The 113,435-nt window shown below is 73.2% G+C and carries 102 protein-coding genes and 1 riboswitch (2 of these 103 only partly in view); of the genes, 61 read left to right on the forward strand and 41 right to left on the reverse strand.

The annotated features are described in order from the left end of the window. The 6 genes from ABT095_RS10760 to ABT095_RS10785 form a co-directional block, all read left to right on the forward strand. Positions 1-1,512 carry the 3' portion of a phosphatidylglycerol lysyltransferase domain-containing protein gene (locus ABT095_RS10760; protein ID WP_350528985.1) on the forward strand. It extends 336 nt beyond the left edge of the window, so the window shows 1,512 of its 1,848 coding nt (coding positions 337-1,848); its start codon lies beyond the left edge, outside the window; the stop codon is at positions 1,510-1,512. Between the two features lie 55 nt (positions 1,513-1,567). Further along, a complete protein-coding gene (gene folP / locus ABT095_RS10765) occupies positions 1,568-2,425 on the forward strand; it encodes a dihydropteroate synthase (protein WP_350528986.1) in 858 nt (285 codons plus the stop codon). Between the two features lie 22 nt (positions 2,426-2,447). After that, on the forward strand, positions 2,448-2,948 hold the full coding sequence (locus ABT095_RS10770) for a nuclear transport factor 2 family protein (RefSeq protein WP_350528987.1): 501 nt from the start codon (positions 2,448-2,450) through the stop codon (positions 2,946-2,948). Positions 2,949-3,143: 195 nt separating this feature from the next. After that, positions 3,144-3,503: a dihydroneopterin aldolase gene (gene folB, locus ABT095_RS10775; RefSeq protein WP_350529125.1), complete on the forward strand. Its 360-nt coding sequence runs from the start codon at positions 3,144-3,146 to the stop codon at positions 3,501-3,503. Between the two features lie 46 nt (positions 3,504-3,549). Further along, on the forward strand, positions 3,550-4,149 hold the full coding sequence (folK, locus tag ABT095_RS10780; protein WP_350528988.1) for a 2-amino-4-hydroxy-6-hydroxymethyldihydropteridine diphosphokinase: 600 nt from the start codon (positions 3,550-3,552) through the stop codon (positions 4,147-4,149). A gap of 116 nt (positions 4,150-4,265) precedes the next feature. Next, positions 4,266-4,757 carry a DUF3180 domain-containing protein gene (locus ABT095_RS10785; RefSeq protein WP_350528989.1) on the forward strand — a complete coding sequence of 164 codons (492 nt, stop codon included), beginning with the start codon at positions 4,266-4,268 and terminating at the stop codon, positions 4,755-4,757. Here the strand turns inward: ABT095_RS10785 and ABT095_RS10790 are convergent. After that, positions 4,754-5,416 carry an alpha/beta hydrolase gene (locus tag ABT095_RS10790; protein WP_350528990.1) on the reverse strand — a complete coding sequence of 221 codons (663 nt, stop codon included), beginning with the start codon at positions 5,414-5,416 and terminating at the stop codon, positions 4,754-4,756. The genes ABT095_RS10785 and ABT095_RS10790 overlap by 4 nt on opposite strands. A 226-nt stretch (positions 5,417-5,642) precedes the next feature. Between ABT095_RS10790 and ABT095_RS10795 the strand changes: the two genes are divergently transcribed. Then, entirely contained in the window at positions 5,643-6,710 is a 1,068-nt protein-coding gene (locus ABT095_RS10795; RefSeq protein ID WP_350528991.1) for a hypothetical protein, read from the forward strand. Positions 6,711-6,777: 67 nt separating this feature from the next. On the opposite strand, the gene ABT095_RS10800 is transcribed toward ABT095_RS10795, so the two are convergent. Beyond that, a complete protein-coding gene (locus ABT095_RS10800) occupies positions 6,778-7,353 on the reverse strand; it encodes a TerD family protein (protein ID WP_350528992.1) in 576 nt (191 codons plus the stop codon). A gap of 104 nt (positions 7,354-7,457) precedes the next feature. Then, on the reverse strand, positions 7,458-7,946 hold the full coding sequence (locus ABT095_RS10805) for a hypothetical protein (RefSeq protein ID WP_350528993.1): 489 nt from the start codon (positions 7,944-7,946) through the stop codon (positions 7,458-7,460). A gap of 51 nt (positions 7,947-7,997) precedes the next feature. On the opposite strand from ABT095_RS10805, the gene arfB reads away from it, so the two are divergent. Further along, the gene (gene arfB, locus ABT095_RS10810) at positions 7,998-8,426 is read left to right on the forward strand and encodes an alternative ribosome rescue aminoacyl-tRNA hydrolase ArfB (protein WP_350528994.1); all 429 of its coding nucleotides are present in this window, start codon (positions 7,998-8,000) and stop codon (positions 8,424-8,426) included. 63 nt (positions 8,427-8,489) lie between these two features. Here arfB and ABT095_RS10815 read toward each other — a convergent pair whose 3' ends face one another. Then, positions 8,490-9,026 (reverse strand): flavin reductase family protein, encoded by a 537-nt coding sequence (locus ABT095_RS10815; RefSeq protein WP_350528995.1) that lies wholly within the window; start codon positions 9,024-9,026, stop codon positions 8,490-8,492. Positions 9,027-9,443: 417 nt separating this feature from the next. Here ABT095_RS10815 and ABT095_RS10820 point away from each other — a divergent pair, with 417 nt between their 5' ends. Together ABT095_RS10820 and ABT095_RS10825 are read left to right on the forward strand one after the other, a co-directional pair. After that, positions 9,444-11,354 (forward strand): GGDEF domain-containing protein, encoded by a 1,911-nt coding sequence (locus ABT095_RS10820; RefSeq protein ID WP_350528996.1) that lies wholly within the window; start codon positions 9,444-9,446, stop codon positions 11,352-11,354. Between the two features lie 131 nt (positions 11,355-11,485). Then, a complete protein-coding gene (locus ABT095_RS10825; protein WP_350528997.1) occupies positions 11,486-12,418 on the forward strand; it encodes a carbohydrate-binding protein in 933 nt (310 codons plus the stop codon). Positions 12,419-12,489: 71 nt separating this feature from the next. Here the strand turns inward: ABT095_RS10825 and nagA are convergent, their stop codons facing one another. The 3 genes from nagA to ABT095_RS10840 all read right to left on the reverse strand — a co-directional run bounded on the left by nagA (position 12,490) and on the right by ABT095_RS10840 (position 15,693). Next, positions 12,490-13,668: an N-acetylglucosamine-6-phosphate deacetylase gene (gene nagA, locus ABT095_RS10830; RefSeq protein ID WP_350528998.1), complete on the reverse strand. Its 1,179-nt coding sequence runs from the start codon at positions 13,666-13,668 to the stop codon at positions 12,490-12,492. After that, the gene (locus tag ABT095_RS10835) at positions 13,665-14,612 is read right to left on the reverse strand and encodes an ROK family protein (RefSeq protein WP_350528999.1); all 948 of its coding nucleotides are present in this window, start codon (positions 14,610-14,612) and stop codon (positions 13,665-13,667) included. The genes nagA and ABT095_RS10835 overlap by 4 nt, the downstream gene beginning before the upstream one ends. 160 nt (positions 14,613-14,772) lie before the next feature. Further along, on the reverse strand, positions 14,773-15,693 hold the full coding sequence (locus tag ABT095_RS10840; protein ID WP_350529000.1) for an SIS domain-containing protein: 921 nt from the start codon (positions 15,691-15,693) through the stop codon (positions 14,773-14,775). A gap of 164 nt (positions 15,694-15,857) precedes the next feature. On the opposite strand from ABT095_RS10840, the gene ABT095_RS10845 reads away from it, so the two are divergent. Both ABT095_RS10845 and ABT095_RS10850 read left to right on the forward strand, forming a co-directional pair. After that, positions 15,858-16,637: a DeoR/GlpR family DNA-binding transcription regulator gene (locus ABT095_RS10845; RefSeq protein WP_350529001.1), complete on the forward strand. Its 780-nt coding sequence runs from the start codon at positions 15,858-15,860 to the stop codon at positions 16,635-16,637. A gap of 122 nt (positions 16,638-16,759) precedes the next feature. Continuing rightward, positions 16,760-18,040, forward strand: a complete 1,281-nt coding sequence (locus tag ABT095_RS10850) for an extracellular solute-binding protein (protein ID WP_350529002.1) — start codon at positions 16,760-16,762, stop codon at positions 18,038-18,040. Positions 18,041-18,055: 15 nt separating this feature from the next. Here the strand turns inward: ABT095_RS10850 and ABT095_RS10855 are convergent, their stop codons facing one another. After that, complete coding sequence (locus ABT095_RS10855; protein WP_350529003.1) at positions 18,056-18,397, reverse strand: cupin domain-containing protein; 342 nt, start codon at positions 18,395-18,397, stop codon at positions 18,056-18,058. A 75-nt stretch (positions 18,398-18,472) separates the two neighbouring features. Between ABT095_RS10855 and ABT095_RS10860 the strand changes: the two genes are divergently transcribed. Both ABT095_RS10860 and otsB read left to right on the forward strand, forming a co-directional pair. Then, positions 18,473-18,700, forward strand: a complete 228-nt coding sequence (locus ABT095_RS10860) for a DUF3263 domain-containing protein (RefSeq protein WP_350529004.1) — start codon at positions 18,473-18,475, stop codon at positions 18,698-18,700. A 93-nt stretch (positions 18,701-18,793) separates the two neighbouring features. Beyond that, positions 18,794-19,627 carry a trehalose-phosphatase gene (gene otsB, locus ABT095_RS10865; RefSeq protein WP_350529005.1) on the forward strand — a complete coding sequence of 278 codons (834 nt, stop codon included), beginning with the start codon at positions 18,794-18,796 and terminating at the stop codon, positions 19,625-19,627. Here otsB and ABT095_RS10870 read toward each other — a convergent pair. Both ABT095_RS10870 and ABT095_RS10875 read right to left on the reverse strand, forming a co-directional pair. Next, entirely contained in the window at positions 19,624-21,081 is a 1,458-nt protein-coding gene (locus ABT095_RS10870; protein WP_350529006.1) for an alpha,alpha-trehalose-phosphate synthase (UDP-forming), read from the reverse strand. The genes otsB and ABT095_RS10870 overlap by 4 nt on opposite strands. 112 nt (positions 21,082-21,193) lie before the next feature. Further along, positions 21,194-22,204 (reverse strand): glucosyl-3-phosphoglycerate synthase, encoded by a 1,011-nt coding sequence (locus ABT095_RS10875; protein ID WP_350529007.1) that lies wholly within the window; start codon positions 22,202-22,204, stop codon positions 21,194-21,196. Positions 22,205-22,416: 212 nt separating this feature from the next. Continuing rightward, positions 22,417-22,561, forward strand: a riboswitch (SAM riboswitch). Between the two features lie 17 nt (positions 22,562-22,578). Between ABT095_RS10875 and thrC the strand changes: the two genes are divergently transcribed. From thrC to ABT095_RS10905, 6 genes are all read left to right on the forward strand, one after another. After that, the gene (thrC, locus tag ABT095_RS10880; RefSeq protein WP_502884852.1) at positions 22,579-23,862 is read left to right on the forward strand and encodes a threonine synthase; all 1,284 of its coding nucleotides are present in this window, start codon (positions 22,579-22,581) and stop codon (positions 23,860-23,862) included. A gap of 29 nt (positions 23,863-23,891) precedes the next feature. After that, complete coding sequence (locus ABT095_RS10885; RefSeq protein ID WP_350529009.1) at positions 23,892-24,170, forward strand: ubiquitin-like small modifier protein 1; 279 nt, start codon at positions 23,892-23,894, stop codon at positions 24,168-24,170. Between the two features lie 548 nt (positions 24,171-24,718). Beyond that, entirely contained in the window at positions 24,719-24,925 is a 207-nt protein-coding gene (locus ABT095_RS10890; RefSeq protein WP_035798772.1) for a cold-shock protein, read from the forward strand. A gap of 317 nt (positions 24,926-25,242) precedes the next feature. Continuing rightward, positions 25,243-26,865, forward strand: coding sequence for a chaperonin GroEL (gene groL, locus ABT095_RS10895; RefSeq protein ID WP_104817815.1), 1,623 nt, complete (start codon positions 25,243-25,245; stop codon positions 26,863-26,865). A gap of 107 nt (positions 26,866-26,972) precedes the next feature. Beyond that, the gene (locus ABT095_RS10900; protein WP_350529010.1) at positions 26,973-27,341 is read left to right on the forward strand and encodes a DUF8819 family protein; all 369 of its coding nucleotides are present in this window, start codon (positions 26,973-26,975) and stop codon (positions 27,339-27,341) included. Beyond that, positions 27,338-27,601, forward strand: coding sequence for a DUF4031 domain-containing protein (locus ABT095_RS10905; RefSeq protein ID WP_350529011.1), 264 nt, complete (start codon positions 27,338-27,340; stop codon positions 27,599-27,601). The genes ABT095_RS10900 and ABT095_RS10905 overlap by 4 nt, the downstream gene beginning before the upstream one ends. Here the strand turns inward: ABT095_RS10905 and ABT095_RS10910 are convergent. Continuing rightward, on the reverse strand, positions 27,591-28,244 hold the full coding sequence (locus tag ABT095_RS10910) for an HD domain-containing protein (RefSeq protein ID WP_350529012.1): 654 nt from the start codon (positions 28,242-28,244) through the stop codon (positions 27,591-27,593). The two genes, ABT095_RS10905 and ABT095_RS10910, sit on opposite strands and share 11 nt — an antisense overlap. A gap of 56 nt (positions 28,245-28,300) precedes the next feature. Here ABT095_RS10910 and ABT095_RS10915 point away from each other — a divergent pair, with 56 nt between their 5' ends. After that, complete coding sequence (locus ABT095_RS10915) at positions 28,301-28,987, forward strand: copper homeostasis protein CutC (protein ID WP_350529013.1); 687 nt, start codon at positions 28,301-28,303, stop codon at positions 28,985-28,987. A gap of 117 nt (positions 28,988-29,104) precedes the next feature. Here the strand turns inward: ABT095_RS10915 and ABT095_RS10920 are convergent, their stop codons facing one another. Beyond that, complete coding sequence (locus tag ABT095_RS10920) at positions 29,105-31,150, reverse strand: HelD family protein (protein WP_502884853.1); 2,046 nt, start codon at positions 31,148-31,150, stop codon at positions 29,105-29,107. Between the two features lie 304 nt (positions 31,151-31,454). Between ABT095_RS10920 and ABT095_RS10925 the strand changes: the two genes are divergently transcribed. Then, a complete protein-coding gene (locus ABT095_RS10925) occupies positions 31,455-31,619 on the forward strand; it encodes a hypothetical protein (protein WP_350529014.1) in 165 nt (54 codons plus the stop codon). 5 nt (positions 31,620-31,624) lie between these two features. On the opposite strand, the gene ABT095_RS10930 is transcribed toward ABT095_RS10925, so the two are convergent. After that, entirely contained in the window at positions 31,625-33,262 is a 1,638-nt protein-coding gene (locus ABT095_RS10930) for a DNA repair helicase XPB (protein WP_350529015.1), read from the reverse strand. Between the two features lie 96 nt (positions 33,263-33,358). Here ABT095_RS10930 and ABT095_RS10935 point away from each other — a divergent pair, with 96 nt between their 5' ends. Further along, the gene (locus ABT095_RS10935; protein ID WP_350529016.1) at positions 33,359-33,625 is read left to right on the forward strand and encodes a hypothetical protein; all 267 of its coding nucleotides are present in this window, start codon (positions 33,359-33,361) and stop codon (positions 33,623-33,625) included. Positions 33,626-33,679: 54 nt separating this feature from the next. On the opposite strand, the gene galE is transcribed toward ABT095_RS10935, so the two are convergent. Together galE and ABT095_RS10945 are read right to left on the reverse strand one after the other, a co-directional pair. Continuing rightward, a complete protein-coding gene (galE, locus tag ABT095_RS10940; protein WP_350529017.1) occupies positions 33,680-34,678 on the reverse strand; it encodes a UDP-glucose 4-epimerase GalE in 999 nt (332 codons plus the stop codon). 44 nt (positions 34,679-34,722) lie between these two features. Next, positions 34,723-37,251: a helicase-associated domain-containing protein gene (locus ABT095_RS10945; RefSeq protein ID WP_350529018.1), complete on the reverse strand. Its 2,529-nt coding sequence runs from the start codon at positions 37,249-37,251 to the stop codon at positions 34,723-34,725. Between the two features lie 147 nt (positions 37,252-37,398). Here ABT095_RS10945 and ABT095_RS10950 point away from each other — a divergent pair, with 147 nt between their 5' ends. Continuing rightward, complete coding sequence (locus ABT095_RS10950) at positions 37,399-38,091, forward strand: hypothetical protein (protein WP_350529019.1); 693 nt, start codon at positions 37,399-37,401, stop codon at positions 38,089-38,091. A 107-nt stretch (positions 38,092-38,198) separates the two neighbouring features. Here ABT095_RS10950 and ABT095_RS10955 read toward each other — a convergent pair whose 3' ends face one another. Further along, positions 38,199-39,203 carry an ABC transporter substrate-binding protein gene (locus ABT095_RS10955; protein ID WP_350529020.1) on the reverse strand — a complete coding sequence of 335 codons (1,005 nt, stop codon included), beginning with the start codon at positions 39,201-39,203 and terminating at the stop codon, positions 38,199-38,201. A gap of 122 nt (positions 39,204-39,325) precedes the next feature. Here ABT095_RS10955 and ABT095_RS10960 point away from each other — a divergent pair, with 122 nt between their 5' ends. Continuing rightward, the gene (locus ABT095_RS10960; protein ID WP_350529021.1) at positions 39,326-39,931 is read left to right on the forward strand and encodes an HAD family hydrolase; all 606 of its coding nucleotides are present in this window, start codon (positions 39,326-39,328) and stop codon (positions 39,929-39,931) included. A 36-nt stretch (positions 39,932-39,967) separates the two neighbouring features. Here ABT095_RS10960 and ABT095_RS10965 read toward each other — a convergent pair whose 3' ends face one another. Beyond that, complete coding sequence (locus ABT095_RS10965; RefSeq protein WP_350529022.1) at positions 39,968-40,213, reverse strand: hypothetical protein; 246 nt, start codon at positions 40,211-40,213, stop codon at positions 39,968-39,970. Positions 40,214-40,381: 168 nt separating this feature from the next. On the opposite strand from ABT095_RS10965, the gene ABT095_RS10970 reads away from it, so the two are divergent. After that, entirely contained in the window at positions 40,382-41,542 is a 1,161-nt protein-coding gene (locus ABT095_RS10970; protein ID WP_350529023.1) for an alpha/beta hydrolase, read from the forward strand. A 377-nt stretch (positions 41,543-41,919) separates the two neighbouring features. Beyond that, complete coding sequence (locus ABT095_RS10975; RefSeq protein ID WP_350529024.1) at positions 41,920-42,303, forward strand: cold-shock protein; 384 nt, start codon at positions 41,920-41,922, stop codon at positions 42,301-42,303. A 91-nt stretch (positions 42,304-42,394) separates the two neighbouring features. Here the strand turns inward: ABT095_RS10975 and ABT095_RS10980 are convergent, their stop codons facing one another. The 4 genes from ABT095_RS10980 to ABT095_RS10995 all read right to left on the reverse strand — a co-directional run bounded on the left by ABT095_RS10980 (position 42,395) and on the right by ABT095_RS10995 (position 46,158). Then, positions 42,395-43,228 carry a 1,4-dihydroxy-6-naphtoate synthase gene (locus ABT095_RS10980; protein ID WP_350529025.1) on the reverse strand — a complete coding sequence of 278 codons (834 nt, stop codon included), beginning with the start codon at positions 43,226-43,228 and terminating at the stop codon, positions 42,395-42,397. Next, positions 43,221-44,129 carry a futalosine hydrolase gene (locus tag ABT095_RS10985; protein WP_350529026.1) on the reverse strand — a complete coding sequence of 303 codons (909 nt, stop codon included), beginning with the start codon at positions 44,127-44,129 and terminating at the stop codon, positions 43,221-43,223. The genes ABT095_RS10980 and ABT095_RS10985 overlap by 8 nt, the downstream gene beginning before the upstream one ends. Further along, complete coding sequence (locus ABT095_RS10990) at positions 44,126-44,677, reverse strand: hypothetical protein (protein WP_350529027.1); 552 nt, start codon at positions 44,675-44,677, stop codon at positions 44,126-44,128. The genes ABT095_RS10985 and ABT095_RS10990 overlap by 4 nt, the downstream gene beginning before the upstream one ends. 92 nt (positions 44,678-44,769) lie before the next feature. Then, on the reverse strand, positions 44,770-46,158 hold the full coding sequence (locus ABT095_RS10995) for an MFS transporter (protein WP_502884857.1): 1,389 nt from the start codon (positions 46,156-46,158) through the stop codon (positions 44,770-44,772). Positions 46,159-46,754: 596 nt separating this feature from the next. On the opposite strand from ABT095_RS10995, the gene ABT095_RS11000 reads away from it, so the two are divergent. Further along, positions 46,755-47,636 (forward strand): DUF3027 domain-containing protein, encoded by an 882-nt coding sequence (locus ABT095_RS11000; protein ID WP_350529128.1) that lies wholly within the window; start codon positions 46,755-46,757, stop codon positions 47,634-47,636. 194 nt (positions 47,637-47,830) lie between these two features. Then, on the forward strand, positions 47,831-51,118 hold the full coding sequence (locus tag ABT095_RS11005) for a sacsin N-terminal ATP-binding-like domain-containing protein (RefSeq protein ID WP_350529028.1): 3,288 nt from the start codon (positions 47,831-47,833) through the stop codon (positions 51,116-51,118). Positions 51,119-51,210: 92 nt separating this feature from the next. Here the strand turns inward: ABT095_RS11005 and ABT095_RS11010 are convergent, their stop codons facing one another. The 4 genes from ABT095_RS11010 to ABT095_RS11025 form a co-directional block, all read right to left on the reverse strand. Continuing rightward, the gene (locus tag ABT095_RS11010; protein WP_350529029.1) at positions 51,211-51,510 is read right to left on the reverse strand and encodes a hypothetical protein; all 300 of its coding nucleotides are present in this window, start codon (positions 51,508-51,510) and stop codon (positions 51,211-51,213) included. Between the two features lie 4 nt (positions 51,511-51,514). After that, entirely contained in the window at positions 51,515-53,992 is a 2,478-nt protein-coding gene (locus ABT095_RS11015) for an HAD-IC family P-type ATPase (protein WP_350529030.1), read from the reverse strand. A gap of 116 nt (positions 53,993-54,108) precedes the next feature. Then, a complete protein-coding gene (locus tag ABT095_RS11020; RefSeq protein ID WP_350529031.1) occupies positions 54,109-54,897 on the reverse strand; it encodes a class I SAM-dependent methyltransferase in 789 nt (262 codons plus the stop codon). A 67-nt stretch (positions 54,898-54,964) separates the two neighbouring features. Then, a complete protein-coding gene (locus ABT095_RS11025; protein WP_350529032.1) occupies positions 54,965-55,231 on the reverse strand; it encodes a DUF2530 domain-containing protein in 267 nt (88 codons plus the stop codon). Positions 55,232-55,477: 246 nt separating this feature from the next. On the opposite strand from ABT095_RS11025, the gene ABT095_RS11030 reads away from it, so the two are divergent. After that, a complete protein-coding gene (locus tag ABT095_RS11030) occupies positions 55,478-56,935 on the forward strand; it encodes an NCS2 family permease (RefSeq protein WP_350529033.1) in 1,458 nt (485 codons plus the stop codon). Positions 56,936-57,034: 99 nt separating this feature from the next. After that, complete coding sequence (locus ABT095_RS11035) at positions 57,035-57,232, forward strand: type II toxin-antitoxin system VapB family antitoxin (RefSeq protein WP_350529034.1); 198 nt, start codon at positions 57,035-57,037, stop codon at positions 57,230-57,232. A gap of 45 nt (positions 57,233-57,277) precedes the next feature. On the opposite strand, the gene ABT095_RS11040 is transcribed toward ABT095_RS11035, so the two are convergent. Beyond that, positions 57,278-57,745 carry an NUDIX hydrolase gene (locus tag ABT095_RS11040; RefSeq protein ID WP_350529035.1) on the reverse strand — a complete coding sequence of 156 codons (468 nt, stop codon included), beginning with the start codon at positions 57,743-57,745 and terminating at the stop codon, positions 57,278-57,280. A gap of 51 nt (positions 57,746-57,796) precedes the next feature. On the opposite strand from ABT095_RS11040, the gene ABT095_RS11045 reads away from it, so the two are divergent. The 4 genes from ABT095_RS11045 to ABT095_RS11060 all read left to right on the forward strand — a co-directional run bounded on the left by ABT095_RS11045 (position 57,797) and on the right by ABT095_RS11060 (position 59,517). Then, positions 57,797-57,949 carry a hypothetical protein gene (locus ABT095_RS11045; protein WP_350529036.1) on the forward strand — a complete coding sequence of 51 codons (153 nt, stop codon included), beginning with the start codon at positions 57,797-57,799 and terminating at the stop codon, positions 57,947-57,949. 83 nt (positions 57,950-58,032) lie between these two features. Next, on the forward strand, positions 58,033-58,893 hold the full coding sequence (locus ABT095_RS11050; protein ID WP_350529037.1) for a JmjC domain-containing protein: 861 nt from the start codon (positions 58,033-58,035) through the stop codon (positions 58,891-58,893). A gap of 142 nt (positions 58,894-59,035) precedes the next feature. Further along, entirely contained in the window at positions 59,036-59,179 is a 144-nt protein-coding gene (locus ABT095_RS11055; RefSeq protein WP_350529038.1) for a hypothetical protein, read from the forward strand. Between the two features lie 32 nt (positions 59,180-59,211). Continuing rightward, positions 59,212-59,517 carry a DUF6087 family protein gene (locus tag ABT095_RS11060; RefSeq protein ID WP_350529039.1) on the forward strand — a complete coding sequence of 102 codons (306 nt, stop codon included), beginning with the start codon at positions 59,212-59,214 and terminating at the stop codon, positions 59,515-59,517. Between the two features lie 153 nt (positions 59,518-59,670). Here ABT095_RS11060 and ABT095_RS11065 read toward each other — a convergent pair whose 3' ends face one another. Further along, positions 59,671-60,276, reverse strand: a complete 606-nt coding sequence (locus ABT095_RS11065) for a hypothetical protein (protein ID WP_350529040.1) — start codon at positions 60,274-60,276, stop codon at positions 59,671-59,673. Between the two features lie 305 nt (positions 60,277-60,581). Between ABT095_RS11065 and ABT095_RS11070 the strand changes: the two genes are divergently transcribed. Together ABT095_RS11070 and ABT095_RS11075 are read left to right on the forward strand one after the other, a co-directional pair. Next, positions 60,582-62,459 (forward strand): PAS domain S-box protein, encoded by a 1,878-nt coding sequence (locus ABT095_RS11070; RefSeq protein ID WP_350529041.1) that lies wholly within the window; start codon positions 60,582-60,584, stop codon positions 62,457-62,459. A 182-nt stretch (positions 62,460-62,641) separates the two neighbouring features. Next, on the forward strand, positions 62,642-64,360 hold the full coding sequence (locus ABT095_RS11075; RefSeq protein WP_350529042.1) for a hydrogenase maturation protein: 1,719 nt from the start codon (positions 62,642-62,644) through the stop codon (positions 64,358-64,360). 109 nt (positions 64,361-64,469) lie between these two features. Here ABT095_RS11075 and ABT095_RS11080 read toward each other — a convergent pair whose 3' ends face one another. Continuing rightward, on the reverse strand, positions 64,470-65,267 hold the full coding sequence (locus tag ABT095_RS11080) for an MHYT domain-containing protein (RefSeq protein WP_350529043.1): 798 nt from the start codon (positions 65,265-65,267) through the stop codon (positions 64,470-64,472). 318 nt (positions 65,268-65,585) lie between these two features. On the opposite strand from ABT095_RS11080, the gene ABT095_RS11085 reads away from it, so the two are divergent. Beyond that, positions 65,586-66,020 (forward strand): MarR family winged helix-turn-helix transcriptional regulator, encoded by a 435-nt coding sequence (locus tag ABT095_RS11085; protein ID WP_350529044.1) that lies wholly within the window; start codon positions 65,586-65,588, stop codon positions 66,018-66,020. A gap of 354 nt (positions 66,021-66,374) precedes the next feature. Further along, complete coding sequence (locus tag ABT095_RS11090) at positions 66,375-67,646, forward strand: MFS transporter (RefSeq protein ID WP_502884858.1); 1,272 nt, start codon at positions 66,375-66,377, stop codon at positions 67,644-67,646. A 3-nt stretch (positions 67,647-67,649) separates the two neighbouring features. Here ABT095_RS11090 and ABT095_RS11095 read toward each other — a convergent pair whose 3' ends face one another. Continuing rightward, the gene (locus tag ABT095_RS11095; RefSeq protein WP_350529046.1) at positions 67,650-68,168 is read right to left on the reverse strand and encodes a GNAT family N-acetyltransferase; all 519 of its coding nucleotides are present in this window, start codon (positions 68,166-68,168) and stop codon (positions 67,650-67,652) included. 34 nt (positions 68,169-68,202) lie between these two features. Between ABT095_RS11095 and thpR the strand changes: the two genes are divergently transcribed. After that, positions 68,203-68,808, forward strand: coding sequence for an RNA 2',3'-cyclic phosphodiesterase (gene thpR, locus ABT095_RS11100; RefSeq protein WP_350529047.1), 606 nt, complete (start codon positions 68,203-68,205; stop codon positions 68,806-68,808). Here thpR and ABT095_RS11105 read toward each other — a convergent pair. Next, positions 68,797-70,518: a glycoside hydrolase family 35 protein gene (locus ABT095_RS11105; protein ID WP_350529048.1), complete on the reverse strand. Its 1,722-nt coding sequence runs from the start codon at positions 70,516-70,518 to the stop codon at positions 68,797-68,799. The two genes, thpR and ABT095_RS11105, sit on opposite strands and share 12 nt — an antisense overlap. Before the next feature lie 85 nt (positions 70,519-70,603). On the opposite strand from ABT095_RS11105, the gene ABT095_RS11110 reads away from it, so the two are divergent. Beyond that, positions 70,604-71,443, forward strand: a complete 840-nt coding sequence (locus ABT095_RS11110) for a helix-turn-helix transcriptional regulator (RefSeq protein WP_350529049.1) — start codon at positions 70,604-70,606, stop codon at positions 71,441-71,443. A 141-nt stretch (positions 71,444-71,584) separates the two neighbouring features. Here ABT095_RS11110 and serC read toward each other — a convergent pair whose 3' ends face one another. Then, positions 71,585-72,703, reverse strand: a complete 1,119-nt coding sequence (gene serC, locus ABT095_RS11115) for a phosphoserine transaminase (protein WP_350529050.1) — start codon at positions 72,701-72,703, stop codon at positions 71,585-71,587. Positions 72,704-72,837: 134 nt separating this feature from the next. Next, positions 72,838-73,938: a citrate synthase 2 gene (locus ABT095_RS11120; RefSeq protein WP_350529051.1), complete on the reverse strand. Its 1,101-nt coding sequence runs from the start codon at positions 73,936-73,938 to the stop codon at positions 72,838-72,840. A gap of 401 nt (positions 73,939-74,339) precedes the next feature. Between ABT095_RS11120 and pdxH the strand changes: the two genes are divergently transcribed. From pdxH to ABT095_RS11150, 6 genes are all read left to right on the forward strand, one after another. Next, positions 74,340-74,963: a pyridoxamine 5'-phosphate oxidase gene (pdxH, locus tag ABT095_RS11125; RefSeq protein WP_350529129.1), complete on the forward strand. Its 624-nt coding sequence runs from the start codon at positions 74,340-74,342 to the stop codon at positions 74,961-74,963. Positions 74,964-75,208: 245 nt separating this feature from the next. Further along, positions 75,209-75,391 (forward strand): FxSxx-COOH-like cyclophane-containing RiPP peptide, encoded by a 183-nt coding sequence (locus ABT095_RS11130; RefSeq protein ID WP_350529052.1) that lies wholly within the window; start codon positions 75,209-75,211, stop codon positions 75,389-75,391. A gap of 75 nt (positions 75,392-75,466) precedes the next feature. Then, positions 75,467-77,821 (forward strand): FxsB family cyclophane-forming radical SAM/SPASM peptide maturase, encoded by a 2,355-nt coding sequence (locus tag ABT095_RS11135; RefSeq protein ID WP_350529053.1) that lies wholly within the window; start codon positions 75,467-75,469, stop codon positions 77,819-77,821. A gap of 33 nt (positions 77,822-77,854) precedes the next feature. Then, positions 77,855-78,652: an AAC(3) family N-acetyltransferase gene (locus tag ABT095_RS11140; RefSeq protein WP_350529054.1), complete on the forward strand. Its 798-nt coding sequence runs from the start codon at positions 77,855-77,857 to the stop codon at positions 78,650-78,652. A 30-nt stretch (positions 78,653-78,682) separates the two neighbouring features. Beyond that, complete coding sequence (locus ABT095_RS11145) at positions 78,683-79,849, forward strand: acyltransferase family protein (protein ID WP_350529055.1); 1,167 nt, start codon at positions 78,683-78,685, stop codon at positions 79,847-79,849. 3 nt (positions 79,850-79,852) lie between these two features. Then, entirely contained in the window at positions 79,853-81,127 is a 1,275-nt protein-coding gene (locus tag ABT095_RS11150) for a putative glycosyltransferase family protein (RefSeq protein ID WP_350529056.1), read from the forward strand. 79 nt (positions 81,128-81,206) lie between these two features. Here the strand turns inward: ABT095_RS11150 and ABT095_RS11155 are convergent, their stop codons facing one another. Genes ABT095_RS11155 through ABT095_RS11165 form a run of 3 tightly spaced genes read right to left on the reverse strand, consistent with a single transcriptional unit; the run spans position 81,207 to position 87,225 of the window. After that, on the reverse strand, positions 81,207-83,273 hold the full coding sequence (locus ABT095_RS11155) for a PIG-L family deacetylase (RefSeq protein ID WP_350529057.1): 2,067 nt from the start codon (positions 83,271-83,273) through the stop codon (positions 81,207-81,209). 35 nt (positions 83,274-83,308) lie between these two features. Next, the gene (locus tag ABT095_RS11160; protein WP_350529058.1) at positions 83,309-86,176 is read right to left on the reverse strand and encodes a stealth family protein; all 2,868 of its coding nucleotides are present in this window, start codon (positions 86,174-86,176) and stop codon (positions 83,309-83,311) included. After that, on the reverse strand, positions 86,173-87,225 hold the full coding sequence (locus ABT095_RS11165; protein ID WP_350529059.1) for a hypothetical protein: 1,053 nt from the start codon (positions 87,223-87,225) through the stop codon (positions 86,173-86,175). The genes ABT095_RS11160 and ABT095_RS11165 overlap by 4 nt, the downstream gene beginning before the upstream one ends. 342 nt (positions 87,226-87,567) lie before the next feature. Between ABT095_RS11165 and ABT095_RS11170 the strand changes: the two genes are divergently transcribed. Further along, on the forward strand, positions 87,568-89,397 hold the full coding sequence (locus ABT095_RS11170; RefSeq protein ID WP_350529060.1) for a stealth family protein: 1,830 nt from the start codon (positions 87,568-87,570) through the stop codon (positions 89,395-89,397). 54 nt (positions 89,398-89,451) lie between these two features. Here ABT095_RS11170 and ABT095_RS11175 read toward each other — a convergent pair whose 3' ends face one another. Then, the gene (locus ABT095_RS11175; protein ID WP_350529061.1) at positions 89,452-91,524 is read right to left on the reverse strand and encodes a PIG-L family deacetylase; all 2,073 of its coding nucleotides are present in this window, start codon (positions 91,522-91,524) and stop codon (positions 89,452-89,454) included. Between the two features lie 219 nt (positions 91,525-91,743). On the opposite strand from ABT095_RS11175, the gene ABT095_RS11180 reads away from it, so the two are divergent. From ABT095_RS11180 to ABT095_RS11190, 3 genes are read left to right on the forward strand one after another with little or no spacing between them, the layout of a single operon-like run. Further along, positions 91,744-93,168: a TIR-like protein FxsC gene (locus tag ABT095_RS11180; protein ID WP_350529062.1), complete on the forward strand. Its 1,425-nt coding sequence runs from the start codon at positions 91,744-91,746 to the stop codon at positions 93,166-93,168. Beyond that, positions 93,165-97,190, forward strand: coding sequence for an FxSxx-COOH system tetratricopeptide repeat protein (gene fxsT / locus ABT095_RS11185; protein WP_502884854.1), 4,026 nt, complete (start codon positions 93,165-93,167; stop codon positions 97,188-97,190). The genes ABT095_RS11180 and fxsT overlap by 4 nt, the downstream gene beginning before the upstream one ends. Positions 97,191-97,215: 25 nt before the next feature. After that, positions 97,216-98,190 (forward strand): 2-hydroxyacid dehydrogenase, encoded by a 975-nt coding sequence (locus tag ABT095_RS11190; RefSeq protein ID WP_350529063.1) that lies wholly within the window; start codon positions 97,216-97,218, stop codon positions 98,188-98,190. On the opposite strand, the gene ABT095_RS11195 is transcribed toward ABT095_RS11190, so the two are convergent. The 3 genes from ABT095_RS11195 to ABT095_RS11205 form a co-directional block, all read right to left on the reverse strand. Then, entirely contained in the window at positions 98,162-99,037 is an 876-nt protein-coding gene (locus ABT095_RS11195; RefSeq protein ID WP_350529064.1) for an alpha/beta fold hydrolase, read from the reverse strand. The genes ABT095_RS11190 and ABT095_RS11195 overlap by 29 nt on opposite strands. A gap of 22 nt (positions 99,038-99,059) precedes the next feature. Then, positions 99,060-100,046 carry a DUF4231 domain-containing protein gene (locus tag ABT095_RS11200; RefSeq protein WP_350529065.1) on the reverse strand — a complete coding sequence of 329 codons (987 nt, stop codon included), beginning with the start codon at positions 100,044-100,046 and terminating at the stop codon, positions 99,060-99,062. Between the two features lie 106 nt (positions 100,047-100,152). Next, positions 100,153-100,902, reverse strand: a complete 750-nt coding sequence (locus ABT095_RS11205; RefSeq protein WP_350529066.1) for a sugar isomerase domain-containing protein — start codon at positions 100,900-100,902, stop codon at positions 100,153-100,155. 212 nt (positions 100,903-101,114) lie between these two features. Between ABT095_RS11205 and ABT095_RS11210 the strand changes: the two genes are divergently transcribed. After that, positions 101,115-101,810: an iron-dependent transcriptional repressor DtxR gene (locus ABT095_RS11210; protein WP_350529067.1), complete on the forward strand. Its 696-nt coding sequence runs from the start codon at positions 101,115-101,117 to the stop codon at positions 101,808-101,810. A gap of 409 nt (positions 101,811-102,219) precedes the next feature. On the opposite strand, the gene ABT095_RS11215 is transcribed toward ABT095_RS11210, so the two are convergent. Further along, a complete protein-coding gene (locus tag ABT095_RS11215; RefSeq protein ID WP_350529068.1) occupies positions 102,220-102,933 on the reverse strand; it encodes a bifunctional DNA primase/polymerase in 714 nt (237 codons plus the stop codon). A gap of 318 nt (positions 102,934-103,251) precedes the next feature. Here ABT095_RS11215 and ABT095_RS11220 point away from each other — a divergent pair, with 318 nt between their 5' ends. Continuing rightward, entirely contained in the window at positions 103,252-104,628 is a 1,377-nt protein-coding gene (locus tag ABT095_RS11220; protein WP_350529069.1) for an NsdA family TPR-like regulatory protein, read from the forward strand. 111 nt (positions 104,629-104,739) lie between these two features. Further along, positions 104,740-105,915, forward strand: a complete 1,176-nt coding sequence (locus tag ABT095_RS11225; protein ID WP_350529070.1) for a hypothetical protein — start codon at positions 104,740-104,742, stop codon at positions 105,913-105,915. Between the two features lie 44 nt (positions 105,916-105,959). Here the strand turns inward: ABT095_RS11225 and ABT095_RS11230 are convergent, their stop codons facing one another. Next, positions 105,960-107,210 carry an ABC transporter substrate-binding protein gene (locus ABT095_RS11230; protein ID WP_350529071.1) on the reverse strand — a complete coding sequence of 417 codons (1,251 nt, stop codon included), beginning with the start codon at positions 107,208-107,210 and terminating at the stop codon, positions 105,960-105,962. Between the two features lie 369 nt (positions 107,211-107,579). Between ABT095_RS11230 and ABT095_RS11235 the strand changes: the two genes are divergently transcribed. The 7 genes from ABT095_RS11235 to ABT095_RS11265 all read left to right on the forward strand — a co-directional run. After that, positions 107,580-108,017 (forward strand): SCO4402 family protein, encoded by a 438-nt coding sequence (locus ABT095_RS11235; RefSeq protein WP_350529072.1) that lies wholly within the window; start codon positions 107,580-107,582, stop codon positions 108,015-108,017. 94 nt (positions 108,018-108,111) lie between these two features. Continuing rightward, complete coding sequence (purU, locus tag ABT095_RS11240) at positions 108,112-108,978, forward strand: formyltetrahydrofolate deformylase (RefSeq protein ID WP_350529073.1); 867 nt, start codon at positions 108,112-108,114, stop codon at positions 108,976-108,978. A gap of 365 nt (positions 108,979-109,343) precedes the next feature. Next, complete coding sequence (locus ABT095_RS11245) at positions 109,344-109,805, forward strand: ATP-binding protein (protein ID WP_350529074.1); 462 nt, start codon at positions 109,344-109,346, stop codon at positions 109,803-109,805. 387 nt (positions 109,806-110,192) lie between these two features. After that, positions 110,193-111,503, forward strand: coding sequence for an MFS transporter (locus ABT095_RS11250; protein WP_350529075.1), 1,311 nt, complete (start codon positions 110,193-110,195; stop codon positions 111,501-111,503). A 22-nt stretch (positions 111,504-111,525) separates the two neighbouring features. Further along, positions 111,526-112,050, forward strand: coding sequence for a GNAT family N-acetyltransferase (locus ABT095_RS11255; protein ID WP_350529076.1), 525 nt, complete (start codon positions 111,526-111,528; stop codon positions 112,048-112,050). Positions 112,051-112,245: 195 nt separating this feature from the next. Next, positions 112,246-112,578 (forward strand): DUF4229 domain-containing protein, encoded by a 333-nt coding sequence (locus tag ABT095_RS11260; RefSeq protein WP_350529077.1) that lies wholly within the window; start codon positions 112,246-112,248, stop codon positions 112,576-112,578. A gap of 1 nt (position 112,579) precedes the next feature. Continuing rightward, positions 112,580-113,435 carry the 5' portion of a LacI family DNA-binding transcriptional regulator gene (locus ABT095_RS11265; RefSeq protein WP_350529078.1) on the forward strand. 161 nt of this gene lie beyond the right edge of the window, so the window shows 856 of its 1,017 coding nt (coding positions 1-856); the start codon lies at positions 112,580-112,582; its stop codon lies beyond the right edge, outside the window.

Here is a 113,435-nt window from a genome sequence, read left to right on the forward strand (position 1 = left end):
GTCGGCGCCGCGCTGCACATCCTGCGCTGGCACCAGATCGGCCCGGCCGTGGTCTCGCTCGTGCTGCTCGCCGTGATGCTGGTGCACCGCCGCGAGTTCTACGCCAAGGCCGACCCGCGCACCCGCTGGCGCGCGGTGTTCAACCTGGTCGTCATGGGCATCGTCAGCGTGCTGCTCGGCCTGCTGATCGTCAGCGTCCACCCCAGCTCCGAGATCGGTCACCCGAGCTTCACCGACCGGATCCAGCAGGTGGCGTACGGCCTGTTCGCGTTCGAAGGGCCGATGCGGTTCCACAGTGACCGGGTCGCCGACCTGGTCTACTACTCGCTCGCCGCGCTCGGCCTGGTCACCGCGCTCACCACCGCCTACCTGCTGCTGCGCCCGGAGAAGCCCGAGCCGGTGCTCACCGCCGAGGACGAGGTCAAGGTCCGCGGCCTGCTCGAGCGGCACGGCGTGCGGGACTCGCTCGGCTACTTCGCGCTGCGCCGCGACAAGAGCGTGCTCTTCTCGCCGACCGGCAAGGCCGCGATCTCCTACCGGGTGATCTCCGGCGTGATGCTCGCCTCCGGCGACCCGGTGGGCGACGTCGAGGCCTGGCCCGGCGCGATCAAGGTCTTCATGGCCGAGGCCCGGGCGCACGCCTGGGTGCCGGCCGTGGTCGGCTGCAGCGAGGTCGGCGGCGAGGTCTGGACCCGCGAGGCGGGCCTGGACGCGCTGGAGCTCGGTGACGAGGCGATCGTGGACACCGCGACCTTCTCGCTCTCCGGCCGCGCGATGCGCAACGTGCGCCAGATGGTCAAGCGGATCGAGCGCAACGGGTACTCCTGCCAGGTGCGCCGGGTCGGCGAGCTGACCCTGGAGGAGAAGCGCCGGATCGCCGACGCCGCCGCCCGCTGGCGCGGCACCGACACCGAGCGCGGCTTCTCGATGGCCCTGGGCCGCTTCGGCGACCCGGGGGACGACGGCTGCGTGGTCGTCACCGCCCACAAGGCGCCGGAGGAGGGCGAGCCCGGCTATGCGACCGGGGACGACCTGCGCGCGGTGCTGCACTTCGTGCCCTGGGGGCCGGACGGCATCTCGCTGGAGCTCATGCGGCGCGACCGGGCGTCCGACCCGGGCCTGAACGAGCTCCTGATCGTCGCGGCGCTGCAGGAGGTGCCGGCGCTCGGCGTGAAGCGGGTCTCGCTGAACTTCGCGATGTTCCGCTCGGCGCTGGCGCGTGGGGAGCGGATCGGGGCGGGGCCGGTGCTGCGCGCCTGGCGCGGGCTGCTGGTCTTCCTGTCGCGGTGGTTCCAGATCGAGTCGCTGTACAAGTTCAACGCGAAGTTCCAGCCGGAGTGGGAGCCGCGGTTCCTGGTCTACCCGAACACCCGGGACCTGCCGCGGATCGGCTTCGCCGTGATGCAGGCGGAGGCCTTCATCACGCTGGGCATGCCGAAGTTCGGCCGCAAGAAGCAGCGGCAGGGGCTGATGCCGGAGCCGGCGGCCGTGCCGGTCACCGAGGCGGCCTGAGCCCGGGGGGTGTGGGGAGCGGAGCTCCCCGCACCCCCTCTTCGATAATGGGCCCATGAACAACCTCCCCGGCCTCCCCGCGCTCGATCGCTGCGCGGTGATGGGCATCGTCAACGTCACCCCCGACTCGTTCTCCGACGGCGGGCTCTGGCTCGACCCGGCGGCAGCCGTGCGGCACGGTCTCGACCTCACCGCGAAGGGGGCGGACCTGGTGGACGTGGGCGGGGAGTCGACCCGCCCGGGCGCGCAGCGGGTGACCGAGGCGGAGGAGCTGCGCCGGGTGATCCCGGTGGTGCGGGAGCTGGCCGCCGCCGGGGTGGTGGTGAGCGTGGACACCATGCGGGCCGCGGTGGCCGAGCAGGCCGTGGCGGCCGGCGCCAGGCTGGTCAACGACGTCTCCGGCGGGCTGGCCGACCCGGGGATGGCCGAGGTGGTCGCCGCGACCGGCGCGCCCTTCGTGGTGATGCACTGGCGGGGGCAGTCCGCCGACATGGACCGGCTCGCGGTGTACGAGGACGTGGTGACCGACGTGGCCGCCGAGCTGAGCGCCCGGGTGGCGCAGCTGCTGGCCGCCGGGGTCAAGGAGGAGCAGCTGGTCCTCGACCCGGGCCTGGGCTTCGCGAAGACGCTGGAGCACAACTGGGAGCTGCTCGGCGGGCTGCACGCGCTGACCTCGCTCGGCCGCCCCGTCCTGGTGGCCGCATCGCGCAAGCGGTTCCTGGGTACGCTGCTCGCCGACCCGGAAACCGGGGAGCTCAGGCCCGCACGGCAGCGGGACGACGCCACGGCGGCCGTCTCGGCGCTCGCGGCCCAGGCGGGTGCCTGGGCGGTGCGGGTGCACGACGTGGCCGGCACGGCCGACGCCGTACGGGTGGTGGCCGCCTGGCAGCGGGCGGCCGGCGGGAGGGCCTGACCAACGGCTTGGGAGGAGAAGCATGGCGGGTGGTGACGGCAGGGTGAGCGGCAGCGACCGGGCCGCGGAGCTGGAGCTGGACCGGGAGGCCGTGCTCGCGGCGAACCAGGCCCTCTACGAGGCGTTGGAGAACGGGGACCTGGAGGCCGTCGAGTCGATCTGGCTGGGCGCGGCGGAGGCCGACGACAAGGGCGGGGTGGTCTGCGTCCACCCGGGCTGGCCGGTGCTGCGCGGGCGGGCACAGGTGACCCGTTCGTACATGCTGATCATGATGAACACGGAGTACATCCAGTTCTTCCTGACCGATGTCGAGGTCGAGGTGCAGGGCGATGTGGCACTCGTCACCTGCACGGAGAACATCCTCTCCGGCGGCGAGGCCGAGGAGGAGGGCGAGCTGGGCCCGCTGGTGGGCGGCAAGGTGGTCTCGACCAACCTCTTCCGCCGTACGCCTGACGGGTGGAAGCTGTGGTCCCACCACGGTTCACCCGTCCTGACCAGCGGGGACGACGAGGACGAGGACTGAGCCCGGCGTTCCGGGCCGGTGGTGGCCGGATCTTTCGTGGACGTACACCAAAGGTTCACGTCAAGTGCCGAAACGGCGCGCGTGACGCGGCCGAACGCCGGGTAGGACGGTCGGGGTCCGTCGGTCCCCGCAGGTAGATTCGAGTACGGCGGGCGCCGGTGCCCGTCGTAGTCGAATCTGGGGAGTGTCGAGTTGCTGGACCGCGTCACCCTGCGGGGCCTGCGTGCCCGGGGTCACCACGGCGTCTTCGAGCGCGAGCGGATCGAGGGGCAGACCTTCGTGGTCGATCTCGTCCTCTACCTGGACACCCGCCCCGCCGCCTCAGGCGACGACCTGACCCGGACGGCGCACTACGGCGTGGTCGCGGAGGAGGTCACCTCGATCATCTCCGGCGAGCCGGTCGACCTGATCGAGACCCTCGCCCAGCGGATCGCCGACCAGTGCCTGAAGCACGAGGCGGTCGAGGAGGTCGAGGTCACCGTGCACAAGCCGGACGCGCCGATCACCGTGCCCTTCGACGACGTCACGATCACCATCCACCGGGGCCGCGCGTGACGAACGCGCGCCCTGCCACCACCGCTCCAGCTGCAGAGGGATACCGATGAGCACCAGCGACCCGACCGCCTCGCCGACCACGTTCGACCTGGAGCGCCGCGTCGACAGTGCCGACTTCACCCTGCACAACCCCCGGCACGCGGTGATCGCCCTCGGCAGCAACCTCGGCAACCGCCTGGAGACCCTCCAGGGCGCCGTGGACGAGCTCGGCAACACCCCGGGCATCCGGATCACCGCCGTCTCCGCCGTCTTCGAGACGGCGGCCGTCGGCGGCCCCGCCGAGCAGCCGAACTACTACAACGCCGTGGTCGTGGTGCGCACCACGCTGCCGCCGGCCTCGGTGCTCGAGCGGGCCAACGCGATCGAGGACGCCTTCGGCCGGGTCCGCGAGGTCCGCTGGGGCGCCCGCACGCTGGACGTGGACATCCTCAGCTACGAGGGCGTCGCCTCCAGCGACCCGGTGCTGCTGCTGCCGCACCCGCGCGCCCACGAGCGGGCCTTCGTGCTCGCCCCCTGGCTGGACGCCGACCCGGACGGGGAGGTGCCGGGCCTGGGCCGGGTGGCCGACCTGCTCAAGGGTCTGGGCGCCGAGGCCCAGGAGAGCGTGTGGCGGCGTGAGGACATCCAGCTGCGACTGCCGGAGTAAGGAACGGGAACCTGAGGCGGGGCTCGGCCGTACGAGTAGGTGGTCGGCGGGACGTGGCCGGTACCGTGGCCAGTTCAGACTCCGCCGTCTCGCCCGCCGGGAAGGACCTCGCGCCCGTGAAGCCGCTCCGCCTCCGCCTGCTCCTGGGTATCGCCGCCGTGGCGGCGGTGCTCTCCTGGGCCGGTGCCAAGCTGTGGGACTCCCTGGGCCAGCTGCCCGGGGTGCCCGCGGCCGCCCCCATCGTGCTCGCGGTGGTCGCGGTGGTGCTGCTGGCCACGGCGATCTCGCTGCGGGCCCGGCTCAAGGCGGCCCGGGAGCGCCGCCCCGGCGCCAAGGCGGTCGATCCGCTGGGGGCGGCCCGCGCCGTGGTGCTGGCCCAGGCCAGCGCCCTGGTCTCGGCCGTGGCCACCGGCATCTACGCCGGTGCCGGCGTCCACCTGCTCGGCCTGCTCGACATCGCGGCCCGCAAGTCCCAGGCCATCACCTCCGGTTTCGCCGTCCTGGCCGGCTCCGCCGCGGTGGCCGCCGCCCTCTGGCTGCAGCACGTCTGCAAGCTCCCCGAGGACCACGACCACCCGGGCCCGGGCGCCGCCCCGACCGTCCGCTAGGACGGGCCCTGGGCCTTCGCGTACTTCGCCAGCAGCGCGGCCGTGCGCAGGCCCGGCGGGTGGTCCGGGGCGGGCAGACAGCGCTGGTGGGCGGGGGAGTAGCGGGTGAGCACCACGCCCGCGTGGTCGGTCTCCGGTTCGTCCAGGGTGACCGGCCAGTGGTGGGCGGCCAAGGCGGTGCGCAGCTCGCGGGACTGCTCGACGGGCACCACCTCGTCGGCGGTGCCGTGGATCAGGTGCAGCGGGAGCTTCGGCGCGGCCGGGCCGTGCCGGGCGTCGTCGAGCGGGGTGCCGCCGGTGGTCCGGGCCGAGGTGGTGTAGCCCCCGGCGATCGCCACCACCGCGCGCGGGCGCCAGGCGCCCGGGCCGAGCGCGAGGGCGACGGCGTTCTTGGCGCCGAGCGACCAGCCGGCCAGGGTCAGCCGGAGCGGGTCACCGCCGTGGGCGGCCGCCTGCTCGCGGGCGAAGCTGACGGATTCGGTGAGATGTGTCAGGCCCGCGTCGGGCGCGTCGGCGCGCCAGTCCGGGACCAGCACGAGCAGGCCCAGGGCGGCCGTGGCCTGCGCCAAGGGGGCGAGCACGTCCCGTTCGTCCGGCCCGCGGCCGTGCCAGAGCAGGACGGTGGCCAGGCCGGTGCCCGGCTCGTCGGGGCGGTGCACGTCCAGGAGCTTCCCGCTCGGGCCGTAGGTGACGGTGTGGATGGTGGGCTCCTCGGGGTGGTTTTCGTGACCTCGGGTAGGGGCGTGGACACGCGATGTGTTTTCGACGGTCTGTCAAGAGCGGAAAGCGGGCCCAGGCTGACAGGGTGCCAATTCGCACGCTAGTTTCTTTGGCATGTCTCGCGGACGCCACCGTCATTCCTCAGCCCTCGGCCGATTCGGTCCGATGATCACCTCGGGGGTGCTCGTCATCGCCGCCCTGGCCGCGTTGGTCGCCAGCCCCGACCCCGCCCTGGCACGCTCGGTGGGGGTGGCGGCGGTGCTGGTCTGCGTCGGCCTCGGCGTGCTGCTGCGCCAGCGCGACCGCGCCGAGCGGGCCGCGGCCGAGCTGGCCGCCACCCGTCGGCTGCGGGACGAGGAGCGCTTCGAGGAGCAGCTGGCCGAGGCCGAGTACGCGGCCGAGGTCGCCGAGGAGCGGGCCGCCCGCTTCGGCCGCCGCCTGACCGCGGAGAAGTCCCGCCTGGCGAAGGCCGAGACCGAGATCGCCCGCCTGCTCAAGGAACGGGCCGTGATGGTCGCCGCGCAGGCCCTGAAGGACGCCGAGGCGGCCCGGAAGGCCCTCGCCGCCGCCAGGCCCAAGCACCCCGTCACGGCCGCCGCGTACGTCCGCGCCGGCTCCGTGCTGCGGCGGCTGGAGCGCGAGGCCGAGCGGGCCGAGCAGCTGCGCGAGAGCGCGGCGAACGCCGGCCACGCCGAGCTGGAGCTGCGCCCGGCGGCCAAGCTGGTGCCGGTGTCGGCCGCCGCGGAGCAGGCCGGGGCCCCGACGGGCGCGGCCGCGCTCGCGCCGGTGCCGGCCACCGGCGTGCCCGCGGCCGGGGTGGCCGTGGAGCCCGTCACGCACGAGCCGGCCACCGAGCCGGTGGAGCGTCAGGCGCCGCTGCTGCGCCCGGTGCTGACGGCGGCGGTGGAGCCGCTGCGGGCCGTTCCGGCGGCGACGGCGGTGGTCCCGGCGGAGCGGCAGCGCCCGCGCCCGCAGGCCGTCCCGGCCGGGCGGACGTTCAGCTTCTTCGGGCAGCGCCCCGGTGCGCAGGCGCGCCCGGCCGTGCCCGCCCCGGCCGGTGACCTGGCGGACGTGCTGGGCGACGAGGTGCTGGCCGAGACGGCCCGCCTCGCCGAGCCGGCCGAGCCGGTGGCCGTGGCCCCGTCGGCCGAGGTGACCCAGGTGGTGGACCTCTCGGCGGAGGACGACACCGTCGGCCTGGAGGTCTCCGAGCTGCGGGCCAACCACCGCTGACGCACGGCGGTACCGAACGGCGAAGGGCGCCGCACCCACCGGGGTGCGGCGCCCTTCGGCCGTCAGGTCAGAGATTGACGCCGAAGTCCTGCGCGATGCCGGACAGGCCGGAGGCGTAGCCCTGGCCGATGGCGCGGAACTTCCACTCGGCGCCGTTGCGGTAGAGCTCGCCGAAGATCATGGCGGTCTCGGTGGCGGCGTCCTCGGAGAGGTCGTAGCGGGCGATCTCGGCGCCACCGGCGGCGTTCAGCACCCGGATGTACGCGTTGCGGACCTGGCCGAAGTTCTGGCCGCGCGAGACGGCGTCGTAGATCGACACCGGGAAGACGACCTTGACCGCCTCGGCCGGCAGACCGGCCAGGTTGACGTTGACCGCCTCGTCGTCGCCCGCGCCCTCGCCGGTGCGGTTGTCACCGGTGTGCACGACGGTGCCGTCCGGGCTGCTCATGTTGTTGAAGAACACGAAGTGCCCGTCCGAGAGGACCTTGCCCTCGCCGTTCAGCACGATGGCGCTGGCGTCCAGGTCGAACTCGGCGCCGGTGGTGGTGCGGACGTCCCACCCGAGGCCGACGGTGACGGCGGACAGGCCCGGGGCCTCCTTGGTCAGCGAGACGTTGCCGCCCTTGGAGAGGCTCACTGGCATGGTTCGTGTCCCTTCGTCTGTGATGTCGCTTCTTGTGCCCGGAGAAACGCTGGGCGCCGCCGGGTTGGTTCCACGCTCTGCCCCGGATCAGGGAAGACTCAGGGTCAGATCCTGGGGAACCTGCCCTGAACTGTCCAGATGTTGGGGTTGTCGGCGAGTCCGTCGTGCAGGTCGAACAGGTCGGCGAGCACGTCCTGCAGGAAGTCCCGGGCCTCGCGCCGCAGGTCCTCGTGCCGCACCACGGCGGGCGGCTCGTCCGGCAGCCAGGTCGCGCTGATCTCCACCAGCCCGAAGCGGCGGGCGAACCGCAGCAGGTGGGTGTTCTGGGTGAAGTCCAGGTCGAAGGTCTGCACCGTCGCCGACCGGCTGCCCCGCGGATCCCGGTCCAGCTCCTCGACGGTGTCGCACAGCGCCCAGGCGAAGTCGAGCACCGGCACCCATCCCCAGGCTGTGGACAGGTCCGCGCCGTCCGCCTCCAGCCAGATGTCACCGCAGAACAGGTCGTACCGCAGACTGCGCACCGACGCCGACCGGTAGTCCGTCTGCGGCGGGTCCGGAAAGCGGTTGGAGAGGGAGTAGCCGAGCTCGATCACACGCACATTTAACCCGGTGACTGCGCGGGGCGGGCGCGGGATGATGGCGGCATGACTGAGCCCATTCGCGTACGGGGGTCGGTGGCCGTCCCGGACGCCGAGCTCGTCTGGCGCTTCTCGCGGTCCTCCGGGCCCGGCGGACAGCACGTGAACACGTCCGACACCCAGGTCGAGCTGCGGTACGACCTGGCCGCTTCGGCCGCGCTGCCGCCGGTCTGGAAGGAGCGGGCCCTGGAGCGGCTGGCCGGCCGGCTGGTGGACGGGCGCTGTCTCGTCGTCAGGGCCTCCGAGCACCGGTCGCAGTGGCGCAACCGGGAGGTGGCCGCCGCTCGGCTGGCCTCGATCCTGGGAGAGGCCACCGCGCCGCCGCCGAAGGCCCGCCGGGCCACCAAGCCGACCCGGGGGATGGTCGAGCGGCGGTTGGAGAACAAGAAGCACCGCGCGGCACTCAAGCAGGGGCGTGGCCGCGTGCAGTGGTGAGCCGGGCCGGCGAGGCCGGCCGCCGGGGGCGCGGGGAGCCGTTCTCCGCAGGCCCCGGTGGCTTCAGCCCAGGTGCCGGTAGCCGCCGCGGAAGTACATGAGCGGCTGGCCCGCCGGGGCCGGGATCCGGGCCTGGAGGACGCGGCCGATGACCAGGGTGTGGTCGCCGGCGGGGATCCGCTGCTCGGTGCGGCACTCGACGGTGGCCAGGGCGCCGTCGATGAGCGGGGCGCCGCTGTGCGTGCCGCGGGTGTGGGGGGTGTCCGCGAAGAGGAGCCGGTCGCTCAGGCGGCCCTTCATGGCGAAGCGGGAGGCCAGGGCGCGGTGCTCCTCGCCGAGGAGCGAGACGGCCCAGTGGTCGGTGCGGGAGAGGATCTCGTCCATCCGGGAGTCCTCGCGGACGGAGACCAGCACCAGCGGCGGCTCCAGCGACACCGACAGGAACGAGGTGGCCGTCATCCCCGCGTCGCCGCCGTCCGGCCCCTCCTCGGGGTCGTGGACGGTCACCAGCGCCACTCCGGCGGCGAGCTGGGAGAGCGCGGCCCGGAACTCGTCGGGCGTGGCGACAGGGGCTTCTGCGTGCTTCGGGGACGTGTACACCTGACGCACGCTAGTCGCCGCCTCGCGGTTGTGGCATCGGACCGTGGTCGTAGGACCGACGGCCGAGTCGCGCGGGTCGGTCCGGCGGTTGATCCGCTGGGCCGAACGTGTGCGACGTCACCCCCAGGGGTGAGGTAGTGAGGTCCGCCGGGCGGCACCGGCCTTCAGTCCCACTGCATGGTCGCCGACCACCCATTGACCGTGAATATCCGGATACATCAGCATCCGTCCGGTATCTGACAGCTGAACTGACGCGGATGAGTAGTCGATGAGCATGTGCACGGTGTGATTTGAGTCACAACTGGTGGCCGATTGTTGACCGAGCGTGCCTATCGCTGTGCTCCCTGTGATTCAGTTCTTCTGGCAATCGGACGATAACCAATCAAGAACTATCCGAAGCAGCCGGGGAGCCCCCGCATGGAAGCCGAGTCGGAGCCTTATGTCCGCCTCGCGACCCTCCGCACCTTGCACCGGGTCGTGGCGGACCTCAACGCTGCCCGCAGCCTGGCGGGCACGTTGCAGGCCGTGGTCGAGGGCGCGGTGCACGGGCTCGGGTTCGACGCGGCCGCCGTCAGCCTGGTGCGGGCCGACGGCGACCTGGTGGTGGCGGCGGTCTGGGAGCTGGAGGAGAGCGCCTTCGGCGGCCCCTCCGTGCTGCTCGGGCAGGTCGGGTCGAGGGAGTCCTGGGACCGGCTGCTCGGCGTCAGCGACCACTGGGGCACGCTGCGCTTCCTGCCGCACGACCGGGGCTGGGCGGTCGGCAACGACATGCCGACCTGGATCGGGGACGGCCCGGCGCCGGTGTACGCCAACGACTGGCACCCGGCCGACAGCCTGCTGGCCCCGATGTACAGCGCCGGGGGCGACCTGCTCGGCGTGCTGAGCGTGGACCGCCCGCGCAGCGGCAAGCGCCCCGGGGCGTGGACCCGCGAGGCGCTGGAGATGTTCTCGCTGCAGGCCTCGATCGCGATCGGCAACGCCCGGCTGCGGGCCGAGATGCAGCGCGCGCTGGCCCGGCTGGAGAAGGAGCAGCAGGCGCTGCGGGCCAGCGAGGAGAGCTTCCGGCAGGCCTTCGAGTACGCCCCCAGCGGGATGGCCATCACCGAGCTGCACGGCGCCGGGCGCGGCCAGCTGACCAGGGTCAACGACGCCCTCTGCCGGCTGCTCGGCCGCCCGCGGGCCACCCTGCGCCAGCAGTGCTTCGCCGACCTGGTGCACCCCGAGGACCTCGAGCTGCTGCTGCGCACCAGCGCCGAGGGGGGCCGGGCCGAGCTGCGGCTCTCCCGCCGGGACGGCGGCTACCAGTGGGTCTGCCTGCGCAACTCGGTGGTGGCCGACGCCGCCGAGGGCCCGAGCTTCCTGCTGACCCACGTCGAGGACATCGAGGAGCGCAAGCGGCACGAGCTCCAGCTGGCCCACCGGGCCAGCCACGACGCGCTCACCGGCCTGCCCAACAGCGCCGAGCTCAAGGCCCGGCTGGGCCGCCGCCTGTGCGCCCACCCGCAGCTGGCCGCCGGGGCGGCGCACCCGCCGCCGTACGGAGAGGCGCTCCCGTACGGCGAGAGCTCGCCCTTCGGCGGGCCGCTGCCGCTGGACGAGCCCACGTACGTCCCGCAGGGGGCGTCCAACGGCGCAGGCGTCCCGCAGGGGGCGTCCTACGGCGCAGGCGCCCCGCAAGGGGTCTCCTACAGCGCGCACAGCGCCTTCGAGGCAACCGGGGTGCCCACCGGCGTCGCGCACGGCTACGGCGCCGCCGAGGGCTCCGAGCCGGGCTGGGGCCGACCGGAGCACGGCGAGGACGGCCCCGGCCGGGTGGCCGTGCTGCCGGACCACGTGCACGCCGTGGTGCCCGGCGAGGGCGGCGGCGAGGGCTGGGGCGGCCCGTTCCGCTCCGGGGTGTCCGAGAAGGGCCTCGCGGTGCTCTTCTGCGACCTGGACGGCTTCAAGTCGATCAACGACCGGTTCGGCCACAAGGCCGGCGACTCGGTGCTGATCGAGGTGGCCCGGCGGCTGCAGCAGGTCGTCCGGGAGGGCGACACGGTGGCCCGCCTGGGCGGGGACGAGTTCGTGGTGCTCGCCGACGGCATCGGCCGGGAGGAGGCCAAGGACCTCGCCGGGCGGCTGCGGAACGCGATCATCCCGCCGATGCGGATCGACAACCGCACCACCCGGGTCGGCGTCTCGCTGGGCATCGGCTGGGCCGGCTGCGGCATGTCCATCGAGGAGGTGCTGCACGCGGCCGACGAGCGGATGTACGACGAGAAGCGGGCCCGCGGCGGCGCCGCCAGGGGCGCGCGCGGCGAGCGGTCGCACCGCCGGGCGGGCTAGCGGCCCCTCGGGCCGGGGCCGCGCTTTCCCTGCCGTCAGGTGCGGAAGGTAGGGTTCCCCCGGTACGAGATGTCCGTCTTTCGCCCGCACCGTCCGCTGTGCGGCGCCCTGCGCTGGGGAGTTGAACCACCGTGACCACGCCCGGTACGAACGGAGCGCCCGAGGACGCGGCGGACGACGACCCGTTCGCGTACCTCTACCGTCCGCAGGCGGGCGAGGCGGCGCAGGAGCAGCCCCGCGGGGCGATCAACCGCCCGATGGAGGTCGGCCGCGCGCACTACGGCCAGCAGGCGCCGTACGCCCCGCCGCAGGCCCCCTACGGCCAGCAGCAGCCGCCGTACGGTCAGCAGCCGCCGTACGGTCAGCAGCCGTCCTACGGCCAGCCCGTCGTGCCGCCGCAGCAGAACCGCTACGCCGAGCACTCCCGCCCGCAGCCGGGCGAGGAGCGGCCCGGCGGCCGGGGCAAGGCCGCCGTGATCGGCGCGGTGGCCGTGGTCGCCGCGATCGCCGTCGGCGCCGGCATCGCGCTCAGCGGCAAGGACGACGACAAGAGCGGCACGGCCAAGGGCACTCACACCACCGCCCCGGCCAAGCCGGCCCCCAGCTCGGCCACCGGCACGCCCACGGCCCCTCCGACGGCCTCCGGCGAGCCGATCGTCGACGCGACCAAGCTGCAGGCGCAGAACGCCAGCAGCGCCAACACGATCAAGGGCGCGATCTCGGCCGACGGCAGCTACCTGGTCCTGGCACCGGGCAGCACGGTGACCTGGACGGTCAACGTGGCCACGGCCGGGAAGTACAAGTTCTGGCTGCACTACAACAACCCCGGGGCCGACATCGTGGCCAACGTCTCGGTCAACGGCAAGGACCGCGACGGCGGGGTGACGCTGAAGAACTGGTCCAAGTCCAGCGACCCGACCCAGGCCTGGGTGTCCACCAACATATGGCCCGACCTGGACGCTGGGACGAACACCCTCACGGTGACCATGCCGGCCGGCGGCGGCACCGTCCCGCTGGACCAGGTCGCGCTCACGCCGTTCACCTCGAGCAGTTACCCGCACTGAGCGGGCCGCCGCACGACGAGGGGTGAGCAGCGGGACGCAGTCCGCTGCTCACCCCTCGTGGGTTTCCGGGCTCAGGCGGCGTGCGCGACCTTCTTGAACCGGTCCGCGCCGACGATCCAGCGGCCGTGGCGCATGACCGCGACCAGGTCGTAGCTGTCGGAGTCGAGCACGACCAGGTCGGCGTTCTTGCCGGTCTCCAGCGAGCCGGTGGAGTCGGCGAGGCCGAGCAGCCGGGCCGGGACGGTGGACAGCGACTGCGCGGCCTGGTTGAGGCTCAGGCCGTTGACGGTGACCGAGCGCTTGAAGGCGACGTCCAGGGTCAGGGTGGAGCCGGCGATGGAGCCGCCCTCGACCAGGCGGGCCACGCCGTTCTCGACCCGGACCTGGAGCGGGCCGAGCGGGTAGAGCCCGTCGCCCATGCCGGCCGCGCCCATCGCGTCGGTGATCAGTGCGACCCGCTCGGCGCCCGCGGTGCCGTAGGCCAGGTCGAGCACCGAGGGGTGCAGGTGGATGCCGTCGTTGATCAGCTCGACGGTGACCCGCTCGTCCTCGAGCAGGGCGACGATCGGGCCGGGGGCGCGGTGCTGGATGCCGGGCATCGCGTTGAACAGGTGGGTGGCGACGGTGGCCCCGGCCCCGATCGCCTCCAGCGTCTTGCCGTAGTCGGAGTCGGTGTGGCCGACGGCGGCGATGATGCCCTGGTCGGCCAGCATCCGCACCGAATCCAGGCCGCCGGGCAGCTCGGGCGCGAGGGTGAACATCTTCGCGGCGCCGCGCGCGGCCTCCACCAGCTTGCGCACCAGCGCCGGGTCCGGGTCGCGCAGCAGGTCGGGGCGGTGCGCGCCGCAGCGGCCGGGGGAGATGAACGGCCCCTCGAAGTGGATGCCCGCCAGCACCCCGTCCTCGACCAGCTCGGAGAGGACGGCCGCCTGCCGGCAGAGGTCCTCGATCTCGCCGGTGACGGTCGAGGCCATCGTGGTGGTGGTGCCGTGTTCGAGGTGGGTCCGGGCGACCAGCAGGGCCTCCTCGGCGATCGCCGCCGAGTAGGAGCCGCCGCCACCGCCGTGCACGTGCAGGTCGACGAAGCCGGGGACGACGGTGTGGCCGGTCAGGTCGACGTCCCCCGGCTCCCGGTCACCCCCGAGCCCCGCGATGGTCGCGCCCTCGACGGCCAGCCGGCCGTTCTCGATCACGCCGCCGGGCAGGACCAGGCGGGCTCCGGCCAGTGCAGTACGGTCCGCGGTTGTCACGCGGTCACCTCCATGGAGAGCAGGTCCCAGGCGAGCAAACCCGCGCCCAGGGATGCGGCGGTGTCTTTGAGCATCGCCGGTACGACCTTCGGGGGCATCTGGAAGGTCAGCCGCTCGGCGACCGCCGCGCGCAGGGGGGTGAAGAGCGTCTCGCCCGCCTCGGCCAGGCCGCCGCCGACGATCACCACGGAGGGGTCGAGCAGGCTCTGGGCCAGCACGATCCCGTCGGCGAGGGCGTCCACGGCCCCCGTCCAGACCTCGACCGCCCGCTCGTCCCCGGCGTCCACGGCCTCCGCGCACGCGGCGGCGTCGGCGGTCGGGTCGCCGGAGCGCGCGGCCCAGGCCCGGGAGACGGCCGAGGCCGACGCCAGGGTCTCCAGGCAGCCGCGGCCGCCGCAGCCGCAGACGGGGCCGCCGGGCCGGACCACCACGTGGCCGATCTCGCCGCCGTAGCCGTGGGCGCCCGCCTCGATCCGCCCGTCGATGCCGATCGCCCCGGCGATGCCGGTGCCGAGCGCGACGAAGAGGAAGCGGGAGACGCCCTGGCCGGCCCCGATCCGCCCCTCGGCCAGCCCGCCGGAGCGGACGTCGTGGCCGAGGGCGACCGGGATCAGCGGCTCGCCCGGGGAGGCCAGCCGCTCGCCGAGGAGTTTGCGGATCGGCAGGTCCCGCCAGCCGAGGTTGGCGGAGAACACCGCGATGCCGTTCTTCTCGTCGATCGTCCCCGGCACCGCGACCCCGGCCGCGAGCGGCGCGACGCCGAAGCGGGCGCGCCCCTCCACGGCGAGGTCGGCGGCGAAGTCGAGGATGGCGGTGACGACGGCGTCGGTGCCGTGCTCCCGCCCGGTCGGTCGGCGTGCTTCGAACAGCACGGAGCCGTCCTGGGCGAGCAGCGCGGCCTTCATGCCGGTGCCGCCTACATCGAGTGCGATGACGTGCTTCACGGGGGACAGTTTCCCTTGACCAGGTCGGAGAGGTCTAGTCCAGTTGCACGATTGGTCTGGTCCAGCGGGGTGAGCTTTGTCGCCATTGGCGGCGGGGTGGGTGGAATGCGGTGGCTCAGGCAAGTTTCTTTCCTGATACCCGGCGGGGGAGTCCGGACTCCTAGTGCAGCACCACGGACCTGGTGAGGGCGCGCGGCTCGTCGGGGTTCAGCCCCCGGGCCTCGGCGGTGGCGACGGCCAGCCGGTGGACCCGGACCAGGTCGGCCAGCGGGTCGAGACCGTCGGCGACCAGCTCGGCGCCGGTGGCCGCGACCTGCTCGGCCAGGCCCTCGGGCAGCCCGCCGAAGGCCCAGACCAGGCGGCCGGGGGCCGCGATGGCCACCGGGCCGTGCCGGTACTCCATCGCCGGGTAGGCCTCCGTCCAGGCGCCGGCCGCCTCGCGCATCTTGAGCCCGGCCTCCAGTGCCAGGCCGTTGCTCCAGCCCCGGCCGAGGAAGCTCACCTGCTCGGCGGCGGCCCAGTGCGCGGGCAGCTCCTCGGCCAGCGCGGCCGCCGCGTCCTCGGCCGCCTGCCGCACCGGGCGCACGCCCGGGGCGAGCGCGCCCTCCGTCTCGAGGTGCGCCCGCAGCAGGGCGAGCGCGGTGGTGGCGAACCGGGTCTGCACCACCGACCGCTCGTCGGCGAAGGCCAGTTCGACGATCTGCCCGGCGGCCCGGTGGACGGGGGTGTCGAGCGTCGCGGTGATCGCCGTGGTGGGCGCCTTGAGCTGCGGGAGCAGGTCGAGCACCTCGGTGGTGGTGCCCGAGCGGGTGATCGCCAGGACCCGGTCGTACTGGCGGTGCGCCGGGAACTCGGAGGCGGCGAAGGCGTCCGTCTCGCCGTGGCCGCCGCTCTCGCGCAGGGCCGCGTACGCCTGGGCCATGAACCAGGAGGTACCGCAGCCGACCACCGCGACCCGCTCGCCGCGCCGCGGCAGGGCGGGGGCGGCTGCTTCGGCGAGTGCGGCGGCGGTGCGCCAGTTCGCGGGCTGGGTGGCCAGCTCCTCGGCCGTGCGGGACGTGCCTCGGGGCGTTCCGGGCATGCAGGGCTCCTCGGGTGGGCGCGTCAAAATGTGCATGAAGATGTTTGTTTTATAGCGCTTTCGAGCAAGAGTGCGCAATGATGGCGACGGAACGGCGGCCCTCGGACGGCCGCCCGAGGGTCTGAGTATGGAAAGCTGACCGCACATCGGCTGAGAGGGGCGGCGTGTCCAGGTACGAGCGGTGGAACGCACTCCTTGAGCTGCTCGCCGAGCACGGGAAGTTGGAGGTGGAGGAGGCCGCCGGGGCGCTGGACGTCTCCGCCGCGACCATCCGCCGCGACCTCGACCAGCTGGCCCGCCAGCAGATGGTCACCCGCACCCGCGGCGGGGCCGTCGCGCACAGCGTCAGCTACGACCTGCCGCTGCGCTACAAGACCGCCCGCAACGCCGACGCCAAGCAGCGGATCGGTGCCGCCGTGGCCGCCCTGATCGCCCCCGGCGAGGTGGTCGGCCTGAACGGCGGCACCACCACCACCGAGGTGGCCCGCGCGCTGGCCGTCCGCCCCGAGACCGTCGAGGCCGGGCGGCCGCTCACCATCGTCACCAACGCGGTCAACATCGCCAACGAGCTGACGGTCCGTCCGCAGGTGAAGATCGTGCTCACCGGCGGGGTGGCCCGGCCGCAGTCCTACGAGCTGATCGGCCCGCTCGCCGCCCTGGTGCTCGCCGAACTCACCCTGGACGTCACGGTGTTGGGCGTGGACGCACTGGACGCCGAGTACGGCGCAGCCGCCCACCACGAGGGCGAGGCCAGCATCAACCGGCTGCTCGCCGAGCGGGCCCGGCGGGTGGTGGTGGCGGCCGACTCCTCCAAGCTCGGCCGCCGGGCCTTCGCCCGGATCTGCGGGGCGGGGCGGATCGGCACCCTGGTCACGGACCAGGGGATAGGCGCCGGGCTGACCGCCGACTTCGAGGGCGCGGGAGTGCGGGTGATCGCGGTGTGACCGCCGTTGCGTGCTGCGCAACGTGATCGGTCACTTCGGTAACTACGGCCGATGAGGTCTGGACCACTGCTCGGGCCCGCTGAGAAGGTGGCCGCCGCCCACCCCGTGCGAAGGCGGTCACCGTGTCGAAGTCCCCTGCCCTGAAATCCCGTTGGTCTGCCCTTGCGGCCGTCTGCGCCCTGCTGGCGAGCGGCTGCGGCAGCGCGCTCTCGCTGGGCGGCGGCGGTGACGTCACACTGAGGTTCGTCGCGGCCGACTACGGTGACACCGAGGCGACCAGCTCGAGTCACTACTGGAACGACCTGGCCCGGGCCTTCGAGGCGGCCAACCCGAAGATCAAGGTCGATGTCCAGGTGGTCGGTTGGACCGAGATCGACCAGCGGGTGGCCGAGCTGATCAAGAAGGGCCGCACGCCCGACATCGTGCAGACCGGCGGCTACGCCGACCAGGTCGCCGCCGGGCGGCTCTACCCGGTCGGGGACGTGCTCACCATCGACACCCAGGCCGACCTGATCGACGTCTTCGCCAAGGCCGGGCAGGTGATGGGCAGTCAGTACGGCATCCCGTTCGTGGCCTCCTCGCGCGCCTTCTTCTACAACAAGGCGATCTTCGCCAAGGCCGGGATCGACCACCCGCCGGCCAGCTGGGACGAACTGGAGCACGACGCCCAGCTGATCAAGCGCAAGGTGCCGGGCGTCATCCCGTACGGGCTGCCGCTGGGCCCCGAGGAGGCCCAGGCCGAGGCAAGCATGTGGACGATGAGCGGCGGGGGCGGCCTGGCCGACAGCGCGGGCAACTACACCATCGACAGCCAGCAGAACCGGGCCACCTTCGACTGGCTGCGCACCCGGCTGGTCCGGCCCGGCCTGACCTACCCCGACCCCGGCTCGGTGGACCGCAAGACCGCCTTCGGCGACTTCGCGGCGGGGAGGGTGGCGATGCTCGACGGGCACCCCTCGCTGATCCAGAAGGCCGTCAACGCGAAGATCGACTACGGCACCAGCACCATCCCCGGCAAGGACGCCGGGGCGAAGCCGATCACGCTCGGCGTGGCCGACTGGATGATGGCCTTCAAGGCGAACGGGCACCGGGCCGAGATCAAGAAGTTCCTCGCCTGGGTCTACCGCGAGGAGAACACCCTCAAGTTCGACGAGCAGTACAACCTGCTGCCCGTCACCCAGGACACCCTGGCCGCCATGACGGCGGGCAGGCACGAGGACCTCAAGCAGTTCCTCGCCGCCCTGCCGAACGCGAGCTTCTACCCGCTGGGCGACCCGGCCTGGGACTCCGTCAGCACCCTGGTGAAGCAGCAGATCGGCAAGGCGGTCACCGACGACGGCGGCCAGGTGCTGACCGCGCTGCAGCAGGCGGCGGCGCAGGCCGCCGCCCGGGCGCGGGGGTGATCTCCAGCTGGACTCTCAGCCGATCGCGTAGGCCTTGCGGAGGGTCTCGTGGACCGTCCAGGTGGTGCGGTCGCCCTCCCGGAGCACCGCGACGTCCCCCGGGCCGACCTCCAGGGTCGGGCCGCCCTCGAACTCGATGGTGGCCCGGCCGCTGATCACCACGAACATCTCGTCCGCCTCGGTGTCGGTCACCACACCGGGGGTGATCTGCCAGATCCCGCGCACGCGGGAACCGTCCTCGGACTCCCAGATCACCTTGCCGGTGACCTCCGGGCTGCCGGAGACGATCTGGCCCGGGTCCAGCGGGTCGGGTTCGAGCTCGGCGTCGGGGATGTGCAGGGCGAAGCTGTTGTCCATGGTCACGACGCTAGCCGCTGCCGGGCACGGCCGGTGACGGCAGAGTGTGTCGGGTCGGCCGGGCAGAATGACAGAGTGACGGAGCTGAGCGAGCGGGAGCGGGCGATCCTGGCCATCGAGGGGCGGCAGTGGCGCGCGGCCGGTGCCAAGGAGCGGGCCGTGCGGGAGGAGCTTGACCTCTCGGCGACGCGCTACTACCAACTGCTGAACGGTCTGCTCGACCGGGAGGCGGCGTTGGCGGAGGCTCCCGTCCTGGTCAACCGGCTGCGGCGGTTGCGGGAGCAGCACCGCGCAGCCAGATAGTGGCTCCCGGCGGGAGCTCGCAGGTCGGCTACTTCCGGACTCGCGCAGTTCCTCGCGCCCCCGAACAGGTCGTGCAACGGTACGTTCGTCGGTATGGAGCTGAGGACGACGGCTGGGCAGGACGGGCTGGCGGGGATTCTGGCCGATCCGGGGCGGGCGGTGGTGGGGCTCGACTTCGACGGGACGCTGGCGCCGATCGTGGCGGATCCGGAGCGGGCGCGGGCGCACCCGGGGGTGGTGCCGGCGCTGGCGGCGTTGGCGCCGCGGCTGGCCGGGGTGGTGATCGTCACCGGGCGGCCGGCGGAGCTGGCGGTGCGGTACGGCGGCTTCGCCGGGGTGCCCGGCCTGGAGCGGCTGACGGTGCTGGGGCAGTACGGCGCCGAGCGCTGGGACGCCGCGACGGGCGAGCTCTCCTCCCCGCCGCCGCCCCCCGGGGTGGCCGCCGTGCGGGCCGAGCTGCCGGAGGCGCTGGCGCAGGCCCCGGCCGGGACGTGGGTGGAGGACAAGGGCCGGGCCCTGGCCGTGCACACCCGCCGGACGGAAGACCCGGACGCCGCACTGGAGTTGCTCCGCCGGCCGGTCGCCGAACTGGCCGCCGCCCACGGCCTGGTGGTCGAACCGGGCCGCTACGTCCTGGAGTTGCGCCCGCCGGGCGTCGACAAGGGCGCCGCCCTCGCCGAGTACCTGGACGAACTCGCCGCCCGTGCCGTGCTGTACGCGGGCGACGACCTCGGCGACCTCCCCGCCTACGCGGTGGTCGAGCAGCGCCGCAAGGAGGGCCGCCCCGGCCTGCTGGTCTGCAGCAGCGCGACCACCACCGGCGAACGCCAGGTGACCCGGCTCGCCGACCAGGCCGACCTGGTGGTGCCGGGCCCGGAGGGTGTGGTGGCCCTGCTGGCCGAACTGGCCCGGGAGTTGGCCGGTTAGCCGAGCGCGTGCAGCTGGTCCAGGAACCACTGCTGCGGCGGCAGGGCGGTGGCCGCCGCGGCCAGGCGCTTGGTGCGTTCGGTGCGTTCGGCGGCGGGCATGGTGAGGGCCTGGTGCAGGGCCTCGGCGGTGGCGATGACGTCGTACGGGTTGACGGTGATGGCGTCCTCGGCGAGCTCGGCGTGGGCGCCGGCCTCGCGGGAGAGGACGAGGGCGCAGCCCGCGTCGGAGACCACCGGGACTTCCTTGGCGACCAGGTTCATCCCGTCCCGGATGGGGTTGACCAGGGCGACGTCGGCCAGCCGGTAGGCGGCCAGCGAGCGGGGGAAGTCGTCGTTGACGTGCAGCACGACCGGCTGCCAGCTCGGGGTGCCGAACTCGTCGTTGATCTCGTGGGCGATCCGCTGCACGGCGGCCGTGTACTCCCGGTACTCGGGCAGGTCGTGCCGCGAGGGGTAGGCGAAGGCGATGTGCACCACCCGCTCCAGCCACTCGGGCCGCGAGCGCAGCAGGTGCCGGTAGGCGAGCAGCCCGCGCACGATGTTCTTGCTCAGCTCGGTGCGGTCCACCCGGACGATGGTGCGGCGCTCGCCGACCTGTTCGCGCAGGGCCGCGAGCCGGGCGGCGACGTCCGCCTGTTGTGAACGCTCACGCAGGAACTCGCCGTCGGCGCCGAGCCCGTGCACGCCGAGCCGGACCACCCGGCCGCCGTAGGTGACAGTCAGGGCCGCGCGGTCCACCGCAGCGCCGAGCACCGCCTCGCAGCAGTCGGCGAAGGCGAGCGCCCAGCGGCGGGTGAGGAAGGCGGCGCGGTCGGCGCCGAGGATGCCGGTGAGCACCTCGGCGGCCACGTCGTCCGGCAGCATCCGGTAGTACTCGGGCGGAGCCCAGGGGGTGTGCGAGAAGTGGCCGGTCCTGAGGTCCGGCCGCAGCTCGCGGAGCAGGGCGGGGGCCAGCGAGAGGTGGTAGTCCTGCACCAGCACGGCCGCCCCGGGCGCGGCCTCGGCGGCCAGTGCCTCGGCGAAGGCGGCGTTGTAGGCGCGGTAGGACTCCCACTCACGGCGGAAGCGCTCGTCGAAGACCGGCCTGACCGGGGTGTCGTACAGCAGGTGGTGGACGAACCACAGGGTGGAGTTGGCCACCCCGTTGTAGGCCCGGGTGAAGGTGCCCGGGTCGATGTCGAGCATCCGGACGGCCTGGCCGGCGGTGTCGAAGCCGCCCAGGTCGAGCCGGCCGTCCGGGCTCTGCCGGGCCGCCTGGCGGTCCGCGTCGCCGAGCGCCGCGCAGACCCAGACGGCCGAGGGGTCGTCGATCGCGGAGAGCCCGGAGACCAGGCCGCCGCCGCCCCGGCGCAGGGTCAGCGCGCCGTCGTCCCCGCTGCTGAAGGACACCGGCCCGCGGTTGGAGGCGACCAGGACCGGGGCCACACCGTGCTGGTTCGAACGTTCGCTCATACTGCCAACCTTGCCGGGTCCTCCCGGCAGCAAACCCTCGGCGCGGCCGGGGAGCGGCAATCAGCCAGCGGCAGTGGCCGGCGGCAGTGGCCGGCGGCACCGGCGGCCGGCCTCAGCCCCGGCGGGCCCGGTACTCCGGGACCTCGCGCATCGGCGGCCGCTCCAGAGCGCTGACCGGGTGGGTGTGCGCGGTGAACTCCCGGGTGACCGGGTCCCGGGTGAACTGGGTGAGCAGCGGGTGCACCAAGTCCGACTCGGCCTTCAGCCGGTGGGCGCGGTCCAGCCGCTCCAGCGCGGTGCGGTAGATGGTGGCGGCCATCCGGCCGAGCGCCTGGCCGTCCTGGTGGCGGTGGTGGCGCACGCCCACGTCCACCTGGGCCAGCGCGTCCAGGCCGACCTCGTCCAGCGCGTCCACCAGCAGGCCGAGCTCCACGCCGTACCCGGTCGGGAACGGCAGCCGCTCGAGCAGCGAGCGGCGGGCCGCGTACTCACCGCCGAGCGGCTGGACGAAGCCGGCCAGCTGGGGCCAGTGCAGATTGAGCAGCGGGCGGGCGACCAGCTCGGTGACCCGGCCGCCACCGGCCGGGACGACCGCGCCGTCGGTCTCGAGCGGGCGGTCGTACATCGCCTTGACCAGCTGCAGCGCCGGGTCGGTCAGCAGCGGCCCGACGATGCCGGAGACGAAGGCCGGGTCGAACTCGCGCAGGTCGGCGTCGATGAAGCAGACGATCTCGCCGGAGGTGACGAGCAGCGAGCGCCAGAGCACCTCGCCCTTGCCGGGCGCGGCGGGCAGCCGGGGCAGCACGTCGTCCCGGTGCACCACCCGGGCGCCGGCGGCGGCGGCCAGCTCGGCGGTGCGGTCCACCGAGCCGGAGTCGACCACCACCAGCTCGTCCACCAGCGGGAGGCGCTCCATCAGCTCGGTGCGGATCACCCGGACGATCTCGCCCACCGTCGGCTCCTCGTCCAGCGCGGGCAGCACCACACTGACCGTGCCGGCCGGGCCCGCCGCGCGCTTGGCGGCGAGCAGCATCTCGTCGGGCCGGTCCGCGGCCGTCCACGAGCGGCGGCGCAGCCAGGAGGCCACCTCCGGGAGAAGAGCCGGGGTCAGCTCTGCTGGCACTGTGTCGCTCCTAGCTGCTCGTCGGGTGATCCATCGGTTGTACAAGGCGCCGCGCCCCCAAGGGTGTTCCGCCCCGCGGCCGGTTCTGGGCTGTGTCATCTCGCAGGTCGGACGTTCCCTCGGAACGGGACTGCCTTCGGATACAGTCTTCGTACTGGGTCCAGGCCTTCGCACATCGGGGTCGGCCCAGGAGTATGACCACAACTTCACAGAGCTCATCCAGAGGGACTGAGGGAACGGCCCGTCGACGTCCCGGCAACCTTCTCGCACGGCTACTGACCGTTCTCGGTCGAGGCCCCGGCGGGACAGGTGCCAATTCCGTCCTGTGGCGCGCCCGCGCCACGGGGAAGATGAGGAGAGAGGCCTCCGCCACCATGGCTACCGCTACCCCTGAAGCCCCTGCCGCCGTCGACCTCGGCCCGGCCGCCGCGCTGTCCTGTCGCGAGTGCGGCACCCGCTTCCCGCTCGGCCCCAGCTTCGCCTGCCTGGAGTGCTTCGGGCCGCTGGAGATCGCCTACGACTTCGGCAGCGCCCCCGCCGAGGAGCTGCGCAAGCGGATCGAGGCCGGCCCGGCCAGCATCTGGCGCTACGCCCCGCTGCTGCCCGTCCCGGCCGATGTCGCCTCGAAGCCCAATCTCAACCCCGGCTGGACCCCGCTGGTGAAGGCCGACAACCTCGGCCGCGAGCTCGGTTTCACCGCCCAGCTGCACATCAAGGACGACTCCGGGAACCCGACGCACTCCTTCAAGGACCGCGTGGTCGCCTGCGCCATCGAGGCGGCGCGCGCCTTCAACTTCACCACCCTCTCCTGCTCCTCGACCGGCAACCTGGCCGGCGCGGTGGGCGCGGCGGCCGCCCGGGCCGGTTTCAAGTCCTGCGTGTTCATCCCGCACGACCTGGAGCAGGGCAAGGTCGTGATGGCCGGGGTGTACGGCGGCGAGCTGGTCGGCATCGAGGGCAACTACGACGACGTGAACCGCTTCTGCTCCGAGCTGATCGGCGACCCGGCCGGCGAGGGCTGGGGCTTCGTCAACGTCAACCTGCGCCCGTACTACGGCGAGGGCTCCAAGACGCTGGCGTACGAGATCTGCGAGCAGCTCGGCTGGCGGCTGCCGGAGCAGATCGTCATCCCGATCGCCTCGGGCTCGCAGCTGACGAAGATCGACAAGGGCCTGCAGGAGCTGATCAAGCTCGGGCTGGTCGAGGACCGCCCGTACCGGATCTTCGGCGCCCAGGCCGAGGGCTGCTCCCCGGTCTCGGCCGCCTTCAAGGCCGGCCACGACGTGATCCGCCCGGTCAAGCCGGACACCATCGCCAAGTCGCTGGCGATCGGCAACCCGGCCGACGGCCCGTACGTGCTCGACATCGCCCGCCGCACCGGCGGCGCGGTGGAGGACGTCACCGACGCCCAGGTGGTCGAGGCGATCAAGCTGCTGGCCCGCACCGAGGGCATCTTCGCCGAGACGGCGGGCGGGGTGACTGTGGGTGTGCTGAAGAAGCTGGTCGAGACCGGTCAGCTCGACCCGGCCAAGGAGACCGTCGCGATCAACACCGGCGACGGCCTGAAGACCCTGGACGCCGTCTCCGAGGCCGGCATGACCGCCGTCATCCGCCCGACGCTGGACGCGTTCCGCTCGGCCGGCCTCGCCACCGCCTGAATCCCCCCGCCTTTCGCAAGGAGCCGAACATGAGCGCCACCGTCCGCATCCCGACCATCCTGCGCACCTACACCGGCGGGTCCGCCGAGGTCACCGCCGAGGGCGCCACCCTCGCCGAGGTGATCCGGAGCCTCGAGGCGAACCACCCCGGCATCGCCGCGCGCATCCTGGACGACACGGGCAAGCTGCGCCGCTTCGTCAACGTCTACGTGAACGACGACGACGTGCGCTTCGCGGAGGGCCTGGAGACGGCCGTGGGGGACGGCGCGAGCGTCTCGGTGATCCCTGCCGTCGCGGGCGGCTGCTGACCCCTTCCGGGGGCCGGGAAAGCTTTACCGGCCGCCGTCGGAACCGGAACAGGAATTTCCGGTTTCGACGGCGGCCTTCGCGTGTCCGGTGGAAATCGCACGGTCCGGGGGAGAGTAGAGTGCGGCTTTAGCGGGCGTCTCCTCTCCGCCCCGATCCCACCTCTCGTACGCCCAGCCGGCCACGGCTGCCCGCCCCGCCGACCGATCGCGTACGCAAGGCCCGTCCGGCCGCTGAGACGTCCGTCCGGTAGTCCTGCACAGAAGATGTCAGGCTGTCGTCAGAAATCTTCGGGCAATCTGTGCCTTTCGCCCTGCTCTGTCCGGGGCGAATTGTTCGGCGGTGCGGCATTCGCCCCGGTCCGTCCCTTGTCGTTGCCAGGGAATTCCATGAAGTTGGGCCTGTTGCAGAGGGCGTCTGTCCGGATACATTCAGCCGCGGTCGACGTATTCGGTGGGGCCCAGGGGGGTACCTCGGGCTCGCTCGATCAGACCTGGGCCCGCACCCTGCGGGTCCGTGAAGGGCCAGCACAGCACAAGGGGAGTTCGGAATGGCTCAGGGCACCGTCAAGTGGTTCAACGCCGAGAAGGGCTACGGCTTCATCGCGGTCGACGGTGGTGCGGACGTGTTCGTCCACTACAGCGCGATCCAGATGGACGGCTACCGCACCCTCGAAGAGGGCCAGCGGGTCGAGTTCGAGATCTCCCAGGGGCAGAAGGGCCCGCAGGCGGACATGGTCCGTGCGCCCGCGGTCTGACCTTTCCGCACTGCGGAGCCTCGGCTCGCCTCGAGCTGGTGCTCAACGACTAGCTTCGCCCGGCAGGCCCGTACGACACCCGTCGTGCGGGCCTGCTGCCGTGTGCGGGTGCCACGTGCGTGTCGGCCGATTGGGCTTGCACTCGACACCCCCGAGTGCTAATCATTGGCGTTAGCACTCACAGCGTGAGAGTGACAACGGACCGGGTCGGTGAGGCCCCCGGGAGCGGTAGGGGACATGACCCCCGCACACCAGGGCCGTCCGTCGCGGGCACCTCTGGTCCGAGCAGTCGACCGTGTCCTGGAGGACCACTTCCGATGGCCAAGATCATCTCGTTTGACGAGGAAGCTCGCCGCGGCCTTGAGCGCGGCATGAACCAGCTTGCCGACGCCGTCAAGGTGACGCTGGGCCCCAAGGGCCGCAACGTCGTCCTTGAGAAGAAGTGGGGCGCCCCCACGATCACCAACGACGGTGTCTCCATCGCCAAGGAGATCGAGCTCGAGGACCCGTACGAGAAGATCGGTGCGGAGCTCGTCAAGGAGGTCGCCAAGAAGACGGACGACGTCGCGGGTGACGGCACCACCACCGCCACCGTGCTCGCCCAGGCGCTCGTCCGCGAGGGTCTGCGCAACGTCGCCGCCGGCGCCAACCCGATGGCCCTCAAGCGCGGTATCGAGAAGGCCGTCGCGGCCGTCTCGGACCAGCTGCTCGCGCAGGCCAAGGACGTGGAGACCAAGGAGCAGATCGCCTCCACCGCCTCCATCTCCGCCGCTGACACCCAGATCGGCGAGCTCATCGCCGAGGCGATGGACAAGGTCGGCAAGGAAGGCGTCATCACCGTCGAGGAGAGCAACACCTTCGGCCTCGAGCTCGAGCTCACCGAGGGCATGCGCTTCGACAAGGGCTACATCTCCGCCTACTTCGCCACCGACCTGGAGCGTATGGAGACCTCGTTCGAGGACCCGTACATCCTGATCGCCAACTCCAAGATCGGCTCGGTCAAGGACCTGCTGCCGCTCCTCGAGAAGGTCATGCAGAGCGGCAAGCCGCTCGTCATCATCGCCGAGGACGTCGAGGGCGAGGCCCTGTCGACCCTGGTCGTGAACAAGATCCGTGGCACCTTCAAGTCCGTCGCCGTCAAGGCCCCGGGCTTCGGTGACCGCCGCAAGGCCATGCTCGGCGACATCGCCATCCTCACCGGTGGCACCGTCATCTCCGAGGAGGTCGGCCTCAAGCTCGAGAACGCCGGCGTCGACCTGCTGGGCACCGCCCGCAAGGTGGTCATCACCAAGGACGAGACCACCATCGTCGACGGTGGCGGCGACAGCGACCAGGTCGCCGGCCGCGTGAACCAGATCCGTGCCGAGATCGAGAACAGCGACTCGGACTACGACCGCGAGAAGCTCCAGGAGCGCCTCGCCAAGCTCGCCGGTGGCGTCGCCGTCATCAAGGCGGGCGCGGCCACCGAGGTCGAGCTCAAGGAGCGCAAGCACCGCATCGAGGACGCCGTCCGCAACGCGAAGGCCGCCGTCGAGGAGGGCATCGTCGCCGGTGGTGGCGTCGCGCTGCTGCAGGCCGGTGTCGCGTTCGACAAGCTGGAGCTCGAGGGCGACGAGGCCACCGGTGCCAACATCGTCCGCGTGGCCCTGGAGGCCCCGATCAAGCAGATCGCGGTCAACGCCGGCCTCGAGGGCGGCGTCGTGGTGGAGAAGGTCCGCAACCTCCCCGCCGGCCACGGCCTGAACGCCGCGACCAACGAGTACGTCGACCTGATCGCCTCCGGCATCATCGACCCGGCGAAGGTCACCCGCTCGGCCCTGCAGAACGCCGCCTCCATCGCGGCGCTCTTCCTCACCACCGAGGCCGTCATCGCCGACAAGCCCGAGAAGGCCGGCGCCGCTGCCGGCGGCGGCATGCCGGGCGGTGACATGGACTTCTGATCCTGGCTCCAGGATCAGCTGGTTCTTCTGCGAGGGCGGTCTCCCCACACGGGGAGGCCGCCCTCGCGGCGTTCCGGTCCGCGGCCCGGGCGCGGGAGAATGGGGCAATGATCACCCCTGACTCTTCTGCCGTCGAAGCCGCGCTGCACGGCGCGCGGGCGTCCATCCTTGCCGACCTGACCGCCCGGGACGTGGCGGATGCCGCCGTGGTGTCGCTGGTGGAGGATGCCGTGACGCACCGGCGCTGGTGGCTGGAGCAGTGGCCGGACGGGGCCGAGTACGTGCTGGGGCTGGTGGCCCAGGACGTGCAGGACAAGCTGCTGGAGACGTACGGGCGGTGGCCGCTGTGCGTGGAGTGCGCGGAGGCGGAGGACGACCCGCACGCGCTGAGCGTGGAGCCGGAGCTCGGGCCGGAGCCGCACTGGGTGTGCGGCAAGCGGGGTGTGGTGGTCGCGGCCGTCGGGGAGCTGTCGTGATCTACATAGACCCGCCGACCTGGCCGGGGCACGGCAAGCTCTGGTCGCACCTGGTGAGCGATGTCAGCTACGAGGAGCTGCACGAGTTCGCGGCCCGGCTCGGGGCGCCCGCGAAGGGCTTCGAGCGGGACCACTACGACATCCCCGAGAAGTGGTACGAGGACGCCGTCCGGCTGGGCGCGACGCCGATCGGGAGCAAGGAGCTGGTGGCCCGCCTGACGGCGGCGGGCCTGCGGCGGCGGAAGGCCGCTACGCGCTGAGCGCGTCGAGTTCAGCGGCCAGGTTGGCCCGGGCCGGGGCGTCGTAGCGGTCCCGGGCGGTGGGGGTGCGGTAGAGCGCGGGCAGGGCGAGGAGCTGGCGCAGGACGGCCGCGCGGCCCTCGCGGAAGGCCTCCGGCGGGACGAAGGAGTACTCCTCGCGGACGGCGGCCGCGTACGCCGCGTAGGCCTCCGCCGAGCCGCCGAGGACCGCCAGATCGGCGTCGCACAGCACCTCACCGTTGCGGTCGCCCGGCTCGGGGTGGTGCGTGACGGTCAGGCGGACCAGCCGGGCCGTCTCCTCGGCGAGCGCCGCCGGCACGCCCGCGTCCTCGAGGGCCCGCAGGGCGAGGCGGGCGCTGCGCTCCTCGTTCTCGGAGCGCTCCGGCTGGTAGACGGCGTCGTGGTACCAGACCGCGAGGCGGACGGCGTCCGGGTCCTCCGCGTGCTCGGCGAGGGCGTCGACCTGGTCGAGCATCGCCCGCAGGTGGTCGGTGGTGTGGTAGCGGCGCTGCGGCTCGGACCAGCGCTTGAGCAGGTCACGGCCGTACGGCTCGGGGTCGGTGTCGGCGGGGGCGCAGCGGCGGAGCAGCGCGGCCCAGCGCCTCGGCAGCTCAGGGTCCTCAGTGGTCGGCATGGGCGCCATTCTCGTACGGCCCTCAGGGCTCGCCCAGGCGACCCCGGATGTGGGAGGGTAGCGATATGTCTAGACCAATCTTCGAAGTGATCGCGCTGACGGCGCAGGATGCCCAGGCCGCCGAACTCGGCGGTGCGGACCGGCTCGAACTGGTCACGGACATGGCCGCCGACGGGCTCACCCCCTCGGTGGCGGACTTCGTCAGCGTCCGCGAGGCCGTGAGCATCCCGCTGCGGGTCATGCTGCGGATCCGGGACGGCTTCGCCCCGGGGGATCTGGACGCGCTGCTCGCCCTGACGGCACGGCTGCGGGCGGAGGGGGCGGAGGAGTTCGTCTTCGGGTTCCTGACCGCTGACGGTGCGGTGGACCTGGCGGCCACCGGGCTGGTCGCGGAGGCCGTCGCGGGCTGCCGCTGGACCTTCCACCGGGCGCTGGACCACAGCGCGGACCGGGCCGCCGTCCGGGCGGCGGTCGGGCATCTGCCGGGCCTCGACACCTTCCTCACCTCCGGCTCGGCGGCCGGCGTCTCCGCCGGGACGGACACCCTCGTGGCGGAGCTCGCCCGCGCCGGGGAGCCGGGGTACCGGCAGCAGATCCTGGTCGGCGGCGGCCTGAAGGCCGACCACGTACCGGGACTGCGGGCGGCCGGCTTCGACGCCTTCCACATCGGCGGCGCCGTCCGGGGCGGGGGCTGGGACAGCCCCGTCGACGCGGCCAAGGTCGCCGAGTGGCGGGCCCTGCTGGACGGTTGAGTCAGTTGCCCTGTCTGGGGCAGCGCCCCAGGGGCGCGGGGAACTGCGCGAGTGCGGAAGGCGCAAGCCTGTTGCCTTCCGGCTTCGCGCAGTTCCTCGCGCCCCTGGATGGTGCAGCTACAGCAATGCCGTCGGCAGCGGTTCGCTGTGCAGGACCTGCAGACCGGAGACCGCCCGGGTCAGGGCCACGTACAGGCGCCGCAGGCCGGTGCGTTCGTCGGGCTCGCCCGTGATGACGGCGGCGGGTTCGTCGAGGACGACGTAGTCGTACTCGAGGCCCTTGGCGAGGGAGGCGGGGACGAGGGTGAGGCGGGCCTCGGCGGTGGTTTCGGTGCCGGGGGTGAGGTGGGGGAGGCCGGCGGCGGTGAGGGCCTCGGCGAAGACGGGGATGCGGGCGTCGGCGGCGATCAGGCCGGTGGAGCCCTCGAAGGTGAGGGCCTTGCGGCAGGCCTCGACCACGGCCTCGACCAGCCCGTCCGCATGGTGACTGACCGTCAGCGAGCCGGACAGGTCTCGGATCGAGGTGGCGGGCGCCAGGCCGGGGGCGATCTCGGGGAGCAGCCGGGAGGCGTACGCGATGACCTCCTCGGGCACCCGGAAGCCCTTGGTCAGCTCCTCGATGTGCGCCTCGGGCTTGCCGAGGTGGTGCAGGGCCTCCTGCCAGCTCGCCGTCGCCCAGGGGGTGGTGCCCTGGGCGAGGTCGCCGAGGACGGTGGCCGAGCCGGTGCTGCAGCGGCGGCCGACGGCCCGGTACTGCATGGGGGAGAGGTCCTGGGCCTCGTCCACCACCACGTGGCCGAGTGAAGTGGTGCGCTGCACCAGGTCGGTGGCCTCGTCCACCAGGACGGCGTCGGCCGCCGTCCAGGGGGCGGTCTTCACCGAGCGGGCCGGCTTGGTCCACCGAAGGGCGGCCTGCTCGGCCTCGTCGTAGACGCCGGCCGCGCACTCGGCGAGGAACTCGGCGTCGGAGAGCAGCCGGTGCACCAGCTTGGCCGGCTCGACCGGCGGCCAGCACTCCTTGACCACGGCCTTCACGGCGGCGTTGCGGGCCACCGCGTCCTGCACGCGGTCGTCGGGCGCTTCGCCGCCCTGCTCCATCTTGAGCAGCACGGCGTGCGCGATCCGCTGCGGAAGTGCCTCCCGGGCGGCGCCGTAGCGGATCTCGCGGCCCTTCAACTCCTCGATGATCTCGGTGAGTTCGTACGCCGGGACGCGCCAGCGGCGGGAGCCCCGGACCACCATCAGGGGCTCGGTGGGGGTGCTGATGCCGGAGCGGACGGCGCGCCGCAGCACCTCGGCCATCCGGGCGTCGCCCTTGAGCCGGGCGGCCTCGGCGGTGTCCTCGCCACGGACTTCGACGTGGGCGACCAACTGCTGCACCGTCGCCTGGGCGACGTCCAACTCGCCGAGGGTGGGGAGGACTTGCTCGATGTACTGGAGGAAGGAGCTGTTCGGCCCGATCACCAGGGTGCCGGTGCGGGCCAGCCGCTCGCGGTGGGCGTAGAGCAGGTAGGCGACTCGGTGCAGGCCGACGGCGGTCTTCCCGGTGCCGGGGGCGCCCTGGACGCAGACCGTGCCGGTGATGTCGGCGCGGACGATCTCGTCCTGCTCGGGCTGGATGGTGGCGACGATGTCGCGCATCGGGCCGACGCGGGGCTTCTCGATCTCGGCCGCGAGCAGGGCGGAGGCGGTGTCGGCCTCGGCGGGGTCGGACAGGTGCTCGTCCTCGTAGGCGGTCAACTCCCCGCCGGTGTAACCGAACCGGCGGCGGCACTCGACGTCCTGCGGGTCGGTGCGGCTGGCCCGGTAGAAGGGCTGGGAGACCGGCGCGCGCCAGTCGATCACCATCGGGTCCCCGCCTGCGTCGTGCACGTGGCGGCGCCCGATGTAGAACCGCTCCCCGCCACCACCTTCCGACAGGTCCTCGCTGATCGCGTGCAGGTAGTCCAGCCGGCCGAAGAAGAGCGGGGTGTGCGCGAGGTCGGCCAGGGCGGCGATCCGCTCCTCGACCTGGCGCTGCAGGACGACGGCGGACACCCAGGTGCCGGTGACGTCCTTGAGATCGAGCGCCTCGACGTCCTCGCGCATCGCGCGCAGGGCCGAACGGGAGGCCGAGAGGTGGTCACGCTCGCGCTGGAGCGGGTCAGGGGTGGGGGCGTGCACAGCGAACCTTCCCGCGCTGCCGCACGTCTCGGGGCAGCGGTGTCGTCGTAGCTCACAGTGAAGGACCCCGGCCGGTTGCCGACCGGTCGGGACCTCCCCCGGCTGCCGGGACGGCACCACGGTTCGGGAGGGGGCAGACCGAAGATCCTAGACCCGGGTGCCGCCGCGGGGCGAATCAATTTCCCTCAGGGTCGGCCCCTGGGCGGGTAGGGGGTGCCGTACGCCTGGAGGACGACTTCCGACCTGCGGGTTACGGCCTTTGGGTTGATGCCTCCGAACGGTGCTGAAATCTACCGTTGAGGGCATGAACACGAACCGAACCACCCGCATCCCGACCCCGCGAGGCAGCACCGCCGCCCCGAACGGCCGCCGCCGCAGCCCGATGGCGGCAGCCGTCCGGAACGTGGGCATCGCCCTCGACACCACCGCCCGCGTCCTCTTCCTCGGCCGCGACGGCGTCAAGCTCTAGCCCGGTTACAGCACGTCGTCGGCGTCGATGATCCGGTACGCGTACCCCTGCTCCGCCAGGAACCGCTGCCGGTGGGCGGCGAAGTCCTGGTCCACGGTGTCCCGGGCGACGACGGAGTAGAAGTGGGCCGAGTGCCCGTCCGCCTTCGGCCGCAGCACCCGGCCGAGCCGCTGGGCCTCCTCCTGGCGCGAGCCGAAGGTCCCCGAGACCTGGATGGCGACGGTCGCCTCCGGCAGGTCGATGGAGAAGTTGGCCACCTTGGAGACCACGAGCACGCTGATCTCCTTGGTACGGAAGGCGTCGAACAGCTTCTCGCGCTGCGCGTTGCTGGTCTCGCCCTTGATCACGGGCGCGTCCAAGGCCTCGCCCAGCTCGTCCAGCTGGTCGATGTACTGGCCGATGATCAGGGTCTGGTCCTTCTCGTGCTTGCGCACCAGGGCCTCCACCACCCGCCGCTTGGTCGCGGTGGTCGCGCAGAACCGGTAGCGCTCCTCCGGCTCGGCGGTCGCGTAGGCGAGCCGCTCGGAGTCGGTCAGGGTGACCCGGACCTCGCAGCAGTCGGCCGGCGCGATGTACCCCTGCGCCTCGATCTCCTTCCACGGCGCGTCGAAGCGCTTCGGGCCGATCAGCGAGAACACGTCGCCCTCGCGGCCGTCCTCGCGCACCAGGGTGGCCGTCAGCCCGAGCCGGCGGCGGGCCTGCAGGTCGGCGGTGAACTTGAAGACCGGCGCGGGCAGCAGGTGCACCTCGTCGTAGACGACCAGGCCCCAGTTCCGCGCGTCGAACAGCTCCAGGTGGGCGTAGACGCCCTTCCGCTTGGTGGTCATCACCTGGTAGGTGGCGATGGTGACCGGGCGGATCTCCTTCTTGGTGCCGCTGTACTCGCCGATCTCGTCCTCGGTCAGCGAGGTGCGCTTGACCAGCTCGTGCTTCCACTGCCGGGCCGAGACGGTGTTGGTGACCAGGATCAGCGTGGTCGACTTGGCCTCCGCCATCGCCGCCGCGCCGACCAGCGTCTTGCCCGCCCCGCAGGGCAGCACCACGACGCCGCTGCCGCCGTGCCAGAAGCCCTCGACGGCCTGCTGCTGGTACGGCCGCAGCTGCCAGCCGTCCTGCTCCAGGAAGATCGGGTGCGCCTCGCCGTCCACGTACCCCGCGTGGTCCTCGGCCGGCCAGCCGAGCTTGAGCAGTACCTGCTTGATCTGCCCGCGCTCGGAGGGGTGCACCACCACGGTGTCCGGGTCGACCCGGGCCCCCACCAGCGGGGCGATCTTCTTCGAGCGCAGCACCTCCTCCAGCACCGGCCGGTCGGTGGTGGTGAGCACCAGCCCGTGCACCGGGTGCTTGCTCAGCTGCAGCCGTCCGTACCGGGCCATCGTCTCGGCGATGTCCACCAGCAGCGCGTGCGGCACCGGGTAGCGCGAGTAGTTCACCAATGCGTCGACCACCTGCTCGGCATCGTGCCCGGCGGCCCGCGCGTTCCACAGCCCGAGCGGCGTCACCCGGTACGTGTGCACGTGCTCGGGCGCACGCTCCAGCTCCGCGAAGGGCGCGATCACCCGCCGGCAGTCCGCGGCCCTCGGGTGGTCGATCTCAAGGAGCAGCGTCTTGTCGCTTTGTACGATCAGCGGCCCGTCGTTCACGCGGGAACCCTCCGTTGGTCCGGCACCAGACCCTCCAGTGTCCCGCACTCGGGCGGGGTGGGGTGACCGAGGGCGGGGCGGCTCGTTGAGGGGGGTATGAACAAGCCGAACCGCTTTCTTGCCGCTGTTGCTCTCTCCGGGGCGGCGCTCGCCGTCGCTGCGGCGCCCGCTCAGGCCGCGGCTGATCCGGTGCAGGACGTCATGCCCACCGGGACGCCGGGCGGGATCTTCGGGGCTGCCGCGTTCACGCTGGCCGAGCTGACCAGCGGGGCGACGATGCCGGACCCGGGCAAGATGGTGGAGGACGCCAAGAACTCGCCCGAGGGCCAGGCGATGATCAAGCACCAGCAGCAGGCGCACTGACCCCGTCACCGGCAGAGAGGCCGCCCGGGTGGGCGGCCTCTCGTGTGCGGCGGGTCAGTCGCCGAGGATCTTGCCGCGGTGCTGGTCGGCCCACTCCAGGGAGTGGCGGATGCCCTCGGTGACCGAGAGGCGGGCCTGCCAGCCGAGCAGGCGGGCGGCGCGGTCGCTCACGGTGTAGGCGCCGGCCACGTCGCCCGGGCGGGTCGGGGCGTCGACCGTCTCGATCGGGGTCTCGACCACTTCGTTGAAGGCCTCGATCAGCTCGCGGACGGTGGTGCCGGTGCCGGTGCCGAGATTGATCGCCAGGGCCGGGGTGGTGTCGTCCAGGATCTCGTCGAAGCGCTGCACGGCCGCGACGTGGGCGGCGGCCAAGTCCCAGACGTGGATGTAGTCGCGGATGCCGGAGCCGTCCCGGGTCGGCCAGTCGGTGCCGGTGACCTGGAACGGGACGCCCAGCTCGCGGGCCTGGAGCATCTTGCCGAGTGCGTGGCTCGGGTGGCGCAGCTGCAGGCCGGTGCGCATCTGCGGGTCGGCGCCGATCGGGTTGAAGTAGCGCAGCGAGAGGACGCGGATCGGCTGGGTGGCGGCGATGTCGGCGAACATCGCCTCGCAGAAGGCCTTGGTCCGGGCGTACGGGCTCTGCGCGTCGATGCCGGAGTCCTCGCGGACGGTGAGGTCCGGGGCGGCCTGGTAGATGGCGGCCGAGGAGGAGAAGATCATCCGGCCGCAGCCGTTGCGCAGCAGGTGGCTGACGAAGTCCAGGCTCTTGGCCACGTTGGCCCGGTAGTAGCCGACCGGGTCGGCCACCGAGTCCGGCACCACGATGAGTGCGGCGCAGTGCACCACGGCCTCGATCTCCGGGTGCTCGGCGAAGATCCGGTCGACCAGCGCGCCGTCGGCGATGTCCCCCTCGTAGAAGGTCCGCCCGTCGGCGAACTCGCGCCGCCCCGTCACCAGGCTGTCCAGGATCACCGGGGTGATCCCGGCGTCGAGGCAGGCCGAAGCGATGGTGCTACCGATGTACCCGGCGCCGCCGGAGATCAGGATCTTCATACGCTCGATCCTAGGGGAGCACCCCCGGCGGAGGCCGGGACGAATCAGTCGTCCACCTCTGCCACGCCGGTGATGCGGTGCAGGGCGAAGGTGCGGACTTCGTCGGTGTGGTGGTCGTAGGCGGTGACGAAGCCGCCCTCGACCTTGACCGGGTCGACCACCCGCTGGGAGGCCAGGCCCTCGGCGTTGACGTAGCCGATCCACATCGGTTCGCCGAGCAGTACGGCGGTCTGCAGGGCGGCCAGGGTGTCGGCGGCGGCGGTGCGGGGGAGCCGGCGCAGGTCGGTACGGGCCGGGCCGCTCTGGTGCGGGGTGGCGGCGGGCCCGGCCACCGTCTCGCGGCGCACGGCGGTGACCGCCCGGTCGCCCGCGCGGACCGCCTTCACGGCGGCGCCGAGCAGCGCCGCGTCCGGGGCGGGCGGCCCGTCGGGTACGGGCACGGGGGCCGAGCGAGGCGGGGTGCGGTGCGAGTCCGGCCGGGTGATCAGCACATCGCCCTCGGCGGACTCGGCGGCCGGGGCGTAGCCCATCGTGCGCAGCACGGCGAGCAGGGTGTCCGGCGCGGCCTGGGCGGCCAGCACGGTCGGGGCGAGCAGCCGCAGCCGCAGTTCGACGGACCGGCGGTCGGCCAGTACTTCGGCGAGCAGCCCCGGATCGTCGCAGCGCACGTAGCTGGAGGCGGCGCCGACCCGCAGCACGCCGTGCCGCCGGGCCACGTCGTCGATCAGGTAGCTGAGCGGCTGCGGTACCGGGGTGCGGGAGTGCTGCCCGAGGAAGGCGTGCAGCTCGGCGGCGGTGCGCCCGGCGTCCAGGGCGCGGCGGACGGAGTCGGTGGTGAAGCGGTAGACCGTCGCGCCGCCCTTGGACTCGATGTCGGCCGCCAGGGCGAGGGCCTGGGCGAGCGGGGTGAGCAGCGGGCCGGGGGCGATCGCGGTCAGGTCGGGCTGCAGGATCACGTGGTCCAGCGGCTCGGGGAGCAGCGGGGCGAGGACGTCGACCGGGTCGGCGTCCGCCAGCAGGGCACGGGCGGGTGCGCCGAGCGCGCCCCGGCCGGTGACGCCGAGCAGCTCGGCCTCGCCGAGGGCCCAGTCGGTGAGGTGGTCGCGCAGGTCGCGCCCGTCCGGGCCGGCCGGGCCGCCGCGCAGCGGGCGCTGCCAGCGCAGCGCGGGCAGCAGGGCGGCGGCCCCGGCGACGGCGCCGGCGGGCAGCTCGGCCAGCAGGCCGAGCACCGCGCGGCGGGTGCTGGGGGCGAGGGTGCGGTCCAGCTCCGGCCCCAGGGCCGCCCGGGGCTTGCCCTTGCCGTCCGGGGTGCCGGTGAGGCCGGGGGTACGGGTGGTGGCCAGCCAGGCCCGGGCGAGCACCGCCCAGCGATCGGCGATCGGCTCCTGCAGCCAGTGGTCGTACGCCGGGGTGGGCGCCCAGCGCTCGTCCGCCTCGCCGTCGGGGGCCAGCAGGCCGCAGGCGTAGGAGAGTTCGAGCCAGAAGGCGGCGACCGGCTCGGGGCATTCGAGCAGCAGCGCGGCCCGCTTGAGGTCGCGGACACCGAGCCCGCCCGCGCGCAGGGTGGGAGGTGACTGGAGCGCCCAGGCCTCGAGCAGCTCCTCGACGGTGCGTACGGCGGTGTACGCCTGGCCGGCCGCCGCGCTGTCCACAGCCTGTGGATCACGCTGGGCGTCGGCCCCGGGGCCGGGGCGGGTGGGCTCGACCGAGCGGTGGCTGCGGCCGCCGCGCAGGTGCAGGGCCAGCTCGCGGGGGAGGACGACCGAGGTCGGGCTGGTGGGCAGCAGCAGGCCGCGGGCCAGCAGCCACTCGACCGGGCTCTGCGCCTCCTCGGCGGTGACCTGGCGGGCGGCGTCCGGCACCGTGCCGGTGGGCGGGCCCCAGACCAGGCGTTCGAGCAGGGCGAGCGCGGGCTCGGGGGCGGTGGCGAGCAGGGCGGCGCAGCGCTTGCGGTCGGTGAGCAGCGCGGTGAGGGCGGCCACGGCGGACACGGGGTCGGGTGTGTTGGGCTGGCCGGCCCCGGTGAGCAACTGCTGAAGGCGGGCCGGGGACATCCCCAGGGTGGCCTCCGCCAGGGTCGGCCCGAGGCCGGTCCGGCCGGGGTTGGCGGCGGTCGGCGCGAGCGCCTCGCGGACGGCGATCACCAGCCGCAGCCCGCTGTCCGGCCCCCAGAGCAGGCACTGGGCGCGGAGCGTGGCCAGCGCGCCGGGGAGGGCGGCGGTGACGGCGGCGCGGTCGACCGGGTCGGCTCCCGGGTGCGGCTTGACCCGGGCGGGGCCGGCCAGCAGGTTCCGCACGACGGTGTCCGGCCCGGCGTCGGGGGCGGCGGCCAGCGCCTCGGCGACCTGCAGGGTGAAGCGGTCCAGGCGCTCCAGGGCGCGCAGCGCGGAGGCCCGGCCGGAGGCGCGGGCGGCGAGCTGGGTGAGGTCGCTCGGCACGGGGTTGAGCAGGTCCGGGCGGCTGCGGAGCAGCTCGGCGAGGGCCTCGTCCGGCCGGGCCCGGAGCTCGTCGGCGAGCGTACGGGGGGCGGCGGAGGCCCGGGGCGGGCGGGGCTCGCTCGGCTGGGTGCTCATCCGATCCAGGTTAGAGGTTTCGGGCGGGGGCGGTGCAGTTGGTCCGGCCCGCGGTGGGGGCGCGGGGCGGGGGTGGCGCTACGGCGGGCATGGTGGCGGGGCGGGTGGAGTGGGTAGCGTCTGCGGGGACGGAGCGGGGTGTGGGCGATGGCCGGTGGCGAGTGGTGGCGGGTGGACGGGCCCTGGAAGGTGCTGGGGCGCGGCAGGACCGCCGAGGTGGTCTCGGACGAGGGCGGGAGTGTGTACGCCCCTGAGGTGCCGGTGGCTCCGCCGATGCCTGCCGCGCCGCCGGCGGTGGGCGCGGCGGGCAGACCGCCGCTGACGGCGGCGGACTTCCCGGGCTGGGACAGCGTGGTCTTCGACTTCAGCGAGGTGACGGCGAAGGCGGAGCCGCCGGTGCCGGAGCCCGTGGTGCCGGAGCAGCGCGGGGAGGAGCCGGAGGTCCCGGCCGAGGCGGCGGCGCCCGCGGCCGGGAAGGCCTCGGTGCTGGCGGGGCGGCGGCCTTCGGCGGTGGCCCTGGTGGCGGCGCTGGTGCTGCTCGGCGGGGTGGTGACCGGGCAGCTGCTGGCGCTGTTGGCGGGGTGGGGGCTGGCGTACGTCGCGCCGCGGCTGGGGGAGTGGACGCGGAAGTTCGCGGCGCTCGGGATCCCGTTGGTGACGATGGCGGGTTCGACGGTCTGGTACTGGGGGCGCGAGAAGGGGCGCTGGGGGAGTCCGCTGGCCCCGGGGGAGCAGTTCGCGCACGTGACGTGGTCGGCGGCGCCGGGGGTGCTGCGGCTCGCGGGCGCGCTGTCGGCGGTGTTCCTGCTGGCCGTCACGCTGCGGCGGCGACCGGAGTGAAACCCCAGGGGCGCGGGGCTCTGCTCATTGACCGCGTGCGCGAAGCGGGAGGCCGCAGGCCGTGCGGGGTCGGCCGCGCCGTTCCCCGGGCCCCTGGACCGTGCGGCTCAGCCGCCTAGGAAGCGCTGGAGTTCGCCGATGACCAGGTGGGCTCCGGTGTAGCCGATGCCCTGGAACCAGAGTTCGTCGTCCACGGGGAAGGCGCGGTGGTTCTGGACGGCGGAGAGGGCGTGCCAGGCCGGGGTGTCCAGGGTGGTGGCGGTCTGTGCGGTGCCGTAGGCGGCGTAGAAGAGGAAGTCGGCGTCGGCCTTGGCGATCTGGTCCGGGGGGATCTCGGTGGCGAAGGTGTCGGTGTTCTGGCTGTCGGGGCGGCCGAGCGCGAGGTCGGCGAGCAGGGTGCCGGGGAAGTTCTGGCGGCCGTAGAGGCGGACGGTGGGGGAGCCCTCGACGAAGCGGACCAGGCTGATGCGGCGTCCGGCGGAGCCGGCGGCGGCGATCGCGGCGGTGGCCTGGGTGATGTGGTCGGCGTAGGCCTCGACCACGACGGCGGCCTGTTGCTGGCGGCCGAGGGCCTGGGCGTGGAGTTGGAAGTTGGCCTTCCAGGGGGCGCCGGTGGTCTGGGTCAGGACGGTCGGCGCGACCTTGCTGAGCTCGCCGTAGTGGGCGCCGTCCCTGGTCTGGTTGCCGAGGATCAGCTCCGGCCGCAGGGCGCTGATCAGGTCGGGGTCGGGGCTGCCGATGAGGCCGACGGACCGGACGGCGGCCAGCCGGGAGGCGGGCCAGTAGTCGGGGAAGCCGGGATCGGCCGGGGCCCGGGCGGCGCCGACCGGGGTGATGCCGAGCGTCATCGCGGAGTCCAGTTCGGCGGTGTCGAGCGCGATCACCCGCTGCGGGGCGGCCGGTACGGTGACCGGCCCGGTGGCGGCCGTGACGGTGACGGTCGGGGTCGGGGTCGGGGTGGGGCCCGGGGGCCGGCTGCCGGGTTCGGTGGTGCTGGGGGCGGCCGGGGTGCCGGGGGCCGGAGCGGGCAGGCGGCCGGTGCCGGAGCAGCCGGTCAGCAGGAGGGCCCCGAGCCCGGCGAGGGCGGTGCGGCGCGGCAGCTGGCCTGGCATCGGTACCTCTCGGGCGGCGGAGGCTGGGCAGCTCGATTATGTCTGAATTGCCGGTAAAGACCGGTTCAGTGCGGCCAAGGCACGCTGACCGGGGGCGGTCGGACGGCCCTAGGCTGGCGGGCATGGCGCTCACGGTGGGATTCGACCTCGACATGACCCTGCTGGACACCCGGCCCGGCATCAAGGCGGCGTACGACGTGCTCGCGGCCGAGACCGGTACGTACATCGACAGCGATCTGGTGGTGAGCCGGCTCGGGCCGCCGCTGGCGCAGGAGCTGGCGGTGTGGTTCCCGGCCGAGCGGGTGCCGGCGATGGTGGACCACTACCGGGCGCTGTACCGCGACCACGCGCTGCCCGGCACCCTGGTGCTGCCCGGGGCGCGGGAGTCGCTCGCGGCGGTGCGGGCGGCGGGCGGCCGGGTCGCGGTGATCACCGGGAAGTACGCGCCGAACGCGCGGCTGCAGCTGGACCACGTCGGGCTGGACGTGGACATCCTGGTGGGCGACACCTGGGCCGAGAGCAAGGGCGACGCCCTGCGCGAGCACGGCGCCACCGTCTACGTGGGCGACCACCTGGGGGACGTCCGGGGCGCCCGGGCGGCCGGGGCCGTCGCCGTCGGGGTCACCACCGGCCCGTACGGCACCGAGGAGCTCCGGGGGGCCGGGGCGGACGTGGTGCTCGGCTCGCTCGCCGAGTTCCCGGCCTGGCTGGCTGCCCATCTGGGCTGAGCCGGGGCCGGGAGGTCTGCCCGGGCGGGTCGGGTCTCAGGTGGTCGAAGTGCCCTGCTGGGCGCGGCGCTTCTGCGCGCGAGCCCCTTGCAGCAGGCCGACCAGGGAGACCAGGAAGCCGAGCGGCATCATCATCGAGAGCCAGTAGGCGGCGGTCGGCAGCGGCGTCAGGTGGAAGAAGAGTGGGACGAACGTCACCAGGGTGGCGATCGAGCCCAGGCCGAAGATGATCGCTCCGGTACGGACGAACGCGCTGCCCGGGTCTGCGGTGCCGGTGCTCACGGGCCACTCCTCCTGGAAAAAGGTTGCCTCCCAGTGTGGCAGAAGGTGCGACCCCCGCCGATCGGCGGGGGTCGCGCTCCCCCTGGGCGGTCAAGGCTTTCAGCGAACTCTCAGGCACTCTGGAGGATGTTCGCGAATTCGCCGTGAGAAGCAGGGGCGTACAGAGGCATGGGTCTGACGAGTCACAAGGTGCTGGCGCTGTCCGCACTGATCTCGGTGCTGCTGGTGGTCGGCACGGTCTGGCTCTGGCCCAGACTGGCCAGGAAGACCTGGGGCGCCGTGCTCGGCCGGATCGGCACCATCCTCGCCACCCAGCTCGCGGTGATGTGCACCCTGGGCCTGGTCGCCAACAACTACTTCGCCTTCTACAGCAGTTGGGCCGACCTGCTGGGCACCAACGACAACAGCCCGGTGACCATCCAGAGCCAGCTGGTCGGCGGCAAGAAGACCGGTGTGCAGCAGATCGCGGCCGAGAACGTACGCGGCACCAACACCGTCGGCCGTGACCCGCAGCTGGTCGGCAAGCTGGACAAGATCCGCATCCCCGGCGCCGGCACCGGCCTCTCCACCGAGGGCTACGTCTACCTGCCGCCGCAGTACTTCCAGCCCGAGTACCAGAACAAGCACTTCCCGGCCGCGATCGCCATCACCGGCTTCCCCGGCGACGCGAAGAACCTGATCACCAAGCTCAACTACCCGTCCATCGAGCTGCAGGCGATCAAGGACGGCAAGACCAACCCCACCGTCCTGGTGATGATGCGACCCTCCCCGGCGATGCCGCGCGACACCGAGTGCGAGGACGTGCCCGGCTCGACCCAGGCCGAGACCTACTTCGCCAAGGACGTGCCGCAGGCCATCCGCAGCTCGTACCGGATCGCCGAGGGCCCCGGCAGCCTCGGCATCATCGGCAACTCCACCGGCGGCTACTGCGCGCTCAAGCTGACCATGAAGCACCCGGACGTCTTCTCCGCCGCCGTCTCGCTCTCCGGCTACTACAAGGCCGCCGAGGACGCGACCACCGGTGACCTCTTCGGCGGTGACCACGCCCGCCGGCAGCAGGCCGACCTGGACTGGCGGCTGAAGCACCTCCCGAAGCCGCCGGTCTCGCTGCTGCTCGGCGGCAGCAAGGAGGGCGACGGGGACTACTACAAGACCACCAGGCAGTTCATCGCGGCCGCCAAGGGCGGGGCGACCAAGGTCTCCTGGATCGAACTGCCGACCGGCGGGCACAACTTCAACACCTGGATGCGGATGCTTCCGGCCTCCCTCGGCTGGCTCGGCCAGCAGCTCCACGCGCCCGCCGAAGCGCCGCTGGGCCACCAGGCCTGACCTGCGCTTACCCGACTCCCCGTCACTGCCCGCAGTTCCTCGGAGACGGGGAGTTTCGGTGTGCCCGTCAACGGGGTATGCAGCTTGCACGCGGGGTCGAATCGGGCACCCCGACCGTCCGGACCGGGGGTGAGGAGCCAGTGGACAGCCTGCTGCGAGGCTCCGGGACCGCCGGGCCCGGGCCGGTGGCCGGTGCGAGAGCACGTTCCGCGCCGGCAGCCGCACCAGGTCAATTCCGCTCGAAAGAGTCGTTGACAGAGCGTTAGTCTGCGGGTCCGAGCCTGCCCGCCGCGCGCGGTCGGCCCGCCATCCACCAGGTCACCCTCGGCCCTCACGGTCCGGGGGTTTCCCCGCACCCACACCGAGGACTTTTCGAGATGCCCACCGGCCAGGTCAAGTGGTTCAACGAGACGAAGGGCTACGGCTTCCTGTCGCGCGACGACGGGGGCGAGGTCTTCGTCCACACCAAGGCGCTGCCTGCCGGGGTCACCTCACTCCGGCCCGGTCAGCGGGTCGAGTTCGGCGTGGCCGCGGGCCACCGGGGCGACCAGGCGATGGCGGTCACGCTGCTGGAGGCCCTCCCGTCCGTGGCGGCGGCCCAGCGCAAGAGCCCCGACGACATGGCGCCCATCGTGCAGGACCTGATCACGACGCTCGACGGAGTGCTGCCCGGCCTCCAGCGCGGCCGCTACCCCGCGAAGCCGACCGGCCAGAAGCTGGCCGTCCTGCTGCGGGCGGTCGCCGACCAGTTCGACCTCTGAGGTCAGTTGCACCACCAGGGGCGCGAGGAACTGCGCGAAGTCGGAAGAGTACAGGTGTGCGCCTTCCGCGCTCGCGCAGTTCCCCGCGCCCCTAGACGTCTGCCACCGGCGGCACGAGTCCTGCTGCGGCCGCGCGGTCGAGCAGGGCGCGGACGGCGGCGTAGCCCTCCTCGCCCAGGTCGGCGGTGAACTCGTTGACGTACAGCGCGATGTGCTGGTCGGCGACGGCCGGGTCCATCTCCTGGGCGTGCGCCAGCACGTACTCCCGGGAGGCCGCCGGGTCGGCCCAGGCGTGGCGGACGGAGGCGCGGATCGTCTCGGTCAGGGCGGCCAGGCGCTCCGCGCCGAGCGAGCGCTTGGCGATGATCGCGCCGAGCGGGATCGGCAGGCCGGTCTCCTGCTCCCAGGCCTCGCCCATGTCGGCCAGCGAGTGCAGGCCGTACTGCTGGTAGGTGAAGCGGGCTTCGTGGATCACCAGGCCGGCGTCCACCTTGCCGTCCCGGACGGCGGGCATGATCTCGTGGAACGGCATCACCACGATCTCCCCGAAGCCGCCGGGCACGGCCTTCGCGGCCCACAGCCGGAACAGCAGGTAGGCCGTCGAGCGCTCGCTCGGCACGGCGACCGTGCCGCCGGTGAGGTCCGCACCGGCCGACCGGGTGAGCACCAGCGGCCCGCAGCCGCGCCCGAGGGCGCCGCCGCAGGGCAGCAGTTGGTACTCGTCCAGGACCCAGGGCAGCTGCCCGTAGCTGATCTTCAGGACGTCGCCCTCGCCGAGCTCGGCCAGGCCGTTGGTGATGTCGATGTCCGCGAACCGCACCTCGGGGGCCGGCTCGCCCGGCACCAGGCCGTGGGCCCAGGCGTGGAAGACGAAGGTGTCGTTCGGGCAGGGCGAGTAGGCGATGCTGAGGCGGTCGTCAGCCACGGGAGGCCTCCAGGAGCTCGGGGAGGGGCAGGCCGCGGAAGGCCTGTTCGAGGGCGGCCAGCGCCTCGCCGATCCGCCAGGCGGAGCGGTCCCGGGGGCCGACGGCGTTGGAGACCGCGCGCAGCTCGAGCACCGGCAGCCCGAACCGGCCGGCGGCCTCGGCCACCCCGAAACCCTCCATCGCCTCGGCCGCCGCACCGGGGTGCCGCCCGGCCAGCTCGGCCGCGCGCTCGGCACTGCCGGTGACGGTGGAGACGGTCAGGACCGGCCCGGTGACCACGGTGCGGGGCCGCTGGGCCGAGGCGGGCTGCGGCCGGTCGGTGGCGCCGCGGGCGGCCACGCCTTCGGCTGCCCGTTGTGCGGGTGCGCCGGTGGCGGTTTCGTCTCCGGCCGCCTGGTCCGCCGCCGCGCCGGGGGCGTCGTCGGACGGGTGGCCGGCCGCTGCGCCCAGGGCCGCCGCGGCCAGCGAGACCGCGGCCGGGGGCGGGGTGTGGCGGGAGCGGCCGAAGCCCAGCTCCTCGACGGTCAGGAAGCCCTCGGGGGCGTCGGCGCCGAGATCGGCGGCGACCAGTTCGGTGGCGACCACCAGGGAGCCGACCGGGGCGTGCGGGGCGAAGCCGCCCGCGATCCCGGCCGAGACGACCAGGTCGTACGGGCTCTGCAGCAGGGCCGTGGCCGTGGTGGCGGCCACCGCCGCCGGGCCGACCCCGCCGGCCAGCACGTCGACCTCGACGCCCGAGGCGGGCCGGCTGCGCCGCAGCTCGCCGCCGCCGGGCAGGGCGTGCGGCTCGGCGCCGCCGCGCAGGCCGCGCTGCACCGCCTCGGCCTCGGCCGCAACGGCAACGACGACGAGCACCCGGGCGGGGCGCTCGTCGTCGCGACGGTGGACGGGAGAGGTCACTGGGCCGGGGTGGCCGGGGCGACGAAGTCCTTGTTGTTGAGGGTGAAGTACCAGGCGGCGATGATGTCACCGGTCTTCTCGTCCGCCTCGACCACGGTGACGGTGGTCTTCTTGGTCTGGGCGAGCAGGCCCGAGGCCGGCTGCAGACCGGAGAAGGTGACCTTGGTCTTCGAGGAGGACAGCGAGGCCTGGCCCTGCTGGCCGCCGTCGGTGAAGGCGAACCAGCCCTTGTCGGCCGTGCCCGGGTCGACGCCGACACCGATCTTGTCGCCGACGGTGACGTCCGAGGAGGGCAGCTCGTCGTTGTCGGCGGCCTTCTTGGCCTCCGTCTGGCACTTGGTGACGGCTTCCTTGCCGAGCGGCTTGCCGTCGTCGTAGCAGGCCTTGAAGGGCTCGGCGTGGATGGACGAACGTCCGACCGTCAGGGTGGCCTGGTGGCTGATGGGCTGGTCCTTGCCGCTCGCGTAGGCGATGGACCCGCCGACCGTGCCGGCGCCGATCACGACGACGGCGCCGAGGGCGGCGATTGCACGGGTGCTGAGGCTCATGGGCAAGAGGCTACCGGGCTTCGTGGATCACGCTACGCGGGGGTGGGCGAGTTTCGGCAGTCGGCCGGGATTACGTCACCCGGCTGCCAGCTTCAGGCCACCCGTGGGCGGGCGGAGGGGCGGTGGTGGCTGACCCGCAGCAGCGAGCGGAGCGTCACCAGCAGCGTCAGCCCGACCACCCCGGCCGCCACCGCCAGGCCCAGCGTGCCGTTCAGCGGCAGCACGATGCCCAGACCGCCGCCGGCCACCCAGCACAGCTGCAGCGCCGTCTCCGAGCGGGCGAAGGCGGAGGTGCGGACGGCCTCGGGCACGTCCCGCTGGATCAGCGCGTCCAGCGCCAGCTTGCCCAGCGAGGCCGCCACCCCGGACGCCCCGGCGACCAGCGCGACGGTCAGCAGGCTGTACCAGAGCGCCGCCGCCCCGGCCGCGCAGGTGGCGAGCAGCAGCATCGCCGTCACCGTCACCTCCGAGCCCCGGGTGCGCAGCCAGGAGCCGAACACCGAGCCGAGCGCGTTGCCCGCGCCCGCCGCGAAGGCGACGATGCCCAGGGTCGCGGTCGGCGCCAGGCTGCTGACCGGGTCGTCCCGGAGGAGGAAGGCCAGGAACATCACCAGGAAGCCGACCAGGAAGCGAAGCGCCCCGACCGCCCGCAGCGCCATGATCACCGAGGGGCCGACGCTGCGCAGCATCGCCTTGACCGGCGGGGCCTTGGGCTTCCCCGCCTTCTCCGGCGGCGGCTCGGGGGCGTGGTGGTGGCCGAGCAGGCCGTGCGGGTTCTCGTCGGAGTGCAGCACGGCGCGCTGCTCGCCCTTGGCGGAGTCCACCTTGTGCGGCAGGTGGAAGGCCATCAGGGTGCCCACCACGAAGACCAGGAAGGCCCCGCGCAGCGGCCACCCGGGGCCGATCAGGTGCAGCCCGGCGCCGAGCGGCGCGGCCAGCCCGGTGGCCAGCAGCCCGGCCAGGGTGACCCGCGAGTTGGCCTTCACCAGGGAGAGCTGCGGTGGCAGCAGCCGGGGCACCACGACGCTGCGCACCACCCCGTACGCCTTGGAGGCGACCAGCACCCCGAGCGCCTCCGGGTAGAGCGCGATCCCGCCGTCCGCCACGGTGCCGGCCATCGTCCAGGCCAGTACGGCGCGGGTGAGCATCGACATCGCCATGGCGGCCCGGCGGCCGTGCGGCAGCCGGTCGAGCAGGGGGCCGATCACCGGCGCGAGCAGGGCGAAGGGCGCCATGGTGATCAGGAGGTAGAGGGCGACCCGGCCGCGGGCCTCGCCGGTCGGCACCGAGAAGAAGATGGTGGAGGCCAGCGCGATGGTGATCAGCATGTCGCCGAAGGAGTTCAGCGCGTGCAGCTCGATCAGCTTGGCCAGGCCCGATTCGCCCGCGCCCTCGGCGGCGGTGGCCCGGCGGATCCGGCGGCCGGTGCCCTCGACCACCTTGCCGGTCCGGGCGCCGGCGGCGGAGGCGCCGCGGATCAGGACGTTGCGCCGTGGTTCGTCGGCGTCGGCGGGCTGCGCGGAGTCCGCCTCCGGCGGGGGTTCGGCACCGTCCGCCGGGGCGAGAGGGGGCTGCGGTCGCGGCACGGCGCCCGGCTCCGAAGGGGGCCCGGGAGAGCCGTTCGCCTGCGGGTCGTGCAGTGCGTGCTGCGACGGGGTCTCTTCCGCCACAGCCCCATCCTGCCTGACAAAACCGGTTCGGACGAGAGAACGCGAGCCGGACCCGCCGACAATCGGAGGTCACGATCCGGGCTCGGCCCGGGGACGGTCCGGGGGTGTCCCTGACACCGGGCTGTCGGTCGCGGCCGACCGACGGGTAGCCTGACTCTCGCGCGTGCACAGCCCGGCGGGCGGCGCGGCCGGTCCTCGGACCGCTGCCGAGTCGCGCAGAATAGAGACGAAGACGGTACCCAGCGGCACCCGAACCCCGTGACGGCGCCTCCGGCAGGCCCCGAAGCCCTCGTACGAGTGGCTTCCAGGCAGGCCCCGGCAGGCAGTGACGACACGGAGCGGGCGGCCGTCGCCGCAGGGACCGCAGGCAACAGAACTGGGAGAGAATCGACGCCGTGAGTGCTGCGATGCGAAGCCGTACCCCTGACCGGCTCTGTGCCGAGGCCGTCGAACTCGCCCGTCAAGCCGCCGTCGAGGCGGTCGGCGACGACACCGTCGGGGCCCACCTGGCCGCGTCGGCCGAGGGCGAACGGGTCGTCACCCACACCTTCGAGTGCAAGGACGCCGCCTACCGGGGCTGGCACTGGGCCGTGACGGTGGCTCGGGCCGCCCGGGCCAAGAACGTCACCGTGGACGAGACCGTGCTGCTGCCCGGCCCGGACGCCGTGCTGGCCCCGCAGTGGGTGCCGTGGAGCGAGCGGCTGCGGCCCGGCGACCTCGGGCCCGGCGACCTGCTGCCGACCGGCGCGGACGACCTGCGCCTGGAGCCCGGCTGGACCGGCGAGGACGAGCCGGCCCCCAACTCGGTGGCCGCGCTCGCGGAGGAGGACGACCTGGTCGTCTCCGATCCCCACATCCAGCCGGCCCCCGCCCGCGCCCAGATCGGCGCCGTCGCCGAGGAGCTGGGCCTCGGCCGCCCCCGGGTGCTCTCCCGGATGGGCCTGCACCTGGCCGCCGACCGCTGGGAGACCGCCTACGGGCCGCAGACGCCGATGGCGCAGTCCGCGCCCGCGCACTGCAACAGCTGTGGCTTCCTGGTGCCGATCGGCGGCTCGCTCGGGCAGGCGTTCGGGGTCTGCGGCAACGAGTTCGGTCCGGCCGACGGCCAGGTCGTCTCGCTCGCCTACGGCTGCGGCGGCCACTCCGAGGCGGCCGTCCTCCCGGCCCCGCCCGTTCCCGCGGAGCTGATCCTGGACGAGCTCGTGGTCGAGCCGCTCCAGCTCCACCCCGACCGCAGCTCCGGCTCGGTGGAGCCGGACGCCCCCGCCGAGGAGCTCGGACACTCCTGAGAGCCAGTTGCAACACCCAGGGGCGCGAGGAACTGCGCGACCAGCCACGTACGGCCTGAGGCCTACTGCTGCGCGTGGTTGCTCGCGCCCCTGGCATAGTGCAACTGGCGCACTGTGGTCCGTACGGCCACGTGCATGGCTGGCAGCGCAGTTCCTCGCGCCCCTGGGTGTTGCAACTGACTGAAGGACGGTTTGTGGAGCCTCGGATCATCGGCAGTGGCGGCGAGCAGGTTGCCGACGTCTTCGACACGGCGGGCCTGCGCCACCGGGTGCTGGCGGCCTGGGCGGCAGCCCCCGCGCGGTTCCGGGAGGACGCGAACGCCGAGGAGGAGCTGGCGCTCGGGGGGTACCGGGACCGGCTGATCGTCGAGCTGGCGCAGAACGCGGCGGACGCCGCGGCCCGCGCCGGCGGCGGCCCGGGCCGGCTGCGGCTGACCCTGCGGGACGGGGTGCTCGCCGCCGCCAACACCGGTGCGCCGCTGGACGCCGCCGCCGTCGAGTCGCTCTCGACCCTGCGGGCCTCCTCCAAGCGCTCGGACGAAGCCCCGACCGTCGGCCGCTTCGGCGTCGGCTTCGCCGCCGTCCTCGCCGTCACCGACGAGCCCGCCGTGCTGAGTGCGCACGGCGGCGTGCGCTGGTCGCTGGCCGAGGCGCAGGTGCTCACCGAGGCCCGTCCGGAGCTGGCCGAGGAGCTGCGCCGCCGCGAGGGCCACGTACCGCTGCTGCGCCTGCCGCTGCCCGCGGAGGGCGCCGCGCCGGAGGGCTACGACACCGTCGTGGTGCTGCCGCTGCGCGACGCCGCCGCCGAGGACCTGACCCGCCGTCTGCTCGACGGCCTGGACGCGGCCCTGCTGCTCACCCTGCCCGGCCTGGCCGAGGTCGTGGTCGAGACGCCCGAGGGAAGCCGCCGGCTGGCCCGCACCGCCGCCGAGCAGCACCCGGACGGGCTGACCGTGGTCACCGTCACCGACGACGAGGCGGCGACCCGCTGGCAGACCGTCACCGTCGAGGGCGCCACCGCTCCGGAACTGCTGACGGACCGCCCGACCGAGGAGCGCGCCCGCCCGTACTGGTCGGTGACCTGGGCCGTGCCGGTCGGCCCCGAGGACGCCCCGCTGGCCCTGGCCACCGCCCCCGTGGTGCACGCGCCCACCCCGAGCGACGAGCCGCTCGGCGTGCCCGCGCTGCTGATCGCGGGCTACCCGCTGGACTCCACCCGGCGGCACGTGGCCCCCGGCCCGCTCACCGACTTCCTGACCGCCCGCGCCGCCGAGGCCTACGCCGAGCTGCTGCGCGCCCGCGGCGGCGATCTCGGCTCGCTCGGCCTGGTGCCCGGCCCGCTCGGCCAGGGCGCGCTGGACAACGCGCTGCGCGCGGCGATCCTCGCGCTGCTCCCCGAGACGCCCTTCCTGCCGCACCCGGCCCCGGTCGAGGAGGGCACCCCGGCGCTGCGCCCGCGCGACGCGACGCTGCTCGAGGGCGCCGACCACTCGGTGGTCGAGGCGCTCGCCCCGATCTTCCCCGGCCTGCTGCCGGCCGGCCTGGAGCGGCGGACCGAGCTGCGCGTGCTCGGCGTGCGGCGGGTGCCGCTGGCCGAGGTGGTCGACCAGCTCGGCGGCCTGGAGCGGGAGCCCGCCTGGTGGCGGAATCTTTATTCCGCCCTCGGCGGGGCCGACCCGGAGGCGCTCGGCGCCCTGCCGGTGCCGCTGGCCGACGGCCGGACGGTGACCGGGCCGCGCCGGGTGCTGCTGCCCTCCGACGCCGCCGACTGGGCCGGGTACGAGGGCTACCCCGAGTCGCTGGCCGACGCCCTGGGCCTGCTCGACCTGCGCCTGGCCCACCCCGAGGCCGCCCACCCGCTGCTCGCCAAGCTCGGCGCGGGCACCGCGACCCCGGCCGGGGTGCTCGACACCCCCGAGGTGCGGGCCGCCGTGGCGCGCTCGCTGGAGCAGGGCGAGGACGACTTCGACGCGGCGGTGGACCTCGCGGACGCCGTGCTCGCCCTGGTGAAGGCCGCCGGGATCACCGCCGGGGAGCACCCCTGGCTGGCCCGCCTGGCCCTGCCGGACGACGAGGGCGAGCTGTCCCGCGCCGGTGAGCTGATCCTGCCCGACAGCCCGCTCGCCGCCCTGGCCCGGGAGGACGACGCCGGGTACGTGGACGAGGACCTGCTCGAGCGCTGGGGAGCCGAAGTGCTGGCCGCCGCCGGGGTGTTGAGCGTCTTCGTGCTGGCCCGCGCCGAGGACGTGGTGCTCGACCCGGACGACCTGGAGCGGCTCGACCCGACCGCCCCCGCCGACCGCGCGGCCGGCGGCCGCCCGACCGGCCTGATCGACGAAGCCCCCGACGGCCTGGCCGACTGGTGCGAGGACGCCCTGGAGACGCTGCACGCGGACTCGGCCGAGCTGGGCGTGCCGCCGGTCGCCGCCGAGCTGCTCGCCGTCCGCGACCTCGACCTGGTGGACGAGGAGGCCTGGCCCGAGGCGCTCGCCCTGCTCGCCCGCCCCCCGTACCGGGATGCCGTGGTCAACCCCGTCCGCACCCTGCTGCCGGACGGCCGGTACGCCGACCTCCCGCCGTACACCGCCTGGTGGCTGCGCGACCACCCGGTGCTCGACGGACGCGAGCCCGCCGGCCTGCGGGCCGCCGGGGCCGACCCGCTGCTGCGCGGCCTCTACGACGAGGCCCGCACCACGCTGGACGAGACCTTCCTGCACGCCCTGGGCGTGCGCACCACCCTGAGCGCGCTGCTCGCCGAGCCGCACGGCGCGGACGAGCTGCTCGACCGGCTGACCGACCCCGCCTCGGAGGTGACGCACCGCCAACTGCACGGGATCTTCACGCAGTTGGCGAGCGTGCCGGTGGAGCGCATCGACCCGCTGGACGTGGTGCGGGCGGTGCCGCCGTTGGATGAGGCCACCGGGCGCCGCCCGGACGGCACGGTGCTGGTCGACGCCGCCGAGGCGGTGGTGGCCGACGCCCCCGACCTGGTCGAACTGCTGCACTCCCACCCGGTGCTGCCCGTCGCCCCCGAGCTGGCCGCCGCCCTGGCCGAGCGGCTGCACGTCTCGCTGGCCAGCGAGGTGGCCGGCGGCCGGGTCCTCTCGGAGGGGACGCTGCACCGGACGCCTTCGGTGGTGCGGGAGCTGCTGCCCGGATGCCCCGCCGCGTACGAGGAGCACGAGGAACTGCTGGTGGTCGGAGCGGACGGCGGGGAGGCCGCGGTCGGCTGGCGCTGGGACACCTCGGCGGCCACGCCGGAGCTGCCGTACGACCCCGAGGACGCCGAAACGGGCGACGAGGACGACGAGTTCGACGTTCCGCCCGTCCCGGGACTGCTGCACGCCGCCACCCCGGAGGGCCTGGCCGCCGGCCTGGCCTGGTCGGTCGGGCAGTGGCACCGCCGCTTCGAGATCCTGGCGGCGCTCACGGAGCCCGAGCGGGCCTACGAGCTGCTGGCCGCACGGGACTTCGAGGGGTAGCTCCCCGCGCGGTCAGCCGGTCAGCCGGTCAGCCGGTCAGCCGGTCGGCCGGTCGGCCCGCCAGCCGGTCGGCCCGCCAGCCGGTCGGCCGGTCACCTGGGGCCCCGGGCCCGGGGGAGCCGCAACTTGGCGTCCTGGGCGGCCTTGACGGTCCGCAGGGTGGTCAGTTGCAGCTGCACCTCGGGCGGGGCCGGGGCCCGCAGGGTGCGGTAGGCCGTCACGGTGCAGGCGAGGCCGATCAGGGCGGCCGCCAGCGGGCTGTAGCCGTGCAGGGGCTCCGGCAGGGCGTGGGCGGCGGCGAGCCCGTGGCAGCCCAGCCAGCTCAGGAAGGCCGCCGTGCCGCCCAGGCAGAACGCCGTGAACGCCTCCAGATCCCCACCCCTGCGTGCCACCCTGTCAGCCCCCGTTCTGCGCCTGCCGCTTCAGCACCCGCGAGACGATCTCCAGCAGCAAGCCTGCCACCACGGCGATCGCCACACCCGTCCATGGATCACGTGTCCCCGCCAGTTCCAGCTGGAAGAAGTCGGACAGCCACGGCACGATCAGGACGAGCGCGAACGCTCCCCCCATGGTGCCGATCAGGGCCAGCCGCCACCAGGTGTAGGGGCGGGCCACGATGGCCAGTACCCAGATCGCGACCAGGAAGAGGGTCAGCGTCGCCACACTGGTGTCCGCCTTGAGCTCGGTCGCGTGGTTGGCCCGGGCCAGCGCGTACGCCGTGAAGGTGGCCGCGCCCGCGATCACCCCGCCCGGCACGGCCAGCCGCAGCACCCGGCGGACGAAGCCGGTGCGGGCCCGCTCGTTGTTGGGAGCCAGTGCCAGGAAGAAGGCCGGGATGCCGATGGTCAGCGAGCTGAGCACGGTCGAGTGGCGGGGCAGGAACGGGTACGGCATGTGGGTGAAGACCACCAGCAGGGCGAGCAGCACCGAGTAGACCGTCTTCACCAGGAAGAGCCCGGCGACCCGCTCGATGTTGCCGATCACCCGGCGGCCCTCGGCCACCACCGAGGGCAGGGTGGCGAAGCTGTCGTCCAGCAGCACGATCTGGGCGACCGCGCGGGTCGCCTCGCTGCCCGAGCCCATCGCCACGCCGATGTCCGCGTCCTTGAGGGCCAGCACGTCGTTGACACCGTCCCCCGTCATCGCGACCGTGCGGCCGCGGGACTGCAGCGCGCCGACCAGGTCGCGCTTCTGCTGGGGGGTGACCCGGCCGAAGACGGTGGTGCGGTCGGCGGTCTCGGCCAGCGCCTCGGCGTCGGTGGGCAGGGTGCGGGCGTCCAGCGGGTGGTCGGCCCCGGGCAGGCCCAGGTGGGCGGCGACGGCGCCGACCGAGACGGCGCTGTCGCCGGAGATCACCTTGGCCTCGACCCGCTGGCTCTCGAAGTAGGCCAGCGTGCCGGCGGCGTCCTCGCGCAGGCGCTGGCGCAGCACCACCAGTGCCAGCGGCTCCAGCTGCGCCGCCGGGTCGGGGGAGTCCAGGGCCAGCGGGGAGCGGCCGAGCAGCAGCACCCGCAGGCCCTGCGCGCCCAGCTCGTCCACCTCGGCCAGCGCCGGGTGCCCGGCGGGCAGCAGCACGTCCGGCGCGCCGAGCAGCCAGCTGGCCTCGCCGCCCTGCGGCTCGAGCAACTGCACCCCGCTCCACTTGCGGGCCGAGGAGAACGGCATCGCCTCGAGCACCCGCCAGCCGCCTTCGCCCTGGCCGCCGCCCTGTCCCCCGTACGCGTCGATCACGGCCTGCATGCTCGGGTTCGGCCGGGAGTCGGCCCGGCCCATCGCGCCGAGCGCGCCGGTGAGCACCTCGCGGTCGGCCAGGACGTGGTTGGCCAGCGGTGCGCCCGGCCGCAGGCCCTCCTCGGTGAGCGGGCGCAGCTCGACCAGGTCCATCCCGCCCTCGGTGAGGGTGCCGGTCTTGTCCAGGCAGACGGTGTCGACCCGGGCCAGGCCCTCGATCGCGGGCAGCTCCTGCACCAGGCACTGCTTGCGGCCCAGGCGCACCACGCCGATCGCGAAGGCGACCGAGGTGAGCAGCACCAGGCCCTCGGGCACCATCGGCACGATCCCGGCGACCATCCGGCGCACGGCCTCGCGCCAGTCGTGCTTCTCCACCGCCAGCTGGCTGACGATCAGGCCGATCGCGGTGGGGATCAGCAGCCAGGTGATGAACTTCAGGATCGAGTCGATGCCGCTGCGCAGCTCCGACTTCACCAGGGTGAACCGGCTGGCCTCCTCGGCCAGCTGCGCCGCGTACGCCTGGCGGCCGACCTTGGTGGCGGTGAAGGAGCCGGCCCCGGCCACCACGAAGCTGCCGGACATCACCTCGTCGCCCGGCTGCTTGAGCACCGGGTCGGGCTCGCCGGTGAGCAGCGACTCGTCGATCTCCAGGCCGTCCGCCTCGGTGACCAGGCCGTCCACCACCACCTTGTCGCCGATGCCGAGCAGCACGGTGTCGTCGAGCACGATCTCGCCGACGGAGATCTGCTGAGTGGTGCCGTCCCGGCGGACCTGCGGTTTGACCTCGCCGATCAGGGCCAGCCCGTCGAGGGTCTTCTTGGCGCGCAGCTCCTGGATGATGCCGATCGCGGTGTTGGCCACGATCACCAGGCCGAACAGGCCGTCCTGGAGCGGGCCGACCACCAGGATGATCGCGAACATCACGCCGATGATCGCGTTGAACCTGGTGAAGACGTTCGCCCGGACGATCTCCCGCAGCGAGCGGCTGGAGCGCACCGGGACGTCGTTGACCTGGCCGTTCGCAATCCGCTCGGCCACCTCGGCGGTGGTCAGCCCGCTGCGGCGCTCGCTGCCCGGGCGGCTGGGGTGCGCGCCCGGGGCGGTCGGGCCCTGGTCGGTGGTGTCTTCCGCGGGGTGCGTCATGGCACCGACTCTAGGTGGGTGGTATGTCCGGTGCGCCCTACTGTGGGGCGATTCGGGGCAACCGAGTGGCGGGGGCGGGGCCGGCGCCACTCGGTTGCGGCGGGGCCGCCGCCCGGTCAGCTCGGCTTGCGGGCCTCGATCAGGAAGCGGCTGGAGTGGGCGACGAACGGGCCCTCGGCCCGGATCTGCTCGTGCAGGGCGCGCAGTTGCCCGCGGTACCCCTCGACGGTGAAGCCGGGGACCATCCAGATCACCTTGCGCAGGAACCAGACCACCGCGCCGATGTCGTGGAACTCCACCCGCAGCCGCTCGAAGCGCAGATCGGTGACCTCCAGGCCGGCCTGGAGGGCGGCCGCGCGGTCCCGCTCCGGGTGCCGGGCCCGGCGGGTCTCCTCGGGCAGCGGGCCGAGGAAGTACTCCACCAGCTCGAAGACGCTGGAGTGGCCCACGTGCTGGGCGAGGTAGCTGCCGCCGGGGCGCAGCACCCGGGCGATCTCGGCCCAGTGCACCGTGACGGGGTGCCGGCTGGTCACGAAGTCGAAGGCGGCGTCGGCGAAGGGCAGCGGGGGCTCGTCCGGATCGGCGACGACCACGGCGCCGAGCGGGTGCAGCAGGCTCGTCGCCTTCGCCACGTTCGGCGGCCAGGACTCGGTGGCGGCCATCACCGGGGGGATCGCGCCGGCCCCGGCCAGCACCTCGCCGCCGCCGGTCTGGATGTCGAGCGCGGCCTGGACGCCGGCCAGCCGCTCGCCGAGCAGCTTCTGGTAACCCCAGGAGGGGCGCTGCTCGGTGGCCCGCCCGTCGAGCCAGCCGAAATCCCAGCCGTCGACGGAGGCGGTGCCGGCCTCGGCGATCAGGGCCTCGAAGATCTCGTCGGGATCCGAGGTGTCGTCATGGTCTGCCATGGCGGCATCATCGCGTGCGACGGCCGTGGCGGGCCACCGGTTTTTGTACGGACGACCACCGTTCAGCCTACTCGGCGGGCGCCTCGGCGGCGGCTTCCCGGCTGCGGCGGATGGCCGCCTGGCGGGCGCGGCAGTACCAGAGGCCGATCAGCCCGAGGCCGGAGCCGGACAGGCAGATCCACGGCCAGTAGTGGTGGCCGTGGCTGCTCAGCGTGGCATCGAAGGGCAGCAGGGCGAGGAAGGCGACGAACCACAGCACCGTGCCGCCGCCGACGATCGCGACATCGTTCACCTCGTAAGGCGGCGGGGAGGGGTGCAGCGGGGTCTTGGCCATGGGGCATAGCGTACGGGGCGACCGGGTGCGCGGTGGAGAGGTGGCCGGGGCCGGTTGGCCGGGCGCTGATCGGTCTTGACCGTAAGTGGCGTGATCTACGCGCGAAGATGGCGCGTGCACGACCGAGAAACCCATACTTGAGACTCCGGTGAGCCCCCCGCGCGCGCGACCGCTCCCGGCGGGCCCGGCCACCGTCGCTCCGGGCCGTCCCCTCCTCCTCTCCCCCCACCCGACGAGGACGCCCGAATGTCTCCGCAGGCCCAGCCGACCACCGAGTCGCCCGCGCCCTCCCAGACCACGCCGCCCACGGGTGTGCTGGACCGCTTCTTCCGGATCTCCGAGCGCGGCTCCACGCTCGGCCGCGAAGTCCGCGGCGGGGTCGCCACCTTCTTCACCATGGCCTACATCCTGGTGCTGAACCCGATCATCCTGGCCAGCGCCGTCGACATGCACGGCACCCACCTCAGCAGCGCCCAGCTGGTCACCGCGACCGCGCTCACCGCCGGGCTCACCACGCTGCTGATGGGCGTGATCGGCAACGTCCCGATCGGCCTGGCGGCCGGGCTCGGCGTCAACACGATCGTCGCCCTGCAGCTCGCCCCGAAGATGACCTGGCCGGACGCGATGGGCATGGTCGTGCTGGCCGGCTTCGCCATCATGCTGCTGGTCGCCACCGGGCTGCGCGAGCGGGTGATGACCGCGGTGCCGCTCGGCCTGCGCAAGGCGATCGCGATCGGCATCGGCCTCTTCATCTCGCTGGTCGGCCTGGTCGACTCCGGCTTCGTCAGCCGGATGCCGGACGCCGCCCACACCACCGTGCCGGTGCAGCTCGGCGGCACCGGGCACCTGGTCGGCTGGCCGGTGCTGGTATTCATCCTCGGGCTGCTGCTCACCCTGGTACTGGTGATCCGCAAGGTGCCGGGCGCGATCCTGATCAGCATCGTGGCGATGACGGCCTTCGCGCTGCTGCTCGACCAGGCCGCGACCATCGCGCCCTCCGCCTGGGGCCTGACCGTGCCGGTCTGGCCGGGCAACCCGGTGGCGGCCCCCGACTTCGGGCTGGTCGGTCAGGTGAGCCTGTTCGGCGGCTTCCACCACGTCGGTCTGGTGACCGGGGTGCTGTTCGTCTTCACCGTCCTGATGTCCTGCTTCTTCGACGCGATGGGCACCATCCTCGGCGTGGCCGACGAAGCCCACCTGCTCGACGCCAAGGGTGACCTGCCGGGCATCAACAAGATCCTCATGGTGGACGGCATCGCGACCGCCGCGGGCGGCGCGACCTCCTCCTCCGCCAACACCTGCTTCGTCGAGTCCACCGCCGGCGTCGGCGAGGGCGCCCGCACCGGCTTCGCCTCCATCGTCACCGGCGGCCTCTTCCTGCTGGCCCTCTTCCTCACCCCGCTGGCCACCATGGTCCCGGCCCAGGCCGCCACCCCGGCCCTGGTCACCGTCGGCTTCCTGATCCTCGCGAACTCGATCCGCGAGATCGACTGGAGCGATTACACGATCGCCGTCCCGGCCTTCTTGACGATGATCATGATGCCGTTCACCTACTCCATCACCAACGGCATCGGCTTCGGCTTCATCGCCTTCTGCATCCTCCGCCTGGCGGCGGGCCGGGGGCGTGAGGTGCCGGTCGCGATGTACGCGGTCGCCGCCGTCTTCGCCTTCTACTACGCGATGCCGGCCCTCGGCCTCGGCTGACACCCCCTCGAACGGACGGCCCCGCACTCGCCGGAGTGCGGGGCCGTCGGCCTCTATGCTCGTGTGCCACCGGCATCGTCGCGGGACAGAGGGAACGCTATGGCGCGTATCGCAATCGATCTCGACGATGGTCTTCTGGCTGAGGCTCAGTGTCTGTTCGGCACCGCGACGGCGGCCGCCACGGTCCGCGCGGCACTGCTGGGAATGGTGCAGCTGGCCCGGCGGAGGGAGCTGGCCGACGCCATCGCGAACGGGGAATTCGATCTCCTCCACGAGCCCGGCAGGCGGGGCGCCTGAGCTGGGAGGCCGTCCGGTGGACAAGCCGACACTGGTTGGGCGGGGCTACCGGATCACCGGGATCTGACCGCTGCGCCAGTCGTTGAGCCGTTTACGGATGCTCGCGACCATGGGGAGGGCGTCGACCTCGGCCGGGGTGTACCAGGCGACCTCGAAGGACTCGTCCGATGCTCGGAGGGTGCCGCCGACGGGTCGGCCGAGCAGGCAGACGGAGAACTCCTGGCGGACCTCGCCGTCGTCGTACGCGAAGACATGGCCGGGGTTGGTGTAAGTGCCCACGATGCCGGTGATCTCGATGTCGATGCCGGTCTCTTCGCGGGTCTCCCGGATGCCACAGCCTGCGATGGATTCACCCAGCTCCATCTTTCCCCCGGGCAGTGCCCATAGTCCGTTGTCTGTCCGCCGCTGGAGCAGGATGCGGCCTACCTCGTCCACCACGACCACCGACGCAGCCGGAACCAGGCTGTTGGGCTGGGGGGCGTTCGGGTCGTCCTCGTAGTCACGCCTGGCCATGCGGTTCTGCCTCCCAGATGTTCCGTCCACGGCTCCCACCTGGACGACACGGTGGAGTGCTTCGCGGTCGCCAGGGCCGGAAACGGCCTGGTCGCCATCGCCAACATCAACAACGACGGCGCTGTGATCACCGGCACCCCCGGCGAGCTGCGCAAGCTCAGGGACGCGTTCGCTGCCGGACAGTACGACGGCCTGATCGGCTGACACATTCGCACGTGAAGGAGGCGGTCGCCCCAACTCAACTGGGGCGGCCGTCTCTTCCCACCCTACGAGAAGGGATTGCCAACGTGCAGACTGCACTGTCAAGGCTGGTCGCCGACCCGGACGACTTCCGCACCGCGTGGCCCTCGGTCCCCACGGTGTACGACCGGGACGCGGCGGACCTGCAACAGCTCGCCAGTCGGCAAGCCGCCCGCGAGATCCTGATTGACCCGGACATCCGGCCAGGCGGGTTCGGGATGGTCCGTGACGGCGTACTGACCGCTGAACGGGCATCCGCCGATCACCCGACTGACACCCTGGTCCTCAACGGGCTCCACCGGTCGTACCCGCCCATCATGCAGTTCTGCGAGGAGCTGTCGTCCATGCTGGGCCACCCGGTCACCGGGAACCTCTACCTCACGCCCGCCGGACGGGCGAAGGGATTCGGATGGCATTGGGACTGCCATCACGTGTTCATCGCGCAGGCTGAAGGCGCGAAGCTGTGGCGCATCTTCGCCCCGACATTCGTCAACCCGCTGGAACACCACAACTGGTCGAAGATCGGGTTCGACCCCGAGGACAAGGCCCGGTTCGAGAAGGATGCCCCTCACTTCGAGGCGACGTTGCGGGCCGGACAGGTGCTCTTCATCCCCCGTGGCTGGGTACACGCGGGACAGAGCACGGAGGAATACAGCCTGCACCTCACGTTCGGCGTGCAACTCCTGACGGTTCACTACGCATTGCGCAAGCTGCTGGAGCTGGGCGAGGACACCGAGGAACTGCGCGAAGCGCTTCCGCCGAACCTTGGCGGGCAGGACTTCGGCACGCTGGCCGAGCGCCTGGTGGGCCTACTCGGTGACTGGTCGTCCACGCTGCCCACCGACCAGTTTGCGCTGCGGCTCCGCTCGGCCCAGCGACTCTCGGTGCTCGGCCGGGAACCAAGGTAGCTCGGCGGATTACCACACCATGGCGGGACGGAAGACCGGCGGAAAGCACCGTAGGCGGTGCCAGTGGTCTGGGTGCCAGCACTACGCGAATCTTCGGGATCTGGACACCGGACAGGACTTCTGCCACCCGTGCGCTCTCGCCATGCTGTACGCGGCGGACGATCCGATCACCAGCTTCCGGGAGTTCGACGACTCGACCGCCTACGCCGATGCGTTGCGTGAGCGGGCGCCCTTCGGGCTGCTCCGATGGCCTGGAGCATCCCCACCGAGCAGCCAGGACGGCTAACCTCGGGATGACGCTCAGCGAGAGGGCCAGCAGTGCTCGAACCCGACGACGAAACCGTGACCGACTGGTACGCCGCCCGCGCCGACCGGGTCCGGCCGCCGGGCACCCGGGACGCGCTGAGTCTGGACTCGAAGGCTCAGGGCGACCAACTGTTCCGGGATACCCCGCGTCTGGTTGTGGAATGGGACGGCAAGGCATGGCTGCCGCTGGCTGTGGCCGAGAGCTTCGCGGATGCGTACCCGATGATCGTTCGACGCGGTGACGAGTTCGCTCCGCCACAGGAGGACACGCCGGTGGCGTTGTTGCGCAAAGGAAGTGGGCGGCACCGCAGGAGTTAGACGGTTCGCAGGACAGGCATGCCTGACCTGGCGGTCCGACAGGTCAGTGAGACGCGGCCTGCCTCGCAGGGCTGCTTTGGCTCGGCGGAGAGGATGTCGCCCCCGTGCCGGACGGCCCCGTCGGCGGGGTGCGGGGCCGTCGGCGGGGGTGGGTTACCAGCGGCCGCCGGTGACGTGTGGGGGGTTCCAGTAGACGGCGGCCCAGACGCCGTGGTTGGTGGCGTAGCCCCAGCCGTTGGCCCAGGAGGAGAGGAGGCCGCCGGCGGAGGCGCAGAGCCAGCCGGGGAGGCGGGTGGCGCAGGCGGCGACGGCGGCGTTGATGGCTCCGTGGGCGATGTCCCCGTAGGAGGCGATGATCCAGAAGTGGTCGCGGTCGAATCCGGAGGAGAAGGCCTGGACGATTCGGCCGCCGTCGGTGTAGGTCGCGGACGTGACGCCGCTTGCGGGCCCGCTCGCCGGCATGGGGCCGGTGCCTACGGTGGCGATTCCGGAAAAGGCGTCCTGGAGGTCGGAAATGACCTGAGCACGTCCGGCCGGGGTGGCGGTCCGCTGCTGCCAGTCGGCGAGTTCGGCGGTGGTGAGCCCCTGCGGGTCGGTGGTGGCCGGCGCCACGGCGGCGGGTGCCGGGGCGGCGGTGACCTGCGTGGATGTGCCGCCGATCAGCAGGCCGGCGGTCAGTGCGGCGGCGAGGGCGCCGCCCACGGCCGCGGCGGCCCGGCCGCGACGCCGGAAAGTCGAATTCTTGGCATGGACGTTCATCTCGGCACACTCCCCTTTGGCGAAATGGCGACCGGTCAGCCGGACGATTTCATGGCGGACAAGCGGGCGGCAATGGGTCCCAAAATCATATGACTATTAAATTCGCCTGGTAATTGTCGTGATGTGTTCAAGTGATTCGGAGGGCCGTCCAAGAGGTGTGACGCGTTCGGGCCGGTCGAAACTGCACGTTCTGTTGGCATATTCAGGCGAGTGGGAGCAGTTGCGGACATGCGGGGGCGGGGGCGGGCCCGATGCGGTGGGGTGGGGCGGCAACGGCACCGGGGGTCGGGTGAGGGAGCGAGTACATGGGCGGCGGGGCAGGGAGAGCGGCCGAGCGGCGGTTCCGGGGGCTGCTGGAGGCGGCGCCGGACGCGATGGTGATCGTGGACGACGGCGGGGTGATCACGCTGGTGAACGCACAGACGGAGGCGCTGTTCGGGTACCGGCGGGAGGAGCTGCTCGGCAAGCCGGTGGAGCTGCTGGTGCCCGGGCGGTTCCGGGAGCAGCACACGCGGCACCGGGACGGCTACGCCGCCAACCGCCAGGTACGGCCGATGGGGGCCGGGTTGGAGCTGCACGGGCTGCGCAAGGACGGCACCGAGTTCCCGGTGGAGATCAGCCTCAGCCCGCTGGAGACGGCCGACGGGCTGCTGTTCTCGGCGGCGGTGCGGGATGTCAGCGACCGCAAGGCGGCCGAGGCGCGGATCAACGAACTGGCCGCCCTGGTGGAGTCCTCGCAGGACGCGATCCTGGCCAAGACCCTGGACGGGCGGATCACCTACTGGAACGCGGCGGCGCAGTCGCTGTACGGCTACACGGCGGCCGAGGCGCTCGGGTGCCACGTCGCGATGCTGGCCCCGCCCGAGCATCGCGAGGAGATCACCGTGCTGCTCAAGCGGCTCGGCGCGGGCGAGCGGGTCGAGCACTTCGAGACCCTGCGGGTCACCCGCAGCGGCGCCCAGGTCGACGTGGACGTGACGCTCTGGCCGACCAGGATCGCCGACGGCCCCGTGACCGGCGCCTGCGCGATCGTGCGGGACATCAGCGACCGCAAGCGGGCCGAGGCGGAGCTGACCGCGCTGTACGAGCAGCAGCGGCACATCGCGCTCACCCTGCAGCGGAGCCTGATGGGCACCCCGCCCGCCATCCCGGGCCTGACCACCGCGAGCCGCTACCTGCCCGCCACCCAGGGCGCCGGGGTGGGCGGGGACTGGTTCGACCTGATACCGCTGGGGGCCGGGCGGGTCGGGGTGCTGATCGGGGACGTGATGGGGCGCGGCCTGGAGGCGGCGGCCGTGATGGGGCAGCTGCGCTCGGCCGCGCACGCGCTGGCCAAGACCGGGATGGAGCCGCGCCGGCTGATGCAGGCGCTGGACGCGGCGGTCACGGACCTGGAGCTGCCCGACCAACTGGTCACCTGCTGCTACCTGGTGATCGCCCCCGACACCGGCGAGGTGACCATCTGCTCGGCCGGGCACCTGCCGGTGCTGCTCGCGGCGCCCGGCGATCCCGTCCGGGTGCTGCCCGCGCCGGTGAGTGCCCCGCTCGGGGTGGGCGGCATCCCGCACCAGCAGACCAGGATGGCGGTGCCGCCGGGGGCGACCCTGCTGCTCTACACCGACGGCCTGGTGGAGACGCCCGGCGGGGACATCGAGGCCGAACTCGGCGAGCTGGTGGGCGCGGTGGGTGAGGCCTTCGCGGCCGTTCAGCAGCTGGAGGAGGTCGCCGACCGGGTGCTACGGGCCCTGCTGCCGGACGCCGAGGGCCACAACGACGACGTCACCCTGCTGCTCACCCGGCTCCCCGAGGCGCCGCTGGCGGCCACCACCACCGAACTCCCGGCCGTGCCCTCGGCGGTGGCCGCCGCCCGGGGCTTCCTGGCCGAGGCGCTGCTCGCCTGGGGCTGCGAGCACCGGGCGGACGACGCCTGTCTGCTGCTGTCCGAGCTGCTCACCAACTCCGTCCGGCACGCCCGCGGCCCGATCGGCCTGCGGCTGCGCCGTACCGCGGCCGAGCTGACGGTCGAGATCAGCGACCACAGCCCGGAGCACCCGCACCCGCGGCTGGCCGCCGACGAGGAGGAGTCGGGCCGGGGGCTGACCATTGTCGAGGCACTGGCCCAGAGTTGGGGTGTCAGGCCGAACGGTACGGGTAAGACCACCTGGTTCACCCTGCAGATCTGAGGCCCAGCGGGGTGTCGTGTCGTAACTGTGGGTAGAAGGTCGAGATGTCGGGCGTAAGTTCGGATTCGGCCTTCTTGCATGTCCATGACCTGATTGGATGACCAGGCGCGGGTGGGGGCCCGCGCCGGAACGGAGCACAACGGGGACCGACACATCAGCTGACACACAGCCGGAGGGGCACCTTGCGCATTCTCCTGATCGCGAGCGCGTTCAACAGCCTGACCCAGCGGGTCCACGCCGAACTCAGAGCACGTGGGCACGTGGTGGGCGTCGAACTGGCCCTCGGGGACGATGTGGTGCGCGACGGCGTGGCCCGGTTCGAGCCGGAGCTGATCGTGGCGCCGATGCTGACCAGAGCGATCCCGGAGGACATCTGGTCCGAACACACCGTGCTGATCGTCCATCCGGGCCCCAAGGGGGACCGGGGGCCGTCCTCGCTGGACTGGGCGATCCACGAAGGTGCCCAGCGGTGGGGGGTCACGGTGCTGCAGGCCGTGGCGGAGATGGACGCGGGCCCGATCTGGGCCTCCGTGCCGTTCACCGTCGAGCCTTGCGGGAAGAGCGAGTTGTACCGCAACGAAGTCGCCGCCGCGGCTGTGGAGGCCGTGCTGCTGGCCGTCGAGCGGTTCGCCGGCGGGCAGTTCGAGCCCGAGCCGCTGGACTACGAGAAGCCGGACGTGCAGGGCCAGTTGCGGCCGTACCACACCCAGGAGTACCGCCGGATCGACTGGCGGGCGGACGACACCGCGACGGTGCTGCGCAAGCTGCGCTCGGCCGATTCGCAGCCCGGGGTGCTGGACGAGATCGACGGGCGGGAGTACTTCCTGCACGGCGCCCATGTGGAGGACGAACTGCGCGGTGAGCCGGGCGAGTTGATCGCCAGGCGGACGGGCGCCGTCTGCCGGGCGACCACCGACGGCGCGGTCTGGCTGACCCAGCTGCGGGCCCGGCGCAGGCCCGGCGGGCCGGCGACGTACAAGCTGCCCGCCGTGACGGTGCTCGGCGAGCTCGCCGAGGCGCTGCCCGAGGTGCCGGTGAAGCCCTTCGCGGCCTCCGGCCGGGACACCTGGTCGGAGCTGCGCTACCGCGAGGAGGGGGAGGTGGGCTACCTCGAATTCTCCTACCCCAGTGGGGCGATGAGCACCGAGCAGTGCCGGCGGCTGCTGACCGCCTACCGGGCCGCCGCCGAGCGGCCGACCTCGGTCCTGGTGCTCGGGCCCGTGCGGGACTTCTTCTCCAACGGCATCCACCTCAACGTGATCGAGGCGGCCGAGGACCAGGCGGCGGAGTCCTGGGAGAACATCAACGCGATGGACGACCTGGTCGAGGCGATCCTGACCACCACCAACAAGCTGACCGTCTCGACGCTCACCGGCAACGCGGCGGCCGGCGGCCTGATGCTGGCCATCGCGGCGGACGAGGTGTGGTGCCGGGACGCGGCCGTGCTCAACCCGCACTACCGGCTGATGGGCCTGTACGGCTCCGAGTACTGGACCTACACCCTGCCGCGCCGGGTCGGCGCGGACCAGGCCGAGCGGCTGACCACCGAGGCGCTGCCGGTCGGCGCGGTGGAGGGGCTCGCGCTCGGCCTGGTGGACCGGGTGCGCGGCGGTACCGCGGCCGAGTTCCAGGGCTGGGTGCGCCGGGCGGCGGCCGAGCTGGCGGCCTCGCCGGACTTGGCTGACAAGCTGCTCGAGAAGAAGCGCTGGCGGGACGCGGACGAGGACGTCAAGCCGCTCGCGCAGTACCGGGCGGAGGAACTGGCCCGGATGCGGCGGAACTTCTACGAGCCGGACGAGCCGTACCACCGGCTGCGGCGCGAGTTCGTGCACAAGGTCTGCCCGACGGCGACGCCCGAACACATCCGGGGCGAGGGCCGGTTGGTCGGCGCCGAGAAGTAGCGCGGAGAGCAGAAAGCAGAAAGCAGAAAGCAGAAGCGGAAAGCGCGGAAGGGTCCGCTCCCTCGGGGGGTAGGAGCGAACCCTTCCGCAGTCTGTGCCCGGCCAGGCCCTAGGGCCTGGCCGGGTAGCCGGAGCCGGCGGCGGCCAGCGGGGCGGCCGGGCCGCGGAAGACGGACTGGCCGCCCCGCTGGCTCGGCGCGGCGGCGAAGGCCAGAGCGGCGACGAAGACGTAGCTCCCGAAGCCGACCGCGAGCGGGAAGACGAACTCCAGGGCCGGGACGCCGTCCACCGAGTGCCGGGTGCCGCCGGTGAGGTGGACGGAGACCGCCGCCATGCCGGTGTAGTGCATCGCGCAGACCGCGACTCCCATCACCGGGGAGGCGGCGAGCACGGCCCGGGTGCCCCGGATGTTCAGGGTGGCCCAGAGCGCCGCGGTGGCGGCGAAGACGGCGATCGCGATCGAGCCGATCACCACCGGGGCGCTGTAGGAGACGCTGCCCGGCACGCGCATGGCGGCCATGCCCAGGTAGTGCATCGCCGCGACACCGAGGCCGGTGGCCAGACCGCCCACCAGCAGGGCCAGGTTGGGGCGGTTGCTGTAACCGACGGCGAAGATGCCCGCGCCGACCACCAGGATCGCGACCACCAGGCTGAGCACGGTGAGCAGGACGTCGTAGTGCACCTCGACGCCGGAGACGGCGAAGCCGAGGATGGCGATGAAGTGCATGGTCCAGATCCCGCCACCGAGCGAGACCGAGGCGAAGGCGAGCCAGTTCCGGCGGGTCTTGCCCTCGCTGAGCAGCGCCCACCGGGTGGAACGCAGCGCCACCAGGGCGCCCAGGCAGGCGGCGAGGTACGACAGCGCCGGTGTCACCCAGCCGTAGACGGCGTGGTCGATGTGACCCAAGAGGACTCCCAAGCTGGGCGAAGAGTGCGTGCTTGCGTGCTGTGCTCCTGACGTTCCGGAGCGTAACTGCTTGGTCAGGTGCACGGCAAAAATGGCCGAAAATGCTGAACTGGCTGGTCAGAGTGGGTGTTTCACGCTCTGCGCATAGGTTCATTGCGAAGTCTTGACCGGATGTTCAGCTGGGGCTGTGCAGCAATCGGGTTGGTGCGGTGGCGATATGACGAAGTGCCAGGTCAGGGGTCGACAGGGGTTGCGCGGACGGGCGGGGGTGATCGAAACGGATTTTCTTTAGGGAGGGTAATGACGTAGGCTAAGGACATGCTCGAGATGTCCGAGGACGACCTGGCGGCGATCAGCCAGCTGAGGTCGTCCGCGATGCGCCTGTCCCGTCGGCTCCGCCACCAGCGGGTGGAGGAGTCGCTGAGTCCGACCGAGATCGGGGTGCTCGGCACCCTGGGCAGGTGTGGGAAGGCGACGCCGGGCGAGCTGGCCCGCAAGGAGCACGTGCAGCCGCCTTCGATGACCAGGATCATCGCGATGCTGGAGGAGAAGGGGCTGGTGCGGCGGGAGCCGCACCCGGAGGACCGGCGGCAGGTGGTGGTGAGCGCCACCGAGCAGGCCGAGGCGATCCTCGCGGAGAGCCGTCGCCGGCGGAACGCCTGGCTGGCGGAGCTGGCCCAGGGGCTCAGCGAAGAGGAGTGGGCGCAGCTGAAGCAGGCCGCGCCCGTGCTGTACAAGCTCGCGCACCTGTAGGGGCGCAAGGGGGCGCGCCCGGCGGTAGGCCGGGCGCCGGAAGAGGGAGACCGCATCACCGCAGGACCGATACGAGACACCAGTCGCGTGAGCGTCGCCCTGGCGGCGCGCACGCACCGAGGGGAGACCAACGTGACACCGCCGGCCGCAGCTGCCGCCGCCACCCGTACCGACGACTCCAACTCAGAGCAGACGGCGCCCGCCGTCTCCGCCGAGCTCCAGGCGCCGGCCCCCGTGGGCCTGCCGGGCACCGGCGACGACGACCCCAGCGAACGCACCGCGGCGGCACCCACCGCCGCATCCGGCTCCCGTGGCCCTGGCGCCACCGGAGCGCACTTCACCCGACCCCGCGGGATGTTCTCCTCGCTGCGGGTCCGCAACTACCGCTACTACTTCGCCGGTCAGGTGGTCTCCAACACCGGGACCTGGATGCAGCGGATCGCCCAGGACTGGCTGGTGCTGAGCCTCACCGGCAGCCCGCTCGCGGTCGGCATCACCACCGCGATGCAGTTCCTCCCGATGCTGCTGCTCGGCCTGTTCGGCGGCGTGCTCGCCGACCGGATGCCCAAGCGGCGGCTGCTGATCGTGACTCAGGCGGCGATGGGCCTGCTGGCCGCCGGACTCGCCGTGCTGACCGTCACCGGGGTGGTGACGGCCGGGCTGGTCTACGTCTTCGCCCTGCTGCTCGGCCTGGTGACCGTGGTCGACAACCCGACCCGGCAGGCCTTCGTGAGCGAGATGGTCGACTCCTCGGACCTCGCCAACGCGGTGAGCCTGAACGCCGCCAACTTCCAGACCGCGCGCCTGGTCGGCCCGGCCGCCGCCGGTCTGCTGATCGCGGCGGTCGGCAGTGGCTGGGCCTTCGCGGTCAACGCGCTGTCCTTCGTGGCGGTGATCGGCGGGCTGCTCGCGATGCGCACGAGCGAGCTGCGGCCGGTGGCGCCGATCGCCCGTGAGAAGGGCCAACTCCGGGAGGGGCTCCGGTATGTGAAGGAGCGTCCGGAGCTGCTCTGGCCGATGGTGCTGGCGGGTTTCATCGGGACCTTCGGGTTCAACTTCCCCACCCTGCTGTCGGGTTTCGCCTACGACACCTTCAAGGTCGGCGCCGGGCAGTACGGCCTGCTGAACACCGCGATGGCGGTCGGCTCGCTGACCGGCGCACTCGTGGCGGCCCGGCGCGGGGCGCCGCGGCTGCGGCGGCTGGTGTGGGCGGCGCTGGGCTTCGGCGCGCTGGAGGTGCTGACGGCCTTCGCGCCCGGCTACTGGTCCTTCGCCGTGCTGCTGACCCTGGTCGGGATCTTCGGCCTGACCTTCAACACCTCGGTGAACTCGGCGATCCAGCTGGCCACCGAGCCCGCGATGCGCGGGCGGGTGATGGGCCTGCTGGTGCTGGTCTTCACCGGCGGCACGCCGATCGGCGCCCCGCTGGTCGGCTGGGTGACCGCCGAGTACGGCCCCCGGCTGGGTCTGCTGGCCTGCGGCGCCGTCTCGGCGCTGGCCGCCGGCGTGGTCGCCGTGGTGCTGGCCCGGGTGGCCGACCTGCGGGTGCGGGTGACCCTGCACCCCGGGCAGGGCGGCCGGGTGGTGGCCGTGGTGCCGCGCGCGGCGCTGGCCACCGCGGCCTGAGCCTCAGACCCTCATCTGCAGGATCTGACCCGGCCAGGGGCGGCCCGCCTGGTCGACCGTGAAGGTCTCGGTGGGGGTGAAGCCGAGGCGTTCGTACTGGCCGACCAGGCGGCGGTCGTCGCCCGCGTAGCAGTCCACCCGCAGCACGGGGTGGCCCCGGCGTCGGGTCTCCTCGATCGCGTCCGCGATCAGGGCGGCACCGACGCCGGAGCCGGAGTGCTCGCGGGAGGTGACCAGCAGGCGCAGGTACAGCTCGGACCCGTCGATCGGGGTGGCGTACTCGGGCACGACCTCGGAGAGCACGCAGGCGCCGAGCAGGGTGCCGTCGTCGCTCTCGGCGAGCCGGGGCAGGAAGCCCTCGGTGAAGTAGTTGTCGACGTGCGCGACCCGCTTGGGGAACTCGCTGAACGGCCGGTCGCCCCACTGGCCGGTGCGGCCGAGCGAGGTGAGCCAGGCGACGGCCTCGTCCAGCAGACGGAGCACGTCCGGGGCGGATTCGGCGGTGCCGGTACGTATCTTCATGGCCCTGGTCTATCAGGTGATCGAGGATGGGGGCATGAGGCTTTTCGTGGCGGTGCTGCCGCCGGTGGCGGCGGTGCAGGAGCTGGTGGACGCGGTGGCGCCGCTGAGGGCGGCGCCGGAGGCGGAGCGGCTGCGCTGGTCCGGGGTGGAGGGCTGGCACCTGACGCTGGCCTTCCTCGGGGAGCTGCCGGTGCCGGAGGTGCCGGCGGTGGAGGAGCTGCTCGGGCGGGTCGCGGCCGGGCACGGCGCGCACCGGCTGCGGCTGGCCGGGGGCGGCTGCTTCGGCGACCGGGTGCTCTGGGCCGGGGTGGCGGGGGAGGTCTGGGCGCTGCGGCAGCTGGCGGAGGCGGTGCGGGGCGGCGTCAACGAGCTGGGGGTGGAGACCGACCAGTACGGCTTCCACCCGCACCTGACCCTCGCCCGGGGCGGCTCCGCCCACGGGCAGCGCCGGGCCGAACGGCGGGCCGCCGCCGGGGGCATGCAGGTGCTGGCCGAGCGGCTGGCGGACTTCCGCGGCGTGGAGTGGGAGGCCGCGGAGCTGCACCTGGTGCGCAGCGAGCAGGGCTTCGGGGCGTCGCGGTACACCACGCTGCGCAAGTGGCCGCTGGCGCGGTGGGAGGCGCAGCCGTCAGAAGGCTGAGCCGCGCAGTTCGACGGTGCGCGGGGTGGCCGGGCCGAGCTCGAGCACGGTGATCGTGTTGGGGCCCGGCCGGAGCAGCGGCTCCGGGCAGTACAGCGCGCGCTGGGGGCCGCGGGGGTCGTAGCGGCCGAGCAGGAAGCCGTTCGCCCAGAGGTAGCCGTACCGGCCGTCGGGGACGGCGAGGAAGGTGTCGCCGGGGGTGTCCAGGGTCAGGGTGCCGAGGGCGAACGGGCCCGGGGTGCCGGGGGTGAGCGGGGGCAGCGGGGCGTCCAGGTCGAGGGCCTCGGTGCGGCAGCCGTGCAGGTACTGGCGCTCGTGGCGCACGCCGGTGATGCCCTTCCAAGTATCGCGGACCGGGCCGTAGTTGGGGCGCCCGAGGGAGTCGACCAGCAGCTCGACCAGGGCGCCGCCGGGGGCCGGGACGGGCTCGGCGGGCACGCCTCGTTCGAGCTCGGCCGCCCGGACGCCGTTGACCAGCAGGGTCGCCCGGTCGTGCAACCCCTCGACGGTGAGCGGGAGTTCGGGGCTCCTGGCCGGGGTGCGGAAGGTGTACCGGACCACGCCGTGGGCCAGGCCGAGGTCTTCGAAGGTGGGCGGGGTGGGGTGGTCGGCGGGCGGTCCGAAGGGGATCGGGGCGGTCTCGGCGAGGGGGACGGTCTCGGGCTGCAACAGCTCGGGCAGGGTGGGGAGTTCGGGGGTCGGCCCGGTGGCCAGGACGTGCTGGAGGGCGGTGAACTTATCGGTGGGGGAGCCGCGTTCGTCCAGCGGGGCGTCGTAGTCGTAGGAGGTGGTGATCGGCTGGTAGGGCGAGTGCTCCCAGTCGGTCGAGTTGAACGGCGGGTCGGCGAGGTTGGCGCCGGCGCCGGTGCCGAAGTTGGTGCCGCCGTGGGCCAGGTAGAGGTTGACCGAGGCACCGGCGGCGAGGATCCGCCGCAGGGCGTCGGCGGCGGAGGCGGCGTCGCGGGTGTGGTGCGGGCGGCCCCAGTGGTCGAACCAGCCGTTCCAGTACTCCATGCAGAACAGCGGGTCGTCCGGCCGGTGGCGGCGCAGGGTCTCGAAGGCCTGCTCCGGGTCGGAGCCGAAGTTCACCGTGGCGAGCACCCCGGGCAGGGTGCCGCCGGCCAGCAGGTGGTCCTCGGGCCCGTCCGAGGTGAACAGCGGCACGGTGACGCCGCGCCGCCGCAGGCCGTCGGCGAGGTGGCGCAGATAGGCTTGGTCGCTGCCGTACGAGCCGTACTCGTTCTCCACCTGCACCAGCAGCACCGGTCCGCCGCGGTCGAGCTGGCGCTCCACCACGGCGGGCAGCAGCCGGTCGAACCAGGCGTCCACGGCGGCCAGGTACTCCTGGTCGCCGCTGCGGGCCCGGCCGCCGACCCGGGCGGTCAGCCAGGCGGGCAGCCCGCCGTTGCACCACTCCGCGCAGATGTACGGCCCGGGGCGCACAATCGCGTACAGGCCCTGGCGGTGCGCCTCGTCCAGGAAGGCGGGCAGTTCGTCCAGCCGCTCGAAGGCGCCCGGGCGGGGCTCGTGCCGGTTCCACGGGACGTACGTCTCGACGGTGTTGAGGCCCAGCGCGCGCAGGGCGGTCAGCCGGGCCGGCCACTGCGCGGGGTGGACCCGGAAGTAGTGCAGCGCGCCGGAGAGGATCCGCAGCGGGCTGCCGTCGAGCCGGAAGCCGCCCCGGTCGTACGTGAGGGTGCGAGTGGGCATGGGGCCAGCCTGCGGGAGTGATCCCGTCCGGACCATGGACACGGGCCACCGGCGTGTTGGACTGTCGCGGGGGAGGTCGGTGCGGATGGAGCGTTGGTGGCAGTACTTCGAGCCGGGGCCCGGGCAGCTGGCCACCGGGCTGGCCTGCCTGGGCGTGGGAGTGCAGCAGGGGCGGCTGCCCACGGTGGGGCCGCGCACGCTGGACCACTGGGTGGCGGTGGTGATCACCAGCGGGCGGGGCTGGTACGTCGGGCCGGACGGGGTGCGGCACGCGGTGCGCGCCCCCGCCGTGCTCTGGCTGCGCCCGGGTGAGCCGCACCACTACGCCCCCGGCCCGGAGGGCTGGGCGGAGGCCTTCGTGGACTTCACCGGCGGCGGCACGGCCGGCTACACCGAGCTGGGGCTGCTGCCCGGGGCGGCCGTGACGCCGCTCATGGCCGCGGAGGCCGCGCAGCGGGTGATCGCCCGGATCGTGGCGGCCTGCCGCCGGGGCGGGCCGCTGCTCGGGGCGGAGACGGCGGCCGGGGTGCACGAGCTGCTGGTCGAGCTGCGGCGGCACCGGGCGGACCTGGACCGGGCGGGGGAGCCCGTCCTTGAGGTGCTGCGGCGCGGCGCCTGCCTGCCGCTCTCGGTGGCCCAGCACGCCCGGCGGGCCGGGCTCACGGTGGGCGAGCTGCGGCGCGCCCTGCGGGCGGTCGGGGAGGCCGGGCCGAAGGAGTACCTGCTGGGCGTCCGCCTGGCGGAGGCCAGGGAGCTGCTGGCGGGCACCGCCCTGCCGGTCGCGGCGGTGGCCCGGCGGGTGGGGTACGAGGACGCGGCGTACTTCACCCGGCTGTTCACCCGGCGGGTGGGGGTGGCACCGAGCGCCTACCGGCAGCAGGCGGGCAGTGCGAGCGGTCCTCGGTGTGCCGGGTACCCTCGATGACCGTGGACCCCAAAACCCGGATGCGGATCGTGAGCGGCGCACTGCTGCTGCTGTTGGTTGTCGTGCTGGTCAGCTCGCTGGTCAAGTGAACGCGGAAGGGGGGTGCGGCCGAGGCCGCACCCCCCTTCGCACGTCAGTGCCTCAGAGCGCGTCGACCACGTAGTCGATGCAGGCCGTGAGGGCCTGGACGTCGGCCGGGTCGACGGCCGGGAACATCGCGACGCGCAGCTGGTTGCGGCCGAGCTTGCGGTAGGGCTCGGTGTCGACGATGCCGTTGGCGCGCAGGGCCTTGGCGATGGCGGCGGCGTCGATCGACTCGTCGAAGTCGATGGTGCCGACCACCTGGGAGCGCTCCTCGGCCTTGGCCACGAAGGGCTGGGCGAAGGAGGACTTCTCGGCCCAGGAGTACAGGATCGAGGAGGACTCGGCGGTGCGGGCCACGGCCCAGTCCAGGCCGCCGTTGCCGTTCAGCCACTCCAGCTGCTCGGCGAGCAGCAGCAGGGTGGAGATGGCCGGGGTGTTGTACGTCTGGTCCTTCGAGGAGTTGTCGATCGCGGTCGGCAGGTCGAAGAACGGCGGGATGTACCGGCCGGAGGCGGCGATCTCGGCGGCGCGCTCCAGGGCGGCCGGGGAGAAGGTCGCCAGCCAGAGGCCGCCCTCGGAGGCGAAGCACTTCTGCGGCGCGAAGTAGTAGACGTCCGTCTCGCGGATGTCGACCGGCAGGCCGCCCGCGCCCGAGGTGGCGTCCACCAGCACCAGCGAGCCCGCGTCCGCGCCCTCGGGGCGGCGGATCGGCATCGCGACACCGGTGGAGGTCTCGTTGTGGGTGAGCGCGTAGACGTCCACCCCCGCCTCGGCGACCGGCAGCGGGTGGGTGCCCGGCTCGGTCTTGATCACGGTCGGGTCGTCCAGCCAGGGGGCGGCCTTGACCGAGGAGGCGAACTTGGAGGAGAACTCGCCGAAGTTGAGGTGCTGGGACTTGCTTCGCACGAGGCCGAAGGCCGCGATGTCCCAGAACGCGGTGGAGCCGCCGTTGCCGAGCACGACCTCGTACCCCTCGGGGAGGGAGAAGAGCTCGCGGACGCCTTCGCGGACGCGCTTGACCACGTTCTTGACCGGGGCCTGGCGGTGCGAAGTGCCCAACAGGGCAGCGCCGGTGGCAGCGAGGGCATTCAGGGCCTCGGGGCGCACCTTGGACGGGCCGCAGCCGAAACGGCCGTCGGCGGGCTTGATGTCAGCGGGGATCTGGATCTGAGCCACGTTGGGCAGCCTACTGCTCTCGAAAGGGGGCGGGAACGGCGTTCCGCCCGCTGAGACGTGAGCTTCGCTGGTCACGCCGGGGGGTGTGCCGGGGCCTGGTCACCCGGGCGGGTGACCAGGCCTCAACCGTGCGTTCAGTGGGCGATGGACTCGTAGCCCTCGATCTCCTGCGGGCTGCGGGCGGCGGGGCCGATGTAGCGCGCGGCGGGGCGCACGAGGCGGCCGGTGCGCTTCTGCTCCAGGATGTGCGCCGACCAGCCGGCGGTGCGGGCGCAGGTGAACATCGAGGTGAACATGTGCGCGGGCACCTCGGCGAAGTCGAGCATGATCGCGGCCCAGAACTCGACGTTGGTGGCGAGCACGCGGTCGGGGCGGCGGTTGTGCAGCTCCTCCAGCGCGGCCTTCTCCAGCGCCTCGGCGATCTCGAAACGCGGGGCGCCGAGCTCCTTGGCGGTGCGGCGCAGCACGCGGGCGCGCGGGTCCTCGGCGCGGTAGACGCGGTGGCCGAAGCCCATCAGGCGCTCGCCCTTGTCGAGGGTCTTCTTCACGTACGCGGCGGCGTCGCCGGTGCGCTCGATCTCCTCGATCATGTGCAGCACGCGCGAGGGGGCGCCGCCGTGCAGCGGGCCCGACATCGCGCCGACGGCGCCGGAGAGCGCCGCCGCCACGTCGGCGCCGGTGGAGGCGATGACGCGGGCGGTGAAGGTGGAGGCGTTCATGCCGTGCTCGGCGGCCGAGGTCCAGTACGCGTCGATGGCCTTGACGTGCTTCGGGTCCGGCTCGCCGCGCCAGCGGATCATGAAGCGCTCGACCACCGTCTCGGCCTTGTCGATCTCGCTCTGCGGGACCATCGGCAGGCCCTGGCCGCGGGCCGACTGGGCCACGTAGGAGAGCGCCATCACGGCGGCGCGGGCGAGGTCGTCACGGGCCTGGTCGGCGTCGATGTCGAGCAGCGGCTTGAGGCCCCAGACCGGGGCGAGCATCGCGAGCGCGGACTGCACGTCGACCCGGATGTCACCCGAGTGCACCGGGATCGGGAACGGCTCGGCGGCCGGCAGGCCGGGGTTGAACTTGCCGTCCACCAGCAGGCCCCAGACGTGGCCGAAGGAGACGTGACCGACCAGCTCGTCGATGTCGACACCGCGGTATCGGAGGGCGCCGCCTTCACGGTCGGGCTCGGCGATCTCGCTCTCGAAAGCGACGACACCCTCAAGCCCGGGTACGAAATCGGACATGGACGGCTCCTTCAGTGATCCGATGCGCCGGGCCGCCGTGGTGGGGCGGGGCCGGCGATGACCGTTTGGTGGTTGGCACTCGGTGTCAGAGTGGCAGGCACGGAGTGCATTGCGCCAGACACCACCACGGTGATGTTCCTCCGGGGCCTGACGTCACTGGCGGGCCCGGTCCGTCCCCGTTGACGGACAATACGGCGCGAGGGGATCCAAAGCGGGACATTCCCTCGCGTGCCGGATGGTGGAGCGGCGGCGAGACACCTTATCTCCCACCTGGGTTTGCCCGGGCGTAGCGGTACCCGACGCTTGTCGTACGGGATGATGTTGGGGTGCCTACCGCGGAAAGCCACCCGAAACACCAGTCGACGCCCGCCGAGGACCGGCCCGCTCCGGACCCGAGCGTGATGCGCGAGCACTACGAGCACGACGGCCTGGCCGAGCAGCAGCTCGCCGCCGACCCGCTCACCCAGTTCACCCGGTGGTTCCACGAGGCGGAGCAGGCCGGGGTGCCCGAGCCGAACGCGATGGTGCTCTCGACGGCCGACGCGGCGGGGCGGCCGAGCTCCCGGACGGTGCTGCTCAAGGGCTTCGACCGGCGCGGTTTCGTGTTCTACACCAACTACGGCTCGCGCAAGGGCAGCGAACTGGCAGTCAACCCGTGGGCCGCGCTGCTGTTCCCGTGGATCACGCTGGGCCGTCAGGTGCAGGTGACCGGCCGGGTGGAGAAGGTGGGCCGGGACGAGACCGCCGCGTACTTCCGTACCCGCCCGCACGGCTCGCAGCTGGGCGCCTGGGCCAGCGAGCAGTCCAGCCCGGTGAGCAGCCGGGAGGTGCTCGAGCGGCGGTACGACGATCTGGCGGCCCGTTACCCCGAGGGTGAGGGCGTGCCGGTGCCGCCGTTCTGGGGCGGGTTCCGGGTGGTGCCCGAGTCGGTGGAGTTCTGGCAGGGCCGGGCGAACCGGCTGCACGACCGGCTGCGGTACGTCGCCGAGGGGAGTGACTGGCGGGTCGAGCGGCTCTGCCCGTGAGACGCGGTCCGCGGCCGAGCGACCGGCTCGGCTACGTCAACCGCCGTACGGGGGACTAGACCGAGCTGATGGAGAGTCTCACTCTTCCGGGCCATTCTCCGGGGGCGCCAGGGGCTGCTGGGGGTGGGCATGGGGAAAATCGGGCGTAATCGGGATCGACCCAGTGCCAGGACAGGGTATCTGTGTTACCCCGTTTTCCCGCGCCCCAAGCTTCCCCGTGCCCCGGGCGCAGAAACGAGACTGCCATGGTCGCCGCACTCGCCGTCCGTCCGGCCGACACCGAGCCCGCCGGACCTGCTGCCGAGCGCCCCTCGCTCACCGAGCTGGCCGCCCGCGGCCCCGAGGAGCTCATGGCCCGGCTGCACCGCGCCTTCCCGGGCGAGGAGCCCGGTGCGGTCGCCGTCGCGGCCTTCAACTCCTCGATCTGACGGGTCGGATCCCCCCGTCCCACCCGTCCCGGGCCCGGTTCGCCCCGGGCCCGGCAGTCCGTTGAGCCGGTAGCCATGCCACGCCCCGAAGCGCCGCCCGCCGCCGTACCCGCGCAGGCGGGCCCCGCCGTCGTGCCGTTCTCGCAGTTCGTGCTGAAGATGCACAGCCGCTGCGACCTCGCCTGCGACCACTGCTACGTGTACGAGCACGCCGACACCAGTTGGCGCGGCAAGCCCCGGGCGGTCTCCGAGCGGGTGCTGGTGCGGGCGGCCGAGCGGATCGGCGAGCACGCCCGGGCCCACCGGCTGGCCGCCGTCCACGTGGTGCTGCACGGCGGCGAGCCGCTGCTCGCCGGGCCGGTGCTGCTGCGCCGGGCGGCCGAGGAACTGCGCGCCGCGCTGCCGGCCGGCTGCGCGCTCGACCTGCGCATCCACACCAACGGCGTCCGGCTCGACCGGACGTACCTGGAGCTCTTCCGTGAGCTCGGCATCCGGGTCGGCATCTCGCTGGACGGTGACCGGGCCGCCAACGACCGGCACCGCCGGTACGCCGACGGGCGCAGCAGCCACGGCCAGGTGCTGGCCGCCGTGGAGCTGCTGCGCGGGCCCCGGTACCGGCACCTGTACGCCGGGCTGCTCTGCACGGTGGACGTGGAGAACGACCCGGCGGCCGTCTACGACGCGCTGGTCGCCCTCGACCCGCCCCGGATCGACTTCCTGCTCCCGCACGCGACCTGGGACACCCCGCCCAAGCGGCCGCCCGGCGCCGGCGCGACCCCGTACGCGGACTGGCTGCAGGCCGTGTACGACCGCTGGACGGCTCGCGGGCGCCCGGTGCCGGTGCGGCTGTTCGACTCGGTGCACCGCACCCTGCAGGGCCGCTCCAGCCTCACCGAGTCGCTCGGGCTCGACCCGGCCGACCTGGTGGTGGTGGAGACCGACGGCACGCTGGAGCAGGCCGACAGCCTCAAGACCGCCTACGACGGCGCCCCCGAGACCGGCTTCGACCTCTTCGAGCACGGCCTCGACCGCGTCGCCCGCCACCCCGCGATGGTGCGCAGGCAGTCCGGCCTGGCCGGGCTGAGCGCGCAGTGCCGCTCCTGCCCGGTGGTCGCCTCCTGCGGCGGCGGCCTCTACGCGCACCGGTACCGGGCCGGGCGCGAATTCGACAACCCCTCCGTCTTCTGCCGGGATCTGATGAAATTGATCACCACCATCCGTGACCGCGCCGCCGACCCGCACGGTGAAGCGGGCACCCTGGACCTCGAACTGACGGATGCCCAGTTCGACGAGCTGGCCGCCGGGCACGGCAGCGCCGAGACGGTCGATGCCCTGGTGCAGGCCCAACTGCGGCTCACCAAGCAGCTGTTGGCCGCACTCGCGCCGCAGGCCCCGCAGGCCTGGGCGGTGCTCGCCCGGCTGGACGCCGAGGCCCCGCAGGCGGTGGACGCCGTGCTGCGCCACCCGTACGTACGGGCCTGGGCGGTGCGCTGCCTGCGCGGCGAGCCGTTCGCGGAGCCGGGCGGGCTGGCCGCGCTGGCCGCCGCCGTGAGCCTGCGGGCCGGGGCGGCCTGCGAGCTGGCGGTGCCGGTGCGCGACGGCGCCGTGCACCTGCCGACCCTGGGCCGGCTGCTGGTCGGCGAGCCCGGGCCGGTGCACCTCAGCGGCAGCGCCGAGGGCTTCACCGCCGGCGGGGCGGCGGTGCGTTGGGGCGAGAGCGCCGGGCCGCACTGGCAGCCGCTGCGACGGGTGGAGCTGACCGGCGGCGGGGGCTGGACGCTCGCCCTGGAGGACATCGACCCGGCCCGGGCCGAGCACCAGCACCCGGTGGCCGGCCGGCTTCCGGAGCCCGAACTGCAGGCCTGGACGGGCGCGTTGCGCGAGGCCTGGGAGCTGATCCGGCGCGACCTGCCGGGCCACGCCGCCGGCCTGCGGGCCGGGCTCGGGGTGGTCACCCCGCTGCGGCCCGGCCCCGCCGGGCGGGAGGTCAGCGCCGCGGCCCGGCAGGCCTTCGGCGCCGTCGGGATCGCCCGCCCGGCCACCGCGCCCACCCTCGCCCTGCTGCTCACCCACGAGTTCAACCACGTCAAGCTGGGCGCGCTGCTCGACCGCTACGACCTCTTCGACCGCACCGACGCCCGCCGCTACCACGCCCCCTGGCGGCCGGACCCGCGCCCGCTGGAGGGCCTGCTGCAGGGCACCTACGCGCACCTGGCCGTCACCGAGTACTGGGCCTCCCGGGCGCGGGCCTACGACGGGCTGGCGAGCGAGGCGGCCGACCGGGCCCGCACCGAGCTGACCACCTGGCGTGGGCACACCCGGGACGCGATCGGCACCCTGCTCGGCTCCGGTTCGCTGACCGGCCCGGGCGAGCGCTTCGTCCTGGGCATGCGGGCGGCGCTGGAGCCCCTGCTCGCGGTGACGCCCTAGAGGTGCTGAAGGCCGAGGTGGTGGGGTGGGGGAATGGGAGACGTGGTGTACGCGGCCGGTGAGCTGGAGCAGCACCTGCGGGCGATCGGGGTGCGGGCGGGCGAGACGCTGCTGGTGCAGTCCTCGCTGCGCTCGGTGGGGCCGGTGGACGGCGGCGGCGAAACGATTCTGAAGGCGCTGCTCGGGGCGCTCGGCCCCGAGGGCACCCTGGTCGTCTACACCGCCTCGCCGGAGAACTCCGACACCTCCCGGCTCGCGCTGGCCCGCACCGAGGGCCTCGGCCCCGCCGAGCTGCGCGCCCACCGGGCCACCATGCCCCCGTACGACCCGGCCACCACGCCCGCCTCGCCGATCCTCGGCGCCCTCTCCGAGCTGGTCCGCGCCCTGCCCGGGGCCGTCCGCAGCGCGCACCCGCAGACCTCCTTCACCGCCGTCGGCCCGAAGGCCGAGGAGGTGACGGCCGGCCACGCGCTCGACTGCCACCTCGGCGAGCGCTCGCCCGCCGGCGCGCTCTACCGCTCCGGCGCCCGGGCCCTCCTGGTGGGCGTCCCGGTCTGGTGCTGCACCGCCTTCCACCTCGCCGAGTACCGCCTGCCCGGCCAGGGCACCCAGCGCTACGGCTGCGTGGTGCGCGACGAGCGCGGTCTGCGGCAGTGGGTGCACTTCGACGCCCCCAAGCTGGAGGACGCGCACTTCGTCCGGATGGGCGAGGCCCTGGAGCACGACATCGCAGGGCTGATCCGGGGCGGCTTCGGCGATGCCGGCTGCTTTCTGCTGTCCGTCCCCGAGGGAGTCGACGCCTGTACGGCCTGGCTGGCCCGCCGGAGCTGACAGGGGGGGCGTGGAATAAGATCTCGCCCCATGTATGCCCAACTCACCGACCCTGAGCTCGCCGCACCGGCGCCGGTCGTCAAGCCCAAGCCGAGCCGGATGGCGGCTCTCGACGGCCTCCGGTTCCTGGCCGCCATCGTCGTCGTCTCGTACCACTACACGGCGATGGGGTCGGTGGCGTGGGGCGGGAAGTCCTCCCAGAAGCTCTTCCCGCTGCTGCACCACTTCACCGCCTACTCGTGGATGGGCGTGCAGCTCTTCTTCCTGATCAGCGGCTTCGTCATCTGCATGAGCAGCTGGGGGCGCTCGGTCGGCGACTTCTTCATATCCCGGGTGACCCGGCTCTACCCGGCGTACTGGGCCGCGGTGCTGATCACCGCGACGGTGCTGGCGATCTGGCCGACGGTGCTGCCGCGCCGTTCGCTGCACGACGTGCTGGTGAACCTCACGATGCTCCAGCTGCCGATGGGGGTCACCCAGGTCGACGGCGTGTACTGGACGCTGTGGATCGAGATGAAGTTCTACCTGCTCTTCGCGCTGGTCATCTGGCGCGGGCTGAACTACCGCTCAGCCGTCGCCTTCTGCTCGCTGTGGACGGTGGCCACGGTGATCACGCGGGAGACCGGCAGCGACTTCCTCGACATCGTGGTGGTGCCGGAGTACTCGCCGTTCTTCGTGGCGGGCATCGCGTTCTACCTGATGTACCGGTTCCGCCCGACCCCCCTGCTGTGGGGCATCGTGGTGATGCAGTTCCTGCTGGCGCAGCAGGCGATCATGTTCAACTTCCGCCACGAGATGCGTGACCTCAACTACACCGTGCCCGAGTGGCCGGTGATGGTCATCCTCACCGTGATGTTCGCCGTGATGGCGCTGCTCGCCCTCGGCAAGCTCTCCTGGGTGCGCGGCAAGTGGCTGACCACCCTGGGCGCGCTGACCTTCCCGCTGTACCTGGTGCACGAGAACATCGGCTGGAACCTGATCCACGCCTTCCGCACCAAGCTGCCGCACGGGGTGCTGGTCGTGCTGGTCACGCTGGCCATGCTGACCCTGGCCTGGCTGATCAACCGCCTGGTGGAGAAGCCGCTCTCCAAGCGGGTGCGCGCGGCCGTCAGCCGCGGCGTCGAGGAGATGCGCAGCCAGTCCGGCCAGGCCTTCGCCCGGCGCAAGGCCGAGCCGATCAGCAACGGAGACCGCTGAACCATGCAGTCCACCACCAGAGGCCGCGCCTCGGGCCTGAAGCTCCCCGCGCTGATCCTGCTGTTCTTCACGGTGTTCCAGGTCTTCGGGCACTCGCACTGGATGATCTCCAACGACTCCTACCGGTACGCGCGGAGCACGCTGCAGATCCTCGGCGAGCCCAAGGCCAAGGCCCAGCAGGACGCGCTCAAGGCCTTCTGCAGCAGCCGGGCGCACCGCAACTACACCGAGGGGGTCGCCTCCCTCGACACCTTCCAGGAGCCGGAGCCGCACGCGCAGTTCTTCCAGAACTGCATGGGCCAGGCGAAGAACGGCGCGCTCTCGCCCAACCAGCCCAGGTACGACCGGATCTTCGAGACCCGCCCCGGCTACCCGCTGCTGCTGGCCCCCGCGGTCGCGGCCTTCGGCGTGCTGCGCGGCATGTGGCTGATGGCGCTGCTGATGACGCTGCTCTCCGCCGGCCTGGTGTACCGCATCGCCCGGGAGGCCGGCCTGGCGGTGCCGGCGGCCGGGGTCGGGATGGCCGCCTTCCTGCTGTCCCCGCTGTGCGACGCCAGTGACGGGTCGATGGGCGGGCTGACCGAGGGGCCGGCCATCGCCACCACCCTGGCGGTGGTGCTGGGCGGGCTGTGGCTCATCCGGGGCCGGGTGGCGCTCGGCGCGGTCGTGACGGTGCTCGGCTACCTCGTCCTGTGCCTCACCAAGTACTCGACCGGCATGATGCTGGCGGGCGCCTTCGCCGCCGTCGGGGTGCTGCTGGCCGTGATCCGGCCGGAGCTGCGCAAGTGGCAGCTGCACGCCTTCACCGGGATCTCCGCGCTCACGGTGCTCGGGGTCAGCGCGGCGACGCACCTGTGGCAGCTGCCGGGGATGAACGAGACCCTGCAGGACACCTTCGCCAACCACTTCACCCAGCCGGACGTGCCGAACACCACCAGCCTGCTGCTGCGCCTCAACGGGGTCTACTGGCAGCACTGGCTGATGGCGGAGGGCTACTCCTCCTTCTACCTGCCGCTGCTCGTGGTGACCTGCTGGATCTTCGTGCGGCTGCGCGGCCGGGCGCCCGTACTGCTCTGGCTGTGCCTGGGCATCTGGCTGGTCGGCATGGCGGCGGCCGTCGCGCACCCGGTCGTCGACCAGGGCTTCCGGCTCTGGCTGCCGGCCTGGCTGCCGGTGCCGTTCGGCCTCGCGCTGGGCGCCGACCACCTGGTGCGGCTGCGGGACCGGAGCGGCGACGCGCAGGCCCCGGCCGCGGCCCCGGAGCCGGTCTCGGTCTGAGCGCCGCCCTCGGGCGGCGGAACGGCGGAGCGCCGTAGGAGGATCTCCTACGGCGCTCCGCCGTTTCCCGTACCGGGTGTCAGACCGAGGACTGCCAGGCGCCCGCGCGCACCGTGCGGCCGGAGATCTCCAGGCAGGTGGTGCGGAGCCGGCTGTCCGAGCCGATCAGGGCCAGGACGGGCCGGCCCTGGTGGTCGAGGGCCAGGGCGGGCAGGTGCAGGAAGGGGCCGCCGCCGAGGTCGTGCCACTCGGTGTGGAAGTCGCCGCCGTCGGTCGGCTGGACGGTCACGCTGACCGTGCCGCCGTCGTTGCGCTGGGCCACCAGCAGCTCGCCGGAGGGCAGCAGCAGGGTGGCGAGCCGGCCGAAGCCGCCGTCGCCGCCGAGCAGGTGGGCCCGGGTGTCGAAGGCGCCGCCCGGCTCGGCCTGGCGGTAGGCCACCACCCAGGCGGTCTGGGGCTGACGGACCAGCAGCAGCAGCCGGCCGTCCGGCTGCTCGAGCACGGCGGGCGGGCCGGCCGGGGCCGGGAGCAGGGTGTCGTACTCGGGCGCGATGGTGCCCTCGGGGCCGGCCTGGCGCCAGCGGACGACACCGGGCTGGATGCCGTCGCCGACCGAGCCGCCGTAGAGCTCGACGGAGCCCTCACGGGTGGTCACCACGCCGTAGCCGTCCTGGCTGCGGCCGCCGAAGTCCAGCCAGTTGCTCCACAGCCCGCCCGGCAGGCGCCGCCTGGCGCTCAGGCCGTGGCCGAAGTTGCGGACCACGAAGAGCAGCTGCCCCTCGCCGTCGAAGGCGGCGGCCGGGTTGCCGAGCTCGCGGCGCTTGATCCCGTTGTTGCCCGCCGGGTTGTACGGGTTGCCCAGGTCGTTCCACGGGCCGAAGACGCTGGAGGGCTGGCCCTGCCAGGTGTGCACCACGTCGCGGGTGTGGCTGTACTGGTCGGCGGCGGTGCCCATCCGCAGGCCCAGCACGTGCAGGCAGCCCTGCGGGTCGCGGACCACGTCGAGCTGGGGGAGGTAGGTGGTGTCGTCCTCCTCCAGCAGGGTGCCGAGCGGGGCGGGCTCGCCCCACTCGTAGGTCGCCGCGAGCGACTCCGTCCAGCGCACCGGGCGGCCGTCCAGCACGGCGAAGGCGACCAGCCGGCCGTCGGCCTGCTGCTGGAACCAGTTGGTGGTGCCCTGGTAGCGGTAGGTGGTGCTCTGGCCGTAGCCGCGGTTGTAGGCGCGGTTGCCGAGCTGGCGGTCGCCGCAGGTGAGCGGGGTCTCGCACGCGTGGCCGTCGCCGCCGCCGTAGATCGAGATGTACTTCATCTTCTCGGCGAAGGCCGGGCCGCTCAGGTTGAAGGGCCAGAGCTTGTTCCAGTAACCCCGGTAGCTCTCCATCGAGACCTTCTGGGGGTGGCCGGCCCGGTCGTAGCGACGCAGGGCGGCGAGCGCGAACAGCGCGGAGGCGGTGTGGTCCTCGTTGTCGCAGTAGCGGGTCGGGCCGTTGCCGTAGCTGGTGTGGTCCGGGTCCGGGTCGAGCACCCGCACCACGCTGGGGCCGTACTCCGCCAGCAGGTCGGTCAGGGTGCCGATCAGGCCTTCGCGGGTGAAGTTGTAGCTGCCGCTCTCGCCGGGGATCGGGCTGCCGGTCGGGCGCAGGGTCGGCTGCGCGGGGGACTCCTCGGTCCACAGCGTGCGCAGCCGCACGGGTGCGTCGCCGCCCACCATGCGCAGGTTGAGGTAGATCAGCGTGATCGGGGCGGGGCCCTCGTCCAGGGTGTTGATCTCGCCCACCACGCCGTCCCGGAAGGTCCGGGTCTCCCGCTTCCACACGGCGTCCCGGCCGCCGGTGACGATGGAGGAGTACGCGGCGCGCAGGCCGTTCTGGCGCCCGGCCGTGTAGCCCTCGAAGTCGACCGGCACCTGGTCGCGGTTCTTGTCCGAGGTCGGCGCGTTGCGGCCGTCGGCCTCACCCGCGGTGATGTAGACGCAGACCACCGGAATGCCCGCCCGGACGGTGTGCAGCAGGTCCGGCACCATGAAGTACAGGTCGTCGTCGGTGTGCGCGACGATCTGCATGTGCGGCAGCGCGGGTTCGGTCCGGGCGGCCGCCGTGTCGTCCGCGGCGGTGGCCCGGTTCGACCGGTTTCGGAAGAGGTTCACGGCGTGTTCTCTCTGGCGGGTCTGGTGGGGGACGGTCAGCGGGCCAGCCTGGCGTTGCGCACGCTGCCCTTCTCGAACTGGCTCGGCACGGGGAAGTAGCTGGGCAGGAAGACCGCGAGCACGTCCGCCTGCTCCTCGGCCGAGACGTCCGCGTCGTGGTAGTCGTTGATGCAGAAGACGTCGTTGGGCCGGGCGCTGAGCAGCTTGGCCAGGCGCGGGTGGTGCGAGCGCAGACCCACGTTGACGAAGCCGCAGGAGATCGTGTCGGCCACCGTGCGGCCGGTGAACATGCCGAAGTAGTGCTGCAGCGAGGAGGCGATGGCCAGGTCCGTCGCGCTGCGCAGCTGCGCGTCGGCCGTGCGGGCCACCTCCGCCGGGAAGCGCGCCTCCAGCTCCTCCAGGGTGGAGCGGCGCAGCGCGTGCGGGGAGTGCACGAAGGTGTTGGTGGGGGTGCGGCCGAACTCACGCTCCAGCAGGGCCCGGTTGTTCTTCGCCGCGATCAGCGCGAACTCCTCGCCGTCCTGCACCGGAGCCGGGTCGACCTTGGTCGGCGAGGGGAAGCACTTGGCCTGCCCGCTGCCCAGGAAGAAGTTCTCCGGGCGCAGCGTACGGCCGAAGAACACGTCGTCGTTGAGGTAGAGGAAGTGCTCGGAGAGCCCCTCGATCCGGTGCAGCCGGCTCTCGATGGCGTGCGAGTTGAAGCTCGGCAGGGTGCCGGTGTCGCCGAACAGCTCGCGGTGGCTGACCACCTTGACCCGGGGGTGGTCGGTGTCCAGCCAGGCGGGGGTCTGGTCGTCGGTGACCAGGTAGACGGTGCGGATCCAGGGGGCGAACATGTCCAGCGAGCGCAGGCTGTAGCGCAGCTCCTCGCGGTCGCGGAAGCGCGCGTCGTCCGAGGCGCCGTCACCGTCGGTCTGGGCGGGGGCCAGGCCCCGCTCGGTCAGCACCTTGTTGCGCCGGGCCTTCCAGGCCGGGTCGTTGCCGTCCACCCAGGTGTAGACGGCGTCGACGGGGAAGTCGACGTCGTTCGGCAGGCGCTTGGTGAAGGCCTCCAGGGTGGGGTGGTCGCGCTCGCCGATCCGGCGGGTGGCGGTGCGGGCCAGCATCGACTTGGGCAGGGTCGGCCCGTAGACGGTGTCCTCCGCGACGGCCAGCAGGCCGGGGTGCTCCTCGACCGGGGTCAGGAAGGAGACCGAGCAGCCGTAGACGCCGGTCAGCCGGAGCGTCCCGGCCGTGGTGGAGACCGGGCGGAACACCCGGACGCCGTGCACGGCCCCGAAGTCGGTCAGGTGCTGGTCGAGCACCGCGGCGAGCGCGTTCTTCACCACACTGCCGCGGGCGTCGAACAGCGCGAGGTAGACCGGGTCGTCGTGGTAGCGCTCGGCCAGCGCGGTGAGCAGCTTCTCGCGGTACTCGACGTCGACGGCCAGGCTGTGGCGCAGCAGGTTGGTGCGGGTCAGCAGGTACGGGATGCCGGCCTGCTCCAGCACGTCCACGACCAGGCCGAGGTTGTCCTGCATCACGTCGAAGGGGGTGCGGTCGTCGCTGACCTGGCAGAGCAGGCCGCCGCCGCGGATCACCCGGCCGCCGCTCTGGGCCTCGATGCGGACCTCGTGGGCGCGCTGGTCGATCCGGACGGTGGCCGAGGAGGTGGTGGACGCCTCGGCGGCGACGACGCCGAGCTCGGTGAGCGAGTACTCGTGCAGCAGCCGGCGGCGCTCGCGCCCGGCGGTGAGCGAGCCGTTGTCCCGGGCGGTCACCAGCTCGGTGAGCACGGTGCTCCAGCGCTCGGCGATGACCGGCGCGGACCAGCGCTCGGAGGCGGCCAGGGCGGCGGCGCCGAAGGCCTGGCGGGTGTCCTGCTCGGTCATCAGGCGGCGCAGCGCCTCGGCCAGGCCGTCGATGTCGCCGGGCGGGACGAGCAGGCCGTCCGCCCCGTCGGTGACGATCTCGGCCGGGCCGTTGGGGCTGGCGTAGGAGACGATCGGCACCCCGGCGGCCTGGGCCTCGGCGAGCACCAGGCCGAAGGCCTCGACCCGGGAGGTCAGCAGGCAGATGCTGGCCTGGGCCCACTCCTCGGGCATGTGCCCGGTGCTCCCGGCCAGCTGGACCTGGTCGGCGATGCCGAGGTTGGCCGCGAGCTCGCGCATCCGGCGCAGCAGCGGGCCGTCGCCCAGCAGGCGCAGCTTCCAGAGCGGGTTGGCCCCGGCGACCTTGGCGAAGGCGGTGATGGCGTGGTCCGCCTGCTTCTCCGCCACCATGCGCCCGGCCATGGTGATGGTGCGGGTCTCCAGCGAGGAGGTCGGCCGGTAGACGTCGGGCAGGGCGTTGCCGATCACCTCGAGCCGGGGGGCGAACCCGGTGAAGGTCTCGGCGAACCAGGACCGGGTCGGCTCGCTGAGCGCGACCATGGCGTCCAGGTGCGGGGTGAACTCGATCAGCGGGGCGCCGCTGACCCCGCGCAGCTCGGAGACGCGGTGCTCCTGGCCGACCGTCACCACCGACGGCGGGGCCAGGCGGACCATCAGGGCCTGCAGGGCCGGGGTGGAGGAGACCACCACGTCGGAGTCGGTGGTGCGGAACCAGCGCTCGGCCTCCAGGTCGGAGAGCCGGTTGAAGGCCTTCTCCCAGGCCGGGTCCACCAGCTCGCTGGGGCGCGCGGCGACGGCCCGGTACACCGGGTCGTCCTGCTCGCCGCCGCGGGCCGGGCGGGGGACGGGGCCGGTGTTGTCCACCAGGTACCGGACCGGGACCTTGGCACTGAAGAAGCTGCTGGACCTGGTCCGGAACACGCTCAGGACCTCGACCTCGTGCAGCTCGGCGAGGGCCTCGGCCACGGTGAGGACGGCACGCTCGGTGCCGCCCATCGCGTCAGCGGTGGTGAGCAGGAAGGTGATCTTCACGCGGGCGTTCCTGGGGTGGCGGTGGGTGTGGTGTCGTCCGGCCGGGGCATCGCGGCGAAGAACACCTGGTAGGTGCCCCGGACGGTGTGGCGCTGGTTGACGTAGCTGAGCCCGCGGGTGGAGTCGGAGATCACCAGCCGGGTGCCCTGCGCGGCGGCCGAGCGGGCGTTGCGCAGGTCGTCGGCGCGGCGGCGCAGCCAGTACCGGCGGCCCTGCGGGGTGGTCCAGCAGAAGGTCCAGGACCGGTTCGGCTCGGCCGCGTGCAGGTCCCGCAGGGGGAGGGTGCAGCGCAGCAGGCCGGCCGTCTCCGGGCAGCTCTCGTGGACCAGGTCCACGGTCTGCTGGCCGTCGGTGGCCTGCAGCCGGCCGGCGGGGGCGCCGGGCGGCGGGAAGAAGTCCAGCGACAGGCCGGCGAACAGCCGGGTGACCCGGACGATCTCGGCGTGCCGGGGCGGCGCCGCGACGACCAGCCGCAGCCGCCCGGTGGTGGACAGGCCGGTGCGGAAGCGCTCGCCGCTGATGGGGCAGGCGGCGAGCGCGCGGGTGGCGCCGCCGAGCACGGGCGTCTCGCCCCGGCCGATCAGCCGCAGGGTCTCGGTGCTGCCAGCGGAGCTGACCCGCAGGGTGGCGGACCAGCGCCCGGGGGGCAGCGGGAGCCCGCCGATCTTGGCACCGAGGCGGGCCGTGACCAGGACGGTCGGGCGGCCGGCGGAGTCGGGCGTGGCGGGCCGGAGCCGGGCGGGGGCGGTGAAGACCTGCTCGCCGTCACCGATCACCAGCTCGACCGTGGCGGCCGGGTCGGTGCCGGGCGGGAGGGTGGCCCGCAGGTTCAGCTGGTGGCCGCCGAGCACCATGGCGTATCTCACAACCGCGGAGCTGCCCTGGGAGAGCGGGGTCACCACCGAGTGGATGAAGGTCTCGCGGCGGGCGGCCAGCTGGCGCCGGGCCCGGTTGCGCAGGCCTGCCGGTATGCGGCTGACGGGCAGCCGCTGCCAGGCCGTCAGGCCGCTGCGCCCGATGACCCGGAGGGCGTGTGCCGGCTCCGCCACAGTGATCTCCAGGTGTGTCGCGGCAGCCGGGGCCGCCACGGTGGGTTTCCCCGGCGTGGGTTGGCGCCGAGCGGAGCCATGATAGATCACTCGTTCGTAGCGGGGCCCGGGCCGCGGGAGGGCCTGTGATCCTTCTCCCCCATCACCATCGCAGTCGGGCGAAAAGCGACATTACGTACGCGAACCGAATCTCACATGCGGGTGATTCGGTTGACTTCAGAGATAATCAGATGAAGATGAGATGAGGATGGCGGAAGCTGTCCGTGGAGTACGTACCGTACGGGGAGTTGGGTTTTGGTCGGCATGGAAGCCGAGGGCGCACATGCCGGCTCGGTGAGATCGGTGTCCCAGCCCGGCTCCGCGGGGCGGCCGCTGCCCGCCCCGGTGGCCCCGGCGGAGAGCGGGCGCAGCTCGCTGGGCGTACTGCAGTCCGAGCGGTCCCGGCTGGTCCGGGTGTACCGGCGGCTGCTGCCGGAGCGCAGCCGGGCGGCCATCGCCGGGAAGATCTCGCACGAGCTGCGCACCCAGGTGATCCACCAGATCTCCCGTTCGCTCTCGGGCCAGCACCGGATGATCCCCGTCCGCGGCGGCCGGCTGGCCCGGCGCCACCCCGGACTGTTCGAGTCCGGCCAGGTCGTGCTGATCCAGGTCGGCCGGACCAGGAAGGTCGTCAGCCTGCGGCCCGACGCCTCGCCGCTGCAGGCGCGGGGCGACAACCTGCTGCTGGTGCGCCGGGCCCTGGAGGCCGCCGGGATCGAGTACTTCTGCGTCCGCGGCGCACTCGACGGCTCCTCGACCGTGGCCGTCTCCCGCCAGGACCGCGCCGCCACCCACGCCGCGCTGGCCGCGCTCTGCGCAAAGGTGCCCGGGTACGTCTCCGCCGTCCCGCTCGGCCCGTCCGTCGTGCCCGACCACTCCGAGCCGGCCTTCGAGCCGGACAGCTGGCACGAGGTGGCGAAGGCCGCCGTCATCCGGCTGACCTGGTTCCACGGCGACCCGAGCGGCCAGTACGTGCTGGGCCACGAGCACGGCTGCGACGTCGAGTTCTGGACCCCGGTCGAGGGCGGGCTGCTGGCGCCCAGACGCAACCGGGTCAGCGACTTCGTCCGCACCGCCGGGCCCGCCGTCGAGGGCGCGCCCGGGCTCTTCACCCGGCTGGAGGCCTGGGACGGCTCGGGTGAGGCGGTGCCCACCCGCCCCGAGTTCACCCGGCCGCTGCCGGAGGACATCCGCTTCCCCATCGACGTCGTCTACACCTGGGTGGACGGCAACGACCCCGCCTGGCAGCGCCGCCGGGCCGAGGCCGGGGGCTCGCCGCAGGAGTACAACCCCGAGGCGGTGAACGACGCCCGCTTCATGAGCCGCGACGAACTGCGCTACTCGCTGCGGTCGCTGCACCTCAACGCGCCCTGGGTGCGCACGGTCTACCTCGTCACCGACGACCAGACCCCCGAGTGGCTGGACACCGACAATCCGCGGCTCAAGGTGCTCAGCCACCGGGACGTCTTCCGGGACGGCTCGGTGCTGCCGACCTTCAACTCGCACGCGATCGAGAGCCAGCTGCACCACATACCCGGCCTCTCCGAGCACTTCCTCTACTTCAACGACGACGTCTTCCTCGGACGCCCCGTCACCCCGCAGCTCTTCTTCCACTCCAACGGCCTGGCCAAGTTCTTCCCGTCCACCGCGATGGTGCCGCTCGGCGAGCCGACGCTCGCGGACGCGCCGGTGGCGGCCGCGGCCAAGAACAACCGCCGCCTGATCGAGGAGGAGTACGGCACCCAGCTGGTGCTGAAGATGATGCACGTGCCGCACGCGCTCCGCCGGGACGTGCTCTGGGAGATCGAGAACCGCTACACCGACGGGCACCGGGCCACCTCGGCCACCCGCTTCCGCAGCCCCACCGACCTCTCGGTGGCCTCCTCGCTGCACCACTACTACGGCTACCACTCCGGCCGGGCGGTGCCCGACCAGCTCGAGTACGCCTACCTCGACCTGATGCACCCGAGCACCTCCCGCCGGCTGGCCCGCATCCTGACGGACCGCAACCTGGACGTGTTCTGCATCAACGACACCGTCTCGGCCCGCAAGGACCTGGCCAACCAGCTGGAGCTGCTGCAGCCCTTCCTGGACTCCTACTTCCCGGTGGCCAGCCCCTTCGAGAAGCAGTAGCCGGCCCCTTCGGGAGGCGGCAGCCGGCCCTTTCGGGAGGCAGCGCCCGCCCGGCTACACCGTCACCCAGGCGCCGAACGGGCTGCCCGCGGCCGGGCCGGCGCTGCGGGCGATGTGCAGGCGGGCGTCGGTGCCGAGGGCGGCCAGGACGGTCCGGCCGGCCGCGTCCAGGGCCAGGGCCGGGGCGCCGGTGGCGGGGCCGCCGGTGTCGGCCCAGCCCGAGGGCCCGGTCAGGGTGAGGGTGTTCGCGTCGTTGCGGTGGGCGAGGACGTCGCCCTCCGGGCGGTGCAGGGCGGTGACGCCGCCCTGGCCGCCGTGGCCGCCGAGCCCGGCCGGCAGCAGCGGCCAGCCGCCGGAGCGCTCCCGCATGGCGGTGACGCCGCCGCTGCGGCCCTGGCGGTAGTAGAGGGTGGTGCGGCCCGGGGCGTGCTCGACCGGGGTGAGGGCACCGGAGACCGGGATGTTGGCGCCGATCCGGCCCGGGGTGAAGGAGCCGTCGGCCCGCTGGCGCCAGCGCCAGGCGTCGCGGTGGTCGCTGCAGAGCACCTCCACCCGGCCGGAGCCGAGGGTGTGCGCCGTCACGGCGTCCTGCAGCCGGGTGCCGCCGAGGCTCTCCCAGGGCCCCCAGCCGCCGCCGGGCAGGGTGGCCCGGTGGGCCAGCCGGTGGGCGAAGTCCCGGACGAAGACGTGCAGCCGGCCCTCGGCGTCGAAGGCCCCGGCGGGGGCGCCGACCTCGCGGCGGACCAGGTGCCGGTGGTCGTCGTAGTCCGGCCCGGTGAGGGTCTCCCAGGGGGCGAAGGCGCCGCCCGGCCCGGTCTGCGCGGTGTGCACCACCTCGACCGTCGCGGTGCCGTGTTGGCCGGTGGTGCGGCGCAGCGCGAGCAGGTGCAGGCGCCCCGCCGCGTCGGCGAGCACCCGGGGCTCGGGCAGCAGCCACTCGCCGGGCAGCGGTGCGGCCGGGGCGAACGCGCCGCCCGGGGTCTGCTCGCGCCACTGGGTGAGCCGCCCGCCGAGCACGGCGAAGGCGTTGAGCCGCCCGGTGGCGTCCCGGCGCAGCCAGTCGGTGCTCGCCGGGTAGCGGGAGGCGGTGCTGAGCAGGTGGGTGGTGGCCCCCGGGTCGGGGCGGACCTGGAAGTCGCCGCAGCTGTGCGCGGGGCAGCTCGCCGCGCCGTACCCCGCGTACGGCATCAGGTACTCGCGCTTCTCGGCGCGGGCGGCCGGGCTGAGGTTCGGTGGCCAGAACCGGCTGGTGTAGCCCCGGTAGTGCTCGACCACGGGCCGCTCGCCGGTGGCGGCGGTGTACTCCTGCAGCGCGGCCAGCGCGAACTGGGCGGCGGCGGTGTGGTCGATGTGGTCGGCCGCCGTGACACCGGGCTCGGACGGGTCGTGCTCCGGGTCCGGGTCGAGGGTGCGGACGGTGGTGGGCCGGTGCAGCTTGAGCAGGTCGAGCAGCACGGCGGTGACCCGGGCGGGGGTGAAGTCCTGCGGGGCGGTGACCGGGGAGCCGGAGGCGGGGAGGGTGGACTCCATCGGCACCTGGCCGGACCACAGGGTGCGCAGCCGTACGCCCATGCCGTTCGGTGCCTTGGCGTCGCCGTGCAGGCGCTGGCCGAGGTTGAGGAAGTAGAGCTGGACGGCCGGGCGGGCGGCCAGGGTGCAGCGTTCGAGCAGGGCCTGGTCGGCCAGCGGTACGGCCTCGCGGCGCCAGGCCGAGTGCTGGTCGCCGGTGGCCATCAGGGCGTAGGCGGAGCGCAGGCCGGTGTGCCGGGCCGCCGTGTACGCCGCCTTGTCCACGGCGGTCGCGTCGTGCTCGGGGGAGTCGGTGGAGTCGTTCTTCCCGTCCGCCTCGCCCGCGGTGAGGACGATGGTCACCACCGGGGAGCCGGTGGCGATGGCCCGCTGCAGGGGCGGGTTCATGAAGTACAGGTCGTCGTCGGGGTGGGCGATGATCTGCAGGTAGGACCCCTGCCAGCTGCCCTCGGGGAGGGCGCCGGCACCGAGCAGGGCGTCGCGGGCCGGTCCGTCGTCCAGCGGGTAGGAACGCAGGGCCTCGGTGAACGGCAGGGCGGCCAGCCCCGCACCCAGGACAGCCCGCCTGGTCCACGGACTGCGGTGTGCGGTGCGCAACGCGTACTCCTGTCGGCGAAAATCGGTCAGACAATATTACTCGTCAGGACGCATCAGGTTGCTACGCAGTTTCCGTCGAGGTGGGGGGGTTCCGGCATCGGCCGGGGAGGGGGGAGCAGCGGTTGTGGCTGGTGCGGCGCTATTCCATTCCACGGCCAGGTCTTCCTACACTGATCTCCTCTGTGGGGGAACGACGCACCTGGGGTGGGGGAGGCGCGGGTGTACGAAGACCCTGGCGGCCCGGACGACACGTCCCGGCCCTACTTCTTCCTCAGCTACGCCCACACCCCCAGAGCCGCGGGCCGCGGTGCGGGGGACCCGAACCACTGGGTGCGCAAGCTCTACGACGACCTGTGCGAGGCCGTCCTGGTGCTCACCGACCTGCCGGCCGGGGCCCAGGTGGGCTTCATGGACCAGTCGATGCACCAGGGCGAGAAGTGGGCCGACCGGCTCTCCAAGGAGCTGGCCACCTGCCGGGTCTTCGTGCCGCTCTACTCGCCGCGCTACTTCAACAGCCTTGCCTGCGGCCAGGAGTGGCACTCCTTCACCCGCCGGCCGGTCTACCCGGCCCGGCAGGGCTCGGACGTCACCAGCGCGATCGTGCCGGTGCTCTGGGTCGCGATGGGCCAGTACGCCTTACCCAAGGTCGCGAGCGACCTGCAGTTCAACCACGGCAGCTTCGGCGCGGACTACGCCGCCGAAGGACTGTACGCACTGATGAAGTTGAGCTACTTCCAGGCGAGTTACGAGCTGGCGGTGTTCCGGCTGGCGAAGCGGATCGTCGAAGTGGCCGACGAGACGGTCATCCCGGTCGGACGGCGGCTCAACTTCCAGACCCAGCCCAGCGCCTTCGAGGCCAAGACCCCGGTGCGGCGGCTGCAGATCTCGGTCTACGCCAGTCACCACGGCGAGCTGCCGGACGGGCGCAACAGCGACTACTACGGCCCCGACCGGCTCGACTGGCACCCCTACCGGCCGCACGGCGGCCGCCCGCTCGCGGAGCACGCGGTGCGCCTGGCCCGGCAGTTGGGCTTCCATCCGAGCGTCCAGGAGTTCGACGCGGAGGCCGTCGGGCAGCTCACCCGGGAGGAGCCGACCGCCCCCGGGCTGCTGCTGGTCGACCGGTGGTCCCTGGCGGACGGCGGGCGCCAGGAGCTGGTGAGGAAGTTCGACCGGGAGAACCCGCCCTGGGTGAGCGTGCTCGAGCCCTGGAACGCCGACGACCAGGACTGCGTGGAGCACGCCGAGCACTACAGCGCCCTGAGCGACCGGGTGCTGCGCAACAAGCACCGTGACGCCAAACCGAGTTTCGCCCTCGGGGACACCACCGGGCTGGCCAGCATGGAGGACTTCGAGGAGGCCCTGCCCCGAGCGGCGATGCGGGCCAAGTGGGCCTTCGAGGACCGCAGTCGGAGCACCCAGGGCGACCGCAGCGGTCCGCCCAAGCCCAACCTGCGGGCCGCCTTCGACGAACCGAGACCGCCGGGGGCCGGGCCGGGCGCCGGCAACGGCCCGGCCGGTGGCGGTAGTTCGGGCCAGGGGGGCGGTCAGGGCCCGGGCGGCCCGCGCCGCGGCTTCTTCGAACGACGTGCCGGCGACGGACGCGACGACCCGGGCGCCGCCCAAGGGGGAGGACTGTCATGAGTGAGAACCCGACCAGGAAGCTGCGGATCGCCGTCGACCCGGCATCGGAGGCCGATGAGGGGCCGGCCGCCGCGGAGGAGGACCGGCACGGCCGGATCGTCACCTTCTACTCCTACAAGGGCGGCACCGGCCGCACCATGGCGCTGGCCAACACCGCCTGGATCCTGGCCGCCAACGGCTTCCGGGTGCTCACCGTGGACTGGGACTTGGAGGCGCCGGGCCTGGCCAAGTTCTTCCGCCCCTTCCTCGACCAGGCGGCGCTGGCCGGGACCACCGGCATGATGGACCTGATCACCGAGTACCGCGAGGAGGCGCTGCGCGAGGTCGAGCACCAGCCCGGTTGGCACGAGGACTTCGCCCGCGTCCACCAGCACGCCATCTCGCTCAACTGGCAGCTCTTCCCCGCCGGCGGCAGCCTCGACTTCCTCTCCGCCGGGCAGCCCAACCGGGACTACTCCGAGACGGTCGGCCGGCTCGACTGGGACCTCTTCTACGACCGCTTCGACGGCGGCCAGTTCTTCGACGCGCTCAAGCGGGACATGAGCCGCCGCTACGACTACGTGCTGATCGACAGCCGCACCGGCCTGTCCGACATCGCCGAGATCTGCACCGTGCAGATGCCCGACGACCTGGTGGTCTGCTTCACCCTCAGCGACCAGTCCATCGAGGGCGCCTCCAAGATCGCCCAGCACATCAACGACCGCTACCGGGACCGCGGCATCCGCATCCTGCCCGTCCCGATGCGCATCGACGAAGGCGAGAAGGAGAAGGCCGACGCCGGCCGCGCGCTGGCCCGGCTGCGCTTCGGCGGCCTGCCCGAGGGGCTCGACACCGACGAACTCGCCGCCTACTGGGCCTCGGTGGAGATCCCGTACCGGCCGTTCTACGCCTACGAGGAGATCCTGGCCACCTTCGGCGACCAGGGCGGCACCCCCACCTCGATGCTGGCCGCCTGCGAGCGGCTCACCGCACAGCTCACCCGGGGCCGGGCCACCGCCCTGCCCCCGGTCGAGGAGGACGTCCGGCTGCACTGGGTGGACGCCTACACCCGGCGCCGCCCCAGCGTGCCCGCCGACCTCTACCTCAGCTACGTGCCCGAGGACCGGATGTGGGCCGACTGGATCGCCGCCGTGCTCACCAGCGCGGGCTTCCGGGTCGTCCCCCGGGACGTCAGCGCGGGCGCGGACACCCGCTCGGACACCGAGCGCGGCATCGACGCCGCGTACCGCACCATCGCCGTCTTCTCCGCCGCCTACCTGCGCTCCCCGCAGGCCCGGGCCCTGTGGGACTCGCTGGCCGGCTTCGACACCGCCGGGACGCGCCGCCAACTGGTGCCCGTCCGGGTCAGCGACGTGCGCCTGACCGCGCCGTTCAACAGCCGCAACCCCGTCGACCTGGTCGGCCGCGACGAGGCCCAGGCCGCCTTCACCCTGCTGCGCGCCCTCGGCCGCACCGAGGCCTCGCTGGAGGAGCCGGTCGGCGACGTGCCGCGCTTCCCCGGCACCAAGCCGCGCTACTGGTCCGTCCCGCAGCGCAACCCCTCCTTCACCGGCCGCGCCCAGGTGCTCGACGAGCTGCGCGACCAGCTGGTCGGCGGCCCGACCGTGGTGCTGCCGGTGCCGCAGACGCTGTACGGCCTCGGCGGCGTCGGCAAGACCCAGCTCGCGCTCGAGTACGCCCACCGCTACATGTCCCACTACGACCTGGTCTGGTGGATCGACGCCGAGCAGACCGAGCTGATCGCCCCGGCGCTGGCCGAGCTGGCCCGGCGGCTCGAACTGCCGGTCGGCGACAGCGTCAACGAGGCCGCCGAGGCCGCCCGGGAGGCGCTGCGGCGCGGCCAGGTGGTCTCCCGCTGGCTGCTGATCTTCGACAACGCCGACGAGCCCGGCGAGATCCGCCGGTACTTCCCCGGCGGCGGCTCCGGGCACATCCTGGTCACCTCGCGGAACCAGGCGTGGTCCGGCCAGGCCGGGGTGCTCGGGGTCGACGTCTTCACCCGCGGCGAGTCCATCGAGCACCTGCGCCGCCGCACCCGCGGGCTCTCCCGGCACGACGCCGACCGGGTCGCGGAGGCCGTCGGCGACCTGCCGCTGGCCGTCGAGGTGGCCGCCGCCTGGCTGGACACCACCCGCACCCCGGTGGACACCTACGTCACCCAGCTGCAGGAGGAGGCCACCCGGGCCCTCTCGGTCGGCCGCCCCGCCGACTACCCCACCCAGGTCGGCGCGACCTGGAGCGTGTCGATGACCCGCCTGCGCGAGCAGTCCCCGGCCGCCGTCCGGCTGCTCCAGCTGTGCGCCTTCTTCGCCCCCGAGCCGATCTCGCTCGACCTGATCTACAGCGATCAGATGATCAAGTCACTGGTCCGGTTCGACGAGGAGCTGAGCGACACCTTCATGCTCGGCAAGGTGATCCAGGACGTCGGCCGGTACGCCCTCGCCAAGATCGACGTCGGCTCCAGCAGCCTCCAGGTGCACCGCCTGGTGCAGGCCGTGGTCCGGGACGAGATGAGCGAGGACGAGCGGGTGGAGGCGATGCACGAGGTGCACCGCATCCTGGTCGGCGCCCGGCCCAAGCTCGGCGACACCGACAACCCGGCCAACTGGCCCACCTTCGACAAGATCTGGCCGCACCTCTCGCCCTCGCGGGCCCGCGACTGCGACGAGCGCGAGACCCGCGAACTGCTCATCGACCGCGTCCGCTACCTGTGGAAGCGCGTCGACCTGGACCGCGCCCGGCGCCTGGGCGAGCAGCTGCACGCCGCCTGGGCCACCCGGCTGGAGACCGAGCAGGGCGAGGCCGACCGCCGCAACCTGCGCCGGCAGATCCTCAGCCTCGACTTCCAGCTCGCCAACGTGCTGCGCTCCCAGGGAAGTTACGCCGAGGCGCTGGCCCTGGACGAATCCACCCTGGCCGGGCAGAAGGAACTGCTCGGCGAGCGCAACCCGTACACCCTGATGACGGCCGGCTCGCTCGGCGCCGACCTGCGGGCCATCGGGCGGTTCCAGAGCGCACTCGACCTCGACCTGGAGACCTACGGCAGCTTCCGCGAGCTGTTCGGCGACGAGAACGCCCGCACCCTCTCCAGCGCCAACAACCTGGCCATCTCCTACCGCCTGGTCGGCGACAGCGAGGCCGCCCGCGACCTCGACCAGGACACCTACGACCGCCGCTCCGCCGTGCTCGGCCCGCGCCACCCGTACACCCTCTCCAGCAAGTCCAACCTGGCCCGCGACCTGCGCGAGGCGGGCGACTACAAGGGCTCGATCGAGCTGCTGCGCGAAGTCACCGTCGACCTGGACGCCGTGCTCCAGCCCGACCTGCCGGAGAACCTGCGCAACGCCAAGTCGCTGGCCGTCTCGCTGCGCCGCGACGGCCAGCTGCGGGAGGCCCGGCAGCTCACCCTGCAGACCTACGAGCGCTACCTGGACCGCTACGGCGCCGAATCCGCCGAGTCGCTCGCCTGCGCGCTCAACCTGGCGGCCGACCACAGCGCCTCGGGCGACAAGGAGACCGCCCGGGACCTCGCGCTGATCGTCTACGAGGGCCACCGGCGGCTGTTCGGCGACGAGCACCCGTTCACCCTGGCCTGCGAGAACAACCTCGGCATCTACCTGCGCGGCAGCGGCGAGGTCGAGGAGGCCGTCCGGCGCGGGCGGCACACGGTGGAGGGGCTCACCCGGGTGCTCGGCCCCGACCACCCGTTCACCCTGAACGCGATGATCAACCTGGCCAACGCCTACGGGGACTCGGACGACCTGGTCAAGGCCGAGGAGCTGGAGCGCCGGGCCTACGCGGGCCTGTGCAACCGCTACAGCCCCAACCACCCCGACGCCGTCGCCTGCGAGTCCAACCTCGCCGTCACGCTGCGCCGGGCCGGGCAGCAGGCGGAGGCCAACAGCTTGCGCGAGCACGCCGTGGCCGAGCTGCTGCGGCAGTTCGGGGTCGAGCACCCGAACACCGTCTCGGCCCGGGGCTGGAAGCGGATCAACCGCGACCTGGAACCGCAGCCCTGGTGACCATGCCGTTCGATACGCTCCCGGCATGACTGCCAAGCTCCCGAAGGTCCTGGTCACCCGGCCGCTCGCCCCCGGCGTGCTGCCCCGGCTCGCCGCCGCCTGCGACGTGACGGTCCACGAGGGCGAGCTGCCGATGGCCCGGGAGGAGCTGCTCGCGGCCGTCCGGGGCAAGGCGGCGGTGCTCACCACCCTGGACAACCGGGTGGACGCGGAGTTGCTGGACGCCGCCGGGCCGGGCCTTCGGATCGTGGCCAACCACGCCGTGGGGTACCACAACGTGGACGTCGCGGCCTGCGTCGCGCGCGGGGTCGCGGTGAGCAACACCCCCGGGGTGCTCACCGAGTCGACCGCCGACATGGCCTGGGCGCTGCTGCTGGCCGCCGCCCGGCGGCTCGGCGAGGGCGAGCGGCTGCTGCGCTCCGGGCAGCCGTGGACCTGGGCCCCCAACTTCATGCTGGGGGTGGAGCTCTCGGGCACCCCGCTGGGCATCCTCGGGATGGGCCGGATCGGCCAGGCGGTGGCCCGCCGGGCGGCCGGCTTCGGGATGCCGGTCAGCTACCACAACCGCGGCCGGCTGGACGCCGCCGACGAGCAGGGCGCCACCTGGCTGCCGCTGGACGACCTGCTCGCGAAGTCCGAGATCCTGGTGGTGACCTGCCCGCTCTCGGCCGGCACCCGGCACCTGATGGACGCGGAGCGGATCGCTCAGCTGCCCGCCGGGGCCGTGCTGGTGAGCATGACGGCCGGGGTGGTGGACGAGGTGGCGCTGGCGGCCGCACTCGACTCGGGCGCGCTGTTCGCCGCCGCCGTGGACAACTTCGAGCGCGAGCCCGAGGTGCCGGCCGAGCTGCTGGCGCAGGAGCGGGCGGTGCTCGCCCCGCACCTGGGCAGTGCCACGGTGCGCACCCGCCAGGCGATGGGCTCGCTCGCGGTGGACAACATCCTGGCCGTGCTCGGGGGCGGCGCGGCCGTCACACCGGTGCCCCGGATGCCCAGTTGAGGGCCTCCGTCATCACCTTGAGGGCGCCGAAGTGGGCGGCGCCGGGCTCCAGGTAGAGCTCGGCGCCGGGGATCCTGTCGGCCAGCCAGCGGGAGTGGTCGACGGGGGAGAACTGGTCGTCGGCGCCGTGCCAGAGCCTGGTCGGCACCGCGATGTCCTCGACCTTGAACCCCCAGTCGGTGGTGAAGGCCAGCATGTCGTCGATCCACCCGTCGGCGTTCTGCCGGAAGGCCTGCCGGAAGGTGCTCAGCAGCATCCGCCGGATCCCCGCATCGGTGACCAGGGAGCGGTCGGTGGGCGGGAGTTCGGGCACCAGGCCGTTGATCATGACGGTGGGGTCGTCCCGGAGGCGCTGGGAGCGCAGCTGGAGGCTGTCCGCGATGTGCTGCAGACCGCGCTCGATCTCGCGGTACGCGCGCACGTTCGAGGCGGTCATCCCGCCGTACCAGTCCAGGCCGTCCGCGTGCCGGGGCGCCAGGCTCACCAGCGCGGCCACCCGGCGCACCCGCTCGGGCAGCAGCGCCGCGCAGGCCAGCGCGTGCGGCCCGCCGCCGGAGCGGCCGAGCACCGCGAAGTCGGTGAGCCCGAAGGCGTCGGCGATCGCGGTCACGTCGGCCGCCGCCGAGGCCACCCGGCGGCCCGGCAGCCGGGTGGAGTCCCCGTACCCCGGACGGTCGTAGGAGAGCAGCAGCACGCCCAGGCGGTAGAGCACGCTGGTGCGCGGGAAGGGGCCGAGCCGGCTGCCGGGCATGCCGTGCAGCAGGATCACCGGCCGCCCCTCGGGGTCGCCGACGCGGTCGACGGCCAGCACCCGGCCGTCGGCGGTCTCGACCAGGCGGGTCGTCACTCGTGGCCTCCTAGAGGATCGGTCAGCCGGCGACGTCGAGGTTGCGGACCTCGCGGCGGGCCTGCCAGGTGGTGTGCTCGCGGGAGATGGCGTCCTCGGCGTCCCGGGCGAGTCGGGCCCAGTTCTCCTCGGCCTCCGGGGAGTCCACCGTCAGGCTGCCCAACTGCACTTCGATCATGGAGAGTTCGGAGGCGGCCAGCGAGTAGGCGGCGGCCTGCGGGCGGTACTGCCGCAGCTGGGCCCAGGCGGCCACCGAGGCGGCCACCGCCGAGAGCGTGCCGAGGGCGTCGTAGCTGTACCAGCCGAGCGCCCGCAGTACGGCCAGCACCAGCCCGGCCAGCGGCAGGATCACGCCCAGGGTGGCCGCCCGGCGGCTGGCGCCCGCGCAGCGGCGGGCCTTCTCGCGGTACCAGTCCCGCTGGGCCAGCACCCGCTCGCGCAGGTAGATCTCCCGCCGGACGGCCAGCGGCTGGTCGCGCAACTGCCGCATGGTGTCGGTGATCTGCGGGTGGCGCGGCGGCCTCCCGGCCGGCGGGCCGCGCCAGAGGTCCAGCTCGGCCTGCACCCGGGCGATCTGCGGGATCGCCCGGGTGGTGCCGAACTGGCTGATAATGCCCCCAAGTTGGACGTCGTACAGCTTCTCGGCATCCGGCAGGGTCCGCGGTGGCGGCTGGTAGGCGTCGGCCCGCACCGCGTACTTCCAGGAGAGCGTCTTGACCGACTCGGCCGCCGCCCGGCCCTCGTACCAGAGCCCCTGCGGGTTCTGCCGCCCGGCCACGGCGGCCAGCGCGACGGTGGCCAGGTACGCCAGCGCGGCCAGCCAGGCCCAGAGCTGCCCGTCGGCCGAGCCGGTGGCGGCCGCCGCGACCAGCAGCAGCAGCTCCCAGCGGGAGAGCGCCACGGCCCGCCGCTGGCCCTGCAGCGAGGAGGAGTCGGCCGTCCAGAACAGCTCGGGCAGCAGCTCCTCCTCGCGGACCCTGCCCAGTGAACGCGGTACCCCTGCCGTCATCCAGGCCCCCGTAGTCAGCCGTCTACGCTCGGTGCCCGGCCAGTATGAACGTCAACTGCCTTCGGGTACAGGGGTGGTACGTGCCCTGTGGTAGCTCTCCGGCCACTCAGTAGGCGTAATAGATCCGGTCCGCGTTGTCGGCCATGACCTTGGCGTTCCACTCGGTGCCGCCGTCCACGTTGCCGGAGCGGAACAGCGGCGGGGTGTGGCCGCGCTCGGTCAGTTTGCCGATGGCGGCGGCGACCACCGCCTGCATCAGGGCGCTGGTGACGATCGTGGAGACCGAGCCGAATCCGGTCTCGGCGCCGGGGGCGGTGAGCTCGCCGTCGCCGACGGCGATCTTGCTGTCCAGGACGACGTCGCAGTTGTCCTTGAGGAAGGTGCCGGAGGGGTGGTTCGAGGTGGTGGCGGCGGGGTACGCGAGCGAGGTCACCCCGACCACCCGCAGGCCCTTGGCCCGGGCGTGCCGGGCCAGCTCGACCGGCATCACCTGGCGGCCGGAGAGCGAGATCAGGAAGAGCAGGTCACCCGCGCGGGCGGGCGTGAGGTCGAGGGTGGCGGTCGCGAGGCCCGACACGCGCTCCAGCGCGCTGCCGAGCGGGGCGGGCATCACGTTGACCCCGGTCATCCCCGGCACGTTCAGCAGGTTGATCACCACCAGGCCGCCGGCCCGGTAGACCACGTCCTGCGCGGCCAGCGAGGAGTGCCCGGCCCCGAAGGTGAAGATCCGCCGCCCCTCGGCCACCGCCCCGGCCAGCAGCTCGGCCGCCTCGTCGATCCGGCCGGCCTCCTCCTCGCGGACCCGCTGGAGCCCGCGCACCGCCGCGTCGAAGTACTCCTGGACCAAGTCGCTCATCAGATCTCCGTAACCGGCGGGGCGGCCGGGGTGGTCCAGACCGCTGAGGGAGAAAAAGCAATGGAGAAAGCTACGGCGAGCACCGTGCTGCCTGGGGCGCTCCGCTGTCAACAGGGACAGAAAGGGCCGTGCCGCCCGCTCGGGCGTCCTTGGACGTCCGCGCGGTACGTCAGAATTGGCATCGAGGACACCGAGGAACGGAGCCAGCGGCGATGTCTGGGCTGATCGACACCACTGAGATGTACCTTCGCACCATCCTGGAGCTGGAGGAGGAGGGCATCACCCCGATGCGCGCCCGCATCGCCGAGCGCCTGGAGCAGAGCGGGCCGACCGTCAGCCAGACCGTGGGCCGGATGGAGCGCGACGGCCTGCTGCAGGTCGCCGGGGACCGCCACCTCGAGCTCACCGAGGAGGGCCGGAAGCTCGCCGTCCGGGTGATGCGCAAGCACCGGATCGCCGAGTGCCTGCTGGTCGACGTGATCGGCCTGGAGTGGGAGCAGGTGCACGAGGAGGCCTGCCGCTGGGAGCACGTGATGAGCGAGACGGTCGAGCGCAAGGTGCTCGCCATGCTCGGGCACCCGACCCAGTCGCCGTACGGCATCCCGATCCCGGGCCTGGACGAGCTGGGCGACACCAAGGCCGAGGGGGAGGGCTACGACGCCGCACTGGTCACGCTGAACGCGGTGCGGCCCGGCGACGGCGGCTCCACCGTGGTGGTCCGCCGGATCGGCGAGCCGATCCAGACCGACGAGGAGCTGATGCGCACGCTCAGCCGGGCCGGCATCCTGCCGGGTGCCACCGTGCGGGTGGCGGCGGCCGGCGGCGGTGTGGTCCAGGTGGGCGAGGGCGCGGACGCCGTCGAGCTGGGCAAGGACATCGCGATGCACGTCTTCGTGGCGCGCGGCTGACCGAACCATCGGATCCGGCCCGGTGCGTCCCCACGCACCGGGCCGGACCCGTACCCTCCCCGTGCCCCGTGGGTTCCGGCCGCCCCGAGCGCGGTCGATGCCCACAGCCCCCTCGGCTCCCCTCCGTTTCCCCTCCCACCTGCCGACACCCGGCTTCCCCGTCCGAGCGCCCCTCCGGCAAGTCCCTGCGGAGCAATTCCTCCCCTCGGCAGATCACCGCAATCCTTGAGCGTTGTCACTCGTACGGGGGGCTTTTCCGGGAGGTGGCGCGGGTAGCCGGATCATTTCTGCGGACATGCGTCCGACGGACCTCGCCTCCGGTGGGAGACAAGGCCCGTCGGCTGCGCGCGGGATCTCGCGCCGGGCACACCCTCACCCGATAGGCGTAGGGCGGCTGTCCGAGGGGGTGTCAGCGGCGGGCGGCCGCCGGGGGGTGGGCAGGCTGCGGGGGCTGCACCGGGCGCGGGGGTTGGGCCGCGCGCCCGCAGGCGTACGCCAGCGGGCTCACCAGCTCGGCGGCGTCCGGCAGCCAGCGGTTGAGCGCGGACGGCGGCCGGGCCCACTGCGCGAAGCCGTACCCGCCGACCCGGGAGGGCGGCGCCACGATCCAGTCGCCCTCGCCGCGGCCGACCAGGTCGAGCCGGCCGGGCGCCCAGCCGAGCCCCCGCAGCAGGTCGGGCAGCTTGGCGAGCGAGCCGGGCAGCACCAGGAAGAGCAGCCGGCGGCCGGTCTGCCCCGGCATGGCCGGGACGGCGACCACCGGGCCGAGCTGCAGCTCGAGCCGCTCCATCCGGGCCAGCGCCAGGCAGCCCGCCGTCTCCGGCACGTCCAGCGCGTCGAAGCTGCGGCCGGTCGGGAGCAGGATCGAGGCCCGGGGGTTCTCCGTCCACCACTTGCGGACCACGCCCGGGCCCGCGCTGGCCTTGCGCTGCCAGTCGGGCGAGACCGGGTGCGCGCCGGGGAGCGCGCACCCGAGGTCACCGCAGGAGCAGCGTGGCGGTCCGTCACCCTCGACCAGCCAGCTGCCCGGGGCGACCTCCCAGTGGCGGTCCTCCGCGTAGCGGACGGCTTCGATGAGCAGCGGGGGCAGGGCCTGTTCGGGGGCTCGGGGGGTCTCTTCCACGCCGTGCTCAACTCCCGGGCGTGAGCGTGGTTACGGGGTGATCCCGGTCGGCCTGGTTGACCGTCAGGGGTGCGGGGCGCTCTGCTGGGGGCAGGCACGCGCGCGAATCCCGGTGAGGTCGCAACCGGCGCAGGGAGGGGCGCACGGGGGCATTTGGCAGGGCGCGCGGGGAGTGGGTTGGTCACGGTGGGTATCCCCGGGGTGTTGCTGATCGATAGCCTGGGCCTTGGACAACCCCAACCGGTCGGCACGTCGGCAACCGAGCAGCAGTAATCGTCGCCCGCCGGTCAGGGCCGGGGGCGTGGGGAGGCGAAGCCCATGGCCGCTAGACCACTCGTCGCACGACAGCCCAACGAGCGTCTGCAGCAGCTGATCCAGGAGGCGAGCTGCTCGAACGCGGGCCTCGCCCGCCGGGTGAATCTCTGCGGCGCCGAGCACGGGCTCGATCTGCGCTACGACAAGACCTCCGTGGCCCGCTGGCTGCGTGGCCAGCAGCCGCGCGGGCAGGCGCCCGCCGTGATCGCCGAGGCACTGGGCCGCAAACTCGGCCGCGGTGTCACGGTGGACGAGATCGGCATGGCCGACGGAAAGAACCTCAGCTCCGGGGTGGGCCTGCAGTTCGCGGCCACCCTCAGCGGGGCGCTCGACCAGGTGTGCGAGCTCTGGCGCAGCGACGTCGGCCGCCGCGAGTTCCTGGCCGGCGCCACGGTGGCCGCCTCCGCGCTGGTCGAGCCCAGCCGGGACTGGCTGATCACCCCGCCCGACCCGGTGGTCGCCCGCACCGGCGGGCCCCGGGTCGGCATGGCGGACGTGGCGGCGATCCGGGCGACCACCCAGATGCTGGTCGAGCTGGACCACCGCTTCGGCAGCGGGCACGTCCGCCCGGTCGTGGTGCACTACCTCAACAGCGTGGTCTCCGGGCTGCTCTCCGGCGCCTACCGGGAGGAGACCGGCCGTCAGCTGTTCGGCGCGGTGGCCCGGCTGACCGAGCTGGCGGGGTACATGGCCGTCGACACGGGCCAGCCCGGTCTGGCCCAGCGGTACTACATCCAGGCGCTGCGGCTGGCCCAGGCGGCGGACGACCGGGGTTACGGGGGCTACGTCCTCGCCGCCTCGATGAGCCATCTGGCCGCCACCCTGGGCAACCCGCGCGAGATCGCCCAACTGGCCAGGGCCGCCCAGGAGGGCGCCCGCTCGGTGGCCACCCCGACGGCGATGGCGATGTTCTACGCCGCCGAGGCCCGGGGCCACGCCCTGCTCGGCGACGCCCGCTCCTGCGAGGCGGTGGCCGCCAAGGCGCTGGCCGCGATGGAGCAGCGCAACCCGGAGGACGACCCGGACTGGATCGTGCACTTCGACGAGGCCTACCTGGCGGACGAGTTGGCGCACTGTCACCGCGACCTCGACCAGGCGCCGCAGGCGGAGAAGTACGCCCGGACAGCGCTCGAACTGCACCCGCCCACCCGGGTGCGCCGGCGCGCCGTCGACCTGGTGCTCCTGGCCACCGCCCAGCTCCAGCAGCGGGACATCGAACTCGCCTGCGAGACGGGCGCGGAGGCCGTGCGGCTGCTGAGCGGTCTGCGGTCGAACCGGGGCGTCGAGTACCTGGACGAGTTCCGCCGCCGGCTGGAGCCGTACCGGGACCACCAGGTGGTCCGGGAGTTCCACGCCCGGGTGGAGGTGGAGGCCGCGTGACGGTTGGTCGGGCTGCGTAGTCACCTGTAACGGTGAACGGGTAGCGTTGGCGCGAAACTCGGCGGACCGGCCGGACCGGCGGCCGGTGCCGCACAGAGGTGAGGGATTCGCGTGAGCCGCCGCTCGTACTCCAACGACTTCAACATGGACGACCTCTTCCGGCCCGAGCCGGGAGAGGCGCAGCAGGCTGCCCAGCCGCCGGCCCCGCAGCAGCCGCCCGCGGGCCAGCCGCCGGCCGGTGAGCAGGCGCCCGAGACGCAGTACTTCCCGCCGTACCCGACCGGCGCCCCGGCCCCGGCGGCGCCCGCCGCGCCGCCCGCCGGGCAGCCCTCCTACGGCGGCCAGCAGGGCTTCGGTGCCCCGCCGCAGCCGCCGTACGGTGTGCCGCCGCAGCAGCCGCAGTACGGCGAGCAGCCCCCGGCCGGGCAGCCCTCCTACGGCGGTCAGCAGACCTTCGGGGGCCAGCAGGCCTTCGGCGGCCAGCAGCCCGGCGGGCAGCCCTCCTACGGGGGGCAGCAGACCTTCGGCGGGCAGCCTTCGTACGGCGGCCAGCAGACCTTCGGCGGCCAGCAGTACGGCGTCCCGCCGCAGCAGCAGTACGGGCAGCAGGGCGACTACCCGGCGTACGCCCCCGAGGAGGGCCGTCGCAAGCCCGACTCGCGGCTGGTCATCGGCGGTGTGGTGGCCGGTGTGGTGGCGGCCGGGGTGCTGGTCGGCCTGCTGCTGAGCGGCGGTGACGGCGGCGGCCAGGGCGCCAACGCGGCCAAGAGCCCGGCGGCCAAGGGCACCTCCACGGCGGCGCCGAGCACGGCGGGCACCGACGCGGCGGTGAACCCGGCGATGAAGGCCCAGGCCCAGGCGCTGTCCGACCTGCTGGGCACGGCGAGCCAGAGCCGGGCCGCGGTGATCGCCGCGGTGGACGCGGTGGGGCGCTGCCAGGACCTGCCGAACTCGCAGACCGCGCTCACCCAGGCCGCCGCCCAGCGCGACGACCTGGTGACCAAGCTGAACGCCCTCAAGGTGGACCAGCTGCCGGGCGGGGCGGACTTGGTCGCCCAGCTGCAGAAGGGCTGGCAGGCCTCGGCCACCGCCGACCGCGAGTACGCCGGCTGGGCGGGCGACTCGGTGGCCGCCTGCGACCCGGCCAAGCAGAACGCCAACGCCCACGCGCAGGCGGCCAACGCGGCCAGCGGCCAGGCCACCTCGGCCAAGGAGCAGGCCTCCGCGCAGTGGAACGAGATCGCGGCCAAGACCGGCCTGCCGACCAAGTCCAAGTCCGAGCTCTGAGCTCGGGAAGCTCCGGGGCCGGGCCCCGGAGCTTCGGTGCGGGCTCAGCCCTGCGGCTTGCCGCCGCTCAGGGCCCAGCGGACGTCCACGAAGGTGTTCTGCTGCTCGACCAGGCGGCCGCCCTGCACCTGCTGGAAGGTGACGGAGGTGTTCACCAGCCGGGGGGAGTCGGCGTTGGGCAGCATGTTGGTCATGCCCCAGCTGAGCGGCGGGGTGGCACCGGCCGTCTCGATCGGCTCGCCGCCGTCGAGCACCGAGCGCAGCGACCTGGCGGTGAGCGCCTTGCCGGGCCCGATCCGGGCGGCGGCCTGGCGTAGCACCTCGTAGGCGACCCAGGTGGTCTGCACGCCCGGGTCCGAGGGGTCGACGGCCTGCCCGCGGGTGTAGGTGCGCAGAGTGCCGCGCAGGGCGTCCCAGACGTGCGAGGACTCCGGCGGGTACCAGCCGGTCACGTACGCGCCGCCGAGCGGCCCGCCGTCGCCGCCGGTGGAGTCGACCACGGACTGCTGGACGCTGCCGATGACGGAGGAGAAGACGGTGTTGCGGTGCGGCAGCCGCCGGTAGGGGTCGAGCAGGTTGGAGGTGGGCTCGGCCCCGAGCGCGCTGGTGACGCAGTGGCCCGGCCGGTCGTCGCCGATGGCCTGCTGCACCACGTCGGTGTAGTCGTTGGACTTCTCCGGCGACTTGATGTCGGTCAGCTTGATCTGCTCGGGCCGGAGCGCGGCGGCCAGGAAGCCGGTCAGGGTGTCCCCGGCCCGGGTGTCGGGGCGGACCAGCGAGACGGTCTTGCACCCGGCCGCGACCAGCTGCCGTCCGTTGCCCGCGACCAGGGCGGGCATGCCGCCGGCGACGGGGTAGGAGAGCGGGCTGCTGTACTCGGGTGTGGAGAGGCCGTACCCGCCGACGTAGGGGATGCCCGCCGTCTCCAGGAGCGGCATGAAGCTGGTGCCGTACTGGCTGTAGGAGCCGGCCACCGCGATCACGTGCGCATCCACGGCCTGCCGGGCGCAGTCGGTGGCGCCGTCGGCGGTGTTGTGGTCGTTGCAGGTGAGGATGTGCACCGGGTGTCCGGCCAGGCCGCCCTTCTCGGCCAGCTCACGGCCGACGGCCTCGGCCAGGTCGGTCATGCCCGGCCGGTCGGTGGAGCCGGTGTCGGCGGGCGCCCAGGTCATCACCGAGACCTCGCCGGAGCCGGCCGCGTCGGCGGCACCGCCGCAGGCGCTGAGCAGGGCGGGCAGCAGGGCTGCGGCGGCGGCCAGCGCGAGCGCCCGGCGACGGTTGTGTGGCTGTGGCATGAACTGAGGTGAACGCCGTGTGACCTGCGGCGTTTCCTGAGTTTGGCATGCTCCGATCAGCACCATGGCTGTGACCCCTCCCCGGGTGACCGTCATTTCAGCTTCTCCACACTCGACCGGGCTGGGTGACCGGAAGGGTCGCGAGGGCGAACTGACGGCAAACGGAAGCGGAACTCCGGGCGATCACGGCGCGTGACGCGAGTAGAAGCGTGAGTGGAGGCGTGAGTGGAGGTGCCTCACTCCGGGAACGTACGATCGATTCCCATGGCCGCCAGTACTGACTCCACCGCCCACGCCGACCGGGAATCTTCGTACCGTTCTGCTCGAACCCCTTCTCGGACGGGGCACCGCTCCAGCACGATGGGCGGCATGCCGATCAATGACCTGCCCTGGTGGCGCTGGCGAGCCCGCGTGCGCTCGGGCCTGCACATGCTCTCCGACCCCGCCTTCCAGCAGCGGGTCTGGCTGACCGGTCAGGAGGGCTACGGGGACGTCACCGACGCCGTGTACCGCCTGGTGGAGGACACCTGGCTGGACCGCTGGCCCGCCGAGAAGTACCTCGGCACCGTCTTCCGGGACACCGCCGAGACCGAGCTGGTCTCGGCGGCGGTGCTGGGCGTGCTGCGGGTGCTGCACGAGGTCGGCGCCGACGCGCCGGCCGCCGCCTACCTGGCCCACCCCGGCTGGCCGGAGGCCGTCCGGGCCTGCCACCGGGCGCACGTGTGCCTGGCCGAGGCCGACGGGGAGGACCCGGCGGCCGAGCCGCGCTCGCTCGAGGTGCTGCGCATCCTCACGCGCATCGGCTGAGCCGTCCCGCAGTTCGGTCGGCCGGGCGCGTACGGGTGGGTCTGTGACACTCTGGACGGCTCGCGCCACCTACCGAAAGTTGGACGGCCCCACCGTGGAAGAGCAGAGCACCGGCACGCAGTACGTCCTCACGCTGTCCTGCCCCGACAAGCAGGGGATCGTGCACGCGGTCTCCAGCTACCTCTTCATGACCGGCTGCAACATCCTGGACAGCCAGCAGTACGGGGACGGGGCCAGCGGACTGTTCTTCATGCGGGTGCACTTCACCGCCGAGAAGCAGGTGGACGCCGAACGGCTGCGGGCCAGCTTCGCGGCGATCGGCGCCTCGTTCCGGATGGAGTGGGGCATCCACCCCGCCGCCGAACGGATGCGGGTGGTGCTGATGGTCAGCAGGTTCGGCCACTGCCTGAACGACCTGCTCTTCCGGGCCCGTACCGGCGCCCTGGCGGTGGACATCGCCGCCGTGGTCTCCAACCACACCGACTTCCGTGAGCTGACCGAGTCGTACGGCATCCCGTTCCACCACCTGCCGGTCACCAAGGACACCAAGGCCGAGGCCGAGCAGCGGCTGCTCGACCTGGTGGCCGAGGAGAACGTCGAGCTGGTCGTGCTGGCCCGGTACATGCAGGTGCTCTCCGACGACCTGTGCAAGGCGCTCTCCGGACGGGTCATCAACATCCACCACTCCTTCCTGCCGAGCTTCAAGGGTGCAAAGCCGTACCACCAGGCGCACGCCCGGGGCGTGAAGCTGATCGGTGCCACGGCCCACTACGTGACGGCGGATCTGGACGAAGGACCGATCATCGAGCAGGAGGTCGCCCGGGTCGGCCACGACGTGACCCCCGAACAGCTGGTCGCGGTCGGGCGCGACGTGGAGTGCCAGGCGCTGGCCCGCGCGGTCAAGTGGCACAGCGAGCACCGGGTCCTGCTGAACGGCAGCCGGACGGTCGTCTTCGCCTGAGGCCGGCCGGCCTGAACGGCCGTCAGACATCCGCTGTTCGACCGCCGCTGGACTGATGTAGGAAGGGTGGTTCGCTCGTGGCGGCGGCCGGTTGCGGCCCCGGTGGCGGTACGTTCGTTACGCTCGTGCCGAGGGGCGCGCCGACCCGGACGGCCCCGTCCGGCCGGGTGGCCGGACGACCGCTGGTGCGAAGCTCGTCAGGGTGAGCGGGACAGTATGCACCGCAGTGTCCCCCGATCGCTGGAATATGCCTGAAGCGCTTGCTGTGACCGGTCTGCCGGATCATCCTGAGGCGTATTCGTGACGAAGCCATGGGCAGTCCGACCGGGCCTCGGGGCCGAACTGCGAGTGCGGGTGGTGGAGCGGTGCAGGTACTTCAGGTGCAGCTGGCGGTCCAGGCGGATCCGGCCGAGGTGGGCCGGGCGCGCCGCTGGGTGCGCACCCGTCTGCAGGGCCACGGGCTCGACCCGGACGCCCCGATCGCCGAGACGCTGGTGCTGGTCGTCTCGGAGCTGGTGACCAACGCGGTGGTGCACACCGGCTCGCCCGCCGTGCTCCGGCTCTCGGTGCCGGTCCGCGGTGCGACCCCGGCCGCCTTCGACCTGGTCCGGGTCGAGGTGGCCGACGCGAGTCAGCACGCCCCCGCCCCCCGGCACGCCACGGGCGAGGCGACCAACGGCCGCGGCCTCGAACTGGTCGAACTGCTCTGCGACCGCTGGGGCTGGTACCCCGAAGGCTCCGGAAAGCGGGTCTGGTGCGAGATCGGTGCAGGCCACAGCGGTGACCTCGCCGGGCAGGCGCCCGCCGCGAACGCGTACGCCGGTTGAGCCCCGGTACACCACGCCGGGCCTCGCGCGCCGGAAATGCGCGCCAACCATTCCGAATTTCTGACAACCCATTGACGTGACGTATCCGACTGATCACTCTTGGGTGCAGCTCTCCGTCGAGTGAGGGGACGTCGAGGCCGCACCGGGCCGGCGCCAGCAGGGGGACGACGCTGCCTGCCGTCCGGTGGCTCCTCGACGCGTGCGGTGAGCGGGGCGTGCGGCTCGGGGCTGGGGGGCACCGAGGGGGCCCGCACGTGGGGGACGGATGGTGGCCCGCTGTTGCCTGGCGGGCCGCCATCCGACCGGCGGCCGCGGTGGCCTGATCCTGCCGAAACGTGGCAGTGCTGCCCCTCGTGCGAGCGGCGGTGACCTCGGCAGACTCGGGCTGTGACCGACACCTCCGAGACGGCCCAGCCGCTCACCGACCGCCCTCCGGCACCGCCCGCACCCCGGCTGCACTACGCCTGGGTGGTGGCCGGGGTCGCCCTGCTCGTCCTGCTCGGCTCGGCGGGCTTCCGCTCCACCCCCGGCCTGATGATGGACGCCCTCAACGCCGAGTTCGGCTGGTCGCACGCGACGATCGCGGGTGCCGTTTCGGTCAATCTCACCCTCTACGGCCTGACCGCCCCCTTCGCCGCCGCCCTGATGGACCGCTTCGGCGTCCGCCTGGTGGTGGTCTGCGCCCTGCTCATCATCTCCACCGGCGCCGGGCTGACGGTGCTGATGACCCAGAGCTGGCAGCTGATGCTCTGCTGGGGCGTGCTGGTCGGCCTCGGCAGCGGTTCGATGGCGGGCGCCTTCGCCACCACGGTGAGCGGCCGCTGGTTCCACGCCCGGCAGGGCCTGGTCACCGGCGTGCTCACCGCCGCCGGCGCGGCGGGCAACCTGGTCTTCATGCCGCTGCTCGCCTGGCTGGTCGAGCAGCACGGCTGGCGCACCGCCGTGGTGGTCGTCTCGCTCTGCGCCACGGCCGTCGCCGTCCCCGTCCTGCTGTTCATGCGCGAGCGCCCGGCCGACCTCGGGCTGCTCCCGTACGGCGCCATCGAGGCGCCGCCCGCGCCGGTGCTCACCGGCAGCGCGATCGCCCGCAGCCTGCGGGTGCTGCGGGAGGCCTCGCGCAGCCGGGCCTTCTGGCTGCTGGCCGGCTCCTTCGCGATCTGCGGCGCCACCACCGCCGGGCTGGTCGGCACCCACTTCGTCCCGGCCGCCCACGACCACGGGATGCCGGTCACCACCAGCGCGAGCCTGCTCGCGATGATCGGCGTCTTCGACGTGATCGGCACGATAGCCAGCGGCTGGTTCACCGACCGCTTCGACTCGCGGCTGCTGCTCATCACCTACTACGCGCTGCGCGGCCTCTCGCTGCTCCTGCTGCCGCGGCTCTTCGCCGGCTCGCTGCAGCCGCCGATGCTGGCCTTCGTGATCTTCTACGGCCTGGACTGGGTGGCCACCGTGCCGCCGACCGTCGCCCTCTGCCGCAAGCACTTCGGGCCGGACGCACCGGTGGTCTTCGGCTGGGTGCTGGCCGCGCACCAGATCGGTGCGGCGATCGTCGCCGCGCTGGCCGGGCTCGCGCGGGACCAGTTCGGCGACTACGACGCGGCCTGGTACGCGGCCGGCGGGCTCTGCGCGGTGGCCGTCGGCTGCTGCCTCGCCCTGCGGATGGTCCGGCCGACGGCTCCGGTGGCACTGTCGTAAGGGTCTACTAGGCTCTGGGGGTATGACACTGCGCTTCGAGCTCGACCCGGACCTGACGCCCGAGCTGCGGGCGGCGATCATCACCCTGTGGACGGACGTGAGCAACGCGGGCGGCGCCGTCGGCTTCGTCCCGCCGGTCACCGAGTCGCAGGTCCGGGCGACGGCCGAGCAGCAGTTCGCGGGGGTCGGGCCCGGGGAGGCGGACCGGCTGCTGGTCGGGTACGCGGGGGAGCGGGTGGCGGCGGTGCTGTTCTTCGAGGACATGCGGTTCGATCTGATGGACCACTGGCGGCTGCTCAAGCGGGTCATGGTCCACCCCGGCTGCCAGGGCCGCGGCTACGGCGCCCAGCTCCTGGCCGAGGCCGAGCGGGTCGCCCGGGAGTGGGGCCTCGCGGGCCTGCGGCTCACCCTGCGGGGCGGCCACGGGCTCGAGAAGTTCTACGGCCGCAGCGGCTACACGGAGGTCGGCCGCGTCCCCGGAGCCATCCGGGTCGCCCCGGGCGACGACCGCGACGACGTGACGATGTGGCTCGACCTGAGGGATTGAGTCGGAGGCGCGGTTGCACTGTCCGCCTTGGGTGGTGCAGCTGGGGCGGAGTGCACTGGTGCGGCGACGCGGATGGTCGGCCGCGCCGTTCCCCGCGCCCCTGGGGGGTTGCAACCGGGCCCTTGTGCATTGCCGCGGCAGCGGCGTGTTTCACTGGGAAGCCCCGTGTTGAGCCCCCTGGAAGGACCGAACGTCGTGAGCAGCAAGTCGCACGCCACGCTCCGCTACACCTCGCTGCGGGCCAGCCTGTTCCTCGGGTGCCTGCTGCTTGCGCTGCTGCTCGGGCACTTCGGCGTGATCCCGGTCAGCGGGCCGGCCGGGGTGGTGTTCCTGGTGCTGGTGGCGGCTCTGGTCTCGGCTCCGCTGAGCTACGTGCTGCTGAGCAAGCAGCGCGACGAGATGTCGGCGCAGCTGGTCGCCAAGGTGGAGGAGCGGAAGTCGAGGACGGCCACCCGGATCGCCCGGCAGAACGCCGAGGAGGACGCGGCCGACGAGGCCGCCCGCGCCGCGGCCGCCGCGCAGAACTGACGTGACCTTCCCTCCCGAGCCCGGGGCCAGACGCCCGACCGGGCGTGATGTGGCCCGGCTGGCCGGCGTCTCGCAGGCGACGGTCTCGCTGGTGTTCTCCGGCTCGGAGGCCGGCCACCGGGTGTCGGAGGCGACCCGGGCCCGGGTGCGGGAGGCGGCCGACGCGCTGGGGTACCGGCCGCAGGCCGCCGGGCGGCAGCTGCGGCTGGGGCGCAGCGGGATGATCCTGCTCGCGGTGCCCAACATCCTGGGGCCGTTCTTCGGCCGGGTGCTGGTCGGGGTGCACGAGGAGGCCGGGAAGCACGGTATGGCCGTGGTGGTCAGCTCCGGCTGGGGCAGTTCGACGCTGGCCGAGGCCGCCACCACCAGCCGCTTCGACGGCCTGCTGATCTGCTCGCCGGACGACAGCCAGCTCGGCGAGCTGCCCCCGGCCACCCCGGTGGTCTTCCTGGACGCCGACCCCGTCACCGACCCCGCCCGCCCGACCGTCGAGCTGGACGTCGCGGGTGGCATGCGCGCCGCGGTCGAGCACCTGGCGGGCCTGGGCCACCGCCGGATCGGCCACCTGCGCTCCACCCACTCCGCGTACACCTTCCGGGTCCGCCAGGCCGCCTTCGAGGCGGCGGCGGGGGACCGGGGCCTGGCCGTGGTGGAGGCCGGGGTGAGCCTGAACGAGGGCCAGGAGGCGGCCAGATCGGCCGCGTACCGGATGCTGGCCGCGCCGGACCGCCCCCGGGCGGTGCTCTGCGACGACGACGTGGTGGCCTCCGGGGTCTACCAGGCCGCCGCCGAGCTCGGGCTGCGCATCCCGGGGGACCTCTCGGTGGTGGGCATCGACAATGTCCCGGTGGCCGGGC

The organism is Kitasatospora sp. NPDC002227, from assembly GCF_040296285.1.
In the GTDB taxonomy this organism is placed as follows: Bacteria; Actinomycetota; Actinomycetes; order Streptomycetales; family Streptomycetaceae; genus Kitasatospora.

Bases quoted from the DNA above. Each gene is read 5' to 3' on its own strand.
- fxsT (WP_502884854.1), top strand. From the start codon at position 93,165: ATGAGTGAGAACCCGACCAGGAAGCTGCGGATCGCCGTCGACCCGGCA.
- pdxH (WP_350529129.1), top strand. From the start codon at position 74,340: ATGCGCGAGCACTACGAGCACGACGGCCTGGCCGAGCAGCAGCTCGCC.
- ABT095_RS11065 (WP_350529040.1), bottom strand. From the start codon at position 60,276: ATGAACGTCCATGCCAAGAATTCGACTTTCCGGCGTCGCGGCCGGGCC.
- ABT095_RS11135 (WP_350529053.1), top strand. From the start codon at position 75,467: ATGCCACGCCCCGAAGCGCCGCCCGCCGCCGTACCCGCGCAGGCGGGC.
- ABT095_RS10955 (WP_350529020.1), bottom strand. From the start codon at position 39,203: ATGCCAGGCCAGCTGCCGCGCCGCACCGCCCTCGCCGGGCTCGGGGCC.
- galE (WP_350529017.1), bottom strand. From the start codon at position 34,678: ATGAAGATCCTGATCTCCGGCGGCGCCGGGTACATCGGTAGCACCATC.
- thpR (WP_350529047.1), top strand. From the start codon at position 68,203: ATGAGGCTTTTCGTGGCGGTGCTGCCGCCGGTGGCGGCGGTGCAGGAG.
- ABT095_RS11205 (WP_350529066.1), bottom strand. From the start codon at position 100,902: ATGAGCGACTTGGTCCAGGAGTACTTCGACGCGGCGGTGCGCGGGCTC.
- ABT095_RS11190 (WP_350529063.1), top strand. From the start codon at position 97,216: ATGACTGCCAAGCTCCCGAAGGTCCTGGTCACCCGGCCGCTCGCCCCC.
- ABT095_RS10900 (WP_350529010.1), top strand. From the start codon at position 26,973: ATGATCACCCCTGACTCTTCTGCCGTCGAAGCCGCGCTGCACGGCGCG.
- ABT095_RS10975 (WP_350529024.1), top strand. From the start codon at position 41,920: ATGCCCACCGGCCAGGTCAAGTGGTTCAACGAGACGAAGGGCTACGGC.
- ABT095_RS11105 (WP_350529048.1), bottom strand. From the start codon at position 70,518: ATGCCCACTCGCACCCTCACGTACGACCGGGGCGGCTTCCGGCTCGAC.
- ABT095_RS10990 (WP_350529027.1), bottom strand. From the start codon at position 44,677: ATGAGCCTCAGCACCCGTGCAATCGCCGCCCTCGGCGCCGTCGTCGTG.
- ABT095_RS10885 (WP_350529009.1), top strand. From the start codon at position 23,892: ATGAGCGCCACCGTCCGCATCCCGACCATCCTGCGCACCTACACCGGC.
- ABT095_RS11130 (WP_350529052.1), top strand. From the start codon at position 75,209: ATGGTCGCCGCACTCGCCGTCCGTCCGGCCGACACCGAGCCCGCCGGA.
- ABT095_RS11255 (WP_350529076.1), top strand. From the start codon at position 111,526: ATGACACTGCGCTTCGAGCTCGACCCGGACCTGACGCCCGAGCTGCGG.
- ABT095_RS10840 (WP_350529000.1), bottom strand. From the start codon at position 15,693: ATGCCCGGAACGCCCCGAGGCACGTCCCGCACGGCCGAGGAGCTGGCC.
- ABT095_RS10800 (WP_350528992.1), bottom strand. From the start codon at position 7,353: ATGCCAGTGAGCCTCTCCAAGGGCGGCAACGTCTCGCTGACCAAGGAG.
- folK (WP_350528988.1), top strand. From the start codon at position 3,550: ATGAGCACCAGCGACCCGACCGCCTCGCCGACCACGTTCGACCTGGAG.
- ABT095_RS11235 (WP_350529072.1), top strand. From the start codon at position 107,580: ATGCCGATCAATGACCTGCCCTGGTGGCGCTGGCGAGCCCGCGTGCGC.
- ABT095_RS11140 (WP_350529054.1), top strand. From the start codon at position 77,855: ATGGGAGACGTGGTGTACGCGGCCGGTGAGCTGGAGCAGCACCTGCGG.
- otsB (WP_350529005.1), top strand. From the start codon at position 18,794: ATGGAGCTGAGGACGACGGCTGGGCAGGACGGGCTGGCGGGGATTCTG.
- ABT095_RS11000 (WP_350529128.1), top strand. From the start codon at position 46,755: ATGCGAAGCCGTACCCCTGACCGGCTCTGTGCCGAGGCCGTCGAACTC.
- ABT095_RS10855 (WP_350529003.1), bottom strand. From the start codon at position 18,397: ATGGACAACAGCTTCGCCCTGCACATCCCCGACGCCGAGCTCGAACCC.
- ABT095_RS11025 (WP_350529032.1), bottom strand. From the start codon at position 55,231: ATGGCCAAGACCCCGCTGCACCCCTCCCCGCCGCCTTACGAGGTGAAC.
- ABT095_RS10770 (WP_350528987.1), top strand. From the start codon at position 2,448: ATGGCGGGTGGTGACGGCAGGGTGAGCGGCAGCGACCGGGCCGCGGAG.
- ABT095_RS10960 (WP_350529021.1), top strand. From the start codon at position 39,326: ATGGCGCTCACGGTGGGATTCGACCTCGACATGACCCTGCTGGACACC.
- ABT095_RS10945 (WP_350529018.1), bottom strand. From the start codon at position 37,251: ATGAGCACCCAGCCGAGCGAGCCCCGCCCGCCCCGGGCCTCCGCCGCC.
- arfB (WP_350528994.1), top strand. From the start codon at position 7,998: ATGACTGAGCCCATTCGCGTACGGGGGTCGGTGGCCGTCCCGGACGCC.
- ABT095_RS10925 (WP_350529014.1), top strand. From the start codon at position 31,455: ATGAACACGAACCGAACCACCCGCATCCCGACCCCGCGAGGCAGCACC.
- ABT095_RS11210 (WP_350529067.1), top strand. From the start codon at position 101,115: ATGTCTGGGCTGATCGACACCACTGAGATGTACCTTCGCACCATCCTG.
- ABT095_RS10910 (WP_350529012.1), bottom strand. From the start codon at position 28,244: ATGGCGCCCATGCCGACCACTGAGGACCCTGAGCTGCCGAGGCGCTGG.
- ABT095_RS11030 (WP_350529033.1), top strand. From the start codon at position 55,478: ATGTCTCCGCAGGCCCAGCCGACCACCGAGTCGCCCGCGCCCTCCCAG.
- ABT095_RS10950 (WP_350529019.1), top strand. From the start codon at position 37,399: ATGGCCGGTGGCGAGTGGTGGCGGGTGGACGGGCCCTGGAAGGTGCTG.
- ABT095_RS11110 (WP_350529049.1), top strand. From the start codon at position 70,604: ATGGAGCGTTGGTGGCAGTACTTCGAGCCGGGGCCCGGGCAGCTGGCC.
- ABT095_RS11200 (WP_350529065.1), bottom strand. From the start codon at position 100,046: ATGACGGCAGGGGTACCGCGTTCACTGGGCAGGGTCCGCGAGGAGGAG.
- ABT095_RS11120 (WP_350529051.1), bottom strand. From the start codon at position 73,938: ATGTCCGATTTCGTACCCGGGCTTGAGGGTGTCGTCGCTTTCGAGAGC.
- ABT095_RS11055 (WP_350529038.1), top strand. From the start codon at position 59,036: ATGCTGTACGCGGCGGACGATCCGATCACCAGCTTCCGGGAGTTCGAC.
- ABT095_RS11095 (WP_350529046.1), bottom strand. From the start codon at position 68,168: ATGAAGATACGTACCGGCACCGCCGAATCCGCCCCGGACGTGCTCCGT.
- ABT095_RS11150 (WP_350529056.1), top strand. From the start codon at position 79,853: ATGCAGTCCACCACCAGAGGCCGCGCCTCGGGCCTGAAGCTCCCCGCG.
- ABT095_RS10915 (WP_350529013.1), top strand. From the start codon at position 28,301: ATGTCTAGACCAATCTTCGAAGTGATCGCGCTGACGGCGCAGGATGCC.
- ABT095_RS10970 (WP_350529023.1), top strand. From the start codon at position 40,382: ATGGGTCTGACGAGTCACAAGGTGCTGGCGCTGTCCGCACTGATCTCG.
- ABT095_RS10935 (WP_350529016.1), top strand. From the start codon at position 33,359: ATGAACAAGCCGAACCGCTTTCTTGCCGCTGTTGCTCTCTCCGGGGCG.
- ABT095_RS11090 (WP_502884858.1), top strand. From the start codon at position 66,375: ATGTTCTCCTCGCTGCGGGTCCGCAACTACCGCTACTACTTCGCCGGT.
- ABT095_RS10795 (WP_350528991.1), top strand. From the start codon at position 5,643: ATGATCACCTCGGGGGTGCTCGTCATCGCCGCCCTGGCCGCGTTGGTC.
- ABT095_RS10820 (WP_350528996.1), top strand. From the start codon at position 9,444: ATGGAAGCCGAGTCGGAGCCTTATGTCCGCCTCGCGACCCTCCGCACC.
- groL (WP_104817815.1), top strand. From the start codon at position 25,243: ATGGCCAAGATCATCTCGTTTGACGAGGAAGCTCGCCGCGGCCTTGAG.
- ABT095_RS11220 (WP_350529069.1), top strand. From the start codon at position 103,252: ATGGCCGCTAGACCACTCGTCGCACGACAGCCCAACGAGCGTCTGCAG.
- ABT095_RS10870 (WP_350529006.1), bottom strand. From the start codon at position 21,081: ATGAGCGAACGTTCGAACCAGCACGGTGTGGCCCCGGTCCTGGTCGCC.
- ABT095_RS11040 (WP_350529035.1), bottom strand. From the start codon at position 57,745: ATGGCCAGGCGTGACTACGAGGACGACCCGAACGCCCCCCAGCCCAAC.
- ABT095_RS11015 (WP_350529030.1), bottom strand. From the start codon at position 53,992: ATGACGCACCCCGCGGAAGACACCACCGACCAGGGCCCGACCGCCCCG.
- ABT095_RS11085 (WP_350529044.1), top strand. From the start codon at position 65,586: ATGCTCGAGATGTCCGAGGACGACCTGGCGGCGATCAGCCAGCTGAGG.
- ABT095_RS11230 (WP_350529071.1), bottom strand. From the start codon at position 107,210: ATGCCACAGCCACACAACCGTCGCCGGGCGCTCGCGCTGGCCGCCGCC.
- ABT095_RS11145 (WP_350529055.1), top strand. From the start codon at position 78,683: ATGTATGCCCAACTCACCGACCCTGAGCTCGCCGCACCGGCGCCGGTC.
- ABT095_RS11035 (WP_350529034.1), top strand. From the start codon at position 57,035: ATGGCGCGTATCGCAATCGATCTCGACGATGGTCTTCTGGCTGAGGCT.
- ABT095_RS11020 (WP_350529031.1), bottom strand. From the start codon at position 54,897: ATGGCAGACCATGACGACACCTCGGATCCCGACGAGATCTTCGAGGCC.
- ABT095_RS10890 (WP_035798772.1), top strand. From the start codon at position 24,719: ATGGCTCAGGGCACCGTCAAGTGGTTCAACGCCGAGAAGGGCTACGGC.
- folP (WP_350528986.1), top strand. From the start codon at position 1,568: ATGAACAACCTCCCCGGCCTCCCCGCGCTCGATCGCTGCGCGGTGATG.
- thrC (WP_502884852.1), top strand. From the start codon at position 22,579: ATGGCTACCGCTACCCCTGAAGCCCCTGCCGCCGTCGACCTCGGCCCG.
- ABT095_RS11070 (WP_350529041.1), top strand. From the start codon at position 60,582: ATGGGCGGCGGGGCAGGGAGAGCGGCCGAGCGGCGGTTCCGGGGGCTG.